The sequence below is a fragment of the Sorangium sp. So ce321 genome, assembly GCF_051530195.1.
Classification (GTDB): domain Bacteria; phylum Myxococcota_A; class Polyangia; order Polyangiales; family Polyangiaceae; genus Sorangium.
The window spans coordinates 8,471,958-8,587,300 of record NZ_CP150329.1 but is presented as its reverse complement, the minus strand read 5'-3'; the positions used below and the strand labels follow the sequence as shown (position 1 = coordinate 8,587,300).

General features: G+C 71.2%; 81 protein-coding genes and 5 pseudogenes (2 of these 86 cut by a window edge). 46 read left to right on the top strand and 40 right to left on the bottom strand.

What is annotated here, in order from left to right; translation table 11 throughout:
• From WME89_RS31680 to WME89_RS31660, 5 genes are all read left to right on the top strand, one after another.
• Nucleotides 1-871, top strand: the 3' portion of a protein-coding gene (locus WME89_RS31680; RefSeq protein ID WP_438003404.1) for a sugar-binding protein. Its footprint begins 149 nt before the window's first position; 871 of the gene's 1,020 nt are visible here — the last part of the coding sequence; its start codon lies beyond the left edge, outside the window; the stop codon is at nt 869-871.
• Nucleotides 872-903: 32 nt separating this feature from the next.
• Nucleotides 904-2,406, top strand: coding sequence for a sugar ABC transporter ATP-binding protein (locus tag WME89_RS31675; protein WP_438011999.1), 1,503 nt, complete (start codon nt 904-906; stop codon nt 2,404-2,406).
• The gene (locus WME89_RS31670) at nt 2,403-3,518 is read left to right on the top strand and encodes an ABC transporter permease (RefSeq protein ID WP_438003403.1); all 1,116 of its coding nucleotides are present in this window, start codon (nt 2,403-2,405) and stop codon (nt 3,516-3,518) included. The genes WME89_RS31675 and WME89_RS31670 overlap by 4 nt, the downstream gene beginning before the upstream one ends.
• On the top strand, nt 3,502-3,924 hold the full coding sequence (locus tag WME89_RS31665) for a sialate O-acetylesterase (protein ID WP_438011998.1): 423 nt from the start codon (nt 3,502-3,504) through the stop codon (nt 3,922-3,924). The genes WME89_RS31670 and WME89_RS31665 overlap by 17 nt, the downstream gene beginning before the upstream one ends.
• A 134-nt stretch (nt 3,925-4,058) precedes the next feature.
• The gene (locus WME89_RS31660) at nt 4,059-4,418 is read left to right on the top strand and encodes an iron chaperone (protein ID WP_438003402.1); all 360 of its coding nucleotides are present in this window, start codon (nt 4,059-4,061) and stop codon (nt 4,416-4,418) included.
• A gap of 92 nt (nt 4,419-4,510) precedes the next feature.
• Here the strand turns inward: WME89_RS31660 and WME89_RS31655 are convergent, their stop codons facing one another.
• Nucleotides 4,511-5,014: a beta-class carbonic anhydrase gene (locus WME89_RS31655; RefSeq protein WP_438003401.1), complete on the bottom strand. Its 504-nt coding sequence runs from the start codon at nt 5,012-5,014 to the stop codon at nt 4,511-4,513.
• 280 nt (nt 5,015-5,294) lie between these two features.
• Here WME89_RS31655 and WME89_RS31650 point away from each other — a divergent pair, with 280 nt between their 5' ends.
• Nucleotides 5,295-7,517 carry an FUSC family protein gene (locus WME89_RS31650; protein WP_438003400.1) on the top strand — a complete coding sequence of 741 codons (2,223 nt, stop codon included), beginning with the start codon at nt 5,295-5,297 and terminating at the stop codon, nt 7,515-7,517.
• Between the two features lie 495 nt (nt 7,518-8,012).
• Here WME89_RS31650 and WME89_RS31645 read toward each other — a convergent pair whose 3' ends face one another.
• Genes WME89_RS31645 through WME89_RS31635 form a run of 3 tightly spaced genes read right to left on the bottom strand, consistent with a single transcriptional unit; the run spans nt 8,013 to nt 10,935 of the window.
• Nucleotides 8,013-9,161 carry a hypothetical protein gene (locus WME89_RS31645; RefSeq protein WP_438003399.1) on the bottom strand — a complete coding sequence of 383 codons (1,149 nt, stop codon included), beginning with the start codon at nt 9,159-9,161 and terminating at the stop codon, nt 8,013-8,015.
• 5 nt (nt 9,162-9,166) lie between these two features.
• Nucleotides 9,167-10,003, bottom strand: a complete 837-nt coding sequence (locus WME89_RS31640; protein ID WP_438003398.1) for a hypothetical protein — start codon at nt 10,001-10,003, stop codon at nt 9,167-9,169.
• On the bottom strand, nt 10,000-10,935 hold the full coding sequence (locus WME89_RS31635) for an ABC transporter ATP-binding protein (RefSeq protein ID WP_438011997.1): 936 nt from the start codon (nt 10,933-10,935) through the stop codon (nt 10,000-10,002). Before WME89_RS31635 ends, WME89_RS31640 begins: the two co-directional genes overlap by 4 nt.
• Nucleotides 10,936-11,513: 578 nt before the next feature.
• On the opposite strand from WME89_RS31635, the gene WME89_RS31630 reads away from it, so the two are divergent.
• On the top strand, nt 11,514-12,695 hold the full coding sequence (locus tag WME89_RS31630; RefSeq protein WP_438003397.1) for a hypothetical protein: 1,182 nt from the start codon (nt 11,514-11,516) through the stop codon (nt 12,693-12,695).
• A 109-nt stretch (nt 12,696-12,804) separates the two neighbouring features.
• Here the strand turns inward: WME89_RS31630 and WME89_RS31625 are convergent, their stop codons facing one another.
• Nucleotides 12,805-14,301, bottom strand: coding sequence for a monooxygenase (locus WME89_RS31625; RefSeq protein ID WP_438003396.1), 1,497 nt, complete (start codon nt 14,299-14,301; stop codon nt 12,805-12,807).
• A gap of 111 nt (nt 14,302-14,412) precedes the next feature.
• Between WME89_RS31625 and WME89_RS31620 the strand changes: the two genes are divergently transcribed.
• Together WME89_RS31620 and WME89_RS31615 are read left to right on the top strand one after the other, a co-directional pair.
• Nucleotides 14,413-15,117, top strand: coding sequence for a TetR/AcrR family transcriptional regulator C-terminal domain-containing protein (locus tag WME89_RS31620; protein ID WP_438003395.1), 705 nt, complete (start codon nt 14,413-14,415; stop codon nt 15,115-15,117).
• Between the two features lie 334 nt (nt 15,118-15,451).
• The gene (locus WME89_RS31615; RefSeq protein WP_438003394.1) at nt 15,452-16,648 is read left to right on the top strand and encodes a vWA domain-containing protein; all 1,197 of its coding nucleotides are present in this window, start codon (nt 15,452-15,454) and stop codon (nt 16,646-16,648) included.
• Nucleotides 16,649-16,656: 8 nt separating this feature from the next.
• Here the strand turns inward: WME89_RS31615 and WME89_RS31610 are convergent, their stop codons facing one another.
• From WME89_RS31610 to WME89_RS31600, 3 genes are all read right to left on the bottom strand, one after another.
• Nucleotides 16,657-17,295 carry a hypothetical protein gene (locus tag WME89_RS31610; RefSeq protein ID WP_438003393.1) on the bottom strand — a complete coding sequence of 213 codons (639 nt, stop codon included), beginning with the start codon at nt 17,293-17,295 and terminating at the stop codon, nt 16,657-16,659.
• Between the two features lie 116 nt (nt 17,296-17,411).
• Nucleotides 17,412-19,283 (bottom strand): DUF4041 domain-containing protein, encoded by a 1,872-nt coding sequence (locus WME89_RS31605; protein WP_438003392.1) that lies wholly within the window; start codon nt 19,281-19,283, stop codon nt 17,412-17,414.
• A gap of 276 nt (nt 19,284-19,559) precedes the next feature.
• Nucleotides 19,560-20,387, bottom strand: a complete 828-nt coding sequence (locus WME89_RS31600) for a hypothetical protein (protein ID WP_438003391.1) — start codon at nt 20,385-20,387, stop codon at nt 19,560-19,562.
• A gap of 498 nt (nt 20,388-20,885) precedes the next feature.
• Between WME89_RS31600 and WME89_RS31595 the strand changes: the two genes are divergently transcribed.
• Nucleotides 20,886-21,854, top strand: coding sequence for an EamA family transporter (locus tag WME89_RS31595; protein WP_438003390.1), 969 nt, complete (start codon nt 20,886-20,888; stop codon nt 21,852-21,854).
• A gap of 433 nt (nt 21,855-22,287) precedes the next feature.
• A complete protein-coding gene (locus WME89_RS31590; protein ID WP_438003389.1) occupies nt 22,288-22,521 on the top strand; it encodes a hypothetical protein in 234 nt (77 codons plus the stop codon).
• Nucleotides 22,522-22,576: 55 nt separating this feature from the next.
• Here WME89_RS31590 and WME89_RS31585 read toward each other — a convergent pair whose 3' ends face one another.
• From WME89_RS31585 to WME89_RS31570, 4 genes are all read right to left on the bottom strand, one after another.
• A complete protein-coding gene (locus WME89_RS31585) occupies nt 22,577-23,488 on the bottom strand; it encodes an SMP-30/gluconolactonase/LRE family protein (RefSeq protein ID WP_438003388.1) in 912 nt (303 codons plus the stop codon).
• A gap of 38 nt (nt 23,489-23,526) precedes the next feature.
• Nucleotides 23,527-24,834, bottom strand: coding sequence for a selenium-binding protein SBP56-related protein (locus WME89_RS31580; protein ID WP_438003387.1), 1,308 nt, complete (start codon nt 24,832-24,834; stop codon nt 23,527-23,529).
• 544 nt (nt 24,835-25,378) lie between these two features.
• Nucleotides 25,379-26,086, bottom strand: a complete 708-nt coding sequence (locus WME89_RS31575) for a DUF899 domain-containing protein (protein WP_438003386.1) — start codon at nt 26,084-26,086, stop codon at nt 25,379-25,381.
• Nucleotides 26,083-26,223 carry a hypothetical protein gene (locus WME89_RS31570; RefSeq protein WP_438003385.1) on the bottom strand — a complete coding sequence of 47 codons (141 nt, stop codon included), beginning with the start codon at nt 26,221-26,223 and terminating at the stop codon, nt 26,083-26,085. The genes WME89_RS31575 and WME89_RS31570 overlap by 4 nt, the downstream gene beginning before the upstream one ends.
• Nucleotides 26,224-26,364: 141 nt before the next feature.
• Between WME89_RS31570 and WME89_RS31565 the strand changes: the two genes are divergently transcribed.
• Both WME89_RS31565 and WME89_RS31560 read left to right on the top strand, forming a co-directional pair.
• A complete protein-coding gene (locus WME89_RS31565) occupies nt 26,365-27,627 on the top strand; it encodes a helix-turn-helix domain-containing protein (RefSeq protein WP_438003384.1) in 1,263 nt (420 codons plus the stop codon).
• A 21-nt stretch (nt 27,628-27,648) separates the two neighbouring features.
• Nucleotides 27,649-28,308, top strand: a pseudogene (locus WME89_RS31560) (Vgb family protein); the annotation flags it as partial.
• 45 nt (nt 28,309-28,353) lie between these two features.
• Here the strand turns inward: WME89_RS31560 and WME89_RS31555 are convergent.
• The 3 genes from WME89_RS31555 to WME89_RS31545 all read right to left on the bottom strand — a co-directional run bounded on the left by WME89_RS31555 (nt 28,354) and on the right by WME89_RS31545 (nt 33,806).
• Nucleotides 28,354-28,881 carry a hypothetical protein gene (locus WME89_RS31555; RefSeq protein ID WP_438003383.1) on the bottom strand — a complete coding sequence of 176 codons (528 nt, stop codon included), beginning with the start codon at nt 28,879-28,881 and terminating at the stop codon, nt 28,354-28,356.
• A 426-nt stretch (nt 28,882-29,307) separates the two neighbouring features.
• Nucleotides 29,308-32,583: a PAS domain-containing protein gene (locus tag WME89_RS31550; RefSeq protein ID WP_438003382.1), complete on the bottom strand. Its 3,276-nt coding sequence runs from the start codon at nt 32,581-32,583 to the stop codon at nt 29,308-29,310.
• Between the two features lie 836 nt (nt 32,584-33,419).
• Nucleotides 33,420-33,806, bottom strand: coding sequence for a VOC family protein (locus WME89_RS31545; RefSeq protein ID WP_437661891.1), 387 nt, complete (start codon nt 33,804-33,806; stop codon nt 33,420-33,422).
• Between the two features lie 173 nt (nt 33,807-33,979).
• Between WME89_RS31545 and WME89_RS31540 the strand changes: the two are divergent.
• Nucleotides 33,980-34,222, top strand: a pseudogene (locus WME89_RS31540) (GxxExxY protein); the annotation flags it as partial.
• A 168-nt stretch (nt 34,223-34,390) separates the two neighbouring features.
• Here WME89_RS31540 and WME89_RS31535 read toward each other — a convergent pair.
• Nucleotides 34,391-34,927: a hypothetical protein gene (locus WME89_RS31535; RefSeq protein WP_438003381.1), complete on the bottom strand. Its 537-nt coding sequence runs from the start codon at nt 34,925-34,927 to the stop codon at nt 34,391-34,393.
• Between the two features lie 668 nt (nt 34,928-35,595).
• On the opposite strand from WME89_RS31535, the gene WME89_RS31530 reads away from it, so the two are divergent.
• From WME89_RS31530 to WME89_RS31515, 4 genes are all read left to right on the top strand, one after another.
• A complete protein-coding gene (locus WME89_RS31530) occupies nt 35,596-37,404 on the top strand; it encodes a hypothetical protein (RefSeq protein ID WP_438003380.1) in 1,809 nt (602 codons plus the stop codon).
• Between the two features lie 27 nt (nt 37,405-37,431).
• Complete coding sequence (locus tag WME89_RS31525) at nt 37,432-38,556, top strand: hypothetical protein (RefSeq protein WP_438003379.1); 1,125 nt, start codon at nt 37,432-37,434, stop codon at nt 38,554-38,556.
• Nucleotides 38,557-38,585: 29 nt separating this feature from the next.
• Entirely contained in the window at nt 38,586-39,671 is a 1,086-nt protein-coding gene (locus tag WME89_RS31520; protein ID WP_438003378.1) for a catalase family protein, read from the top strand.
• A gap of 162 nt (nt 39,672-39,833) precedes the next feature.
• A complete protein-coding gene (locus tag WME89_RS31515; protein WP_438003377.1) occupies nt 39,834-41,372 on the top strand; it encodes a sigma 54-interacting transcriptional regulator in 1,539 nt (512 codons plus the stop codon).
• Nucleotides 41,373-41,425: 53 nt separating this feature from the next.
• Here WME89_RS31515 and WME89_RS31510 read toward each other — a convergent pair whose 3' ends face one another.
• Nucleotides 41,426-41,860 carry a globin domain-containing protein gene (locus tag WME89_RS31510; protein ID WP_438003376.1) on the bottom strand — a complete coding sequence of 145 codons (435 nt, stop codon included), beginning with the start codon at nt 41,858-41,860 and terminating at the stop codon, nt 41,426-41,428.
• A 589-nt stretch (nt 41,861-42,449) separates the two neighbouring features.
• On the opposite strand from WME89_RS31510, the gene WME89_RS31505 reads away from it, so the two are divergent.
• Entirely contained in the window at nt 42,450-46,379 is a 3,930-nt protein-coding gene (locus WME89_RS31505) for a serine/threonine-protein kinase (RefSeq protein WP_438003375.1), read from the top strand.
• 35 nt (nt 46,380-46,414) lie between these two features.
• On the opposite strand, the gene WME89_RS31500 is transcribed toward WME89_RS31505, so the two are convergent.
• Together WME89_RS31500 and WME89_RS31495 are read right to left on the bottom strand one after the other, a co-directional pair.
• A complete protein-coding gene (locus WME89_RS31500; RefSeq protein WP_438003374.1) occupies nt 46,415-47,002 on the bottom strand; it encodes a superoxide dismutase in 588 nt (195 codons plus the stop codon).
• Between the two features lie 203 nt (nt 47,003-47,205).
• Nucleotides 47,206-47,742, bottom strand: a complete 537-nt coding sequence (locus tag WME89_RS31495; RefSeq protein WP_438003373.1) for a MarR family winged helix-turn-helix transcriptional regulator — start codon at nt 47,740-47,742, stop codon at nt 47,206-47,208.
• Nucleotides 47,743-48,148: 406 nt separating this feature from the next.
• On the opposite strand from WME89_RS31495, the gene WME89_RS31490 reads away from it, so the two are divergent.
• From WME89_RS31490 to WME89_RS31475, 4 genes are all read left to right on the top strand, one after another.
• Complete coding sequence (locus tag WME89_RS31490) at nt 48,149-55,015, top strand: SDR family NAD(P)-dependent oxidoreductase (RefSeq protein ID WP_438003372.1); 6,867 nt, start codon at nt 48,149-48,151, stop codon at nt 55,013-55,015.
• The gene (locus WME89_RS31485) at nt 55,012-55,746 is read left to right on the top strand and encodes a 4'-phosphopantetheinyl transferase superfamily protein (RefSeq protein WP_438003371.1); all 735 of its coding nucleotides are present in this window, start codon (nt 55,012-55,014) and stop codon (nt 55,744-55,746) included. Before WME89_RS31490 ends, WME89_RS31485 begins: the two co-directional genes overlap by 4 nt.
• Nucleotides 55,747-55,776: 30 nt before the next feature.
• A complete protein-coding gene (locus tag WME89_RS31480; protein WP_438003370.1) occupies nt 55,777-57,318 on the top strand; it encodes an SDR family oxidoreductase in 1,542 nt (513 codons plus the stop codon).
• A 103-nt stretch (nt 57,319-57,421) separates the two neighbouring features.
• Nucleotides 57,422-58,906 (top strand): cytochrome P450, encoded by a 1,485-nt coding sequence (locus WME89_RS31475; protein ID WP_438003369.1) that lies wholly within the window; start codon nt 57,422-57,424, stop codon nt 58,904-58,906.
• A 34-nt stretch (nt 58,907-58,940) separates the two neighbouring features.
• Here the strand turns inward: WME89_RS31475 and ggt are convergent, their stop codons facing one another.
• A complete protein-coding gene (gene ggt, locus WME89_RS31470) occupies nt 58,941-60,863 on the bottom strand; it encodes a gamma-glutamyltransferase (protein ID WP_438003368.1) in 1,923 nt (640 codons plus the stop codon).
• 217 nt (nt 60,864-61,080) lie between these two features.
• The gene (locus tag WME89_RS31465; protein WP_438003367.1) at nt 61,081-62,154 is read right to left on the bottom strand and encodes a winged helix DNA-binding domain-containing protein; all 1,074 of its coding nucleotides are present in this window, start codon (nt 62,152-62,154) and stop codon (nt 61,081-61,083) included.
• A 150-nt stretch (nt 62,155-62,304) separates the two neighbouring features.
• On the opposite strand from WME89_RS31465, the gene WME89_RS31460 reads away from it, so the two are divergent.
• The 4 genes and pseudogenes from WME89_RS31460 to WME89_RS31445 all read left to right on the top strand — a co-directional run.
• Complete coding sequence (locus WME89_RS31460) at nt 62,305-64,500, top strand: TonB-dependent receptor (RefSeq protein ID WP_438003366.1); 2,196 nt, start codon at nt 62,305-62,307, stop codon at nt 64,498-64,500.
• 25 nt (nt 64,501-64,525) lie between these two features.
• Nucleotides 64,526-64,597, top strand: a pseudogene (locus tag WME89_RS31455) (hypothetical protein); the annotation flags it as partial.
• Between the two features lie 299 nt (nt 64,598-64,896).
• A complete protein-coding gene (locus WME89_RS31450; protein ID WP_438003365.1) occupies nt 64,897-65,046 on the top strand; it encodes a hypothetical protein in 150 nt (49 codons plus the stop codon).
• Nucleotides 65,047-65,730: 684 nt separating this feature from the next.
• Nucleotides 65,731-66,069 (top strand): annotated as a pseudogene (locus tag WME89_RS31445) (transposase zinc-binding domain-containing protein); the annotation flags it as partial.
• 80 nt (nt 66,070-66,149) lie between these two features.
• Here the strand turns inward: WME89_RS31445 and WME89_RS31440 are convergent.
• Nucleotides 66,150-66,419 (bottom strand): hypothetical protein, encoded by a 270-nt coding sequence (locus WME89_RS31440; protein ID WP_438011996.1) that lies wholly within the window; start codon nt 66,417-66,419, stop codon nt 66,150-66,152.
• Nucleotides 66,420-66,615: 196 nt separating this feature from the next.
• Here WME89_RS31440 and WME89_RS31435 point away from each other — a divergent pair, with 196 nt between their 5' ends.
• Nucleotides 66,616-66,771: a hypothetical protein gene (locus tag WME89_RS31435; RefSeq protein WP_438003364.1), complete on the top strand. Its 156-nt coding sequence runs from the start codon at nt 66,616-66,618 to the stop codon at nt 66,769-66,771.
• 209 nt (nt 66,772-66,980) lie between these two features.
• On the opposite strand, the gene WME89_RS31430 is transcribed toward WME89_RS31435, so the two are convergent.
• Nucleotides 66,981-72,116 carry an AAA family ATPase gene (locus WME89_RS31430; RefSeq protein WP_438003363.1) on the bottom strand — a complete coding sequence of 1,712 codons (5,136 nt, stop codon included), beginning with the start codon at nt 72,114-72,116 and terminating at the stop codon, nt 66,981-66,983.
• A gap of 821 nt (nt 72,117-72,937) precedes the next feature.
• Between WME89_RS31430 and WME89_RS31425 the strand changes: the two genes are divergently transcribed.
• From WME89_RS31425 to WME89_RS31410, 4 genes and pseudogenes are all read left to right on the top strand, one after another.
• Nucleotides 72,938-73,519 carry a transposase gene (locus tag WME89_RS31425; RefSeq protein ID WP_438011995.1) on the top strand — a complete coding sequence of 194 codons (582 nt, stop codon included), beginning with the start codon at nt 72,938-72,940 and terminating at the stop codon, nt 73,517-73,519.
• Nucleotides 73,520-73,610: 91 nt separating this feature from the next.
• Nucleotides 73,611-75,143: pseudogene (gene istA, locus WME89_RS31420) on the top strand (IS21 family transposase); the annotation flags it as partial.
• 19 nt (nt 75,144-75,162) lie between these two features.
• A complete protein-coding gene (gene istB, locus WME89_RS31415; RefSeq protein WP_438003362.1) occupies nt 75,163-75,915 on the top strand; it encodes an IS21-like element helper ATPase IstB in 753 nt (250 codons plus the stop codon).
• A 154-nt stretch (nt 75,916-76,069) separates the two neighbouring features.
• Nucleotides 76,070-76,471 (top strand): transposase, encoded by a 402-nt coding sequence (locus WME89_RS31410; RefSeq protein WP_438003361.1) that lies wholly within the window; start codon nt 76,070-76,072, stop codon nt 76,469-76,471.
• A gap of 8 nt (nt 76,472-76,479) precedes the next feature.
• Here WME89_RS31410 and WME89_RS31405 read toward each other — a convergent pair whose 3' ends face one another.
• Complete coding sequence (locus WME89_RS31405) at nt 76,480-76,695, bottom strand: CapA family protein (protein WP_438003360.1); 216 nt, start codon at nt 76,693-76,695, stop codon at nt 76,480-76,482.
• Between the two features lie 70 nt (nt 76,696-76,765).
• Nucleotides 76,766-77,758 (bottom strand): Rieske 2Fe-2S domain-containing protein, encoded by a 993-nt coding sequence (locus WME89_RS31400; RefSeq protein ID WP_438003359.1) that lies wholly within the window; start codon nt 77,756-77,758, stop codon nt 76,766-76,768.
• Nucleotides 77,759-78,783: 1,025 nt separating this feature from the next.
• Between WME89_RS31400 and tnpA the strand changes: the two genes are divergently transcribed.
• Nucleotides 78,784-78,993 (top strand): IS66 family insertion sequence element accessory protein TnpA, encoded by a 210-nt coding sequence (gene tnpA / locus WME89_RS31395; protein ID WP_438003358.1) that lies wholly within the window; start codon nt 78,784-78,786, stop codon nt 78,991-78,993.
• A 197-nt stretch (nt 78,994-79,190) separates the two neighbouring features.
• Here the strand turns inward: tnpA and WME89_RS31390 are convergent, their stop codons facing one another.
• From WME89_RS31390 to WME89_RS31380, 3 genes are all read right to left on the bottom strand, one after another.
• Complete coding sequence (locus WME89_RS31390) at nt 79,191-79,814, bottom strand: hypothetical protein (protein ID WP_438003357.1); 624 nt, start codon at nt 79,812-79,814, stop codon at nt 79,191-79,193.
• 257 nt (nt 79,815-80,071) lie between these two features.
• Nucleotides 80,072-80,221, bottom strand: a complete 150-nt coding sequence (locus WME89_RS31385) for a hypothetical protein (protein ID WP_438003356.1) — start codon at nt 80,219-80,221, stop codon at nt 80,072-80,074.
• A gap of 133 nt (nt 80,222-80,354) precedes the next feature.
• A complete protein-coding gene (locus WME89_RS31380) occupies nt 80,355-80,855 on the bottom strand; it encodes a hypothetical protein (protein ID WP_438003355.1) in 501 nt (166 codons plus the stop codon).
• A 189-nt stretch (nt 80,856-81,044) separates the two neighbouring features.
• Between WME89_RS31380 and WME89_RS31375 the strand changes: the two genes are divergently transcribed.
• Entirely contained in the window at nt 81,045-81,827 is a 783-nt protein-coding gene (locus tag WME89_RS31375) for an alpha/beta fold hydrolase (protein ID WP_438003354.1), read from the top strand.
• A 217-nt stretch (nt 81,828-82,044) separates the two neighbouring features.
• Here WME89_RS31375 and WME89_RS31370 read toward each other — a convergent pair whose 3' ends face one another.
• From WME89_RS31370 to WME89_RS31360, 3 genes are all read right to left on the bottom strand, one after another.
• Nucleotides 82,045-82,674 carry a class I SAM-dependent methyltransferase gene (locus WME89_RS31370; RefSeq protein WP_438003353.1) on the bottom strand — a complete coding sequence of 210 codons (630 nt, stop codon included), beginning with the start codon at nt 82,672-82,674 and terminating at the stop codon, nt 82,045-82,047.
• A 14-nt stretch (nt 82,675-82,688) separates the two neighbouring features.
• Nucleotides 82,689-83,657 (bottom strand): LysR family transcriptional regulator, encoded by a 969-nt coding sequence (locus WME89_RS31365; RefSeq protein WP_438003352.1) that lies wholly within the window; start codon nt 83,655-83,657, stop codon nt 82,689-82,691.
• A 121-nt stretch (nt 83,658-83,778) separates the two neighbouring features.
• The gene (locus WME89_RS31360; RefSeq protein WP_438003351.1) at nt 83,779-84,738 is read right to left on the bottom strand and encodes an erythromycin esterase family protein; all 960 of its coding nucleotides are present in this window, start codon (nt 84,736-84,738) and stop codon (nt 83,779-83,781) included.
• Between the two features lies 1 nt (nt 84,739).
• On the opposite strand from WME89_RS31360, the gene WME89_RS31355 reads away from it, so the two are divergent.
• A complete protein-coding gene (locus tag WME89_RS31355) occupies nt 84,740-85,588 on the top strand; it encodes a hypothetical protein (protein ID WP_438003350.1) in 849 nt (282 codons plus the stop codon).
• Between the two features lie 321 nt (nt 85,589-85,909).
• On the opposite strand, the gene WME89_RS31350 is transcribed toward WME89_RS31355, so the two are convergent.
• From WME89_RS31350 to WME89_RS31335, 4 genes are all read right to left on the bottom strand, one after another.
• Nucleotides 85,910-87,250, bottom strand: coding sequence for a hypothetical protein (locus WME89_RS31350; protein ID WP_438003349.1), 1,341 nt, complete (start codon nt 87,248-87,250; stop codon nt 85,910-85,912).
• Between the two features lies 1 nt (nt 87,251).
• Nucleotides 87,252-88,358 carry a hypothetical protein gene (locus WME89_RS31345; protein ID WP_438003348.1) on the bottom strand — a complete coding sequence of 369 codons (1,107 nt, stop codon included), beginning with the start codon at nt 88,356-88,358 and terminating at the stop codon, nt 87,252-87,254.
• Nucleotides 88,345-89,838 carry a serine/threonine-protein kinase gene (locus WME89_RS31340; RefSeq protein ID WP_438003347.1) on the bottom strand — a complete coding sequence of 498 codons (1,494 nt, stop codon included), beginning with the start codon at nt 89,836-89,838 and terminating at the stop codon, nt 88,345-88,347. The genes WME89_RS31345 and WME89_RS31340 overlap by 14 nt, the downstream gene beginning before the upstream one ends.
• A 723-nt stretch (nt 89,839-90,561) precedes the next feature.
• Nucleotides 90,562-91,014, bottom strand: a complete 453-nt coding sequence (locus WME89_RS31335; RefSeq protein ID WP_438003346.1) for a hypothetical protein — start codon at nt 91,012-91,014, stop codon at nt 90,562-90,564.
• A gap of 244 nt (nt 91,015-91,258) precedes the next feature.
• Between WME89_RS31335 and WME89_RS31330 the strand changes: the two genes are divergently transcribed.
• The 4 genes from WME89_RS31330 to WME89_RS31315 all read left to right on the top strand — a co-directional run bounded on the left by WME89_RS31330 (nt 91,259) and on the right by WME89_RS31315 (nt 97,324).
• Complete coding sequence (locus WME89_RS31330) at nt 91,259-92,137, top strand: hypothetical protein (RefSeq protein ID WP_438003345.1); 879 nt, start codon at nt 91,259-91,261, stop codon at nt 92,135-92,137.
• A 68-nt stretch (nt 92,138-92,205) separates the two neighbouring features.
• Nucleotides 92,206-94,008, top strand: a complete 1,803-nt coding sequence (locus tag WME89_RS31325; protein ID WP_438003344.1) for a hypothetical protein — start codon at nt 92,206-92,208, stop codon at nt 94,006-94,008.
• A gap of 279 nt (nt 94,009-94,287) precedes the next feature.
• Nucleotides 94,288-96,132 carry a hybrid sensor histidine kinase/response regulator gene (locus WME89_RS31320; protein ID WP_438003343.1) on the top strand — a complete coding sequence of 615 codons (1,845 nt, stop codon included), beginning with the start codon at nt 94,288-94,290 and terminating at the stop codon, nt 96,130-96,132.
• Between the two features lie 157 nt (nt 96,133-96,289).
• A complete protein-coding gene (locus WME89_RS31315) occupies nt 96,290-97,324 on the top strand; it encodes a LamG-like jellyroll fold domain-containing protein (RefSeq protein ID WP_438003342.1) in 1,035 nt (344 codons plus the stop codon).
• A gap of 60 nt (nt 97,325-97,384) precedes the next feature.
• Here WME89_RS31315 and leuA read toward each other — a convergent pair whose 3' ends face one another.
• Nucleotides 97,385-99,112: a 2-isopropylmalate synthase gene (gene leuA, locus WME89_RS31310; protein WP_438003341.1), complete on the bottom strand. Its 1,728-nt coding sequence runs from the start codon at nt 99,110-99,112 to the stop codon at nt 97,385-97,387.
• A gap of 732 nt (nt 99,113-99,844) precedes the next feature.
• Between leuA and WME89_RS31305 the strand changes: the two genes are divergently transcribed.
• Nucleotides 99,845-100,462 (top strand): hypothetical protein, encoded by a 618-nt coding sequence (locus WME89_RS31305; protein WP_438003340.1) that lies wholly within the window; start codon nt 99,845-99,847, stop codon nt 100,460-100,462.
• Nucleotides 100,463-100,830: 368 nt separating this feature from the next.
• Here the strand turns inward: WME89_RS31305 and WME89_RS31300 are convergent, their stop codons facing one another.
• On the bottom strand, nt 100,831-102,804 hold the full coding sequence (locus WME89_RS31300) for an RICIN domain-containing protein (RefSeq protein WP_438003339.1): 1,974 nt from the start codon (nt 102,802-102,804) through the stop codon (nt 100,831-100,833).
• Nucleotides 102,805-103,044: 240 nt separating this feature from the next.
• The gene (locus WME89_RS31295) at nt 103,045-104,613 is read right to left on the bottom strand and encodes an endo-1,4-beta-xylanase (RefSeq protein ID WP_438003338.1); all 1,569 of its coding nucleotides are present in this window, start codon (nt 104,611-104,613) and stop codon (nt 103,045-103,047) included.
• Nucleotides 104,614-105,601: 988 nt separating this feature from the next.
• Between WME89_RS31295 and WME89_RS31290 the strand changes: the two genes are divergently transcribed.
• The 4 genes from WME89_RS31290 (at nt 105,602) to WME89_RS31275 (ending at nt 110,254) form a co-directional block, all read left to right on the top strand.
• On the top strand, nt 105,602-105,958 hold the full coding sequence (locus WME89_RS31290) for a hypothetical protein (RefSeq protein ID WP_438003337.1): 357 nt from the start codon (nt 105,602-105,604) through the stop codon (nt 105,956-105,958).
• Nucleotides 105,959-106,117: 159 nt separating this feature from the next.
• Nucleotides 106,118-108,028: an aldo/keto reductase gene (locus tag WME89_RS31285; protein ID WP_438003336.1), complete on the top strand. Its 1,911-nt coding sequence runs from the start codon at nt 106,118-106,120 to the stop codon at nt 108,026-108,028.
• A 319-nt stretch (nt 108,029-108,347) separates the two neighbouring features.
• Nucleotides 108,348-109,304 carry an immunoglobulin-like domain-containing protein gene (locus tag WME89_RS31280; RefSeq protein ID WP_438003335.1) on the top strand — a complete coding sequence of 319 codons (957 nt, stop codon included), beginning with the start codon at nt 108,348-108,350 and terminating at the stop codon, nt 109,302-109,304.
• 161 nt (nt 109,305-109,465) lie between these two features.
• Nucleotides 109,466-110,254, top strand: a complete 789-nt coding sequence (locus tag WME89_RS31275; protein WP_438003334.1) for a DUF72 domain-containing protein — start codon at nt 109,466-109,468, stop codon at nt 110,252-110,254.
• 7 nt (nt 110,255-110,261) lie between these two features.
• On the opposite strand, the gene WME89_RS31270 is transcribed toward WME89_RS31275, so the two are convergent.
• Together WME89_RS31270 and WME89_RS31265 are read right to left on the bottom strand one after the other, a co-directional pair.
• The gene (locus WME89_RS31270; RefSeq protein ID WP_438003333.1) at nt 110,262-110,957 is read right to left on the bottom strand and encodes a hypothetical protein; all 696 of its coding nucleotides are present in this window, start codon (nt 110,955-110,957) and stop codon (nt 110,262-110,264) included.
• Between the two features lie 254 nt (nt 110,958-111,211).
• Complete coding sequence (locus tag WME89_RS31265) at nt 111,212-112,639, bottom strand: hypothetical protein (protein ID WP_438003332.1); 1,428 nt, start codon at nt 112,637-112,639, stop codon at nt 111,212-111,214.
• A 587-nt stretch (nt 112,640-113,226) separates the two neighbouring features.
• Here WME89_RS31265 and WME89_RS31260 point away from each other — a divergent pair.
• On the top strand, nt 113,227-114,840 hold the full coding sequence (locus tag WME89_RS31260) for a spherulation-specific family 4 protein (RefSeq protein ID WP_438003331.1): 1,614 nt from the start codon (nt 113,227-113,229) through the stop codon (nt 114,838-114,840).
• Nucleotides 114,841-114,935: 95 nt separating this feature from the next.
• On the top strand, nt 114,936-115,343 hold the 5' end (the start) of the coding sequence (locus WME89_RS31255; RefSeq protein WP_438003330.1) for an actin, cytoplasmic 2. It continues 714 nt past the right edge of the window; 408 of the gene's 1,122 nt are visible here — the first part of the coding sequence; it begins with the start codon at nt 114,936-114,938; the stop codon falls past the right edge of the window.

The window sequence follows — 115,343 nt, the reverse complement described above, 5'->3', positions numbered from 1 at the left end:
GCTCGCCTTCATCACCAACAACGCGAGCGAGTTCTGGAAGATCGCTCAGGCAGGCGTCCGGAAGTACGAGCAGGAGAGCAAGGTTCAGGTCGACGTGAAGATGCCGCCGAACGGCACCACGGAGGAGCAGAACCAGATCGTCGAGAACCTCTCGAGCCAGGGATACGACGCCATCGCCGTGAGCGCCATCGCGCCGAACGATCAGGTCCCGGTGCTCAACAAGGCGGCCGAGAAGAGCAAGCTCATCACGTTCGACTCGGACGCCCCGAAGTCGAACCGGCTGCTCTACATCGGCACCAACAACCACGAGGCCGGCAAGGCGCTCGGCGCCCATATCGTGAAGCTCCTCCCGAGCGGCGGCAAGATGGCCGTCTTCGTCGGCACGCTCTCCGCGGACAACGCGAAGCAGCGCCTGCAGGGCATCCAGGACGCGATCGCCGGCAAGAACATCGAGATCGTCGACAAGCGTGAGGACAACACGGACCGCGCGAAGGCGCGCTCGAACGTGGAGGACATCATCAACGCGCACCCGGACCTGAAGCTCGTCGCGGGCCTGTGGTCCTACAACGGCCCCGCCATCGCGGCGGCCATCGAGGCGCTCGGGAAGAAGGGCAAGGTCCTCGCGGCCGTGTTCGACGAGGAAGAGGAGACGCTCACGGCCATCGAGAACGGCACGATCTCGGCCACTGTCGTCCAGAAGCCGTTTCAGTTCGGTTACCTGGCGAGCAAGTGGGCGCATGAGCTCGCGACAAAGCCCGACGCGGCGACGGCGCAGATCCCGGCCAACAAGAGCATCGACACCGGCATCGATGTCATCGAGAAGACCAACGTGGCGGAGTTCAAGAAGAAGCTCGCCGAGATGAAGAGGTGACCGTGACCGCGGCCGAGCCGGATCTGCTCGCGATGAGCGCGATCACCAAGCGGTTTCCCGGCGTGGTCGCGCTCCAGGGCGTCTCTCTCTCGCTGAGGCCGGGCGAGGTGCTCGCGCTCATGGGCGAGAACGGCGCCGGCAAGAGCACGCTCATGAAGATCCTCGGGGGCGCCCAGCAGCCCGACGAGGGCGAGATCCGCATCCAGGGGAAGGTGGTCACCCTCGAGAGCGTGCGCGTCGCCAAGCGCCTCGGCATCGCGCTCATCCACCAGGAGCTGATGCTGGCGCCGAACCTGGACATCGCGGCCAACATCTTCCTCGGGAACGAGGGCGGCGGGACCGGGCCGCTCCTCCGCCCGCTGCCGAGGGGCACCATGTACGCCCGCGCCAACGAGCTGCTTCAGCGCGTGGGCTTGACGCTCCCGGCCTCGACCCCGGTGTCCGCGTTGACCGCCGGGCAGATGCAGATGGTCGAGATCGCCAAGGCGCTCGCCCTGGACGCGCGCATCATCATCATGGATGAGCCGACTTCGTCGCTCACGAGCGCTGAGTCCGAGCAGCTCTTCCAGATCATCCACAAGCTCCGGGCGGACGGCATCGGCATCGTCTACATCTCGCACCGCATGGAAGAGGTCATGGCGCTGGCGGACCGGGTGACGGTGCTGCGCGACGGCCGCTACGTCGGGGACCTCGCGCGCGCGGAGGCGACGCACGAGAAGATCGTCGCCATGATGGTGGGGCGCGAGCTCAGCGCGCACTACTTCCCGGAGAAGAGGCCGCGGAGGTCGACCGAGCCCGTGCTGGTGGTCGAGGGCCTCGTCGTGCCCGGCGCGCCAGCGCCGATCTCCTTTTCGGCCGAACGCGGGGAGATCCTCGGCTTCGCCGGCCTCGTCGGCTCGGGCCGCACGGAGCTCATGCAGACGATCTTCGGGGTCACCCCGGCGCTCAGCGGACGCATGACGCTCGAAGGCAGGGAGTTTGCTCCTCGAGTGCCGAGGGACGCCATCGACCGCGGGGTCTACCTGGCGCCGGAGGACCGCAAGCGGCACGGGCTCGTGCTGCCGCTCAGCATCGCCGAGAACACCTCTCTGCCCGACATCGGCAACTACAACCGCTGGGGCCTCCTGGACAGGACGAAGGAGCGCCGCGTCGCCGAATCGGAGGTGAAGCGCTTGCGGACGAAGACGCCTGGCATCGGTCAGCTCGTCGTGAACCTCTCCGGCGGAAACCAGCAGAAGGTGGTGCTCGGAAAATGGCTGGCCATGAGCCCGCGCGTGCTCATCCTGGACGAGCCGACACGCGGCATCGACGTCGGCACGAAGGCCGAGATCTACCGCCACATGGCCGCCCTCGCGGATGAAGGCATCACCATCATGATGGTCAGCTCGGACATGGAAGAAATCATGGGGATGAGCGATCGCGTCGCCGTCATGCACGAGCGACGCATCAAGGGTGTGTTGCCGCGGGAACGGCTCAGCCAGGAGCGGATCGCGACCTTGATGACGGGACACACCGACAGGGAGGCTCTCTCATGAGGCGCGAGCTTGGCATGACCATCGCGCTCATCGTGATGTGTCTGGGTCTCTACCTCTCGAACCCGGATTTCCTCGGGCAGTCGAACTCGATCAACACGGTGCGGCAGATCTCGATGCTCGGGATCTTCGCGATCGGCATCGGCTTCGTCATCATCACGGGCGGCATCGATCTGTCGATCGGGTCCGTGATCGGCCTGACGGGCGTCCTTGTCGCGAAGCTCTCGTCGGGCCAGGTCGGCGGCCTGGGCTTCTCGCTGTGGATCGGCATTCCGGTGGCGCTCGGCGTGGCGATGCTGATCGGCCTCGGCCAGGGCTTGTTGATCACGCGGCTCAAGCTGCAGCCGTTCATCGTCACGCTCGGCGGCATGTTGCTCTTGCGCGGCGTCTCGCAGACGATCGCCGAGGGGGGCACCCTGAGCCTCGGGGGCTCGCCGCTGCTCGGCCTCGCGAACGGCGGGCTGCTCAAGGTCGGGAGCGACGCGCTCGTCCCGTATCCGTTTCTGATCTTCGTCGCCGTGATCGGCGTGGCGACCTACGCGCTGCACTTCACGGTGTTCGGCCGCTACGTTTACGCGATCGGCGGCAACCGCGACGCGGCGGAGTACTCCGGCATCAACGTGAAGCGGGTGGAGACGTCCACCTACGTGATCTCGGCGGGCCTCGGCGGCGTGGCTGGCGTCTGTTACGCGTCGTACATCGGGCAGATGTCGCAGCAGGTCGGCGTCGCGTACGAGATGTATGCGATCGCCGCGGCCGTGCTCGGCGGCTGCTCGCTTCGCGGCGGTGAAGGCACGGTGCTCGGCATCCTCATCGGTTCTGCGGTGATGCGGGTCCTCGACAACGGCATCAACATGTTCCAGCTGCCGTACGAGGACGCTGACGGCATTCAACGCATCTGGCGCCTGGACCCGAACTGGACGTTCGTCATCATCGGCTCAGTGATCCTCGTCGCCGTGATCCTCGACCAGATCGTGCACATGGTGCAGGCGAGACGGCGCATCCGGCGCGCCTCCGCAGGAGCCGCTCAGGCGGCGCCGAGCCTCCGGGCGGCCGCGGCCGTCGGCGCAGCGGAGCCGCCGGCCGCACGAGCGCCCGATCGCGAGAGCGTCTGAGCGTCGCGGCCATGGGCGACGGTATGGCTGGATCCTGTCGCGCGCGAAGGCGGCGCAGGAAGCCGGGGGCGTGATCGAAGGGATCCTGTTCCATCAAGGCGAGTCGAACTGCGGCGACGCCGCGTGGCCCGGCAAGGTGAAGACGCTCGTCTCGGACCTGCGCGCGGACCTCGGCGTTGGTGACGTGCCGTTCCTCGCAGGAGAGCTCCTCTATTCTGGGTCGTGCGCGAGGCACAACCCGCTCGTGAACCAGCTCCCAGGGCTGCTCACCAACGCCCACGTCGTTTCGGCTGAAGGGCTCGCGATCGATCCTGCTGACACATGGAATCTCCACTTTGGTCACGACGCACAGGTCACGCTGGGCACCCGCTACGCCGAGAAGATGATCGGCGCCCTCGGCCTCTGAGCGCTTCTGTCCTGGGCCCGTCGCCGCGGCGTCCGGTCGGCGCCGGTCGCGTCGTCCGGGGCCTCATCGTCCCCCCTCGTCACCGCGAGCTCGTTGCACTACCCTGCGGTCCCGCCACCCAGGAAGGAGGGACATTGCCCGCCACTCCGAAGACGATCGACGAGTACATCGCCGCCTGCCCCGGAGACGTGCGTCCTTTGCTCAGTGGCGTTCGCGACGCCATTCGGCGGGTGTTGCCCGACGCCGAAGAGCGCATTCGTTACGGCATGCCCGCGATCATGTTCGACGGGCGAAACGCCATTCACTTCGCCGCCTGGAAAAAGCACATCGGCCTCTACCCGATCTACCGCAGCGACGACCCCGTCCAGGCCGAGCTCGAGCCTTACCGCGACGGCAAAGACGGCGTGAAGTTCCCGCTCGGCAGGCCCGTGCCGTATGACCTGGTCGAGCGCACGGTGCGCATGCTGGCGGCGCACCACGGCGCGGGCCGCTGACCGCGGGGGCGGCATCGCGTCTCCCTGCCGCGGCCGGTCTCACGCATCCGGTGACCCCGCGCGCGGGGTGGTGAGCCGCGCGCGTCTCGAGCCTACGCCTGGCCGGCTTCGACCTCGCGCAGCTGGCCAGTGCGGACGTCGTAGATGAACCCGCGGACGGGGATGTCCTTTCGCACGAGCGGCGAGCTCCGGTAGACAGCGATGTCGTCGCGGACCGACTGGTCCAGGTCCGAGAATGGCAGGAAGGCCACGTGATCGGCGTCGGCGGAGCGGGTCTGCCTCAGCTTCTGGCGGATGCCGTCATCGGTGAACGTGAGCATCCCGCAGTCGGTGTGGTGGACGATGACCACCGCCTCGGTGCCGAGGAGGGTCTGGCTGATGGCGAGGCTCCGCAGCGCCTCCACGACGCGCCCGCCCGCGTTGCGGATGACGTGGGCGTCACCCTCCTCGAGCCCGAGCGCGCGCGCGGGGTCGAGGCGCGCATCCATGCACGCGACGATGGCGACCTTGCGGCCAGGCGGCAGGGCCAGAGACCCCTTGGTGAACCGGGCGGCGTAGGCCTCGTTGGCGCGGAGCAGCTCGTCGATGACGCTCATGGAGCCATTGTCGATGACCCGGGGGGGATGCTGTCAAGCAAATCATCCGTTATAACGGATGGTGGCGGTCAGGCGGCGGAGAGGGCCGGAACGGCGTACCGCAGGCGAGCTCCACGAGCCTCCCTGGGGGGCTCCGCCCGTGCATCGCGATCGGGGCGAGGATCGAACGTACCGGCGGACACGGCAGCGTCGGTATCGGCCAGCAGGAGACCTTCTCCCCTTGGTGCGCGGACCTTGAGCGCGCTCGGCGCAGAGGGCATGGTGCCGCTCGAGCCCAGACATGCCGTCCCACGAGCGCACGCTCAGGCTCCTGAAATCGATAGCGCGCATCGAGCCGGCGAGGCCGTCGCTGAAGAGCGGGCTGCGTGCGGCCGTGGCGGCCCTCGTGCCGGTGCTCGTCGGGCAGGTCGCCCCGGTGCCCGCGACCTCCTGGGCCACGCTGGGCGGCTTCCTCGCGACCGTCGCCGACAAGGGCGGCTCGTACCGCGCGCGCGCCGCGACCATGGGCGCGCTCACCGTCGCCGGCGCCCTCGCGGCCATCGCCATGGCCCTCGCGGGGGGATGGCCGTGGATCGCGACGATCGCCTTGTTCCTCGGCATCTCGGCGGCAGGCTTCGCGCGGGTCTACGGGGCCGAGGCTGGCAGCGTCGGGGGGCTCGTCGCGATCATCATGGCCGCGTCGGTCGCCGCGCCTGCCGGCGGCGCCGAGGCGCTCGCGCGCGGCGCGGGCGTGCTCGCCGGCGGCCTCTGGGCCATGGCGCTCGCCCTCCTGCTCTGGCCCATCCGGCCGTACCGCCCGGTGCGCGTCGCCGTGGCCGCGTGCTACCGCGCGCTCGCCGATCAGGCGGCCGCGCTGGAGGAGGCGTCGCGGCGGGGCGAGGAGGCGGGCTACCACGCGCTCGTGCAGCGACACGCGTCCATCCGCGCCGCGATCGAGGCGGCGCGCGCGGCGCTCGGGGGCGTGCGGCGCGGGCGGCAGGGTGAGAGCGGGCGCGGCGAGCGCCTGCTCGTCCTGCTCCAGGAGGCCGACCAGCTCTTCGGGACGCTCGTCGCGCTCGCCGACACGCTGGAGGCCGCCGGCGACCCGGGGCCGTCGGACAGGCGCTCCGAGGCGCGCGTCGAGGCCGAGCGCGCGCTCGCGGTGTTCGCGAGGACGGCGCACGAGGTCGCGCGCGTCGTGGAGACGGAGGGCGGCGGCCCCCGCCTTCAGCCGATCGCGTGGGACGAGCAAGCCCTCCGCGCGGTGATCGCGCGGGACGCGCGCGAAGGCGGCAGGGCGGCCGTCATGACTCGCTCGCGGCTCCTCCACGCCGCGGCGCTCCTCGCGCAGCTCCGCGAGCACCTGCGCATCGCGTCCGAGACGGCGCCGGCCCTCGACGACGACAGCCCCGCGGAGGCCACCCCGGGCGAGCCCGCGGCGGCCGCCCCACCCGGGCCGAAGCTGCGCGACCGCGTCCTCGGGCCGCTCCGCGCGAACCTCACCGCGCGCTCGCTCTCGCTCCGGCACGCGCTCCGCGTGGGCCTCGCGGCGGCGGTCGGCATGGCGGTGAGCCAGGGCTTCGAGCTCCGGCGCGGCTACTGGATCACGATCACCGCTGTCTCCATCCTCCAGCCGTACACCGGCGCGACGGTGCTGAAGGGGCTGCAGCGCATCGCCGGCACGGTGCTCGGCTGCCTCCTCGCCGCGGGGATCGCCGCGGTCGTGCACGACCCGCTCGGCCTGCTCGCGCTCATCTTCGTGCTCGCGACCGCCGGGGTCGCGCTCTTGCCGGTCAACTACGGCGCCTTCTCCGCCCTGTTGACGCCCACCTTCGTGCTCCTCGCCGAGCTCGGCTCCGGCGACCATCACCTGACGCACCTGCGCGTCGTCAACACGCTGATCGGCGGCGCGCTAGCGCTCGCGGCGATCGCTCTGCTGTGGCCCAGCCCGGAGCGCGACCGCTTCCCCGAGCAGATGGCGCAGGCCCTGCGCGCGGCGCGCGAGGTCCTCGCGCAGGCGGCCGCCTCGTACGGGAGCGAGCAGGAAGGGGCCGAGGCGCAGCTCGCCGCCGCGCGCCGCGACGCCGGGCTCGCGACGAGCAACGCCGAGGCGTCGTTCCAGCGGCTCGTCTCGGAGTCGCGCGGCGCGGCGGAGGCGCTCGAGCCGCTCATGGCAGAGCTCACGTACACGCGCCGCTTCGTCGCCTCGGTGGTCGCGCTCGCGTCCTCGCCCGGGCCGTCGGCGTCACCGTCGCGCCGCGAAGAGCTCGCGCGCTTCGAGCGCCGCGTCGGCCGCGCGCTCGAGGACCTCGCCGCCGCGGTGGCCGAGCAGCGCCCGCCCGAGCCGCTGCCCGACGTGCTCGCGCCGGAGTCCGCCGACGAGGGTGCCGGGGTCGAGCCTGCTCCGACGACGCTGGGGACGTTGTTCGAGGCCCAGCTCGTGCGCATCGCGCGGCAGGTCACGGTCCTGCACGCGGCGGTCTCGCGGGCTGCGCTGGCCGCGCGGGAGCGGTCAGGCCCGTGAGATCAAGGCCTCAGGGCGCCCCGGCTCATCGGCGGCGCGGGGACCCTGCTGGACTCGTGTGATCCCCATGCATGCAGCGGGTTCTGGACCGCTCATTCTGGAACGACCGGTCCAGAATGAGGCGCAGGCGCGAGGACAGCTGGGCTGGTGCTGGACCGCTCATTCTGGAACGACCGGTCCAGAATGAGGCGCAGGCGCGAGGACAGCTGGGCTGGTTCTGGGCCGCTCATTCTGGAACGACCGGTCCAGAATGATCCGCAGGCGCGAGGACAGCTGGGCTGGTTCTGGACCGCTCATTCTGGAACGACCAGTCCAGAATGATCCGCAGGCGCGAGGACAACTGGGCTGGTTCTGGACCGCTCATTCTGGAACGACCAGTCCAGAATGATCCGCAGGCGCGAGGACAGCTGGGATCGAGCACGGGGCCAGACCGGGCCCTCACCGCGCGCTCAGCACCTCACGAGCCGCAAGGTCCGCAGGGGGCGAGCACGCGCGTCACCGCGCCTCTCCTGCCTCGTCTCCCGGCGCCAGCTCGCCCGGCGCCAGCTCGCCCGGCGCCAGCTCGCCCGGCGCCTCGCCGCCCGGCGCCAGCTCGCCCGGCGCCTGGCCGTTCCTCCTCCGCTCCCGGCAGCGGCCCATCGCCTTCTCGATCATCGGCAGCGGCAGCGCGAGGTCCATCGAGAAGCGGCCCTCGCGCGGGCTCACCCGCGCCAGATCCAGCAGCTCGGCCAGCTGCTCCTCGCCGTCCGCCTGCGCCTTCAGCCGGCCCAGCGAGATCGCGGTCCCGAGCGTCTTGCCGAGGTCGTCCACGTCGGCCGCCACGGGCCCCGTCACATCGGCCACGATCGCGACGTCCTCCGACGCGTCGACGTGCAGCTCCACCTGGCCCACAGCGCCCCGCAGGCGCTCGGCGATCTCCGGCTCGCTCCCCTCGAGGACGTCCGCGATGTCCTCGGCCGAGAGCACCCCGTACGCATCCCCGTAGCTCGCCCACTCCGGGATCACCGGCGGCGCCGGCGCGACCCTGTCCTCGAGCCTGTCGATCGCGGCCTCGACGGCCTGCGCGTCCTGGCCGACGAACAGGAGGCCGTCGCCCCACAGCCCGAACACGGGCGAGCGACCCTCCTCCTCGAAGAGCGTCCCTCGGGCGCCGTAAGCGCGGCGGTTCCCCCGCAAGGAGTCCAGGCTCGCCGACGGGAACTGGCCCGAGACCACCACGAGAGGCCCCGACGCCGCCGCGATCCGGTCGATGTCCTCGAGCGCGTCGATCCCGAACTCCTCCTTGAGCTCGTCGAAGCTGTCCATATCGCTCTTCGCGAGCATGCAGTCGAGCCAGAGCTTGCCGGCCGGCGACTCCTTGATGGCGCTCGCCTCGACGACGACCGCCGACGTGGCCCTGCCGGTGGGCAGCGCCGTGAGCAGCGGATCGCGCCTGGGCTGGCGCTGGACGCTCGGGTCGGTCTGCGGCGGGGGCGGCAGCGTGAGGCGGCGCACGCTGCGCTCGACCTCGGGGCGCTCCGGGTGGCGCGGGAACTCCACCCGCGCCTTCTTCGGGGACGTGGCCTTGCTGTCGCCGCGCGACATGAGCCACGCGGCGAGGCCGAGGAGGACGACGGCGGCGAGGAGCCAGGCTCGGTGGCGCATGGAGGTCAAAAGTCCTTCTGCTCGAAGCCCCAGATGCCGAAGGCGACGGCGGCCAGGCCGAAGACGGCGATCCCGGCGAGCTGGCTCGCGAGGTCGAGCGCCTCGACGGGCGCCGAGGCGGCGAGATCGGCGGAGGTGTTGGCCAGCGTGGAGACGCGCGGCAGGAGCGCGGTGACGGCGCGGAAGAGCGCGCGGGGGGCGCCGGGCTCGAAGAAGGTCGCGAGGCGGTCGCGGTAGCCGGCGACGATGCCCGTGACGAAGAGGGCGCCGCCCGTCGCGGCGGAGAGGGCGGCGCTCCGCGCGAACACCGCGGCCGCGAGCATGCTGCCGTAGAGGGCGGCGAAGGTGACGCTCGCGAGGAGCGCGGCGAGGACCGGGCGCAAGGTCCAGACGCCGGTCTTCACGGCGAGCAGGAGCGTGAGGCCGCCCGCGCCGTAGAGCGCGCCGGCCAGGGCGAGGCCGAGCACGCCGAGGAAGGTGCCGGCGAGCAGCTCCCAGCGCTGGACGGGGAGCGCGAGGAGGTGCTCGATGCGGCCGGGCGCGAGCAGGCTCGGGGCGAAGTCGGCGCAGGCGACGACGCCGAAGGCGAGGCCGCCGTAGAAGATGACGTACGCCGCCGCGCGGAAGATGGGGCGGAGGGCGACGTCGACGGACGTGATGTCGGTGCGGACGACCTGGCCGAAGAGGCGCGTGGCGGCGAGGGCGCCGTCGACGACGTCCATGCGCAGGGTGAGGCCGGCGACGCCGAGCAGGAGGGTGATGACGGCGCCGAGCGCGAGGAACCACCGGCGCGAGGCAGCCTCGCGGAGGAGGTCGAGCGCGATGGCGAGGACCGTCTTCACGGCGACGCTCCGGCGTCCGGCGTGTTCCGCGAGCCGAGGGCCTCGGCGAGGACTTCCTCGAGGTCGCGCATGTCCCGGGTGAGCTCGACGAGCAGCGCGCCCCGGGCGCGGGCGCGATCGAGCAGGGCGTTGAGGTCCTCGGGGCTCGCTGCCTCGCAGGTGAAGGCGCCCTCGGGCTCGCGGGCGACGAAGCCGAGGGGGACGAGCGCGGCCGGATCGCAGCCGGGCGCGAAGCGGACGCGGAAGCGCGTGGCGCTGCCGCAGAGCGCCTCCAGGGCGCCCTCGCGGACGAGGCGGCCGCCGGCGAGGATGCCGATGCGGTCGCAGACGCGCTCGGTCTCGGAGAGCAGGTGCGAGTTGAGGAAGAGGGTGGCGCCGCGGGCGCGCTCCTCGGTGAGGATGCGGCGGATCTCGGCGCGGCCGAGGGGGTCGATGCCGTCGGTGGGCTCGTCGAGGACGAGGAGGTCGGGCGCGCCGAGGAGGGCCGCGGCGAGGCCGAGGCGCTGCTTCATGCCCTTGGAGAAGCCGCCGATGCGGCGCCGGGCGCTGTCGCCGAGCCCGACGCGGGCGAGGTCGCGCAGGAGCGCGGCCTCGGTCGTCGCGAGGCGCTTGAGCCGGGCGACGCTGGCCAGGAACGCGACGGGCGTCCAGGCGTGCGGGAGGTGGAGCCGCTCGGGGAGGTAGCCGATGCGGGCGCGGACGGCGCGGTCCTCGGGGGCGCCGCCGAGGACGCGGACGACGCCGGACGTCGGCCGGACGACGCCGAGGAGGGTCTTGATGAACGTGGTCTTGCCGGCGCCGTTCGGGCCGAGGAGGCCGAACGCGGCGCCGCGGGGGACGGCGAGATCGAGGCCGGCAAGGGCCTGGTGGCCCTCCCGCCGGAAGAGACCCGCGTAGGTCTTGCGGAGCGCGGCGGCTTCGAGGGCGAGCACGGTGTGAGGATAACCAAGATGGGGGCCGGTTGCCGGGCGAGGTGTGTCGAAGCTCGCCGGCCCTCGGCTCGGGCGACCGTCGACGACCAGGAGCGCCACGCCGAGGCGTTCACCGCGCGCACAGGGCAGATCGAGCTCTCGGAGACGCACGCGAGGTTTCTCTGCGGGCTTTCCGCACAGGCGGTCATCACGGCTGGCTCAATCTCATGGTCGCGCGCACCGCCTGATGCGGACGAGCGACACTCATGCGGGCGTGATTGCGTTCCTGCGCGCACGCGACTCCGTTTCGATGCGTACGTGAACGCTTCTCGTGATGCCGCCAAGCAGGTCAGAGCGCTACAGACCAGCCGGGCCGCGGGGCCGAGGCAGCGGCTTCGACGCGTCGACGAACGATCGAGGAGGGAACGATGGGGGAACGTGAGGGAACGATCGCCGTGGAGGACCAGCGGGGAGCGGGGCGCATTGCGCCCTACTCGCAATCTTTTAACCAGCGTCAGTATTTTCTAGTGCAGGGCCCGAGTGCCCCGGACAGGCACGATCACCGGACGCTCCCGCCCTGGATCGTGTAGGATGTGAGCGTGGCTGATCTCGATGCGATCTCGGACCGGACCTCCGTGGCTGCGGGCGCAGACTTCGCATTCGTGATCACCCGGCGGGGACGGCTCGTCACCCGGGGCGCGCCGTGCGACATGCCCACGGAGGGCCGTGGCCGGATCGTCGAGGCTGCGCTGCGCCTCGGGAACCGGGGCCGGCTCGGGCATGTGGAGCTGCCGCGCGAGCACCTGGTCCCCTACGGGGGCGCGGCGCCCGTCGACGTGTACTTCGGCGTGGCCGGCGAGGCGATCCTCTGCGCGGTCATGCCCACCTGGGCCGACCGGCAGGGCGTGCTGCCCGCGCTCGAGCACGGCCTGCGCGCCATCGACGAGCGCACCCCGGCGGAGTCGCGGCCGGCCCGCAAGGGGCACCGGCGCGCCCCCTCGCGTCCGCGCATGGAGGCGGCGCCTTCCTCGACGCGCCGCCCGGAGGCGGCGCCTTCGTCGGCGCGCCGCCCGGTCGCCGAGCTCCGCGAGCCGCCGCCGTCCACCGGCGCGGTCGCGGCCTTCCGCGAGCCGCCGCTGCCGCCCTCCAGGCGCGCCGCGCCGCCGTCGCTGCCGGCCGTCAGGCGCAGCGCCGTCGCGGGCCTGGTCCTCCTCGCCAACGGCGGGCCGCCCCGCGCGCAGGCGCGCCCGGCGACGCTCCACGACGCGCCCCCGCTGGCGGCGGCCTCACCCCGGCCCTCCGCGCCGCTGCCGGCCCTCCGCGCCGGCCAGGCGACGCTCGGCCGCGAGCGCCTCGCCACCGTCGAGCGGGAGCCCGGCGGGCCGCGGCGCTCGCTGCCCGAGATCCGGGTGGGCCTGGCGCGGGTGGGCCACGAGACCCTGGCGGCGATCGAGGCCGAGCTGCAGCGGCCGGCGCGCCCCGGATCGATGCCCGACGCGCTGCGCCTCGAGCTGGTGAGCATCAGCCGCGAGAGCCTGCTGGAGATCGCGGCCGAGGAGGCGCTCCAGGCGACCGCGGGGCCGCGGCCGTCCATGCCGCTGGTGCGCCCCGAGCGCCTCACCCGCCCCTGGGTGGAGGCGCCTGAGGACGCGAGGCGGATGGCGGAGGCCGAGAAGCGCGCCCGTAAAACCGCGCCCCCGGAGCTGGACGTCGAGCTCATCGAGCCCGAGACCGAGGTCATCGACGCGGCGCCCGCGGGTCGACGCGCCCGCTCGGGCTGAGGCTCGAGCGGCGCCCGGGGCATCGGGTCGTCGCGCTCCCTCCTCGGACAGCGCTCGACGAGCGCGGCTTCGTCCGCCTCATCGACCGGTCACGCCGTCCATCGCGGCCTCACGCGGGCCCGCACCACGACTCGAGCGCGCTCCTCAGGTCGGCGAGGCGCGTCGCCCGTCGCGCGGCGTCGGTCGCCCACGCGACGTGCCCGTCCGGCCTCACCAGGACCGCGTCGAGGGCGGCGAGGTCGCTCCCGGGCGCGGCCGTCGCGCGGACCACGTCGACGCGGTCGCTCCACGCCGCGCCTGCCTCCCGGAGATCGGCCGCTCCGGCGAGGTCGAGCAGGACGAACCGGGCCGTGTGGAGCAGCTCGTACAGCCGCGCGGCGCCGCGGTCCGTGACGAGCGCGCGATCGGGCGCCCGCCTGCCGACCCAGGGGTGCGTCTCCGCGGCCTTGCCGGTGGAATACGCGACGTCGAGCGCGCTGATCAGCTCGGAGAGCCGCCGGTTGACTGGCTCGATGGCGAGCAGCTCGCTCATCATGTCACGGAGCGCCATCCCGGCCTCCGAGAAGTCGCCGAGCTTGGTCTGAACCTCCGTGTTGCGCCCCAGGGCCTCTCCCACCGGGTGGCGCTCGTCATGATAGCTGTCCAGCAGGCCCGGGGGCGCCCAGCCGTTCACCTCGGCCGCGAGCTTCCAGCCGAGGTTCATCGCGTCTTGCAGCCCGACGTTGAGCCCCTGGCCGCCGGCGGGAAAGTGGATGTGCGCCGCGTCGCCCGCGAGCAGGACCCGCCCGCGCCGGTACCGCTCGGCGAGCCGCGTCGCGTTGCCGAAGCGCGACAGCCAGCGCGGGTTGCGCATCCCGAAGTCCCTCCCGGCGATCCGCGCGACGCTGCTCTTCAGCTCTTCGAGCGTGACCGGCTCGGACGCGCTCACGTGCGTCCGCTGCGGATCGAACACGACGAAGCGATAGACGCCCTCGTGATCGCCGGGCGGGAGCGGGGCTGCCAGCACGGAGCCGCGCGAGCTCGTGTGCCTGAACGGCCTCGGAGGATCGTCGAGCTCCACATCGCCCAGGAAGGCGGTCACCGTCGTCTCCGTGCCCGGAAATCCGATGCCGATCGCGCGTCGCACGGCGCTCCTCGCTCCGTCGCAACCGACCACGTACCGCGCGCGCTCCTCGGCCTGGCCCTCGGGCCCCTCGACCCGCAGCGCGACCTCGCCCTCCCGCTCCTCGACCGCGACGACCGAACGATCGCGCTGGATCTCGACGCCCAGCTCGCGGGCTCGCTCCTCCAGGAGCGCCTCTGTCTGGGTCTGGGCCAGCCACAGCGTGTACGGGTGAGGCGTGTCGAGGCGCGAGAAGTCGAGCGGGGTGTCGAGCCACGCGAAATGCCCCGTCGGTATCGGCACGCCCCGGCGCCGGAAGCGGTCCAGGATCCCGCGCTGATCGAGGATCTCCAGGCTCCTCGGGTGCACCGTGAGCGCGCGCGACTGCTCCGTGCGCGTCCGTCGCTGCTCCAGCACGCGGACCCGGACCTTCGCGAGCGCGAGCTCCGACGCCAGCAACATCCCGACCGGGCCGCCGCCGACCACCAAGACGTCATTTTGCATCGTCATTGAAACCTCCGCATCCATGACTCTAACACCGTTAGAGTAAACCTAACGGTGTTAGAGTCAAGGCGGTGGTTCGCCTTCCGGGCGCGAACAGGGGAAGGACCAACGATGGGACTACGACGTGAGCAGGTCATCGCGACGGCGCTGCGTCTCCTGGACGACGTCGGGCTCGATGCGCTGACGATGCGCCGGCTCGGGCAGGAGCTGAACGTTCAGGCCGCGACGCTCTACTGGCACATCAAGAACAAGGAGGAGCTGCTCGACGCGATGGCGGAGGCGATGCTGGCGGAGTGCGCGGCCGGGGTGCCGGAGGAGCGCTCGGGGATGGAGCGCGCGGCGGGCGTGGCCGAGCGGCTCCGCCGGGCGCTCCTCGCGCACCGCGACGGGGCGCGGGTCTTCGCGGGGACCTACGTGGCGCAGGACAACACGCTGAGGGTGTCGGACACGCTGGTCGGCGCGCTGAGGGACGGCGGGCTCTCACCGCGCGCCGCCGCGTGGGGGTGCTGGTCGATCGTCTACTACGTGATCGGCTTCACCCTCGAGGAGCAGGCCCTGGAGGTCCGCCCGGGGACGGACCCTGCCAAGGCCGATGCAGGGCGCTTTCGCGAGGCGGTGGAGCGAGGAGCCTACCCGCACCTCGCGGCGGCGCTGCCGCACCTCGTGAGCACCGATCACGACGCGCGGTTCCGGTACGGGCTTCAGCTCCTCCTCAGGGGACTGGAAGCCGAGGTTCAAGGGACGCCGCGAGCAAGAGCGTCCGGGAGCTCGACGGACGCCGGCGACAAGCGGCGGGCGTCCCGCCGGAGCGGCTGACACCCCGGGCGTGGAATGCCGGGCTGCGCAACCTCAACCTGGGTCGGGCTGCGGAACCTCAACCTGGGTCGGGCTGCGGAACCTCAACCTGGGTCGGGCTGCGGAACCTCAACCTGGGTCGGGTTGCCCCGAGACCCGGCTCCGCCTCCGAAGGCGCCGTGAGCGTCTGAGCCGTCATGGTCCCGATCCGGCGCGTCCTGGCACAGATCGCCACATGAGAAGCCACGCCAATGCCGAAATCGTGCGGCTCGGGCCCGGTACGCGCCGTGCATTGCGGTACACCCGGCCGGGTCCGACGTCGGCACGTGAGGACCCGGGCGGCCAAGGAGACCCAATGCGTACCCGTTTCCGCTTCGCTTTCACGGTGGGAAGCCTCCTCGCGCTCGGGGCGTGCTCGGGCGGATCGAGCCCATCTGACCCCTCGATCCAGGATCCCGGCGGCGACGGCGAGATCCCGGGGAAGGGCGCCGGCATGGGTGACGCCGTCGGCTCGGCCTCGGCCGGCGCGGGAGCTGGGGCGGCGGAGGGCGGCGATATCTCGGGCGACCCCGGCTCCTCCGACAGCGGCGAGGGCACCGGCATCGGCACCGGCGGCAGCGGCGGTACCGGCGGCACCGGCGGCAGCGGCGGCAGCATCGAGCCTGGCACGCTCACCGCGGGCGTCTGGGACGACAACCGCAACTTCGACTTCTTCCTCTCCTACCGGAGCACGCTGTACGCGCAGCAGCTCCCGGGCCTCTTGCCCATCACCGAGGCCGACCACCAGGCCGCGCACAGCCTCTTCGCGGCGCCTCCAGGAAAGAGGGAGACGCTCGACGTCTCGCTCATCATCGACACGACCGGCAGCATGGGCGACGAGATCACGTATCTCCAGACGGAGTTCATCGCGCTCTCCGACGCCATCTTCGCCAGGTACCCGGACGCCGCGCAGCGCTGGTCGCTCGTCGTCTACAGAGACACCGAGGACGACTACATCGTCCGGTGGTTCGACTTCCGCACCGATCCCGGCGAATTCCAGGTGAAGCTCGCCGAGCAGGGGGCCGACGGCGGCGGCGACACCCCGGAGGCGCCCGACATGGCGCTCTTCAAGGCGGCCGACCTCTCGTGGCGCACGGACGACGACACCGCGCGCCTCGCCTTCTGGGTCGCGGACGCGCCCCACCATGACAGCAACGCGGCGGACATGGCCGATGGGATACGAGCCCTCAGGGACCGCGGGGTGCACGTCTATCCCGTCGCGTCGAGCGGCGTGGACGAGCTCACCGAGCTCAGCATGCGCTCCGCCGCGCAGTTGACGGGCGGCCGGTACCTCTTCCTGACGGATGACTCCGGGGTTGGCGGGGCCCACAAGGAGCCGACGATCCCCTGTTATTACGTGACGAAGCTCGATCGCGCGATCCTGCGCATGGTCGACATCGAGCTCTCCGGTGTCTACCGCGAGCCGGAGCCGTCCGAGGTCATCCGCACGGGCGGTGACCCCCTGGACGGCGCGTGCGAGCTCTCGTCAGGCAGCGAGGTGCTCGCGTACTGATCGGCGCCTCACGAGGGGCGAATCGGCTCCGCGAGCCAGCGAACCAGCGCGTCGCCGTCGAGGTCGAGCAAGGCATCCTCCACCTCGACCGGGCCGAGCGCGCGGGCTCGCTCGAGGATCGAGCGCTCTTCCTCGGCCGTCGGTCGTCGCCCGAGCCGCCGCGCGAACAGGCGACCGAGCAGCTCCGTGATCGCCTTCTGCTCGCCGCGCTGCTCTCCCCGTTGCTCGCCGCGCTGCTCTCCCCGTTGCTCGGCCTCGATGATCATCTCTCCGATGATCGGCGTGCGCCGGAGCAGCCCCTCTTCCTTGTCCTCCACCATGATGACCAGCTCCTTCAGCAGATTATGCCCCCAGGGGTCGATGGCCGCCATCACCAGGAGCGCCGTGTACAGCTCGGCACGTTCCTCTATGGTCGCCGCCGCCGCATGGATCTCCGCGACGATCTCCCGCAGCGCCGCCGCCGTCGCGTTGCGCGCGAGCGGAGCGAACACCAGCCAGAGCACGCTGCCGCGCGCACGGAGCTCGGCGACCGTGCGCTGGTAGACGGCGTCGATCCGGAAGCGCGCGCCGCTGAACGGCCGCCCCGGCCAGGCGATGCGGCGCTTTCCGGTCGCCGGCAGGCGCCTCCTGCGGCCGGAGAGGACCACGGCGACGCTCTCGAGCGGCGGGACGGGCTCGCCGGGGGCTTCGAGGCGGAGCGCGGCGAAGAGGAAGCCGAGATACTCGAAGACGTCGCTGCGTGGGGTCGGGTCGCTGTGCGCTGCTAGGCGGGCGCGTACGCCACGGCCGGGGGCGCCTGCGGCGCGAGGCGCGCCGGTGCAGAGGCCACCTGTGCAGCCTCCCTCTCTTGCCTCACTGCAACCGTCTTACGGTACTGCTCGGCCTCGGCGATGCGGGTGATCTCGATCTCTCCGTGCATTCGCCGAACGGTCCTGGCAATCTCATCAAGGTCGACCTGGAAGAATTCTTTCTTCTCATTGATGAGGTTGATCCGTCGTTCGTGAAAGGCACGATGCAGGGCGGTTTCCAGCGCCGGTGCGTCGTCGGAATAGATCATCGCATGGACATCGAACTCGAACGGCACCGACGCGTCCCCGAGCTCATGCACGCGATCGAGGGGGTCCAGACGGCGTGTCATGCCGATCTTGTAAACGTGCTCCCCGAACGAGCCGATGTTGGAGATCACGTAGACGTGTCCCGAACGCGTCAGCTGCGCTCGAGAGATCGCGCGCTCCTTGTTGGCGTGCGCTTCTTCCAGCTTCTTCTGCAGCGCCTCGATCTGCGATTGGAGCTTCAGCTGCTTGGCGCCGGCCGTCCTCTCGACCTCCTCCTGCGCCTTGCGCAGCGCCTCCTCGTAGCGCTGCTCCTCTCGCTCCGCCTCCAGCCTCGCCTTTTCGAGCTCGCGCTGCGCGATCTCCTCCTCCCTCATCTGCTCACGGATACGCCGCTGCTCCTCCTTCTCGGCCTGGACCTTCTCCTGGTACTCGTACGCAAGATACAGCTCTTCGAGTTTGAGATCCAGGTACACCTTCGTGATCTCGCAGTTCTGCACCCCGACAAGCCCGTTGATGACCTCCCACGATTTCTTGATGCGAGCCTCCATCACGTTCACGTTCTTGTAGGTCACCTTCGCGATGGCAGCGTCGGACTCACCGTTGAAGGCGCGCAGTATGAGCTTGAGGGTCTGGCTGATCTGCTTTCGTCCCTCCGTGACGCTCCCGTTGACCGTCCATACGGTGCGGCAGATGGCGGCGGACTTGTCTTTGAGTAGCTCCTTCTGGCGGTCGCGAATCCGTTCGAGCTTGGCCTGGTAGATCTCCGAAGACGAGAAATCGTACCGCGGCCGGTAGAAGCCGAAGGACTGGAGGTTCGACTCCTCGTCCAGCGCGCTCTGCTCGACACGTAGCTTCGCGATGCTGGCCTGGAGCGACGCCAGATCCGCCGTGCCCTGCTGGAGCTGGCCCCGGAGTCCCTGCAATGTCTGCTCCCACTGGGCCCTGGCCTGGGTGACCTCACCCTGCAGGCGCGCCCGGTCTACATCGAGTTGAGCGACCGCTCGCTGCTTCTCCTGCTCCGTCGCAGCGATGCGCCCGAGGCGCTCGCTCATGACGTGCAGCTCATTCTGCAGCCGCGCCTGCTGAGACGCCAGATGCTCGACCGCGTTCCGCTTTTCCCTCTCAGCTGCGGCGAGGCCAGCATGGGCGTCATTGAGGGCAGCGTGGTCCTGGCGGAGCTTCTCCAGCTCCGTACCCGTGGTGAGATGTTGCGCCTGTACATCCCGAAGAGCTTGCCCCCATTCGACTGTGCTACGGTCGATCTCCCTTTGCAGGCGTGACCGGTCTGCATCGAGTTGAGCGAGCACACGCTGTCGCTCTGATTCGGCATCGACGATACCGCGGAAGCGGTTGAGCATGGCCGCGTGCGTCTGCTGGAGGACAGCGAGCTCCGAGAAGATGCGGTCACGCTGCTCCTGGAGACTCAAGAGCGCCTGCTCTCGCTCGGCCTTCATCCGCTCGGCAGCCTCGCGGGCTCCGTGAAGCCTCCTCTTCTCGGCGCTCAGCTTCATGAGCCATCCGGCGAGCAAGGCAATCACGATGAGCGCGAGACCGAGCAGGGCTCCCAAGAGTTCTTCCATGGTCGAGCACACTCCTGCGAGGGACAGACCTGCCAGGATCGATCGTGGGCCCCCTCGCTAGCATCAACGTACAAGGCGTGTCATCCCAACGAAAGCGTTTCCTCCTGCGCAGCGTTCATCGTACCTCTGCGCACATTCCAGGATCAGCTGCGCGGCGGGATGGCCGCTGCCCGCGGAGACTGGCGTCGTTCAAGCACGCCTCGCCGTTGTCCGAGGTTGCGGGTCGCTCAACCAGGGTCGGGCCGCGGGGCTCGCTCAACCTGGTCGGATCGCTCGTCAGCCGTCCGCTTCCTGCGCAGCGAGCCCCGGCAACGCCGCGAGAGCGGCCGGCGCGCTCGGCGAGGCGCTGCGGTACCGATCGTGCCCATGCGCCCTGTACAGCAGCACGCCGTCCTGAGGTCTCCCACCCGGCCGGACGAGCGGCAGGAGCCCCGCCTCTTCGTCGCTGCGGCGCACATCATCGCTGCGGCGCACGTCGAGCTGCCATCGGGGCTCGACGCCTGCGGCCACGCGCGCCAGCCACGCCAGCCGGGCGCGCCGTCGCGCCGCGCCGAGCACGGCCAGCCCGAGCCCGATGGCGACGAGGCCCCATGGCGACAGCGCCGCTGGCGCCCACCGCCAGGCGAGCCTCGCGCACGCTCCCCCGAGGAGGAGCCACAGGCCCGCGGTCGTGAGCACCCGATCGGGGCCGTCGTGCGAGGGGTCCAGCCGCGCGCGCACGGCGCTCCCGGCGAGCACGGCGTACCAGGCCCCGAAGGCGAGGCCGAGCGGTGCCCCGTAGACTCCACCCAACAAGGTGCCCACGAAGAATCCCACGAAGAAGCCGCCTCCCTGCCCATTGCAGACGACCCCTATGCCCGCGAGCGACAGGCCAGCATTGAGGACGCCGGCCAAGGCACCGCCCAGAACGCACCGCAGCCACGCGCCGCGGTGGCTGGTCGCGCGGAGCGCGTAGCGGAGCAGGGCCACGCTGAGCAGCGCCGTCGAGGTGGCCATCACCGCGGCAGCGCCCGCCTTGCCCTGGATCGCGTCGCGCGCGAGCGGGATCCACCAGACCGCGGGCAGCGCCGCCGCCGCCGCGAACGGGACGACCGCAGCGAGCACGATTCTGTCGGACGTCAGCCAGGTGGGCGGGGACCAGGGCACGGGGGGCGTCGAGGGTTCATGCGGCCTCCGGTCGCGCCGTCGGCGCCCTGCGAGGGCGGCGGGCGCGCGCATGCGTACTCTGACCTCGCCGTCGACGCCGGGCCATCGAGCGCCTCGCGAGAGGGGGCGACGCTCTCGAGGCTCAAGGTCGATGATGGCTCCGCCACCATGGAATGATGGGCCGGCGATCCTTCGATCCTGGAGCGGGCAACGTCGGAGCCTGCGCGGTCAACCCCGGAGCAAGGCCCGGCCAACCTCCAGCGCACACCGACGAGGGCGATCGCCGAGCGGCCTTCCCGCGTGGTCGTGAACGTGCCAGGTCCCCCGAGGCAACCCCATGAGCGACGCGAAGAGCAAGGCGACCGCAGCAGCGCTCGCCGCCGGCCAGCGGGACGAGGCGAGCGCGCCGACAGCGACCCTCGTCGAGGAGCGACCCCGGCGCGCAGGTGCTCTCCGATGAGCGCCGCCGGCGCCGTCCAGCCTGCGCGGGGGTTCCACAGGAGCCTGCGCGCGACCCTCTTCATGGCGACCGGGGCGGCGCTGCTCACGTGGTCGCAAGTCGCGCTGCGGTTCCTCTCGGAAGCTCAGCCGGGCGCCGGCGACGTCACCCTGGTAATGCTGGTCAACCTCTGGACGAACGTCGCGATCTTCATGGTCGTCGCGCTCCTGCTCTCGCGCCGCAGCCGCCGTGTCCCGGCGGCCGCCCTCGTGGAGCGGCGCGTGGCGCTCGGCGCCTACGCCCTCTTCGACCTGCTCGGGGTCACGCTCTTCCTCGTGGGGAGCCTGTTCCTGCCCCTCGCCACGAACTCGCTCCTGTATTCGCTCCACGTCATCTTCACGCCCTTCCTCCTGTGGGCCGCGCTGCGCCAGGCGCCCGGCGCGAGGCGAGGCCTCATCGCGCTATGGGCCTTCGTCGGCGTGGCGATCTACTTCCACGACGGGTTCCTGACCTACGAGGCGCTCCACGGGTACCGCTGGCTGGCCCTGCTCCTGCCGCTCGCGGCGGCGTTCCTCATGTCCCTCGTCAACCTGAGCGCAGATCGCCTCCAGCACATCCCGTTCGAGTACATCCTCCTCTTCACCTCCCTCGTCGGCATCGCCGCCAGCCTCCTGGCGCTCGTCACGACGGGCTCCGGAGCGATGATCCTCGGAGGCAGCCTCTGGTCGTCCTGGGACCAGCTCGTCCTCTCGGCCGGCGCCGGCGCAGCGGCCCAGTTCTGCATCGTCATCGGGCTCACCTCGGGCAGCCTGCTCGCGGCGGTGATCACCGAGGCGCTGACGGTGGTGTTCACCGGGATCGCCGGGCTCCTGTTCCTCCGGGAGTCGATCAGCCCGGCGCAGCGCCTCGGCATGGCCGTCATCCTGTCGGCCATCGTCCTCATCAACCTGTCGAACCGGAGCCCAGAGGCCCGCGAGCCGGGATAGCGTGGCGGCCGCCGCCCGCGGCGGCGGACAGGATCCACGCGGCATCGTGCAGATCTCTCCCCGCAGCTCCGTGGGTGGAGGCGACCCCTTCGATGGGCCGATATGCCGTCGATAGCCTGGCTTTCCCGGGAGATGGACATGAGAACGCGCAAGCGCGCCTGCCGCCACCCGGGACGAGCGGCGCGTCGCATCTGGCATCCTCCATTCCGATCGATCTTCGTGCATCAATCGTTTTGTTCTTCTCTCATCCCTCTTTCGTGATAGACGGAGTTCCATGAAGTTGGACCGAGGAACACGCTGGTTACTCGCGTTGTTCGCGGTGAGCGGCTGCAGCGGAGGGGCCGAGTCGCCGGCAGGCGACCCTCAGCACGCAGGCGCCGGCGCGGACTCCACATCGTGCGCTGCTCGAACGCCCATCGCCTGCCCTGGAGACGTGACCTACGCCGACGTGGCGCCGATCCTGGAAGAGAAGTGCGCGTGGTGCCATAGCCAATCCGAGGACGGGCCCTGGCCATTGACCACTTACGAGGAGGTCACCGCGTGGCGGCACAAGATTCGCTCGGACATCCTGAGCTGCTCGATGCCGCCGCCGGACTCGGGGTTCGAGCTAACGGCCGAAGAGGCGTCCCTCATCCTGGGCTGGATACGCTGCGGCGCGGCGCCCTGACCGCGGCAGCGAGCACGACGGGGTGCTGGAGCGATCGCCCAGCACCCCGTGCACGCTACTGCAGCTCGAGCACGTCGACCGTGCCCTCCGTGAAGCGCGGGACGAGCAGCCGCCCGCGCTTGCTGTCGTAACCGAGGTCGCTCGGCGCGGCGAGATCACCGGCCGCGACCTCGAAGGGCTCGCCGAGCTTGCCGCGGAAGATGGCGGAGGCCTGCCAGCTCGTCGCATACAGCCAGGGGCCGTGCTTGACGAGGCCAGCCAGGCCGCCGGCGGGCAGCTGCGATACCTTGCCCTTGTTCCCCTGGCCGTCGAGCTCGAACACCTCGTTGGCGCCGAACGAGGCGACGATGACGCCACCCTGCGTCGGCTGAAGGCTCGTCGGGCGGCCCAGCGGGCCTTCCGCCAGCAGCTGGACCCGATCGTCCTCGATCACGTAGACGGCCTCGGTGCCATAGCCGTCGAGGAAGCCCAGAGGCGGCCCCGAATCCGACAGGTACAGGCGACCGTCACCCGTCGCGGTGAGGCCGTTCAGGAAGGTCGAGCCGGGCACCGCGATCTCGCCCAGCGCCTTGCCCGTGGCAGCGTCGAACTTGCGGACGACGTCGATATCCGCCACGTACAGAACGCCGCTCACGATAGCGAGCCCCTTGGGCGCGTGGAGGGTCACCCCCGCCTGACCGCCCTCGATCCACTTGAGCTCCGTGATCGAGCCGTCCGGTGAGAGCACGGAGATGAACCCGTTGCCGTCCTTGGCGGCGGTCTCGCCGTTCACGCTCGATACAAGGTAGCGATCGCGGGCCGAGTCGTAGAGAACTCGCTCGGGCTCCGAAAAACCGCTGTAACGCACGGCGGCCGTCTGCGAGACCTGAGACGGCACTTCGCTCTCCTGGCTCTCCTCGCTCTGAACGTTGCACGCCGAGAGCGCGCCGCTGATCGCAACGAGCGCGATGATGGAAGATCGTGTCATGGTCTTTCCTCGATATCTCGTCATGGGTGGGCGCATGCTCAGCGGCGCACGATGGCGATGCCGTGGGGGCGAGCCGGACCGGTGCCGATGTCGCGGTTGAAGTCGAGATCGAACGCCGTGTCGGGCGTCAACACGTCCCCCGCGGTCTTGAAGACGCGGATCTTGCGATCGCCGTCGACCTGGACCACGCCGGTCGGGAACAGGTCCTGCACCAGGAAGTAGTCAGCGACGACGACCTTGTCCTCGTCCGGGCTGAAGGCGAGGTAGTGGGGGCCCGAGTTGGGGCCCAGGTTGGCCACGCTGAGGACGGTGGGATGCTCGCGGTTCTCGATGTTGAGCAGCACCACCTTGCCGTCCTTGCCCTGGAAGTTGAGCGTCAGCGCGAGCCGTGTGCCGGCCCGGTTGATCTTGAACAGGTGTGGCCAGGGCTTCGGCGCTGCAGCCGTCGCGAGGTAGTTGAAGTCGATGGCGAGCGGCGCCGTGCCCGCCAGGGGCTTGACCAGGTAAAGCCGCCCGTCGTTCACGCCGGTGACGTAAGCCCGGAGCTCCGGATCGCCAGGGATCAGCTCGACGTTGATGGTGCCGGCCGGAACGCTCGGGTCTCCGACGGGGATCTTCTTGGTGATGGTCCGGCTCGCGAGGTCCCAGACCCGCACCGCGCCGCGGAACTCGACCCTGCTGCCCGTCGGCACGTCCAGGGTGTGCAACGGGCAAACGAAGTCGCTCGTGAGCAGCAGGTTGTGCGCCTCGTCGATCGCGATGCCGTGGGGGTTGAAGTCGTCGAGCGGCGGCACCAGCGGCCACTGGCCCACCTCGTTGTAAGCGCCGTCGTACTCGACCACGCGGCCGGGGGCTTCGCCCGCGACTCCGCCCATGAAGGTCGTCAGGAAGCCGCCGCGCGAGAGCGGCACGTACTCGTCCGCGATCGACGCGGTCACCGGCAGGGTGTTCGCCTTCACGAACTTGGGCGAGCGCGGGTTCTGGATGTCGAATACGAAATTCTGGTTCTGGACGCGCAGGATGCTGAGGAGGCCGCCAGCGGCCAGGGTCTTGCCGTCCGCAGAGACCCCGACGTGGTGCGGCTCGTTCCCGATCGCGCCCGTGCTGAGCGGGATCGCGGTCGGGAGCGAGAACGGCAGCGGAACGGTCTTCAGCACCTTGCCGTACGTCGGCGAGCCGGCGTCGAAATCCACGACGGTGAGGAAGTCTGGCGCTCTGTGCTTGGCGTCGCTCGCCCAGACCAGCAGCGTATCCTGGGTGGCAGACGCATACGACGGCATGCACACGACGCTGGCCGCGGCGAGCCCGAGCGCAGAGAGCGACTTGAACACGGACGCTTTCTTCATGTTGTCTCGATCTCCTGTCGACTGATCGGTCCGTTGCTCGACCACGGCGCAGCGGGCAGCAGTGACCGCCAAAGGCAGCTGCTGCCCGCGCAGGCAATCACGCGTCCGGTACACGACGCCCACCCTCCGTCGCAGACGGAGCCCCGTCGAGCTTGTGACTGGACGTTTGTCCGTTTTAACGGATGCCGTCAACAGTCTGCTGCGTTGCCGGTTACATTTTTCTGCCCACCCCGCAGGGCTGTGGCGTGAGGGCGGCCCTGTCGATGGGCGGACAAGCTGTTGATTTTATTGGTTTTTCAGGAGCGGCGGGCCGCGTGAGCTCGAGCTTGACGGGACGACGCCTGCCGTATATTCCTGGGCGTGTATATAGCCGATCGGCAATGCAGTGCCGGGCCAGGGCCTATCCAGGCGGATGCCGGTGCGCGCAGGCGCGCGCTCGCACGCCGATCAGCGCCTCTCCGCCGGAGCGGCGCCGCCGTTCGAGAGGTGAACCCTCGCCGCGGTGACCTTCAGGCGCAAGGACGCCGCGCGGTGACTCGAGCCCTCACGTCGCGTCGTACCTGTCGTGATGGCGGACCCACGACATCGAGAAAGAGAGCGCGGACTCGTCCCGGCCCCTGGGCGTGAGATCGAGGTAGTTGTAGGTGCCGATCAGGACGTCGAGCCCGCGCGCGTAGGTCGAGTAGGTGTGAAAGACCTCGTCGCCCTCGCGGGCGAAGACGCTCACCCCCGGGGCCTCGGGATGGGGGAAGCTCCCCTTCTTGAAGTTGTACTCGATGTCGCCGCGAGCGCGCGCCTCCTCCGGGAACGACACGCCGTAATCGAAGTTGAACCTCGACTCGCTCGAGGAGACCCACGGAATGGTCCAGCCCATGCGCGCCTTGAACGCCTCGATCTTGGCGAGCGGCGCGCGGGAGACGGCGCAGTACGCCGTGTCGCGGGCCGCGAGGTGGACGTGGCCGCCCTGGATGTTGTCGACCACGTACGAGCAGCTCTTGCAGCCCTGATCCCAGCTCGGATCGAACATGAAGTGGTAGACGATGAGCTGCCGGCGCGCGCCGAAGAGGTCGCGCAGCGCCACCTTGCCCGAGGGGCCGTCGAACACGTACGCCTCCTCGACCTTCACCCAGGGCAGCTCGCGGCGCGCGGCGCTCAGCGCGTCGCGCCGCCGGTCGTGCTCTTTCTCTCGCTCGAGCAGCGCGAGGCGCGCCGCCAGCCACTCCTCCCTCGAGGCGACCCTCGGGCGGCTCATCGGCTCCCTCCCTTCGAGGCGCCGGCGCCGGCGACCTTGCCGCTCCGGAGCTTCTTGACGACGGCCGCGGTCACGGCGCCAGCCGATGCCGCCTTGACGAGGACCAACCCGAGGGAAGCGAGACACGCAGGGCACATGGGACTACTCTCCTCCTGCCAGCCGCGCGCCCGGGGCTCCGCGGCCGACACGGAGACGTGACCACGTCGCCTGTGGTCGCGACAGCAACATCGATGTCGCGATCGGTTGGCGCGCGCCGCTCGGCGTGAGATGCTTCGGCGATGGAAGCGGCGGTCGAAGTCCCCGCCGAGCTCGGCGCGCTGGCCGCTCGAGCGCTCGCGGCGGGGGACGCGCTCGGCGCGCTGAGGGTGGCGGGCCCCTTCGGAGGTCCCCACGCGCTCGCGCTCCGCGGGATCGCGCTCGCGCAGATGGGCGCCTACGCGGAGGCGAGGGCCGCGCTGGAGCGCGCCGCGCTGGCGTTCGCGGCGGCGGGCGCGGAGCGCGCGCGGGCGCGGGCGAGCGCGGCCCTCGGGGAGATCGCGCTCGCCCAGCGGGAGCTCGGGGAGGCGCAGCGAGGGCTCGTCGAGGCCGGCGACGCCCTCGAGCGCGCCGGCGATCTCACGAACGCCGCGTGGGCCCGCCTCGGCGCGGCGCGCGCCGCGCTCCTCGAAGGTCGCGTCGCCGAGGCGGAGCGGGCGCTCGCGGCCGCCGAGGCCACGGTCACGGGCGACGCGCCGGTGTTCACCAGGGCGGCGCTGGCGCTGGCGCGCGCCGAGCTGCACGCGCGGCTCGTGCGGGCTTCCTCGGCGCGGCGCGCCGCGGAGCAGGCGGCGGCGTGGGCGCGGGCGAGCGGGCACCCGCAGCTCATCGCCGAGACGGAGCGCTTCCTCCGCGCGCACGACGAGCCGGTGGCGCGCGTCGCCCGCGGCGGCCGCGAGGAGCTCGCGCGCCTCGCCGACGTCGAGGCCCTGGTCGCGGCCGAGGGGCGCGTCGTCGTCGACGCGCTCCGGCGCCGCGTCCTCGACGGCGGCGCCGCGCGCGCCGACCTGTCGCGCCGTCCGGTCCTCTTCGCCATGCTCGAGGCGCTCGCGCGCGCCCACCCGGCCGCGGTCGCGAGCGCCGATCTCGCGCGCGCGGCGTTCGGCGTGCGCACCATCAACGAGTCTCACCGGCGGCGGCTGCGCGTCGAGGTGGGGCGCCTGCGCGCCGCGCTCGGCGGCGCCGGGGTCGTGAGGGCGCTCGGGAACGCGTACCGCTGGGAGCTCGGCGGAGGGGTCGAGCTGGTCCTGCTCGCGCCGCTCGATCCGGGCAACGCCGGCGCCATCTGCGCGCTCCTGGCCGACGGCGCCCCGTGGAGCGCACCGGCGATCGGCGCCGCCCTCGGCAAGAGCACGCGCACGGTGCAGCGCGCGCTCTCGGCGCTGGTGCTCGCGCGCGCGGTCGAGGTCAGCGGCAGCGGCCCCTCGCGGCGCTACGCGAGGCCCCGAGCGGCGCTGTCGATCGCGTCACAGATGTTGCTGCTCGGGCTCGCGCTTCCAGGCTAAGGGGGCGGGGCAGGGAGGTCCTGGATCATGAAGGCAAGGCAGGCCGAGATCATCGCGGAGCGCACGTTCGACGGGGTGGACTCCATCCATGGGGTCACGTTCGACGGGCAGGCGGTATGGTTTGCGCACGGGGCTGGCGGAGACCTCCTGTCCGCGGAGCCGGAGACGGGCCGGGTGCTGCGCCGCCTGAAGGCCCCGGCCAATGCCGGGGTGGCGTTCGACGGGAGCCACCTGTGGGTCGTCGGGGGCGGCAAGATCCGCAAGATCGATCCCGCGACCGGGGCCGTGCTGGGGGAGGTCCCGGGCTTCGATGCAACGCCCGTGACCGGGCTCGCGTGGGCCGATGGCGCGCTCTACGCGGGCATTTACCGGCAGAAGAAGATCCTCAAGATCGATCCCGAGCGCGGGACCGTCCTCCGCACGCTCGTCTCCGACAGGTTCGTCACCGGCGTCACGTGGGCGGACGGCGACCTCTGGCACGGCGTGATGCGCGACGAGGAGGGCGCGCCGTCGGAGCTCCGCCGCGTCGACGCGCAGCGCGGCGAGGTCCTGGACCGGCTCGCGCTGCCGGAGGGCGTGCGCGTCTCCGGCGTCGAGGCGGACGCGAGCGGCCGCCTGTGGTGCGGCGATCCGGCGACGGGCAAGCTTCGCGCGGTGAGGAAGCCGAGGACGGCGGCCTGAACACGCGGGGGCGGGGGAGGGAGGAGCTTCCCTGCCATTCCCTCGTCAGCGAGGGCTGCACTGCACGACGCAGATGGCCGAGGCGCCCTTCGCGCGCGCGCTCGACTCGCACGCTCGCTTCGCTTGCTGCGACGCGAGGAAGCGGTCCTTTCCTCCGCCATTGCCGAACACCATCTGATAGTTGCAGGCGCCCGCGAAGCCGCAGACGCGCACGGACGCGCTCGCCGTGCACCACCAGGACGCCCCGCCCGCCGCGCTCCCGTTGCTCGCGGCGCCTTTCGAGGGCGCTGGCGCTTCGCCCGTCGCGTCGTCGCCGGCGGGCGACGGCGCATCGTCGCTCGGCGGGTCGGCGCCCGCCACCTCATCGGCTTCCAGGTCGGGACGGAGCGGGGTGTTCGTCGGCAGGGGCGGCACGGGCGTGGCGCTGCCCGCGGTCGACACCTCGAAGGGCGCGGGCTCGACGACGGCCTGCTCCGGCGTCGCGCTCGCCACGAAGTACGCCACGCCGCCGAGCACGACGAGGGCGCCCATGCCGAGCACGAACAGCCCGCCCAGGACCGCGAGCACGATCACGACCGGCGGTACGCCCGGCTTCGGACGCGGCGGCGGGGGTGGCGGAGGGGGGTAGTGAAACGGTGGCTGGGGAGGGTAGTGATGCGGCGGCTGGGGACGGTGCTGAGGATGCCCGGGACCGAACATCCCGCAATAGTAGCGCAGCGGAGCCGTCCGCGCAGCGGAGCCGTCCGCGTCGCGGTTGCACGGGAGATGTTGCCGGGCTGCCGGACCCGAAGGCCCCTGCTCATGAAGCGGCTCGGGGACCCTGCCGGCGTCACGTGACCGCTCGCTCCAGCGGCTCATTCTGGACCGATCATTCTAGAATGATCGGTCCAGAATGAGCCGCTGGAGCGAGGACAGCTGGGCTCAACCATGAAGCCAACCGGTCGCCTTCTGTGTTCTGGTTCTCGATGCCCGCGGCGGCCCGAGCCTCGTCCTGCCCTTCTAGGGCAAGGGCAGCCCCCCGTTGTCTGCCTGCGGCCGCCCCTTTCTCGCGCCGCGCGCTGCCAGCACCCCGATGGCCGCCATGAGCTCCGTCGGCTGGACCGGCTTCGCGAGGTGCGTCTGGAACCCGGCGCGCAGCGCTCTGGTGCGATCCTCGTTTCCGGCGTACGCGGTGAGCGCCACCGCCGGCACGTCCCCGCCGCGCTCCCGCGGCAGCGCCCGCACCCGGCGGATGAGCTCATAGCCATCCATCCCGCGCATCCCTATATCGCTCACGAGCACGTCCGGCCTCTCCAGCTCGAGCAGCCTCAGCGCCTCTTCCGCTGATCCTGCGAGCCTGACGCGCGCCTTGCGCTCTTCGACGAAGGTCCTGACCATGTCGCGGGTATCCGGGGCGTCGTCCACGAAGAGCACCGAGATGCCGCTCAGGTCGGAGAGCTCGCAGGTGTCATCGCCGCTCGCCCGGACATCGACCTCCCGCCCTTCCGCGACGCCGAGCGGGAGCTCGACGGTGAAGGTCGTGCCCTTTCCCACGCCGGCGCTCGTCGCCCGCACGGCGCCGCCGTGGAGCTCGACCAGGTGCTTCACGATGGCGAGCCCCAGGCCGAGCCCGCCGTGCCGCCGAGTCGTCGAGGCGTCGGCCTGGCGGAAACGCTCGAAGACGTACGGGAGGAACTCGGGCTTGATGCCTTCTCCGGTGTCCGAGACGGTGATCTCGACGTGATCGCCGGCGCGGGAGACCTTCACCTGCACGCTCCCGCCCCCCGGGGTGAACTTGATGGCATTGCTCAGGAGGTTCCACACCACCTGTTGCAGCCGGTTCGGATCGCCGCGCGTCACGCCCACGGCGGGACTCGAGATCTTTTCGAGCCGGATCCCCTTCGCCGCCGCCGAGGGGGCGACGGACGAAACGGCCGTGCCGACCACGTCGTGCAGGTCCAGGGGCTGCACGTCGAGATAGATCTTGCCAGACGTGATGCGGCCCATGTCGAGCAGGTCCTCGATGAGCTGCGCCTGCGCGCGGGCGTTGCGCTCGATGACCACGAGTCCGTTGCACAGGTCCTCGTCCTCGCAGCTCACCCGACGGCGCAGGAGGTGCGTCCAGCCGAGGATGGCGGTGAGCGGGGTGCGCAGCTCGTGGCTCACCGTCGAGAGGAACTCGTCCTTCAGCCGGTTTGCCCGCTCGGCCTCGCTGCGCGCGGCCTGCTCGACCTCGAGCAGGCGCGCCCGCTCCTCCTCGGCCTGCTTGCGATCGGTGATATCGATGACCGAGCCGACATAACCAAGAAACTCGCCGCTCGGGCTGAACCGCGGGGCCGCCGCGTCGATGCACCACCGGTACTGCCCGTCACGGCGGCGGAGGCGGTAATCGAAGCGGAACGGCTCCCGGCTCGCGTTGGCGGCGCGGAAGGTGCTCGCGGAGCGCTCGACGTCCTCCGGATGGAGCATGTCGAGCCAACCGAACCCGAGGCCGGCGGCCTGAGCCTGCCCAGTGAAATCGGACCAGACCTTGCTGAGGTAGGTGCAGCAGGCGTCGGGCCCGGTCACCCATATCATCACGGGGGAGTTGTCGGCGATGTTGCGGAATCGCTCCTCGCTCTCGCGTAGCGCGTCCGCGGCCGCTCGCTTCTCCGTGATGTCGGTGACCATGCCGATCATGGAACGAGGCTGTCCTGCCTCGTCGTGCTCGACGGTGCCGAGGTCCGTGACCCAGCGGACCTGCCCGTCGGGGCGGGCGATGCGGAACTCGATCGCATAGCCCACCCGCCCCTTGATGGCCGCTTCCGTCTCCGCCCGGACCCGCACCCGGTCGTCGGGGTAAATCCTCCGCTCGAACGCCCCGAGCGTCCCCTCGAACGTGCCAGGCGGGATCCCGAAGATGCCGCACACCTCGTCGGACCAGACAACGCGGCCGGTGGCGACATCCCAATCCCACACGCCGGTCTGCCCGGCGCGCAGCGCCAGCCGCAGCCGCGCCTCGTTCTCCCGCAGCGCCTCCTCGGCGCGCTTGCGCTCGGTGATGTCCCGGACGACCCCGAGCATCACCAGATCGTTCCCCGCGCGCTCGAAGGCGCCGGTCGACGCCACCCACAGGACGGTGCCGTCGGCGTGCAGGACGCGGTACTCATCCTCGTAATGGGCTTCGGACAGCCTGGATCGAGCCTGCGCTATCGCCTGGTCGGCCGTGCGGACGACGGCCGCGCGGTCCTCGGGATGGATGCTCTCGAGCCAGCGCGCGTAGTCCACCCGGCCGCTCCCCGGACGGTCCCCCTCGAAGAGCGCCCGGGCCTCGGGCGTCCAGGCTGCCGCTCCGCTGTCGATGTTGAACTCCCACAGGCCGATCCGCCCGGCGCGGCTGGCTCGCCGCAGCCGCTCCTCGTTCTTGCGCAGCGACTCGCTGTTGCATCTCTCGTCGGCGACGACGGCCAGCACCAGCGTGGTCATGGCGGTGGCGCCGATGAACTGCTGGAGCAGCGCGAACTGCAGCGCCGCGGGGGCGCCGAACGGCCCGTGCCCCTCGGTGGTGGCCTGGACCGCGACGGCCGCGACCGGGAGCATCGCCGCCGTCGCGCCCCGAACGCCCCACGTCAATGCCGCCCAGGTCAGGGCGGGGAAGGTCAGCCATGGGCGGACCATGCGGGAGGCTTCAGGCCCGAAGCTCAGCCAGGCCAGGGCCCAGGCAGCCGCCGTGCACAGCGCGAGGTGCAGCCACCGCCCCCGGGCCCGGCCGACCGGCTCGCCACGCGCCCAGCTCAGCACGAGGGGCGCCACCACGATCACCCCCGTCACGTCGCCGGCCCACCGGTTGAGCCATGCCACGAGAGCCTCCCTGAAGCCCTGGTCGAGCGCGCCGGCCAGCGCGAAGGTCCCGGCAGTGGCGGAGACGGCCGAGCTGCCCAGGGCGGCGGCGCCGAAGGCGAGCACGTCCCTCAGGCGCGTGAGCGCCGGCTGCAGGCGAGCGCGGCGCAGCGCCCACGCGCCGCCCAGGGCTGCCAGCGTGTTCCCGGAAGCGAGGGCGGCCTTTGCCCACAGCGGGAGGGACGGCGCTTCCAGGAGGAACGCGGCCATCGTCCCGGCGAACACGGCCGGCCACAGCCTCTGGCCCCCGAGGACGAGCCCGGCGAGGGCGACCCCCGCGGCGGGAAACGCCGGGCAGGCGTCGCGGCAGGCCGTCGCCCACCGGAGGCCCAGCACGGCCAGGAGGGAGTAGCTCGCAAACAGCGCTGCGGCAGGGACGAGGGAGCGTGGCCAGTCAGCGCTTCCGCCGGTTTTCACGACGCAGCTCCTCGAGGGCGGCAAGGTGAGCCCCGCGAAGAGGGCCGCCGCTTTCTGGGGATCTCGCGCTCCAGGTGTAGCCGCTTCGCGTCGGGGCGCAGTCGCTGCAGTTCCCCACGCTCCAGCGCCGTCAGCCCCGCCGGCGGGCGGTGGCCCGCGTCGGTGTCCGCGCGCTCGATGCTGTCGCGCAGCGCCGTCTCGGTCAGGTCGAGGTCCTTCGCCACCTGGCCGATGCTCCGGTCGCCCGCCATGGCCAGCCGTACGGTCTCCGCCTGGAGCCCGGGCGTGAACGTCCTCTTCTTTCCCGTCCCATCCCCGCCTCCTGGTGCCTTCGAGGGTGTCTACGGAAGCGGGGGAGGACCACTTCCCGGGTCGCGTCGCGGCTCAGGCACGGCGCCTCGCTGCGCGCACGCGGGCTCAGGCACGGCGCCTCACGCTGCGCACGCGCGCCCGCCGGACGAGGCCATCCCTTCCGTTGGCTCGTCGGCGCTGGCGCGGCGGCGAGCCCAAGGACGGTCTCGGCTACGGGACACAACGCCCAGGCTCAGCAGCGGTGAGGGCCGAGCGGCCACGGAGCTGGAAAAGCCCACCTGCCCCCCGCCGTCTGCCGAAGCGCCTGGCTCGGCCTCAGGAACTTCCGCGCGCGAGCAGCGCTTATAGCCGGTCGAGGTCCTGCTCGGGATCGAAGCTCGCGCCGATCTGTGGCCGGTTTTCAGCGAACCCGGCGCAAACGCCCCTGCTCGTCCGGCTCGACGTCCAGGTTCACCGGCTGCCGAAGGCAGTGCGGTGCAACGAAGGATCAGGCCGCAGATTCGCGCTGAGGCCGGCTGCCCTGGTCACTGGCCGGCGGGCGGTTGCCAAAGCTCTACCTTGTTTCCCTCTGGATCGATGACCCAGGCAAACTTTCCGTACTCGGAATCGTCGATCTTCTCGAGAACGTTGCAGCCTTCTTCGCGTAAGACTTTGACCAGGGCGTGGAGATCCTCCACCCGGTAATTGACCATGAAAGCTGCAGTGCTGGGCGCGAATTGGTCACCTTGCGCCGAACCGATGGACCAGACGGTCGTTCCGGCGACCGGCTTACCTTCACCGTCGGTCCAGGTGAAAGCCGTACCACCCCATTCCTGGACATCGATTCCGAGGTGTCGCTTGTACCAAGCCTGTAGTGCCGGAGCGTCCTTGGCTTTGAAGAAGATGCCGCCAATTCCAGTGACTCGCTTCATGGAACCTCCGAGATCGATTGGTGGTGAGGGAGAGTGTGTTTTCTGCGGACTGACGTCCTGCCGGTCTTCCGAGGCGCGCAGCACCGGCGGCAGCAGCGGTTTGTTGGACGGGAGACAGAGAAAGAGAGAGTGCACAGGGAGGCGGGGAGGCGGGGAGGCGAGAGAACCTCGGTCCCGGGCTTCTGGAGTCCGCCTATGAACAATGCTTGTGTCATGGACTGTCGCTCACCGGATTGAGCTTCGCGAGACAAAGGCCGCTGCCGGTGATCTACAAGGGAGTCATGCTCGACTGTGGTTATAAGATGACCACTCCGGCACCACCAGCCGCCCCGCATCGACCCAACCCGAAGCAGCCGGCGCTGAGACTGCCGGTTCGAACGACTGATCCCGGCTCTCGACTCCCCGCCTCCCTGTGAATCTCTCCCTCTCCATCTTCCTCTCCGTCCAACACCCTGGGCCTCTGCCGCGGGTGGGCGCGCGAAGCACGCCCGCTCGTCGGTAGCAGGCCCTCGTCGGGCAGCATTTGCTCCAGTCTGGTAACAGTCGATCGCAGGCCGCTGTGTGCCCGCCATGCTCGTGCGTAGTCATGTCTTACCTGACCCGAAGAGCTGCCTGCGCTTCGCGAAATAGATGCTGTTTAATACAACCAAGGGTAGCGGTCCCAGAATGGCTGCGGCCCTGCGAAGAAACGCGGGTAGTAGAAGCAACAGCAATAGAAACGCCCAGTTGAGATACCATGCCCAAAGGCGGCGCTTCAACAGTCCGTAGGCGAGGGCGCCTTGCAGTGCGGAGAGTGGAAGCTGCACCATGAGGATTCCAGCTACCTCAGCTCCGACAACGACCTGCACCACAACGCCGCCGATTGCTGCTGTGCCGAGGAGCGCAGCATAGATTTCGAGCCATCGTACGCCGAGGCGGGCTTGCGCTCGCTCTGCCGACGCAGCGGGCGCCGCCGGATCGGGGCTGCGGAAGCTCGTGCTGTCAACGCCGCGCCGGCGAAGCTCAATCCGCGCGAGCTCAATGGCTCTCTCCTCGTAATCCTCGCGGTCTGGCCCGACAACTGCCAAAAGATCGTCATTGGAGAGCTGAGCGAAGCGTGCGGCAACGTAGATATCGTCCATATTGGTCAATGCCTCCTTTGCGCTCGCTATGACGATGCCGTCGTGTTCGTCCCCTCTGGAGAGTCCTGGGCCTGGCGAGGCTGCCCAACTATCAGTCGATTGGTCAACTGAAGCCACCGGACCGGATCTGTCTAGATCGTCGCCTTTTGTGATTTACCCCGCGAGAAGTCTCACGGATCGGCTCTGCGCCGCAAGGCCCAAGCGCTGTCCAGCGCCCCAGGGTAGATCCATCTAACACCGGCGGCAGTAGCCGCCTTTCCGGGGGGCCGGGAGGCGCCTTTCCCGGGGCTCCCGCGGCGTCGCTCGATCCACGCGCACCGCCCGCGGCCCCGTCGCGCCGTCCGCGGCCCCGTCGCGCCCTCCGCGGCCCCCTCGCGCCGCCCGCGGCGCACCGGCGCCCGAGCCGGAGGCGCTCCCGGCAGAGCGTGCGGGCCTGTGCGTGCGTGCGCGCACGCACGGGCCCGCACCGCCCGTGTTCCCCAGGAAGCTCGCTCATTTACGCCCCCAGAACGGTGGCCCGCCCCGTGCTTTCTCGACGCTGAGACGAGGTTGACCCGCTGCGTGGCGCAACCAGCTGCCCACGCCCCCTGCGGCCGAGGCGCGCCGCCCGGCGCCGTCCCGCCGGACTTTCGCCGCGCCCGCCCCGCGCCGCCAAGGAGAGCACCGCGATGCCCACCGACGACGATTCAACGACCCCGAGCAGCATGTCTCCGCTGACCCTCCGGCGGCTGGAGCAGGTGTCCCGCAACCTGATCGACAGCTCACCCCCGCAGCCCGGAGAGCCCCAGGGCCCCGGCGAGCGCGGCGCCTGGATCCGGCAGATCATCACGGGCGCCGCAGGCTGGCTCGGCACGAGCCGCGCCGCCTTCTGCATCCCCCTCCTCACGTTTGTCGTGCTGCTCACCGTCCTTGTCTTCCAGCCACGCCAGCTCGCGTCGGCCGTCGTGATCGACCTCCACCTCCCCTCGGAGAAGGCCATTCCCGAGGAGCGGCTCGCGCCCGGCGTGGAGATCGACCCCCAGGACCTCGTGTGGCGCTTCCGGTACGGCGCCACAGGCACCGAGTTCGCCGGCGGCGTGCCCTACTGGATCTACCGCGTCCTGCCGAGGATCTTCGACGACGAGTTCAAGGGGCGCGGCTACGACCGCTTCGGCTTCGGCGAGGACGACACCACCTATTACCGATCGCGCCCGGTGGGCCGCGGGCTCTTCCTCGCCGACTCCACCCTTCACGTCCCGCTGCTGCACACGAGCTTCGCGCTGAAGCGCGTCGCCATCAACTGCTCGGGGTGCCACCGCGGCGAGTACCTGGGCGCGAACGGCGAGGCCGTTTACGTGGACGGGATGCCGAACCACACCGCCGACCTGCAGGGGTTCAAGCGCTTCTTCGCGCGCGCCTTCCTGGACGAGCGCATGACCGGCGACCGGCTCATCCACGAGATCGACGCCGCCCTCGCCGAGGAAGGGGCCGCCCCGCTCACCGGCCGCGAGCAGGCGCTCTACCGCATCCTGCTCGCCGAGATGACGAAGAGGAGCCGCGCGGCGGTCAGCGCCTGGATGGACCTCAGGGCCGACAACGGCCCCGGGCGCATCGACCCCTTCAACGCGGTCAAGTTCGAGGTCCTCGGCGCGCCCGACGACGGGACCGCAGCCCAGATGGACTTCCCCTCGCTGTGGAACCAGCACGAGGGCATCCGCCCGTGGCACCACGCCGACGGCAACACGAGGAGCTCCACGGCCCGCAACCGCGGCTCGGCCATCGGCGTCGGCGCCGTCGCGATGTCGCTCAACAAGGACAACGTCGACGCGATCGGGCGCTGGCTCGACCGGGACCTGCCGGCGCCGGCCTACCCCTTCACGCCGCCTCCGCCCGAGGGGGCCGCGCGCGGGCTCGCGGTCTTCACCGAGCACTGCGCCCGGTGCCATGGGCTCTACGACCCGGCGACGCGGACCGTCCAGCAGGTCGAGGGCAGCCTCTACATGGAGCGCCTCAAGCCGGGGACCGACGCGGAGCGCTCCAGGGCGTTCATGAAGCCGGCCGCCGACGCGCTCAACGCGTTCGGCGAGCGGCGGCACCTCTGGGAGAAGGACGCGTTCCGCCCGGTCAGGGAGCCGGGCGAGTACCTCGCCGGCCCGCTCGACGGGATCTGGGCGCGCGCCCCGTACCTCCACAACGGCTCCGTGCCCACGCTGGGCGACCTGCTCAAGCCGCCCGCGCCGCGCGGCAAGCTCGCCCCGGAGGAGGCGCAGCGGTTCCGGCCGAAGCGGTTCTACCGCGGCAGCCGGCGCTTCGACGAGCAGCGCGTCGGCTGGACGTCGACCGAGCCGATGGAGGGAGATCGCGCGCTCTTCCTCTACCGCACCGTCGACGACAACGACGATCCGATCCCGGGCAACAGCAACGAGGGACACGCGTACGGCACGAGCCTCCCGCCGGGAGACCGCGAGGCCCTGATTGATTACCTCAAGACCCTTTGACCGGACTGGACCACAAGGAGCACACCGATGATCCCCCTCTTGGAAACCGCGCTCGCGTTCGCCATGATCATGCTCACAGCGAGCCTGTTCGTGAGCGCGGTCGTGCAGGTGATTGTCAACGTCGGGCGCTACCGATCCCGCGTCCTCATCTACATGCTTCGGTCGCTCATGCACGGGTTCCGGGCGTTCCACAGGGACCCTGACGTCGTCGACCCGGCGACCGGGCGCCCGGCGCGCGACGCGCTCGCCAGGAACGAGGCGTGCGAGATGCGCTTCGTGCACGAGGTGCTCGCGGACCCGGTCCTGCACGCGCGCAGCGCGGAGCTCATGTACGGCTCGGACCCGGCGCGGCTCGCGCTCCTCGTCGAGTACATCGACGCCGACGACCTGATCACCATCGCCGCGGGCGCGTCGGTGACGGTCGACGGGGAGGGGCGCGAGCGCCTGCTGCCCGCCCGCTGGGTGAGCTGCGGCCAGGGCAGCCCCGGCGCGGTGAAGCGCTACGCGACCCTCGATCAGTTCGCCGCCTACGTGCGGCGCTGGTTCCCGACCCTCGAGGGGACGGCGTCCCAGACCTTCAAGCAGCGGGCGCGGCGGCTGACCCTCCTCGTCTCGATGATGCTCGTCGTCCTCTTCAACTTCGACGGCTTCCAGGTGCTCGCCCGGCTGCACCAGGGCGGCGCCTCGCGCGCGCAGGTCATCGCGCAGGCGGACACCCTGACCGCCACCGCGACCCGCCTGGGGGAGCGCCCGGCCGGGGCGCCGGACGAGCGACCCGACGCGACGCTCGAGGACCTCGGGCTGGAGATGCAGAAGACGGCGACCCTCCTCGACGAGGCGAACCTCGGTATCGGCTGGCAGCAGAGCTGGATCGTCAAGCGGTTCGGCGCGTACCGCGGCGATCTCCTCGCGCCCCGGCCGACCGCGCTCCAGCTCCTCCGCGACACGCTGTTCTGGCTGGCCGGGCTCGCGTTCTCGTGCGGGATGCTCTCCCTGGGCGCGCCCTTCTGGGTCACCACGTTCTCCCGGCTCATCCAGATGCGCAACGAGGTGCAGTACCGGAAGCGGCAGGAGAGCGCGCCCGGCGTGAAGGTCGCGAGCGGCGCCCCGGCGCTCCCCGCGCGCGAGCGCGCCGTCGCGAGGGCCTCCTGAGACACCCAACGACAGAGAGGATCTTGGTCATGAACACCACGCTCGAGCTCCACCGGGAGTACCCGCCGCCCGGCGAGGATGACTGCATTCGACAGCTCACCGAGATCATGAAGCGCAATTACGATCGAGCGTACCCCGCGGGCGCCTCACCGGCGCTCCGCAGCGTGCACCCGAAGTCGCACGGCTGCGTGAGGGCCGACTTCATCATCGACGACGGCTTGCCCGACGAGCTCCGGCACGGCGTCTTCCAGAGGCCGCGCGTCTACCCGGCGTGGGTCCGCTTCTCGTCGACCTCCCCGCGCGTCCAGTCGGACATGCAGCGAGACGCCCGCTGCATGGCGATCAAGCTGCTCGACGTCGAGGGGGAGAAGCTCCTCGACGGCGAGAAGGGCGCGACGACGCAGGATTTCCTGATGGCGAACACCGACGTCTTCTTCGCGCGCAACGTCGCGGACTACGCCGAGCTGATGGCGGCCACCGGCGCGGGCAAGCCCCTCTCGTTCTTCCTCTCGTGCAGCCCGCCCCGCCTCCGGCTGCGCGAGCTCAAGAACTACCTCTCGGTCCTGCTCAAGCCGGTGAAGAACCCGCTGCACGACCGCTACTTCAGCCAGACGCCGTTCCGGCTCGGGGAGCGGGCGATGAAGTTCGCCGTGGCCCCCCGGCCCTGCGGCGCGCCCTGGGTCGAGGTCGAGCCGGGCGACGGCGCGCTCAAGCAGGCGGTGGCGCGGCAGCTCGAGCGGGGGGACTGGATGTTCGACTTCCTCGTGCAGCTCCAGGCCCATCCGACGAGGACGCCCATCGAGGACCCGACGGTCCGCTGGAGCGAGGATCTGTCGCCGTTCTACAAGGTCGCGACGATGGTGATCCCGGCGCAGCGCCTCGACCACCCGGGTCAGGCCGAGTTCGAGGAGAACCTCTCGTTCACGCCGTGGCACGCCCTGCCGGCGCACCGGCCGCTCGGGGGGCTGAACCGCGCCCGGCGCGCGGTCTACGAGACGATATCGAGGCTCCGCCACGAGAGGAACGGGGCCCGCCGCGAGGAGCCGACGGCCCTCCGCGCGTGGAGCGGGCGCACGCCGTGGAGAGCGCAGCCGGCGCGGCTCGGACAGGTGTGAGGTCGCCATCCGCCCGCGCCGCCCGCGCCGGAGCGCGGGGCGTGCCCGGCACGGCGGCGGCTGTCCGCGCCGCTCCGGGACACGCGGTGGCCCGGCGCACCGGAAGGTTAACGATGTCGGTGTCGGCCTGCCGTGGTAAAACCGCGTTCCGGAATCGCCTCCGTGACGTCCTCCACGACCTTGACCGAGCCGAGCCTCCTGTGGGGCCGGAACGACCTGGAGCCGCCCCCGGAGCACTTCCACCTGATCATCGCCTGGTCGCGCGAGGAGCCGCACCGCATGGGGGAGGCCGCGCTCGTCGAGGGGAGAGCCGTCCTCGGCCGCGGCGGGCCGCAGCCGCAGGACGCCGCGCCGCGCCTCACCTTCCACCGGCAGCGCCCGGTGGGCTGGGCCGCGATGCCGCCGCTGGAGGGGCCGCGGATCTCGCGCCTCCAGCTCGAGATGGAGCCCACCCCGGATGGGCTCCTCGCGGTCCGCTCGATCGGGCGCTGCCCCCTGCTCATCAACGGCTCGCCCGCGATCGAGGGCCTCGTGAAGGCGGGCGACACGCTCACGCTGCAGAACGCGCTCGTGCTGCTCGTGGTGCGGCGGCGGTGGGGCCTCGAGGTGATCCAGGCGCTCAAGGAGGCGCCGCGGTTCTCGTTCGGCGACGCCGACCCCCACGGCATCGTCGGGGAGAGCCCGGCCGTGTGGTCGCTGCGCGGCGCGCTCGCGTTCGCGGCGCAGTCCGGCAACCACGTGCTCGTGCGCGGCGAGAGCGGCGCCGGGAAGGAGCTCGCCGCGCGCGCCATCCACGCGCTCTCCCGCCGCCGCGGCGGCGCGTTCGTCGCGCGCAACGCGGCGACGTTCCCCGAGGGCCTCGTCGACGCCGAGCTGTTCGGGACAGCCCGGGGCTACCCCAACGCGGGCAGCCCGGAGCGCCCCGGGCTCATCGGCGAGGCGGACGGCGGCACCCTCTTCCTCGACGAGATCGGCGAGCTCCCGCCGCACCTGCAGGCCCACCTGCTGCGGGTGCTCGACCGCGAAGGCGAGTACCAGCGGCTCGGCGAGGCGCGCGTGCGCCGCTCGGATCTGCGCGTCATCGCGGCGACGAACCGCCCCGTCGACGCGCTGAAGCACGACTTCCTCGCGCGCTTCCTGATCAGCGTGAGCGTCCCCGGGCTCCCCGATCGCCGCGAGGACATCCCGCTGCTCCTTCGGCACCTGCTCGCCGCCGCCGCGCGCGACAGCCCGGAGCTGACCGATCGCTTCTTCGAGCGCCGCGGCGACAGGCTCGCCGAGCCGCGGATCGCGCCGGCGCTCGTCGACGCGCTCCTCCGCCACGCCTACACGCACCACCTGCGCGAGCTGGAGCGGCTCATGTGGATCGCCCTCGGGTCGAGCCTGGACAACTTCCTCGCCCTCACGCCGGACGTCTTCGCGGCGCTCCGCCCGGAGGCGGGCGAGCCCAGGACCGATCCCCGGGCCGGCCCCAGGACGACGGATCCCGGCAGGACGACGGATCCCGGCAAATCCAACCCGCCTCAGCCGTCCGACTCCGGCTCGATCGGGCGCGCCGAGATCGAGGTCGCGCTCGCGGAGGCGCAGGGCAGCGTGACGGGCGCGGCGCGCAAGCTCGGGTTGAAGAACCGCTTCGCGCTCTACCGGCTGATGAAGCGCTACGGAATCGCCGGGCCGGACGAGGAGACGAGCGAGGGCTGAGCCGGCGCGGGCCTCACGCGCCGCGCGCGGGCCTCACGCGCCGCGCGCGGGCCTCACGCGCCGCGCGCGGGCCGCGCCGGAGCGCCCTCGCCCGCGCGCATCCGGGCGACGATGACGCCGTACGCCCTGGTCCATGCGTCCCGGTGCGCCTCGGTCCAGTCCGCGGCGCTCACCTCGCGGAGCGCCGCGACGAGCGCCTCGCCGACCCAGTCGTACATCTCCGGCGTCACGCCGTAGACCACGTGCTGCGCGCCGAGCGGCGCGAGCTTCTCCGAGAGCCAGGTGTCGTCCTCGAGGTGGTCGAGCGCCGCCATGAGCGCCCGCTCGAACATCGTGCCCTGCGCCCCGGGGCTGTTGCGGGTGAAGAGCGGCCTCGCCTGCGGGTGCCGCTCGAACAGGACCTGATAGAAGCGGCGAGGGAACTCGTGATCACGCTGCACGACGAGCTCGAAGCTGTCGCGCAGCAACTCGGCATCCTGGGATGACATGAAGGACCGCTCCTCCGTGACGGTGAGCATCGGTCTCGCGGTCAGGCACCGCCCGTGCCATCAGGGCGTTGGCCGAGGCGTTGGCCGAGGCGTTGGCCGAGGCGTTGGCCGAGGCGTTGGCCGAGGCGTTGGCCGAGGCGTTGGCCGAGGCGTTGGCCGAGCATTGGCCGAGCGTCCGCCGAGCGGTGACCGCGCTTCGCGCCGAGCGTCCGCCGAGCGCCCGCCCAGCATCCGCCTGGCGCGCCCGAGCGTCTGCCGAGCGTCCGCCGAGGCGCGCGCCGCGCCGGACCGTGCGCGCACACATGAAGGCCTGTGCGCGCACACCTTCAGCAGAGCACGGCTGGACATGAATCTGTCCACCTGCACGCCGGCTCCTGGCGCGCAACGTCTCTTCATCACTATCGATCAAGCAAATAAAGCAAAAAGCGATCCGTCCAGCTGTCCAGTTGGTATCCTCGCCTGCGCACGGGGCGGTCATGCCGTACGCCCGGTGTGGGCTTGGTGTTGGAGGGCTCGATCCGTGTCGTTCCTCGAAGGTTCTCTGGTTGCGGGTCGGTTCCTGATCGAAGCGCTGGCCAGGAAGGGCGGCATGGGGGAGGTGTTTCGCGCCCGGGACGTGACGACCGGCGCGCCGGTGGCCCTCAAGCTGCTGCACGCGGACGCCGAGCGCCCGGAGGAGGCCGAGCGCTTCTTGCGCGAGGCGCGGCTCCTCTCCTCGCTCAAGCACCCCGGCATCGTCGAGTACCTGGCGCACGGAACGGCCCAGGACGGCAGGCCTTTCCTCGCGATGGAGTGGCTGTCCGGGAAAGAGCTCGGCGAGCGCCTCGACCGCGGCCCGCTGCGCATCTCCGAGTGCGTGGTGCTGCTGAGGAAGGTCGCGGACGCGCTCGCCGTCGCCCACGCGCGGGGCGTCGTCCACCGCGACATCAAGCCGAGCAACCTGTTCCTGCGCGACGAGCGCGTCGAGGGCGTCGCGGTGCTCGACTTCGGCATCGCGCGCCTGGCGGCGGCCGGCATGACGCTGACGCGGACCGGGCGCTTCGTGGGTACGCCCGGCTACATGGCCCCGGAGCAGGCGCGGGGCGACCGCGACCTCGGGCCGAGCGCGGACATCTTCGCCCTCGGGTGCGTCCTCTTCGAATGCCTGACCGGCAAGCACCTGTTCGGCGGCCGGGATCTGGTCGGCGTGCTCGCGAAGATCCTGTTCGATGACGTCCCCGCGGTCGGCTCGCTCCGGCCCGACACGCCGCCCGCGCTGGCCGAGCTGCTCGCGCGGATGCTGGACAAGGACCCGCAGCGGCGCCCCCCCGACGCCGCGGCGCTCCGCGACCAGCTCGCCGCCCTGACGCTGCCGGAGGGGGACGACGAGGCGCCGGTGCCGTCGGTCGCGGCGCCGCTCGCGCCCCGGGTGCTCACCGGCGAGGCGATGCAGCTGCTCAGCGTCGTGCTCGCCATGTGGACCGACAGCGACCCCGGCGAGACGCTGCCGCCCTCCACGGTCCAGACCTGGGCCCGCCCGACGCGCGACGCCCTGCGCTTCCGGCTCGCGCGCCTCGGCGGCCGCGCCGAGTGGCTGGCGGACGGCTCGCTGATCGTGGTCGTGTCGCCGTCGAGCAGCGCGCTGGATCAGGTCTCGGCGGCCGCCCGCTGCGCCCTCGAGGTGCAGCAGCACTGGCCCGGGGCCCGCATCGCGCTGACCACCGGCCGCGGGCTGCTCCAGGGCGGGGTCCCGGCCGGGGAGGCCATCGACAGGGCGGTGGCGCTGCTGCGCGTCGGGGCGGAGCCGACCATGACGGCCGACGCCGAGCCTTCCTACGCGGCGGTCGAGCCGGGGATCTGGCTGGACGAGCTGAGCTCGCGGTTGCTCGAGTCGCGCTTCCTCGTCACGACGCTCGCCGGGCAGCTGGTGCTGCGGGGCGAGCGCGCGAGCGTCGACGAGTCGCGCCCGTTGCTCGGCCGCCCGACGCCCTGCGTCGGCCGCGAGCAGGAGCTCTCGATGCTGCTCGGCGCGATCGAGGGGTGCATCGAGGAGGCGATGCCGTCCGGCGCCCTCATCATCGCGGCGCCGGGCATGGGCAAATCGCGCCTGCGGCACGAGCTGCTCCGGCGCCTCGGCGCCCGGTCGCCCGAGGTCGAGGTGCTGTTCGGGAGCGGCGCGCCGATGAGCGCCGGCTCGCCCTACGGCCTGCTCGGCGAGGCGCTCCGCCGCCTCTGCGAGGTGGAGGCCGGGGACCCGCCCGCGGCGCAGGAGGACAAGATCCGCCTGCGCGTCGGCCGGCACGTCCCGCCGGCGGACGCCGAGCGGGTGAGCGAGTTCATCGCGACCCTTTGCGGCGTCGCCGTCGAGCAGCCGAGCGTCTCGCTGCGCGCCGCGCGCGGCGACCCGAAGATCATGAGCGAGCAGATCCGCCGCGCTTTCCTGGACCTCATGCGGGCGGAGGCGGCGGCGCGGCCTTGCCTGCTGGTGCTGGAGGACCTGCACTGGGGCGACGCGGCCACGGTCAAGCTCGTCGACGCCGCCCTGCTCGACCTGCGGGAGCGGGCCTTCTTCGTGCTGGCCTTCGCGCGCCGCGAGGTGCACGACGTCTTCCCGAAGCTGTGGGAGGGGCGCGTCGTGCAGCGGGTCCCGCTCGCCGGCCTGACCAGGAAGGCGGCCGAGCGGCTGGTGACCGCGGTGCTCGGCGCCGAGGTGCCGGCCAGCCTGGTGGCGCGCATCGTCGAGCAGGCCGCCGGCAATGCGCTGTTCCTGGAGGAGCTGATCCGCGCTGTCGTCGAGGGCAAGTCCGAGGGGCGGCCGGCCACGGTGCTGGCGATGCTCCAGGCGAGGCTGTCGTGCCTCGAGCCGCAGGCGCGCAAGGTGCTTTGCAGCGCGAGCGTGTTCGGACAGACGTTCTGGCGCGGCGGCGTGCTCGCCCTGCTCGGGCAGGCGCGCGAGGCGACGGGCGGCGACGGAGCGGACCGCTGGCTGGAGAGCCTGGTCCGCTCCGAGATGGTGGAGGTGCAGTGGACCAGCCGGTTCCCTGGAGACACGGAGTACCGGTTTCGCCACCTCCTCGTGCGCGACGCCGCGTACGGCCTGCTGGCCCCGGAGGATCGGGGCCTCGGCCACCGGCTGGCCGGGGCGCACCTGGAGCAGGCGGGGGAGGCGGACCCCGTGGTGCTGGCCGAGCACGCGCACCTCGGCGGGGAGCTCGAGCGCGCCGCCCTGTACTACCTGCGCGCGGCCGAGCAGTCGTACCGGAGCAACGATTACGACGGGATGCTCTCGCGCGTCGAGCGCGGCATGAGCTGCGCCCCGCGCGGCGACACCCTCGGCCGGCTGCTCGGGATGAAGCTCGACGTCTGCTTCCTGCGCGAGGACTGGCAGGTCGGCCTGGAGATCGGCAGAGAGGCCCTGTCGGTGCTGACGAGGGGCAGCGTCGCCTGGAACCGGGCGGTGGGCCGGCTCGTCGTGATGGCGGGCCACCTCGGCCTGGCGGATGAGCTGGAGTCGCTCGTGAACGCGATCATGGCCAGCGAGCCGGAGCCCGGGGCCGAGGCGGCGTGCTGCATGCCTGTCGCGACGGCGATCACGGCCCTCAGCCACTGGGGCAGGCGCGACCTCTCGCTGCGCCTCCTGGCTCGCCTGGAGCAGCTCGCGGCGCGCGTCTCCGAGAGCGAGCAGCTCGCGCACGCGCAGCTGCGCTACAGCCGCTCGATGTTCCTGCGGCTCCTCGGGGACGACCCGTGGCAGGCGTACGAGGACGCGCGGCGCGCGGAGGAGGTGTTCGCGCAGGTGAGCCCGTGGCGCTGGCGCGAGTTCGCGGCGAGCTCGACCGCGCTCTCCATGGCGGAGCTCGGGGAGCACGCCGAGGCGGAGCGCAAGCTGCGAGAGTCCCTGGAGCGCACGCTGCGCATCAACGACGCGTTCACGCTCTCCAGCGTGCGCGTCTGGCTGATGATCCTGCTCACGGAGTGCTGCGCGCCAGAGCACCTGGAGGAGATAACGACCCTCGCGGATCAGCTCATCAAGATCGGCGCCATGGAGGCGACCATGGGGCCGGCCCACGGCGCGCTGGCGCGGGTGCTGATGGTGCGAGGGCGCCTCCCGGAGGCGCGCGAGGCGGCCGAGAGGGCGCTCGCGATCCTGCAGAGAGACAGGTTTTACCGGCCGCTCGTCTACCGGACGCTCATCGAGGTGCTGCTCCGGGAAGGGCGCGTGGAGGCGGCGCGGGAGGCCTCGGAGGAGGGGCTGCGCTGCCTCGAGTCGCTCGGCGGCTCGGTGGGGTACAGCGAGATCCCGCTGCGCATCGCGATCAGCGAGGCGCACCTCGCCGGCGGGGACGTGGCGCTCGCGCGGGCCGCGATCGCGCGGGCGCTGCGCGCTGTCGAGGAGCGCGCCGGGAAGATCCCCGACGCGGCCGTGCGGCGCCGCTATGTCGAGCAGGTGCCGGCGAACGCGCGGGTGAGGGAGCTTTCACGGGCGTGGCTCGGGCGCGACGTCGATCGGTGGCTCGGCGGCGAGCCCCCTGCCGCCTGAGGAAGCATCTCATCAGGAGGCCGTCCGATGAACCTCTACTGCGCGGCGCGGAGGTTCCTGGCGACCCAGTCCCAGCTCACGAGCCGGTCGAGGAACACCTCCAGGAAGGCCTGCCGGTTGTTGCGGTGATCCAGGTAATAGGCGTGCTCCCAGACATCGCACGTGAGGAGCGGCGCCGAGCCCGTGGTCAGCGGGGTCTCCGCGTTCGGCGTGTCGACGATCCTGCCCTTGCCGCCGTCGAGCACGAACCACGCATACCCCGAGCCGAAGCGCGCGACGCCGGCGGCGATGAAGTCGCGGCGGAACTTCTCCCAGCCGCCGAGCCCCGCGATGAGGTCGCCCACGTCGCCGGCGGGCGGAGCGCCGCCGCCGTCCGGCCTCATGCCTTCCCAGAAGAAGGTGTGATTCCAGACCTGAGCTGCGTTGTTGAACACCGCGCCCGAGCTCGAGCGCACGAGATCGACGAGGGGCCCGGTCGCCTCGGGCTTGCCCTCGATCAGGCTCTTGAGCTTCGCCATGTAGCCCTTGTGGTGCTTCTCGTAATGAAACTCGAGCGTCTCCCGGCTCATGGCCGGCTCCAGCGCGTCCTTGGGGTAGGGGAGCGGCGCGACCTCGAAATCCATCGTGTCCTCCTTGTCTCGTGGGTGCGCGCTGCGAGGCGGCCCGCGCCCTTCGACCCTCGAACCTCTCGAACCCGGGGCGCTGCCCGTCAATCCGCGCCGGCGCCGGGATACCCACGCCCGTGCCGGCGGTGCCCGCCCGCCCAGGCGGCGCGCGCGTCAGCCCGCGCGGCCGCTCGACGGCGCAGCGCCGCCCACGGCGCCCGTCACTTCGCCCGGCGCTTGCCCGAGCGCGCCGGCTGCGCCGGCTCCGGCGGCGCTGGCTCCGGCTGCGCCGGCGCCCCCTCGGACCGCGTCGCCATCGCCACGACGCGGCCGAGCTCCTCGCGGAGCGCGTCGGCCTCGCTGGGGCCGAGCTGCTCGCGGACGTGCTTCTGGGTCCGCTCCCAGAGCGGGAACGCCGCCTCGATGGCGCGCTCGCCTTGGCGCGTGAGGAAGATGAGGCGGACGCGCGCGTCGTCGGGCGCGCGCGCCACGCGCAGCAGGCCGGCCTTCTCCAGCGGCACGAGGTTCCGCGTGAGCGTCGTACGGTCCATGACGAGCCCGTCCGCGAGCGCGCTGAGCCTCACGCCCCCGTCGCCGCACGTCGCGACCGCCGCGAGCATCGTCAGCTGCGTCGACTGGAGCCCCGCGGGCCGCAGGCTCTCATCGTAGAGCCGCGTCAGCGCGCGGGAGGCGCGGCGCACGCGCACGAGCGCGCACTGGTTGGCGATGGTCTGGGCGGCGCGCGCAAAATCAACCACAAAAGTGTATGTACACTGTTGATCGCGGGCCCGTCAAACCCGGCCGTTCAGGACTGCTTGACATCTGTACAGGTGCAGGTACACCTATCTCGTCAACGCGGCGCGCCTTGTCGGCTCGACGCGCTGGTCCCGCCAGGCCCTGAGGGCCGTGGCGCGCTCTGACGATCGATCGGTCCACCAGCCGTCCGGGCTGCGGTGGCGCCCCTGCGCGCACCCGCGGGCGCCGTCGCGCGGCCGGCGGTCGTGCGCTCGCCGCGGGCGCGCGGGCGCGTGGGTGATTGCGTGTAGGTACACATGTTTTGACGGTCCAGACGGCGCGGCGGTGAGAGACGCACGAGGCGCGGCGCCGGTACGCGGCGCCGGGCGTGCTTCGACGCCGCGCGCGCGGGCCGCGAGGAGAGGGTTCATGGGCGCGTTCTTCGTCGTTCCTTATTGCGTGAAGTTCGAGGACACCATGGCTTACGGGAGCCATCACTTCCTCACGAACTTCCGCTTCCAGTGCATCGCGCGGGAGACGCTCTATTTCGCCGAGGCCGCTGACGGCACGCTCCCGCACGAGGAAGATCGCGCGGCGATCCGGCTGCTCACCACCGAGGGGTACAGCCGGAACCTGGCGCCCGTCCGCGTGGGGGAGCGCGTCGCGATCTTCATGACGCTCGGGGCCGTCACGCGCTCGAGCGCGTACGGCTACTTCCGCACGGTCCGGTTCGACGGCGAGCCGGTGGCGTGCGGCTACCAGCGCATCGTCGCCGTCGCGGCGGCGAGCGAGGAGCTGGCGCCGCTGCCCCGATCGGTGACGATGCACGTCGGGGCCCTCGACGAGCGCGTGGCGCACCCGCGCTTCGTCGAGCTCGCCCTGCGCGGCGGCTCGGCGCTGCGCGAGCTCTTCCCCGAGCACCTGCTCCGGCACGCCGTCGAGGTCGCGCGCGGCCCGCTGCACGCGTCGCACCCGCACCGCAAGCAGTGGGGCGCTGAGGATGAGCCGGCGCGAGGGGGCGAGTCGGCGCGGGAGGGCGAGCCGGCGCGGGGAGGGGAGCCGGCGGAGGGAGGCCGCGCGAAGGTGGCCTTGCTCCTGCCCGGCCAGGGCTCGTTCGATCTGCGGCTCCTGCGCGGGCTCCACGCGCGCTTCGAGGCCGCGCGCGCGGCCGTCGACGCCGCGGAGCCCGCGGCGCGCGAGCTGCTCGGCGCGTCGATGGCGGCGCTCGTGGCCGGCGACGAGGCCGAGGCGCGGGCGGCGCTCGAGGCGTGCGCCGACCTCGACCAGCTCGGCATCCTCGTCCAGGGCCACGTCGCCGCCGCGCTGCTCCGGTCCGCCGGGCTCGCGGCCGACGTCGTGGCGGGGCACAGCTTCGGGGAGATCGCCGCGCTGGCCGCGAGCGGCGCCTTCTCCCTCGCCACGGCCGCGGAGGTCGTGTGCCGGCGGGTGCTCGCCCTCCGCGGCGCGCCCCCGGGCCGCATGCTCGCGGCGCACGTCGGCGCCGACCGGCTGCGCGACGAGGTGCAGGCGCTGGGCCGGGACGACGTCTTCGTCGCGGTGGCCAACGGGGCCGACCAGGCGGTCGCCTCGGGGACGGCGGACGGCATCGCGGCCCTCGAGCGGCGGCTCGCGGGCGCGGGCGTCCGCGCGACCTTGCTCGCGAGCCGCTATCCGTTCCATTCGCCCCTGCTCGCGCCGGCGCTCGGCCCGTTCGCGAGCGCCCTCGGGCGCGCGGCCGCCGCGCAGCCCGCGCTCGCCACGTACTCGCCGATCGATCGGGTCCACTACGGCGCGGGGCCGCTCGCGCCCGCGCGCCTGCTCCCCATGCACCTCGTGACGCCGCTCGACTTCGGAGCGGCGGTGCGCGACCTCGTCGCGGCCGGCTGCCGCACCTTCGTCGAGTGCGGCGGCGGCAGCACCCTGACCGCGCTCGTGCGGCGGAGCGCGCCGCAGGAGCCCGGCCTCCGCGTGATCTCGACGTTCCGCGCTGGCGAGGACGTCGTGGCCGAGCACCGGCGCGTCGTCGAGGCGCTGCGTGCCGCGGGGCACGCGCTGACCGAGGTCGCGCCGCTGCCCGGCGACGACCGGGACGCCCGCCGTCCGGGCGTGGGCGCCGCGGTGTCGAGCCCTGCCGCGGTGCCGAGCCCCGCCGCCGCGTCGAGCCCCGCCGCGCCATCGAGCCCCGCCATGGCGGAGATCCCCGCCGCCCCGCCGCCGGCCGCCGCGCCCGCGACAGACCCGCACGACGGCGCCGCCTCGCCGGAGGGCGCCTCCCCGATCGCGATCGTCGGCATGGGCGCCGTGCTCCCGGGGGCCGGCGGCGTCGACGCCTACCTCGCGCAGCTGCTCGCCGGCACGAGCGGGATCGTCGACAGCGGCGAGCGGAACCCGGAGCTCGCCACCGACTTCCTGAGCCCCGGCGGCCGCGCCGCCGACAAGACCTACAGCCTGCTGACCGGCACCGTCGACGCGCTCGGGCCGTACGCCGAGCGCACCGGGTACGACGCCCGCACCCTCGAGCGGCTGCCCAAGACGGCCCGCATGCTGGCGTGCGCGCTCGCGGAGGCCAGGTCGCGCGCGGCCGTGCTCCGCGACCGCGCGCCGCTGCGGATCGCCTGTCTGCTCGGCTCGACCGCGGACGGCTCGATCGAGCACGACGAGGCGACGCTGCTGCTCGGCGTCGAGCGCGCGCTCGACGGCCTCGCCGCGGACGCGGCGGCCCGCGCGGCCGTGGTGGGCGCGCTCGCGGACGAGCTAGGGCTCGACGCCGAGCGGCGCGCCGCGTGCCGCGGCCACCTCGAGCCGCTCGCGCGCGTCGTGCGCGACGTCGTGGGGGAGGGCGTGCACACGGTGGTCGTCGACGCCGCCTGCGCGTCGTCGATGCACGCCGTCCACCTCGGCGCCGCGATGCTGCGCCGCGGCCTCGCCGACGTCGTGATCGCCGGCGGCGCCTACCAGCCCGGCCCGACCAACGCGTGCCAGTTCTCGCAGTTCGGCGGCCTCTCCGCGACCGGCAGCCGCCCGTTCGACGCCTCGGCCGACGGCGTCGTGTTCGGCGAGGGCGCCGCCGTCGTCGTCCTCGAGCGGCTCGACGACGCCCGCGCGCGGGGTGATCGCGTCGACGCCTTGCTGCTCGGCAGCGGCCTGTCGAGCGACGGCCCGAGCCCGTCGGTCACGGTGCCGCAGCGCCGCGGGCAGACCCTCGCGATGCGGCGCGCCTACGCGCAGGCCGGCGTCGCGCCGCGAGCCGTGCAGTACGTCGAGGCGCACGCCACCGCGACGCCCGTCGGCGACGCCACCGAGTTCCAGGCGCTCGCGGAGGTGTTCGCCGGCGACGCGGGCGCGCCGCGCATCGCCCTCGGCAGCGTCAAGTCGCTGCTCGGCCACACGGGCTGGACCGCCGGCGTCGCGTCGCTCATCAAGGTCGTGCTCGCGATGCGCGAGCGCACGCTCTTCGCGCAGCACGGGTTCAAGGCGCCGAGCGGGCGCATCGACCTCTCGGGCTCGCCGTTCGCCATCGCCACGGCGGCCGCGCCGTGGACGACGGAGGGGACCGCCGAGGGCGGCGGCCCCCTGCGCGCCGCGCTCGACAGCTTCGGCTTCGGCGGCACCAACGCCCACCTCGTCGTCGAGGAGCTCCGGCCCGGCCGCCGCGCCCCGCGCCCGCCCCCGCGGGGCGCTGGCCGCGCGCTGTGCGTCGTCGGGCTCGGGGCCGTGTTCCCCGGCGCCGGCGGCGCGCCCGCGGACGCGCCCTCGGACGTCCTCGCGTTCGACGAGCGCGCGCTGCGGCTCCCGGCCGGCGCGCGGGTCCTGCCGGACGCGCTCGAGGCGATGGACCCGACGCAGCTCCTCGCGGCCATGGCCGCCGAGAAGGCGCTCGCGGCGCTGCCCGCCCGCGAGATGGGCGACCGCATCGGCGTCGTCGTCGGCCACGAGGGCAAGACCCGCCGCGGCGCGCGCGCCAACGAGCGGATCTTCGGCGACCGCGTGGCCCGGGCGCTCCGCGCGCGCGGCGTGAGCCCGGCGCTCGCGGGCAGCGTCGTGGACGCGCTCCGCGCGGGCTCGCCTGCGACCGGGCCTTACACGCAGCCGGGCAACATGCCCAACATCATCTCGGGGCGCGTCGCCAACGTCCTCGGCCTGCGCGGGCCGAACTTCGTGGTCGACACCTCCGCGACCTCGCTGCTCGACGCGCTCGCGGCCGCGGATCTCGTGCTCGACGACGACTGCGAGGTCGTCCTCGCGGGCGCGGTCAACGCGTTCAGCGACGACGTGGCCCGCGGCGCTTCCGCGTCCGACGACCCGCGGCCGGTGGGCGAGGCGGCGCTGCTCGTGGCGCTGTGCACCGAGGACACCGCCGCGCGCAACGCCTGGCCGGTGCTCGCGCGCCTCCACGTCGCCGCCGGCGGCGCGGAGGGCGGCCTCCCCGGCCGGGAGCTCTCGGTCGGCGGCCCGGGCGCGCGGCTGCGCGGGGCCGAGGGCGCCGTCGAGCTCCATGCGGCGATCCGGGACGCGGGCGTCGACGGACGGGCTGCCGCCGCGGTCGTGCGCTGGCCGTCCGACTCCCGCGGCGTCCAGGTCGCGCCTCCTCGCGGCGTCCAGGTCGCGCCTCCTCGCGGCGTCCAGGTCGCGCCTCCTCGCGACGCCCAGGTCGCGCCTGCCGGCGACGCCCAGCTCGCCCCGGCTCCCGCGCCCGCGGGCTTCACGACGGGCACGCCGATCCAGGTCTATGTCCCCGGGATCGCGCCCGCGCCGGCGAGCGGGCCCGCGGCGCGCGTCCCGTCCCGCGTCCTCTACGTCTGCACCGACGCGGTGCTGGCCGCGGACGCGCGGCGCGCGGCGCCCGCCGGCGCGCGCGTCCTCGCCCTCGCCGGCGAGGCGGCGCCCGCCGCGGCCCCGCCCGGTAGCCCGCGGTCCCTCGCGGCCCCGGAGGCCGCGGTCGACGACGGCGGCAGCCCGTCGATCGACGCCCGCGACGAGGCGCGGCTCAGCGCGTCGTTCGCGGCCCTCGCGCCCGACGATGTCGACGCGGTCGTCGTGCTCACCCGCGCCGGCGACGCGCGCGCGTTCGTCGACGGCGCGCCGGGCTCGTACCGGCCGGCGCTGCGCGCGCTGTTCGGCGCGGCGCGCCGCTACCACGACGCCATCGCGCGCGGCGACGTGTCGTTCGCCGCGGTCGTCGTCGGCGCCGTGGACGCGGCCGCGCGGCTCGCCCCGCTGAGCGGCGCCGTCGGCGGCTTCGTGAAGTCGCTGGCGCGCGAGCTGCCGGGCGGCGACGTGCGGGTCGTCCACGCCGACGCGCCGGACGTCGCGGCGGCGCTCGGCGCGCTCTCCGACGAGTGGCGGCGCGCCCGGCCGGCCGTGCCCGAGGAGGTGGTCGATCTCGGCGGCGCGCGGCACACCGTGCAGCTCACCCGCGCCTCGTCCGCGCTGCCCGCGCGGCCTGCCCGCGCGCGCCCGCCCCTCGGCGCCGACACCGTCGCGCTCGTGACCGGCGGCGCGCGCGGCATCACGGCGCAGTTCGTCGAGGGTCTGCTCGGCCGCTTCGGCTGCCGCGCCGTGCTCCTCGGCCGCTCGCGGCTCGAGGACGCCCCGCCGCGCACGGTCGCGATGACCGACGCGGAGTTCGACGCGTACGAGCGGGACTTCTACGCCGAGGCGCTGCGCGAGGACCGGGGCGCGCGGATGGTCGCGCTGCGCGAGCGCTACGCGCGCATCCGGGCGGCGCGCGAGGCGCACCGCGTCCTCGCCCACCTGCGCGCCCGGGGCGGGATCGTCGACTACCACGCCGTCGACGTCACGCGCGCCGAGGACGTGGACCGCGCCGTCGCGGCGGTCGCGGCGGCGTACGGCCGGGTCGACCTCGTCGTGCACGGCGCCGGCATCCAGGCGTCGAGCCGGCTCACGTCGAAGTCGCTCGACCTGTTCGAGCGGATCGTCGACACGAAGCTCGCCGGCCTCGCCCACCTCCGCCGCGCCCTGGCGCGCCACCTGCCTGCCGCGCGCCCGCACGTCCACCTCGTCACGTCCGCGTTCAGCGTGCTCGGGAACGACGGGCAGCCCGACTACGGCGCGGCCAACGAGGCGATGAACCGCGCCGCCGCGTACTTCGCGGCCGAGGCGGACGCCGGCCCGTGGTCCAGCATCGCGTGGCTCGGCTGGAACGGCGTCGGCATGACCGCCGGGTCCGAGTACAGCGCGCTCGGCGCGGCGCGCGGGCTCCGGGGCGTCGAGCCGGAGGAGGGCCGGCGCATCTTCCTCGACCTCGTGGCCGATCGGCCGGTCGGCGCGGCGCAGGTCCTGCTCACGGACAGCGAGATCGAGCGCTTCGCCCCGCGCATCGCGGCGGCGGGCGCGGCGGCCAGCGCTCGGTCGGCGGTCGCGCCGAGCAGCACCTGGACGCTCGATCCGCGCGTCGACCCGTGGCTGGCCGACCACCGGGCGCGCTCGAGCGCCGTCGTCGCCGGCGCGTTCCTGGTCGAGCTCTGCGTCCGGCACGCGCTCGCGACGGCGGCGGAGGGCGGCGCGCTCGTCCGCGAGGTCCGCGACGTGCGCTTCCTCGAGTTCCTGCGCCTGCCCGACGGCGCGGCGCGCGACGTCCGCGCGGTGACGACCCGCCGCGAGCGGCTCGCCGGCGGCCGCGCCGCGTGCGCCGTCGAGGTGCGCGGCGACTTCGTCCACCGGTCGGGCGTCGTCCTCCGCGCCGACGTCGTCTTCGCGACGTGCGTCGTCGAGCTCGGCGCGACCCACGTCGGCCGCGACGCCCTCGCGCCGCGCCGCGCCGGGCGCGTCGACGGGCCCTTGTTCCGCGATCCCTACGCGGGCCCCGGCTCGCCGGTCCGGCACGCGGGCTGGTTCGATCACGTCGGGTCGTTCGTGCTCGGGACCGCGCTCAAGTCCGCCCGGTTCCACCTCACGGCCGATCCTGCCCTGGAGCGGCAGCGCGCGGCCGCCACGCCGTTCCTCCTGCTCGACGCGCTCCTGACGCTGGGCACCCTGCGCCGCGACGAGTCCGGCGCGTTCCCCGTGTGCGCCGCGGGCGGGGTCGACCGCATCCGCTTCGGCGCGGCCGCGAACGACCTCGCGATCCGCGACGCGGGCGGCCCTGTCCGGCTCGTCGCCACGGTGCCGGCCGCCGCGGAGGATCGCGTCGTCGGCGCGTGGGCGCAGGCGCTCGACCCGGCGGGCGGCGTGCTCCTCGACGTCGAGGGGCTCGAGGGGCGCGTCGTCGGGCGCGTGGCCGCGGAGTCGCGCCCGGCGGCGCCGGCGTCGCTGTCGTCGATGGGGGCGCTGTGACGCCGCCGCTCGCGATCGCCGTCGCGCGGGCGGACGCCGACGCGGCGGTGCGCCTCGCGGCGTACCTGACCGAGGGCGAGCGCCGCGCTTGCGCTGCCCAGCGCGTCGCCGCCCGGCGGGCGCAGTCCGCGTGCGCGCGCGTCGCGGCGAAGTGGCTGCGCCTGGAGCTCGCGGCCGGCCGCAGCGCGCCGCTCGTCGCGCTGGACGCGGCCTCGCTCGAGGCGCACCCGCGCGCGGACTACCTCGCCTGCGCGGTCTCCGGCCCCGGGGGCGGCGCGCCGCGGTTCGAGGACGGCGCGTTCGCCGTGTCGCTCTCGCACGCCGGCGACCGCGCCGCGGCGGCCGTCACCACGGCGCGCGCCGTCGGCGTGGACGTCGAGCGCGTCGAGGCGCGCGCGGCGGCCTTCGCGGACGAGCACTTCACGCCGCGCGAGCGCGAGGGGCTCGCGCGCGGCGCGGCGGCCGGCGCGGATCGCGCCGCCCTCGAGACGCTGCTCTGGAGCGCGAAGGAGGCGCTTTACAAGACGGGGGCGCTCGCGCTGCCGGCGCGGTTCTCCTTCCGCGACATCGACGTCGCGTTTCCGCCGGGGGGCGCGCGGCTCGCGCAGCCCTCGGTCCGCTCCTTCGCGATGAGCGCGCGGGGCGGGCAGTTCTTCGGCCGGGCCGTTCTCACCGGTGCGTTCGCGCTCGTCGCGGCCGTCCCGGTCTCGCCGGCCGCCGCTCTTGGATGAACGTCACTCACCAATCACGAGGAATCGACGATGCAATCTCATGATCTTCTCGAACACGTTCGCTCCGTCTTCGTGCGCATGACGCGCTATCCCGACGAGGTCGTCGTCGCCGACGCCGACCTGGAGCAGGATCTGGGCATCGACTCGGTGAAGCGCGGCGAGATCCTGGCGACGCTGCGCGCCGATTTCGGCCTCCCGGACGCGCTCAAGGCGACGCCCGACGAGCTGCGCACGGTGGCGAGCGTCAGCGACTTCCTGACGCGGACGATCGCGGCTCGCCCCGGCGCCGCGCCCCGGAGCGGCGATGCGGGCGGCGGGGGGCACGCGGAGGCCGCCAGGCACGCCAACGGGCACGGGGAGGCCGCCGGGCACGCCGGGCACGCCAACGGGCACGGGGAGCCCGCCGGGTACGCCAACGGGCACGGGGAGGCCTCCAGGCACGCCAACGGGCACGTGGAGCCCGCCAGGTACGCCAACGGGCACGTGGAGGCCGCCGGGTACGCCAACGGTCACGCGGAGCCCGCCGGGTACGCGAACGGCCACGCGGAGCCCGCTGGCTACGCCAACGGGCACGTGGAGCCCGCGAGGTACGCGAACGGCCACGCGGAGCCCGCCGGGTACGCGAACGGCCACGCGGAGCCCGCCAGGTACGCCAACGGCCACGCGGAGCCCGCCGTCTACGCCAACGGCCACGCGGAGCCCGCCAGGCACGCCAGCGGCCACGCGGAGCCCGCCAGGCACGCCGGCGGCCACGCCGCCACCGTGGCGCGCGCGCCGGCGGCTCCCGCCCCCCGGCGCCCGGCCCCGGCCGCCCGGGCCGCGCTCGCGGGCAAGACGGTCCTCGTGACCGGATCGAGCCGCGGGCTGGGCCGCGCCATCGCGACGAAGCTCGGGCGCGCCGGCGCGCGGGTCGTCGTCAACAGCTTCCACTCGCGCGACGACGGCGAGGAGGTCGCCGACGAGATCTGCGCCGCCGGCGGCGACGCGGTGCACGTCTGGGGCTCCGTCGCCAACGTCGCGCACCTCGACAAGCTCTTCGAGACGATCGAGCGCGACGTCGGCGAGCTGCACCACTTCGTCAGCAACGCGTCCAACGGCCGGTTCGGCCCCCTCGAGCAGACGACCCCGGAGCACTGGGAGCTGGCCTTCCGCACGAACGTCATCGGCTACCACCAGTGCGCCCTCCGCGCCGCGCGCCTGATGGAGCGGCGCGGCGGCGGGCGGATCGTCGCGCTCTCGTCGAACGGCTCGTCGCGGTACCTCGAGCACTTCGGCGCCATGGGCGCCGTGAAGGCCGCGGTCGAGTCGCTCACGCGCGCGCTCGCCGTCGAGCTCGCGCCGCGCAACGTGCAGGTCAACTGCGTCTCGGCCGGGCCGATCTACGGCCACGTCACGAGCAACTACCCGGATCACGAGCGGATCCTCCCGTACTGGGAGTCGCGCACGCCGGGCGGCCGGCTCTGCACCGAGGAGGACGTCGCCGACGCCGTCCTGCTGCTCCTGTCGGACGGGGCGCGGATGATCAACGGCGCGACGCTCACCGTCGACGGCGGGGGCTCGCTGTGCATCTGACGGCCGCGATCGCCGGCGCCGGCCCGCGCCTCGGTCGCATCCTCGCGCGTCGACCCGGGTTTGCTTGCATCAACTTGCGTCAGCTTGCGGAGAAGGAGGAGTCATGATTGCCAATCTCTATCGGCAGCCCCCGGGCCCTGGCCCGCTGTCCAGCCTGCGGTACCTGGCGAATTTCAGGACCGGGGACATGCGTCATTACGAGGAGCTCTTCGCGCGCCACGGCGACGTCGTGCGCCTGCGGGCGCCCGGCGCCGAGGACTTCATCATGGCGTTTCACCCGAACGACATCGCGCACGTCCTCCGCACGAATGTCCGCAACTACCCTAAGGGCAAGCGGTATCACGAGCTCGCCCACGTGCTCGGCTGGGGCCTCGTGAACAGCGAGGGCGACCTCTGGCGGCGCCAGCGTCGGCACGTGCAGCCCCAGTTCAACCACGCCAACACCCTCAAGTTCGTCCCCATCATCGTCGACCACATGGAGGCGGTGCTGCGGCGCTGGGACGCCCAGCCGGACGAGTTCGAGCGCGACATCAACGACGACATGATGGATGTGACGTTCGGTATCGCGGGCGAGGCGTTCTTCGGCGCCGCGCTGCAGGCCCACACCGACACGGTCCGCGAGGCGTTCAAGTACGCGCTGTCGATCGCGCTCAAGCGGATGTACTCGCTGGTCAACCCGCCCCTGTCCTGGCCGCTGCCGAGCCACCTGCGCTTCCGCCGGGCCATGGAGCGCGTGCACACCGTGATCGACGACATCATCGACGGCTACCAGCGCGGCGCGGGCGACGCGGACAACGTGCTCGTGCGCCTCATGAACTCGGTCGATCCCGAGACGGGCGCGAGGATGGACCGCGCGCAGCTCCGGGACGAGATCAAGACCATCCTGATGGTCGGGCACGAGACATCGAGCGTCACCGCCTCCTGGGCGCTGTACCTGATCGCGAAGCACCCCGAGGTGAGCGCCCGGCTCACCGACGAGATCGATCGCGTCCTCGGCGGCCGGGCCCCGACGGCGAAGGACTTCGAGTCGATGCCTTACCTCGGCATGGTCTTCAACGAGTGCCTCCGGCTCCTGCCCTCCGTGCCGTTCATCCTCCGCAGTCCGTCGGAGGACGACGAGCTCGGCGGCTACCACGTCGCCGCGGGGTCGACGGTGGCCATCGTCCCGTGGGTCACGCACCGGCACCCGGACTTCTGGGCCGATCCGCTGCGGTTCGACCCCGAGCGCTTCGCGAACTACCGGCGGAGCGCGGACGACAAGCTGGCCTTCATCCCGTTCGGCGCCGGCCAGCGGATCTGCCTGGGCGAGTTCATGGGCCAGCTCGAGGGCAAGATCATGGTCGCCATGGCGCTCCAGCGGTACCGGCTCCGGCTGGTCCCCGGCTTCGACCCGCGTTGCCGCGGCTTCATCTCGCTGCAGCCGGTGAACGGGATGCGGATGATCCTCCGGCGGCGCGAGCCGGTGAGGACGGCCCGCGCGGCGCCCGCGGGCCGGGGGCAGCCCGCGGCCGCGGAGCCCGCGGCGGCGGAGCCCGTGGCGGCCGCCGCCATGAGGGCCAGCGGCTGCCCGTTCAGCGCCCGGGCGTGAAGGCGCCGATGGCGGGCAGGGCCGGGGCCCCTGCCTACGGCGCCTGCTCGACCATCGCGCTCCCGCCCTGGCGGCGGCCCGGCTCGGCGACCGCGGTCACCGTGCCGTCGCCGTTGAAGCGGAGCGCGGTGGCCGCGCCGATCTCGCCCCCCGTCGTGTTCGCGTCGGAGAACACGTGTCCCAGGGCGCTGAGCCCCTCGGCCTCCGGCGTGCCCAGGAACGCCGTCTCCGCGTCGCTCGACCCGTTGCTGGCGTTGCGCTGCGAGATGCGCGGCGCCGCGAGGGCCTTGTCGATCGGCAGGCCCAGGTCGAGTTGGCCGACCAGGATCTGCAGCACGGTCGTGATGATGGTGGACCCGCCCGGCGAGGCGAGCGCGAGCTCGGGCTTGCCGTCCTTCATGACGATCGTCGGGCTCATGCTGCTGCGCGGCCGCTTGCCCGGCTCGGCCACGTTCGGGTGCGGCGCGGTCGGGTCGGACGGGACGTTGAAGTCGGTGAGCTCGTTGTTCAACAGGAACCCATGGCCGGGGACGACCAGGCCGTTGCCGCCCTCGGCCTCGATGGTGCACGTATAAGACACGATGTTTCCGGCCGCGTCGCTGATCGTGATGTGCGTCGTCTCGTTGTCGCTCGCGTCGTTCGGTCCGGCGCTCCTGTTCCGCTTCCTCGCCGACTGGCCGCCGCCCGGCGAGGGGCTCGGGTCGGTCTGGAACGCGAAGGGGTCGCCGGGCGCGGCCGCGCCGGTCGGGGCCTTGTCCAGGTCGATGAGGTCGCGCCGGGCATCGGCGTAGTCCTTCGAGAGCAGCCCGGCGACGGGGGCCTCCACGAACTCGGGATCTCCCAGGAAGGCGTTCCGGTCCGCGAAGGCGAGCCGCGAGGCGCCGAGGTAGCGGTGCAGCACCTCGACGGGCGTGAGGGTCTCGAGGTCGAAGCCCTCGAGCAGGTTGAGCGCCTCGGCCACGGTGATCCCACCGCTGCTCGGGAGGCCCATGCCGTGGATGGTGTAGTCCCGGTACGTCGTGGAGATCGCCGGGCGGACGCGGACCTCGTAGTCCTGGAGGTCGGCGGGCGCGATCACCCCGGGTCGGAATTTGAGCGTGCTCCCGGGCTCGATCGGGGGCTCGCGGACCGCCGTGACGATGGCCTCGGCGACCTCTCCCTCGTAGAAGGCCCGCTCTCCTCCCTCGGCGATGAGGCGATAAGTCCTGGCGAGAGCCGGGTTCTTGAAGACGGTGCCGACCGGCCACGCCTCGCCGTCGGGCCCGAGGAACAGCTCCTTGCTGCTCGTGATCGCCTGGAAGCGCGCGAGGTTCCGGCCGGTTTGCTCGAAGAAGGTCTGGTCGACCGCGAACCCCGCCTCGGCGACCTGGATGGCCCGCTGGAGCACGTCCTTGAGCCCGAGGGTCCCGTAGCGGCGGAGCGCCTCGCTCCACCCCCGCACGGTGCCGGGCACGCCCACCGACAGGCCGCTCGTCACGAGCTCATCGAACGCGATCGGGGCGCCGTTCTCGTAGAAGGCGCTCGCCTCGAGCCCTGACGGCGCGGTCTCGCGGTGGTCGATCGCGACAACCTTGCTGTCGGCGGCGAGGTACACGAGCATGAAGCCGCCGCCGCCCACGCCGCAGGAGAACGGGTCGGTCGCGCCGAGCACGCTCGCCGCGGCGACGGCGGCGTCCACGGCGTTACCGCCCTTCTTCAGGACCTCGATGGCGGCCAGGGTGCCGCGGAGATCGACGGTCGCCGCCGCGCCGCCCCGCCCGGAGGCCGTCGGCGCGATCTCCGGCAGCTCGGCGAAGAGGTCGTCTTCCGTCCCGGTCCCGCCGCCGTCCGGCTCCGCGCCCGCGTCGCCCTTGTCGGGCTCGCCGCGGCTCACCGGGGCGAGCTTCTCGTTCGGGCTGCAGGCGGCGCACAGGACGAGGAGGCCGAGCATGGCGAGGTGATTCTTGCGTTGGGCCATGGTCACGGACCCTAGCAGGGCTCACCCGCACCGGGGATGGCGCCCCGGGTGCAGGCCATGGATTGCTGCCCAGCACGCAGCGCTGTCTGGCGCGACGACTTCGGCCGCCTGCGCACAGGCGCGTAAGCTATTTCTCAATTGCCGCTGAGCCCGCATGCGATGCTGCAGGCCCGCTCCAGGTTCGCCGAGCTGGATTCGTCCCTGGCCGGACGCAGCGCTAGCTCGAGATCGTGACAGGCATCCCCAGGAACCGGCTGTACCGCTCGATGGCCCTCTGCAGGGCGGCCTTCTCGCGCTTCTTTGGCCGTAGCGGGAGGTTCATCGTGATCGTCACCGCCTTCCGCTGGATGGCGCGGCGCCAGCCGCCGACGACCCGGCCGTCGAGGACGGCGAGGTGCGCCATGAGGGCGTCGCCGGCACGGCCCGTCAGCGCGGGGTCGAGCGTCGCGCTGTGGTCCTTGTAGGCGATGACGTATTCGTCGTAGTTGGGCAGGAGGTGAACGAGCGGCGTCTCCATCTCGCCGCAGGGTGCCTCTCCGGCCGCGAACCAGTAGACCTTGCCGTCGACCGTCTCGTGCTGGAGGTGTGCCTTGGCCATCTCGATGCCGGCCCTGGCCTCCTTCAAGGTGAGCCCCGACCACCAGGCGAAGTCCTTCACCAGCGCTGGCCCGTGGCTCGCCAGGTAGCGTTTCGCGAGCTCGGCCAGCGCCTCGTCGCGCCCCGGCGCCTTCGCCCTCGGAGCGCGCTCGTCGAGCAGGGCATAGGTGAATTGCTTGCCGCGGAGCGGGCCGCTGCAGACGATCGCGTCCAGCTCGGCGCGCATCAGGAGGTAGGCGAGCCGCAGGCCGCTCGCGCGAATGCCGGCCTTCTCATACACCCGCGCGATCTCCGTCCGCGTGAGCTGGGCACCACCCTGCAAGGCCTTCGCGAGCGCGCGGTTGCTCCTGGCGAACACGGCATCGTCGAGCTCCAGCTGTCGATACTGGTAGGCGTTCGCGGCGTTCACGCGCGGGGCCGTGACGCCGAGCATCCAGCGGATGTCCTCGGGCGTCACCAGGTGCCACGTGGGCCGCAGGACATGGGTGCGGAGGATCTTGCCCTCGTTGAACAGCCGGTCGAGCTCGGCGTCCGTGACGCCGGTGGTCCGCTGCGCGATGGCCCATTTCGCCCCGGCGTAGTCCTGGGCCTGCACCGCGCATAGCCAGCGAACCACGTCCTCGGGCCGCTCGCACGGGCGCCCCACGAGGCGCTCGTTGTGGAGCCGCTGGCGGGTGATATCGAGATTGTCCACGGTACGCCGCCACAGTACCAGGCGGAATGCACCTCGGTAGGAAAATTCAATCGACAACAGGAGCTTCCACCAGCGACCGCGGGTGCAGCGCAAGGTCACAACGGACGCGCCCCTCCCAAGCTCCGGCCTCTTTGTCTGTATCATCGCCCCATGAGGCGTCGCAAAGGGACGGGCTCGAACGAATATCCATCGTCGCAGTCCTGGCCGAGAACTCCGCTGATCTTCACCATCCCGGCGCTCGCCGTCTGGCTGTGGCCGGCCAGGTCCCGCGCCGACGATTACGATCGCTGCCTCCGCACCGCGAAGACCCAGGCCGAGATCGACGCGTGCGCCCCTCCGGACAGGCCCATCGAGGTGCGCGTGCGCGCGAAGCCGCCGGCCCGGAGCGCCTCGGACGTGGAGGTGGACGCGCAGGTCATCGCGGCGGCGCCGCACGGCTCGGGCGCCGATGTGCTGAACGTCGCCCCGGGTGTTTTCGTGAGCGACCGTGGCCTGCCCGGGCGCGCGCCGCACCTGTCCCTGCGCGGCTTCGACGGCACATCCGGCCAGGACGTGGAGATCTTCGCGGGCAACATCCCCATGAACCAGGTCTCGCATATCCGCGCTCCCGGTTACGCCGACATGCGCCTCATCATGCCGGAGGTGATCCGGTCGGTCCGGATCGCCAGCGGCCCCTACGATCCGAAGCAAGGGGACTTCGGCGTCGCCGGCTCGCTCCGCATGGAGCTCGGCCTGGAGGAGCCGGGCTTCTGGCTGAAGGGGGGCGTCGGCTCGTTCGGTACGAGGCGGGTGTTCCTCGCGTTCGCGCCCGAGCACGACGAGATGCAGGACACGTTCGCGGCCTTCGAGACCGACGCGACCGACGGGCCGGGCGGCGCGCGCGGGGGCGAGCGCAGCTCCTTCGTGGGGCAGCTCGGCGGAGGCAACGAGCAGGTCGACTTCCGCGCGACGGTGGCGATCGGCTCGGCGCGCTTCGATTTCCCCGGCTACCTGCCGCAGGCCCTCGTGGAGCGCGGCGGCGACCCGTACGCGGCGCGGCGGCCGCTCGGTCGCGACCGGACGTCGCAGGCGCTCATCGGCGCCGAGGTCGTGTGGAGCCCGAGCGACGGGATCCTGGGCATCGGCGCGTTCGCGGGCAAGACCAGGACGACGTTCCACCAGAACCTCACCGGGTTCGCCCTCGACCAGCTCGCCGGCGAGCGCGTCGTCGAGAGCGACGACAGCGAGATGGTGAACGACGCGTGGACCGTCGGGCTCACCGTGTTTTACCGGCATGGCGTCGAGATCACCTCGAAGCGCGACTCCATCGAGATGGGCCTGTACTCGCGCGTGGACTCGGTCGACCAGACCGACACGCGCCTGTTCGAGGACGGCACGAGGAACGCCACGCTCATCGACGCGACGGTCGACGCCACGAACGTCGCCGCCTATGCCGATCTCGCGCTCTACCCGATCCGCCGCGTGGTCGTCCGCGGCGGCGCGCGCCTCGACTCGCTCTCGTACAGCGTGCAGGATCGCACCAGCAACGCCGGGCTCGAGCGCACCGCGCAGGGCTTCGTCGTGTCGAGCAAGGTCATGGCGGACGTCGCGGTCAAGGGGGGTGTGCACGTCGTGGCGAGCTATGGCGAGGGGTTCCGCTCCCCGCAGGCGCGCGACCTCGGCGAGGGCGAGCGCGTGCCGTTCACCAGGGTCCGCGGCGTCGAGGCGGGCGTCCGGCTCAAGGACGGCAGGTCCTTCCAGGGCTCTGCCGTGGGGTTCGGCTCGTGGCTCGGCAACGACCGGGTGTTCGACGCGACGTCGCGGCAGAGCGTCGAGGCCCCGCCTTCCGCGCGCGCTGGCGCGCAGCTCGTGATGAGCGCGCGCTCTGGCCCTTTCGGCGCGCACCTGAGCGGCACGTACACCCATGCCCGCTTCACCGGCTCCGACGAGCGCTTCCGGGAGGGCGACGCGGTGCCCTATGCCCCGGCGTTCGTCCTGCGCGACGACGTGTTCGCCTCCGGGGCCGTCGGAGAGCTCCTTGGCAAGGAGGTGACGGTCCGCGTGGGCGCCGGCGTCGAGGGCGCGGCGGGGCGCTCCCTCCCGGGCGGGCGAGCCGGCAAGGACTCGGTCAGCCTCGACGCCGTCGCGGCGGTCGGCTGGCGCGGCATGGAGCTCGCGCTCAACGGCACGAACCTCCTGGGCCAGCGCTATAACGACGCGCAGTACGTCTATGTCTCTAATTTCGAGGAGCGCCTCCCGCCCCCGCCGCCGTCTCCGCACGTGCTCGTCGCCGCGCCGACGGCGCTGATGCTCACGTTTCAGGTCCATGTCCACGGCAAGAAGCGCGAGCAGGAATCGTACTACTAGAGCGGTTTTCAGCCGGAATTGGTACACCGTCTTCCGTCTTCCGTCTTCCGTCTTCCGTCTTCCGTCTTCCGTCTTCCGTCTTCCGTGCTCGTCCTTCGTGCGCGTGCGCGATTCTCCGGAGTCAGCGCGCACGCGCACGCGCACGCGCACGCGCATGGGGAAGACAGACCGAAGACGAGAGACGGAGGACGAAACACGTCGGCATCAAACCCCAGCGAAAACCGCTCTGGTATCGCGCGTCAGGAATCCCGCCAGGATTCCGCCGCGGTGGCGAACGGTCGCGATCCGTCACTTCTTGCGGGGTTTCGGGGGGGAGCGACGACCGATCGCAGACCCTCGGACGGCATGGACCCAACCCCGGCCCAACCGAGGGGACTCGGGTCCGGAGAGCTCGCGATGGTCGAGCCGTCGCCTCAGGCCGCCGTGGTTGCGTCGCTCGCCGGCACCCTAAGCCGTGCCGTCGCCCTCGGCGATGAGGAGGCAGCCCGGGTCGTGCACGAGGCGATCGGTCAGCTGCTCGGGCTGCCGGTGGCACCGGAGGGGTGAGCAAGCTTGGGCCGAACGTCGAGCCCGCCGCTCGCGTCGACTCGCTGCCGGAGCCTTGCCGCTCGCCAGTGCCCACAGGCTCTACTGGGATCGCCCGCACGCGGCGGTTGCGTGCCGAAGCGCCCCGGAGGCATCCGGAAAGTGATGCCGGCAAGCAGCAGGCCTGTGCCGGGAGGCAAGCGCGGCGGCGTGCGCAGGCGACGACCCTCTCGCCGCGTTGCTGCATGGCGACGCCATGGCGGAACTGCGGACGCCACGGGGAGCGGTGGGAAAACGAGTGGCGAAGCGGCTCCTGCATGCTGGCGCGGAGGCGGCACGCGCACCATGCGCCTCGGCGCCAGAGAGCGCAGATTCAAGCACGAGCCTGACACGCTGCTCATCCATGGTCCCGATGAGAGGCATGACCATCACCTGCTCGGTTATCGGGATCATCGGCGTGGACAGCTCCGCTAGCCGGCTCTGCTGCACCCGGATGATCTCCTCCTGCAACGCTGCGCGCTCGCGTTCTGCGTTCTCGCGCGCCGACATATCGAGCGCGAGCCGGGGGTTCGGCGAGCGCCTCCGCCGCCGCGGCAGCGAGCGTCGCGGCCCGCCGCCCCCCGGCCCGCCGCTCCGCCATGGCGCCGCCATGGGCGATAGCCCGGCGGGTTGTCGAAATTCGCGGCGAAAACGTGCCCTCACCGCGTGGCGTGCGGCGTGCGGTGTCGGCGCCGTGTGGCCAGCGCGGCTCGCACCACGGGCGTCGTCTACGAGCGCCGTCGTCCCGAGAAGACGACGCTCTACGAGATCGTGCGCGACAACGTGGAGACGCTGTACGGGGCGATCGACGACGGCGCCATCGCGGTCCGGATACCCAAGCACGCGAAGAAGGAGCTCGAAGCCTACCTCGACTGCGGGCTGCTCTGCCGCGGGTTCGCTCGGCTCCGGTGCGAGCGCTGCGAAGAGAGTCGGCTGGTGGCCTTCAGCTGTAAAGGACGCGGTTTCTGCCCGTCGTGTCTGGGCCGACGCATGTGTTCCACGGCGGCGAACCTGATCGAGGACGTCCTGCCCGAGGTGGCGCTCCGGCAGTGGGTGTTGACGTTTCCGTTTCGCGTGGAGCGGTTCTACGAAGAGCGCGGTGCGCGCCGAGGCGCGTGCGGCGCGGTCAAGAGCGGCGCGGTGAACGTCGTGCAACGCACGTCCGGCGACATGCGGCTCAATCCGCATCTGCACGTGGTCTTCCTCGACGGGGAGCGAGCGCAGCGAGCGTGCGTTCGTCGAGGTAGTGGCGGCGCCTCGTGGAAGCGCATGCCACCGGCGTCCGTCTTCTCGAACACGCCATCAGTCGCGATCGTGTGAAAATGAACATGCAAATTCAAGCTGCAGCCGAACATTTGTGGACAACCGACCGAGCCCGTCTGCGCGCCATCGAGGCCCGCGAGGCGCCGCGTCACGCGCGCGATCTCCTGGCGCGTGTCGCCGAGTCCGGGTCGCTGGTCGCTGCGCTGCCTCAACCTGGGTCGGGTCGCTCAGCTCTTGCGCCGCACATTTGCGATCGACGTCCTCGAGTGCCCAACTTGCAAGGGGCGGATGAAGCTCGTCGCCATGGTGACCGAGCCAAGGAACATCGCCCGCTTCCTCTCCGCGCTCGGCGAGCCGACCGACGTCCCAGCACGCTCTCCCAGCGTCCACACGGCGGCCGCCGTACTGGAAGAGCACCGTTCTGCGCCGCAAGGCGCCCGGTGACGCCGCATAGCGTCTCGCGACGCGCCTCCCGGGCCAGACCAACGCCTGGACGGACACGTGTGCCCACGGCACGCCGATGCGCCCCGTAGCGCGCTCGGCGCCGCCCCGGACCACGCTCTTTCGGCCCAGGACCGAGCCATCACGACGCTCGCGGCCCCACCCTTTCGGTTTGCTGCGCTACACTTCTTCGCGCAGCGATCCGGCTTCTTTTATCTACGCGCCGGCGCGCGCATCCCGGTCTCGTCAGAGCGCTCGCCGACGAGCTCACCGGAGAGCTGGAGAGCGTAGGCGATGCCCCTCTGCAGCGTGCCTTTGGTGGTGATGGCCCCGAGATCCGCTCCGAGCTGCACCATCATCCGGGCCACCTCGGGGCGGATGCCGGTGAGCACGGCCTGCGTCCCGAGCAGGCGCAGGGCGGCCGAGCTGCTCATGAGCATCCGGATCACATCGGTATCGATCTGCTTGATCCCGGTGATGTCCAGGATCACGACGCGCGCCCGATGCTGCTGTGCGCCCTGGAGCGCGACCTCCAGCACCTGCTCGGCTCGTTCGGTGTCCACAGTGCCAATGAGGGGCATCACCATGATCCGGTCGGTGATCGGGATGAGCGGGGTGGACATCTCCGTGAGCCTGGCCCGCTGCGCCTCGATCATCCGCGCCTGGAGCGTCGTGCGCTCCCGCTCTCCCTGCTCGCGCTGGGTGAGCTCGAGCTGCAAGCGCTGGTAGGCCGCGTTGAGCTCCCCGTTGGAGACGCGGAGCTCCTCCGTACGCTGCGTGACCTCGGCCTCGAGCTGCTCGTTGGCGCGACGGGCCTTCTCGTTGGCCGCCCGGACGTCGGCGACCATCCGCGCGTTCTCGATCGCGATCGCGGCGTGCGCAGAGACGAGCTCCAGGAGCTCGACGCGGATCGCGTGAAAGGCGGACGATGCCTGCTTGTTCTCCAGATAGAGCACGCCGATCAGCCTGTCCTGGTGGAGGAGAGGCAGGCAGAGGATGGCCTTGGCGCGGCCCGCGGCGATGTACGGATCGGCGGCGAAGCGCCTGTCCTCGCGGGCATCGCTGACGACCACCGGCTCGCGTGTGCGGGCGACGAACAGCGCCACGCTCTGGGCCAGATCGGAGCAGGTGCTGAGCGGCGCGCCGCCCGACTCCACCCTGAGCCCGTCTGTCTTCACGCCGAACATCGCTTCGACGAAGAGCCGCCCGTCGCGCTCCAGGAGGAGCGCTCCCTGCTCTGCGCCGGCGCTCTCCAGCACGATCTTCACCAGGCTCGCGACCACCTTGGGCAGCGTGGTCTCGCTGGCGATCGCCTGGGCGGCGCGGACGACCAGCGCCGCGTCGCGCAGGTTGCCGACGAGCGTCTGACCAAGGATCGTCGTACCCACGATCGAGCTGGAGGAGGAAGAGCTCGACCCCCGCTTCCCTGCGCGGGTGAGCGAGGGCAACAGGTGTCCCTGCTCCCTCGCCAGCGTGTCGGCTTTGGCTACCGCCCCCCAGTGGCGGTAGCCGAGGTACGCGTCGCCCATGTAGCCACGCGCCGCGCCGACCCTGCCGATGCCGGCGTACATGTTCGCGCACAGCTCGTTGGCCAGGGCCTCGGTGTGCGGAAACTCGTTCTCCTTGGCCAGGGCGATCGCCCGATCGTACAGGTCCATGGCCTCGTTGAGCTGGCCTGACCGGCGCGCCTCCTCGGCCTCGATCAGGACGAGCTGGTGCTGGAAGTTCTCGGGGCAGCTCGCCGCGAGCTCGGCGATCCTGGCCTTGTGACGAACGATGGACGCCTCGCGGCGCTCCCTGTCCTCCGGCGCCCCGGCGCCCGGCAGCGCGAGCAGCGACAGGCACGCATAGAAATGGATCTGCATCGTGTAGTACAGACCGAAGGCGTTGCCGCTCGAGCGTTCAGCCTGATCCGCGGCGGAGAGCGCGGCCTCGTGCTCCCCGTAGAGGTGATGAATCTGGAGCTTGAGCACATGATAGATGAGAAGGGCGCTGCCGAGATCCTTCCCCTCCAGCCTGGCGAGGAGCTGGCCTTCGTCGAAGCTGTCGTCGCTCAGGCCATCCCTTGTCCGCGTCCGCCCTTGCAGGCACGCGATCACCTGCTTCGCGGTGGTCAACGTCTCTGTCGAGAGCACGTTCCGGGTCCGCTGCATGAGCACGAGGAGCCTCTCGACCTCGCCCTGGAGCTCGTCGAGCGGGTAGCCCCCGCAGAGCTTGTTGATGATCAGGCTGTAAGCGTTGGTGGAGAGATAGCCGAAATCGCCCGCCTCCAGCGCGGCCTGGCAGCCTCGCTGGTAATAGTAAATCGAGATGCGAAGCGGCTCCACCCGGTAGACCGAGGCAGCGTAGGAGGAGTAGAGCTTGGGGGCCAGAGAGGCGCTCTGGAAGCGCTCGTTGAGGGCGAGCGCGAGCTTGCCGAACGCGTGGCCCTCGAGCGGCGGGCGGCCCAGAACCGCCGAGAGCACGAAGCCGTGGCACACATAGCCGAACGCGGACACGTCCGAGTGGCCGTGCGTGAGGGAAATGTTGACCATCTCGAGGACGACCAGCCCAAAGACGCCCGGCTCCACGTAGTAGATCGGCATCGTCAGGTCGATGAGGAGCTGGAGCACCGCCTTCTGCTCCGGGTCGTCGAGCACTGCCGCATGAATGAGGTCCTCGACGCGGCGCCCCCCGAGGGCCGTGGTGACCTTCGCGAGCCCTGCGCCGAAGGCCGCCTGCTGCTCGGTCTCTGTCTCGGGGAGCGTCACGCCGAGGACCGCGAGGCCAGAGAGCCCTGCCTTCACCGCCTCGGTGAACTTCCCGAGCGTCGAGAGCAAGTTCATGCGCAGGTTGTAAAGGCGCGCCCGCTCCAGGCTGGATGAAGAGCGCGCCAGGAGCACCTCGAACAGCGCCTCCGCCCGCTCGATCGCGCCGCTCAGGAACGCGCACTCCGCGCCCTCGATGTGAAGCTCGAAGCAGAGCGCGTAGTCGCGCTCCCAGGCCCGCTCGGCGAGGAGCTCCAGGCCGGCGGCGAAGTAGGCGGCCGCGGTCTGGTAGGCCGTCGCGGCCTTGACCTTCCTGCCGGCGCGCAGGTTGAGCCGGGCGACCTCCATCCGCTCGGCTTCCTCGATGATCCCACCGGCGCCCCGGTGCAGATGCCGGACGATCTCCAGGAGGTCCTCGTCGCGCGGGGCGCGGCCGCTGCGCGCCCAGAGCAGCCGGCCGATCGAGAGGTGGACCTCCTCTTTGCGCTCCTTGGCGATGAGCGAGTAGGCGGCCTCCTGCACCCGATCGTGGAGGAACCTGTAGGAGATCTGGAAGTCGACGGCGGAGGCGGCAGCCTCGGCGCCCGCGCTCACGTCGAGGAAGCGATAAGCGCTGTCGAGCGGCACGACGAGCCCCTCGCGCAGCGCTTCCCACAGGTCGGCGGCGGCGTCGGTCGCCGATCGCTCATCGATGGTCGACAGCGTGGCGAGATCGAACTCGTGGCCGATGCACGTCGCGAGCAACAGCACGCGCTGCGTCCCGGGCGCGAGCCTGTGCAGCTTGTCCAGCATGAGGTCGATCACGTTGTCCGTGGCCATCGCCCCCCGGATGCGCGCGAGGTCCCAGGTGTACGCGCCGGACGCCGCGTCGAACGAGAGGAGCCGCTCGTCGTGGAGCGCGCCGAGGAACTGGCTCAGGAAGAACGGGTTGCCCTGGGTCCTGTCGAAGATCAGCCTGGCCAGCGGCTCGATCGCGCTCGCCTGGGCCCTCAGCGTGTCGGCGACGAGCGCGGTCGCCGTCGGCAGATCCAGCGGGCCGAGCGTGATCTCGGTGAGCGTCGCGCCCGCCTTCCGGGCCTGGTCCAGCGTTGCCATCAGCGGGTGGGCGCTGTCCACCTCGTTGTCCCGGTAGGCGCCGAGGAGGAGCAGGTGCTTGCTGTCCGGATCGCTGAGCAGGAGGCCGAGGAGCCGGAGCGAAGCCGGATCGGCCCACTGCAGATCGTCGAGGAAGAGGGCCAGGGGGTGCACCGGCGTCGCAAAGACGCGCAGGAAGCGCGAGACCAGCAGATCAAAGCGATTGCGCGCCTCGCTCGGCCCGAGCGCCGGGACGTTCGGCTGGGGGCCGATGACGAGCTCGAGCTCCGGGATCAGGTCGAAGAGCAGCCGCCCGTTCGGGCCGACCGCGTCGACGAGCGCGCTCCTCCAGGTGTCGAGCGTGGCCGCTTGCTCGGCCAGGAGCTGCTGGATGAGCTCGCGGAACGCGTGCGCCACCGGCGCGAGGGGGACATCGCGGGTGTTCTGATCGAACTTGCCGCGGATGAAGGCGCCGCCCCGACGGGCGATGGGCTTGTGCAGCTCGTTCACCAGCGCCGACTTGCCGGTGCCGGAGTAGCCCGAGACCAGGATCAGCTCCGTCGCGCCCTTGCGGACGCGCTCGAAGGCGGAGAGCAGCGCGTCGACGTCGCGCTCTCGGCCATAGAGCCTCTGCGGGATGCGCAGCTCGCCCGTCATGTCCTGCTGGGCCAGCGCAAACGGCTCGATCTGCCGGGCGGCTGTCCATTGCGCCAGGCACCGCTCGAGGTCTGCCTCGAGCCCGCGGGCGCTCTGGTAACGCTCCTCCGGCATCTTGCAGAGGAGCCTCATGACGATGTCGGACAGGGGCCGGGGGAGCTCTGTCGCCCGCTCGTGCGGCGGCGTCGGCAAGCGCGCGATGTGGCTGTGGATGAGCTCGGTCGGGTCTGTCGATGGGAAGGGGAGCGCGCCGGTCAGCAGCTCGTAGAGCGTGACGCCCAGGGAGTAGAGATCGGTGCGCAGATCGACCACCAGGTTCATGCGCCCTGTCTGCTCGGGCGACATATAGGCCAGCGTCCCCTCCAGCGAGGCGGGGCTGGTCGCCTTCGGATCTTCCCGCGAGAGGCGCGCGGCGATGCCGAAGTCGACGAGGCGGGGCGCGCACGTCGCCGCGTCGATCATGACGTTGTGCGGCTTGATGTCCTTGTGAATGACGTCGCGCTCGTGGAGCGAGCCGAGGGTCTCGGCGAGCGCGACGGCGATCTTCAGGGCCGCCTCCACGTCGAACCTCTGCGCCTTCAGCAGGTCGTGGAGCGAGGAGGCGCCGAGGTCCTCCATGACCAGCGCGACGCCCCTGCCGCACTTCTCCAGCGCGCGCGCGTGCACCACGCCGGGCAGATCGCCGAGGTCCTGGAGGATCGCGAACTCGCGCCGCAGCCGCGCCAGCTCGCTGCTGGTCGGATACTCGTTCCTGGTCACCTTGACCGCAACCGGCGCGCTGTCGGCGTTGCGGCGGCCACGGTAGAGGAGGGTCTCGGAGCCTTCGTAGGATATGACTGTGAGCGTATAGCCAGGTAGATCGAGCATCATTCCACATCCCCCTCGACAACGAGCGGCGGCGCACCGACGCTGGAGGATTTCTACCGTACCTTACATGATGCTCGAGCTTGCAGACTTAATGACGCCTGTGCATGCACAAACAGATGGCGGGGGAATTGGCCTGTTCTGAGCTTTTTTCTCGAGGGGACCATCCCGAGCCAGGAGCCCCCGCCAGAGGCATCCCTCGCGCGTCGCCGAGCGCCGGTCGGTCACAGTGGAGGACGACGAAGAGGAAGGGACGCGCGGGCGCCCGAGCCCGCCGCTCCTCGAGCGCAGGATCCTCGGTCGTGCCCAGCGTGATCGGCCTCTTCGTCACGGCTGCAACGTATCACGACGCGATGCGCCGCCCGGGCCTCCCGCCGCGGCGCTCGCTTGCTCGACGCGGCGCTCGCAGGCCTCCTGGTCCCTGCGGGCGTCGGCCTCGTTGGCGCGTAGGTAAAAGAAGCCGGATCGCAGCGCGAAAAAGTGTAGGCGCGTAGGTAAAAGAAGCCGGATCGCAGCGCGAAAAAGCGTAACGCAGCAAACCGAAAGGGTGGGACCGCGAACGTCGTGATGGCTCGGTCCTGGGTCGAAAGAGCGGAGCGTGGTCCGGGCGGCGCCGAGCGCGCTACGGGGCGCATCGGCGTGCCGTGGGCACACGTGTCCGTCCAGGCGTTGGTCTGGCCCGGGAGGCGCGTCGCGAGACGCTATGCGGCGTCACCGGGCGCCTTGCGGCGCAGAACGGTGCTCTTCCAGTACGGCGGCCCTCGGTTAGGAGAGCGAGCCCGTTTCCGTGGCGGCGCAGGCTCGCCCAGGACGGGGTGTTGTTCGGCGTGCTGACCCGCATCTTCGTCGAGAGCGTGGAGCGGTTCTACGAAGAGCGCGGTGCGCGCCGAGGCGCGTGCGGCGCGGTCAAGAGCGGCGCGGTGACCGTCGTGCAACGCACGTCCGGCGACATGCGGCTCAATCCGCATCTGCACGTGGTCTTCCTCGACGGGGCTTATCACGAAGACGGCACCGAGCTCGTGTGGAACGAACTCGGTCACCTGCGAACGCGCGAGGTCGGTCAGGTCCTGGAGCACGCCGTCGGGCGAATGCTCCGTTACCTCCGGCGGCACGGGCATCTCGAGATCGAGCACGACGTCGAGGAGGACGACGAGCCCGAGGCAGCGCTCTGTGCCTCCGCCGTCTCAGGACGAGAGCCGCGCCACACGTCGTCGCCCCGCAATGGCTCCGCGGGCTGTCGCCGTCTTCTCCGAGTGCGTATTCCGGGCCGACGTGACGGCCGATTCCGAGAGCACGTGACGGCTCGTTCCGACCGACGTGACGGGGCGTTCCGGGCCACCCGACGGGGTGTTCCGCCACACCTGACGGCTCGTTCCGACGCACGTGACGGGCCGTTCCGAGGGACGTGACGGACCGTTCCGACGGGGATGACGGCCCGCAGGCGGCGCTCGCGGTCGCAGCCTCATCGCGTACATGGGCGCGATGTCGGAGCGGCTATCGATGCGTAAGGTTCGAGAGATTTTGAGGCTCAAGTTCGAGTGCAAGCGCAGCCGAGCGGAGATCGCGGCGGCGGCCTGCGTCGGCGAGAGCACGGTAAGCGGCTACCTGGCGCGCGCGGAGAAGGCGGGGCTGACGTGGGAGGTCGCCCGAGAGATGACCGACGCGGAGATCGAGTCGCGGCTGTTCCGCGACGTCGGTCGCAACGAGCCGCCCGCGCGCGTGCCGGTCGACTTCTCCTGGGTGCACCGCGAGCTGTCGAAGCCGTGCGTCACGCTGCAGACGCTCTGGCTCGAGTACCGCGAAGCGAGCGCGGCACAGGCTCCGCTGAAGCCCTACGAGTACAGCCGGTTCTGCGACCTATACGCGGGCTGGAAGAAGAAGCTCGGCGTCGTGATGCGTCAGGTTCACCGCGCCGGCGAGAAGGTCTTCATCGACTACTCGGGAAGGAAGCCGCACCTGGTCGATCGGACAACCGGCGAGGTGAGCGAGGTCGAGCTGTTCGTGGCGGTACTCGGCGCGAGCAACTACACGTACGCCGAGGCGACGCGCTCGCAGAAGATCGCCGACTTCGTCGGCTCGACGGTGCGAATGTTCGAGTACTTCGGTGGCGTGCCCGAGGTGCTCGTCCCCGACCAGCTTCGCAGCGCGGTCTCCGGGCCGGATCGGTACGAGCCGGACATCAACCCGACCTACCTCGAGATGGCGCGGCACTACGGCGTGACGGTCATCCCGGCTCGGCCCCGAAAGCCGCGCGACAAGGCGAAGGTCGAGGGCGGCGTGCTCATCGCGCAGCGCTGGATCCTCGCCTCGCTCCGACACCGGACCTTTTTCAGCCTCGCCGAGCTCAACGACGCGATCGCGTCGCTGCTGGAGCGGCTGAACGCGCGGCCCTTCCAGCGGCTCGACGGCTGCCGGCGCACGGCGTTCGAGACCATCGATAAGCCCGTGATGCGTCCGCTGCCGGCGCGGCGCTACGAGATTGCGGACTGGAAGCACGCCAAGGTCAACATCGACTACTGCGTCTGCTACGACGACCGGCTCTACAGCGCGCCGTACGCGCTGGTCGGTGCGCGCGTTGAGATCCGAGCGACGGCCGCGGTCGTGGAGCTGTTCCACGACGGCGTGCGCGTCGCGTCGCACGCGCGCAGCTACGGGCGGAAGGGCACGGCCGTGATCGTGGACGAGCATCGCCCCAGGGCCCATCGCGACTACGGCAAGTGGCCCCCGGAGCGCGTGGTGGCGTGGGCCGAGACGATCGGCCCGAACGTGGGCGAGCTCGCGCGTGCGGTCATGCGCCACCGCACCCACCCGGAGACGGGCTACCGGACGTGCCTGGGCGTGATCCGGCTCGCGGACAAGTATGGGCGGGGGCGTGTCGACGCTGCGTGCGCGCGTGCGCTTCGCATCAGCAGCCCCACCGCCAAGAGCGTGACCGCGATCCTGAGGAACGGCCTCGACCGCGTGTCGCCGGTCGAGCCGCCGCCCCGGGGGGCCTTGGCGCACGAGAACATCCGCGGAGCTGAGTACTTCGACAAGGAGGAGAGGAGTGATCTTGGAAGAGACGATTCAGAAGCTGGTCGAGATGAAGCTGAACGCGATGGCGGCGATGCTGAGAGAGAGGGCGGCTGCACCGGCGACGGAGCCACTCTCCACTGACGAGATGATCGGGTTGCTCGTCGACCGCGAGTGGACGGCGCGCGAGAACAAGCGGCTTCATCGCCTGCTGAAGGATGCGCGGGTGCCGGGGGGCGCGTGCATGGAGGACTTCTCCTGCGAGGCAGGGCGTGGCGTGGACAGGTCCTTCGCTCGATCGCTGGGCTCCTGCCAGTGGGTCCGAGTGAAGCAGAACGTGATCGTGCTGGGAGCGACCGGAGCCGGGAAGAGCTTTCTCGGCGGCGCGCTCGCGCAGGCGGCGTGCAGGCAGGGCTTCCGCGCCCTTGTCATCCGTACCCCGCGCTTGCTCCAGCAACTCGCGGTCGCGCGTGCCGACGGGACGTACGCGAACGCCCTCGCGCGCCTCGCCAAGGTAGCCGTGTTGGTCCTCGACGACTTCCTCCTCGCGCCCATGACCGACGTCGAGAGGCGCGATTTGCTCGAGGTCCTCGAGGATAGATATGACAGGTCGTCAACTGTGATCACCTCGCCGATCCCGACGAAAAGTTGGCATCAAGCCATCGGTGAGGCGAGTATCGCCGATGCGATCTGCGACCGCGTTGTCCACAACGCGCACCTGGTGACGCTCCGCGGTGGCTCGATGCGGAAGAAGAAGGCGGTGGCTCCCGAGGTGACCGAGACGAAGACCTGACCGCGCTCGTCGCTACGCTCCGGTCCACGTCACGCCGGACTGGGCCGTCGCGTCGCTCCGGAACGAGCCGTCACGTCCGTCGGAATACGCAATCCAGGGCTTCGCGCGACCCAGGACCGGCTCGTGCAGCTCGCCGATGGGAAGGTGCGCTACGATGATGAAGAAGCCGTGGCGCGATGGGACACGGTTCGTGCTCTTCGAGCCGGATGAGCTGATAGCGAGGCTTTGTGCCAAGGTGCCGCCGCCGTGGTTCCCTAGGATTCGTTTCCACGGCGCGCTCGCGCCGAATGCGACGCTTCGAAAGCAGGTCGTGGCATCCGCGCGCCTTTCAGCGGGCGCCGCCTCGCCGAAGCCACCCGCGGCGCCTGTGGGCGTCGAGCAGCTGTCGTTGTTCGACGGCTCCGCAAAGGCCGACGACACCGGCGTCCCAAGCGACCGCCGGCCGTGGGCCTGGCTGCTTCGACATGTGTTCTCCGTGGATGTGACCGTGTGTCCCCAATGCTCCAGCCCCATGCGATGGCTCGCCATGGCCACGACACCAGGACATTGCCGATAGTCTGGCTTTTACGGGGTGGCGCGCCAAGGATCCTGGTTCCAAACGTCCGTGACGGCGAGGAAGGCAATACGAAAGCCATTGTGATCGAGGAAGACCGGTGAATAGGTCTTGCGGTAGTTCCGGCCGGCGCCGGCATAGACGACGCCGGCGCGCTCGAGGTTTTTGAGGGTTTCGAAGAAGGCGCGCTCCCCGCAGTCCCACATGTGGTTGTTCGCGGTGGCCACAAGGGTGATTTTTGCCCGCGAGAGGGCATCGGCGCCGGCGGGCGGGCCTGTAAAGACGGCAACCTATGGGCTAGGCGCGGACGCCGACCAGCCGGCGCTTTGGCAGCGAAGCCCGCGTGCTCTCCCAAGCGCCACGCGCGGCCAGCTCGACGACCCGCCGCACAAGCAGGGTCGAAGCGTCAGCCTCCACGCTCCTCTCAAAGGTCCCGCCGCCGCGGTCATACCAGGGTTGCGCGCTCTCAAGAAGGGTACGATCCTGAGCGAAAATTTTCGGTTCCTGCTTCGACCACCCGACCCTGGGGCCGAACGGCATCGGGTTCGTGACCATCCATTCCAGCCGGCAACTGTTCTCCCCGGTGGGAACGAAGTGCATGATAATGATGGGCGCATGGAATTTGGTGGTCTCCACCGTCACCCGGTTGGGAAGCTCGTAGGTCGCCATCATAGCGTCCGGTGGGACCGGAGCCTCGGGATCCGAGGTCGCCGGCGTGAAGACCAAAATCCCCCGCTCGGTGACGCGCACCTCGTACTCGTACTCTTGGAAACCCCGGAATAGGATCGTGAAGAACTGGAGATGCGTCCAGGGATGGGCGAAGTAGGGGTGGCACAAGTCGACGTTGTTCTCGATCATTTTTAGGTAGTCGCAGCGCATATCCATCGCGCCCTGCATCCACCGGCGTGATGCGAAACGCGGGATGCCCTCAAGCGGTGGAGGCGCGCCTTCGCTAAGGAAAACCCAAACATAGCCGTCGCGTTCCTCGCAAGGAAAAGATGGCACTCCGACCTTCTCGGGGATCCGGCGGTCTTTGGTGAGCGACGGAATGTGAACGCACCGGCCCTCGCCGTCGAAGTACCATCCGTGATAGCGACAGGCGATGTTCCCCTTGGTGACGGAGCCGAGCGAGAGCCGCACACCGCGATGACAACAGCGGTCGAGCAACGCGCGGGGTTGACCAGCGCCATCGCGGAAGACGACAAGATCCTGGTCGAGCACGCGCACCCCACGAGGCTCTTTTGCAAGCCGCGAGGTAGCGCAGGCGGTGTACCAGTATCCTCGAAGCATGGGGGGTGCATCGGGGAATGGCTTCGGATCGATAACAGGGCTTGGGGGGGAATGGGAGATAGAGCCTTTCTGCCATATTGCGACAAATAGATCAAGTTTAGATCGTTGGTGTCGCCGAACCATGCGTGAGGTCAGGCAGCGATGTTGAGTTCGCGGACGCGAGGCCGGAACCGTTCCGCAGGGCCGGGAGTGACCTAGACCACATTTTCCAAAATGAGGTTGACGGCTTTTCCGGACGAGTCTGCGTCTTTTTTTTGCGGACTCGGCCTGTCGCCTAACGCCGCATCGTTCGGTGTGGAGCCTGAATGCACTGCGCGTGCCCGTAGATCTCTTGATTCCGGGCCCCCACCTTCCTCAACCGCTCGAGCCGCCACTCCGAAGGTAGCCCGATCGACTGAGGTGCAGCCACCGAACCCGTTGCGGGTTGCGCCTGCGCGTCACCCTCGCCACCGTTGACATCTTCTTGCCCGCCGCACCCTATCGGTGCAGACAGGAGCAATACAAACGCGCAGGCGATTGAATGGATGTGCTGTGCGCTTTGATCATGAATTTCACGCGTGCTTGCCTCTGCGTGCACGCTCGACGCTCGTCATCGGATCCGTAACACCGCGACAACGGACGTCGCGTCGGTGAGCACATGACCACGTGCGACGAAGGACAAGGGAACGACTTCCATAAGGCCGATCTCAGGGCGGGCTCCCAGACAACGGCGCCTTGCGTGACCACCTCGGTCTCTTCAGCGAAGGTGGTTTTGGCCCATTGTTCGAGATGCCCTATCGGCTGAATCGGCAATATACACCAAAGGATGCTGCGGGCAAGACATGAGGGATCTCTAGGAGCGCGAGGCCCACAATGAGCGGTAAAGCCTAAACGCTCTCGAAGGAACCCAGAGCCAGGAAGCACGGCAGCGTCGCCGCCGCAACGAGCGCGCGGAGCTGCGCCCCAAGGTAAGCGCCCAGCCAAGAGCATCGTGACCATCCGTGGGAGGCCGGCTACCTGTTCCCATCGCGACGAAGGAGGAAGCGATGGCGACGAGGGTGGAGTGGGCCGAGCGGGTGGCGCGATGGGAGCGGAGCGGGCTGAGTGCCGAGAAGTTCGCGCGGTGTGAGGGGTACAAGCCGAAGCAGCTGTACTGGTGGCGCTGGAAGCTGCGGGCTGACGGGCCCCCGCAGCCCCCGCCGTCGTCGTCGACGGAGCCGCGCAGGTCGATGACGAGCGGTCGCCGGAAACGATAGCGATCTCCATAGCGTCCGCCTGTTTCGCCGCCCAGGGCGGGGCCGGTGTGGCCCAACGGAGCGCCCTCCGCCGCCGCGTCGCCCGCGGTGAAGGGCCTGTGAAGCGACAGTAACCTCTCTCGGGCGGAGATCCGCTCAGCCGCTTCCCTCGGCGCTGCCGTGCTTGCAAGAAACCGATCGCGTCAAAACGCCGACGTTCACTCCAGGTCGATATCGACCGGCCCCGCGGCGGGGAACGAGAACGTCTGCTGCTTGATCGCATGATCGATCCCCGCACACATGTCGTTGGTGCAATCCTGGTCACCCCAGAAAGTTACATGCGCGGTCAGGGTGCCAGCGTCGAGCGCGACGAGCTTGTCGCAGGCCGGGGGTAATTCGCGGCCGTCTAGACATTCGGCGGGCAGATCATGGTGCTCGAGGACCCGGCCATCCCAGGTGAGGTCGACGCTCTCGTTCGGCCCGAGCGTTTTCAGCTCGCTCGCGTAGCAATCGAGCGGGCCCTGGTCGTCGTTGTCCATGTACCACCCGCAGGTGGGCCACCCGGCCAGGTCGGGTGATTGGGGCATCGCATCGCCCTCGCTGACCCTGAACGCCCTCGAGCATTCGCCGTTGTCGTCGTAGTAAATCGGCGTGGCGCGCTTGTTCGTGAGTTTGAAGACCACGTTCCCTGGCGACGCCTCGTCACGCAATTCGTCGCACTGGAATGAGGCCCCGCCATCGCCGCCTTGGCCCCCCTCCCCGCCGCCACCGCCTCCACCGCCGCTGCAGCCAAGAAGCGCAATTCCCAAGAGGCTGAGCCCAGCAACAAGAAGACCCTTCATGGGGACGCTCGATAGCATGTATCATGCCACGTGCCAGCGAGCGTCTAAATAGCTGATATTTTAACGATTCCCCTGGCAGGCGACGGACAGCCGTGTGCCGACATGGGCCAGGACCGGCCGCGCTGCCCTCTGGGGCGCTTCGGCACGCAACCACTGCGCGCGGGCGATCTCAGCAGAGCCCGCGGGCGCTGGCGAGCGGCAAGGCTCCGGCAGCGAGTCCACGCGAGCGGCGAGCTCAACGGTCGGTCCAAGCTTGCTCACCGCTCCGGTGCCACCGGCAGCCCGAGCAGGCGACCGAGCGCCTCGTGAACGACCCGGGCCGCCACATCATCCCCGAGGGCGACGGCGCGGCTCAGGGTGCCCGCGAGCGAGGCGACCACGGCCGCCCGAGGCGACGGCTCGGTCACGGCGAGCTCCCCAGGCCCGGGGCTTGACCATTGGGCTCGGGTTGGGCCCACGCCTTCCGAGGGGCTGCGATCCGTCGTCATGCCCTCCCGAAATCCCCAGGGAAGCGACGGATCGCACCGGTTCCGACATCACCTATGCGACGTCGGGCCGTGTCATCAATGGCGACCGCAGATGCAACATCAGATCGGGGCTGGTCAGGGGCACGGTGCTCCACGTCGCCTCCGCTGTCCCCGCGTCGGCGTCGACCACCAGCCGGACCCGGTGCGGGGGGGTGATGACGTAGAGCTCGGCGACGAACGAGTTGCCCTGCCAGGCGTCGGCCGCGACGACAGGGCGGCCGAGCGACGAGCTCTCCCGCCATTCGCCGTGGCCGGCCTCGACGTCGAGGAAAGAGCCGAATCGCAGGAGCCATCCACCGTCCACGGGATCGACGATCACCGCGGCTCCGTCGGGCAGCGCCGAATCCTTGGCGGAGGCGTCGAGTCTCGCCTTGGCAGAACGCTCCGGGGCGGCCGAACCCGGCACCGGCGCGAAGGACAGCCGCCGCAGCCGATCGGCGAGGATCTCGTCGTCTCGGGCGCTTCCCGCGTCGTCCAGGCCGGGCAGCAGGCACTCCCACAAGGGGTCGAGCACTGCCTCGCCCTGGGTGTTGGACGGATCTACCCTGTGGCGCTGGACAGCGTTTGGGTCTTGCGGCGCAGAGCCGACCCGTGAGATTTTCCGCGGGACGAGGTCCACAAAAGGCGACGATCTGGACAGACCTGGTCCGGCGTCTTCGGATGACCGTTCGACGGATGTTCGCCGCCTCGACGGCCGTAGCTCATGCATCGATTTCCGCCAAAGCAACAAGCGCAGATCGCCAGTGAAGTCATCGAGTATGTCGTCGCGCGTGGCGGACCTGCAACAGTGGTTCTCGTCAACGGCTCCGGCGGGCCAATCGAAGGCTGGTACAAGATCTTTGCGCCCCTCGCCGGCTTCGCGACGGTATTTGCATACAACCGTCCCGGTGTCGGCGGCAGTTCGCGGCCCGTGGTGCCGCAGACTGGCTCGCACATGGTTGCGTCGCTGAGGGCCGTCTTGTTGGCGGCAAGTCTACCGCCTCCCTACGTGCTGGTAGGTCATTCTCTCGGCGGACTGATCGTGAATCTCTTCGCGCGCCTGCACCCCTCGGAGACAACGGCGGTTGTGCTCATCGAGGCCTCTTCTCCCAGCGACGTCGCTACCCTCAGGCGGTACGAGAACGCCCCGCAGCGCGCTCTGGCGTTTCTCGTCGAGCGGATTGCTCCGCCACATCCGAACGCCGAAACCCGACACGCAGAAACGTCGGCTTCCGAATTGCAAGCCGCTCCCGCATTTCCGCCCGTTCCGCTGACTGTCATCACTGGAGGTAAGCCCGCGATGGCCTGGGCCACGGCCGATAAAGCCATTGCACTGCGGGCCGAGCACCAGAAGGAGCTGGCAAGCCTGTCGCCGTTGAGCAAACATGTGATTGCGGCTCGCAGCGCCCACTTCCCACAGTTCACCGAGCCAGAGCTGGTCATTGACGCTGTTAGAGAAGCGGTTAACCCTGCCATGCACGCGACGCGCGAGGACGCACGCGCGTGATGGCCGGCTTCAGGCGCCGGTGGCGACTGTCGTCGCAACTGGTTGAGCGTCCTCTGGGGAGGGGAGCTGGCGACCAATTTGCAGCGCGACGCGCTCCTGCGCGCTCGGAGTCCGCAGGACGTAGCGCAAGAGCGCCTCCCTCGCCGCGGCGTTGAGCCCGCTGGCGCGTTTCGCCGGCAACTCGGTCGCATGATCTTCGGTCGCAGCGAGTTGCGCGCTACCCCGGCTTCTTCGTCACGACGAACGCAACCGTCCCCCCAGCACCAACCTCCCTCTCCTCGATCTCGACGAACCCTACCTCGCGCATCTCGCGGAGGATCGTCTCGCGATCGTAGACATAGACGACCGGCGCCTTCCCGAACCAGCGCAGCACCGTGATGATCGCGCCGTAAGGTACCCAGGTGCTGCCGAGGCAGACGTTGGACGAGATGAACGAGCCGCCGGGCTTGAGGAGGTCGAAGATTGTCTTGAGGGTGCGCCTCCGATCGGGGACGAGGTGGAGGATGGAGTAGGCCCAGGCGCTGTCGAAGTGCTCGGGCTCATACGGAGCACGTCCGTCGAGCGTGCCCTGGCGAAAGGTGACGTTGGTCACGCCTTGGACCTGCTTCTTCTGATTGGCGATGCGGATCATCTCGGGCGAGACGTCCATCGCGTGGATGTGGCCGGCGAACGGCGACATCTCCAGGGCGAGCGAGCCGGTGCCGCAGCCGATCTCGAGGACTGTCGAGCCCGGGCGCAGGTGCTCGCGGGTGATGGCCTTTTTGCGCTCGAAGGCCGTGACGTTCCCCACCGGCTTGGCGGCGTACTTCTCGGCGATTCCGTCCCAGAACTTGGCGTCGGTGTTCATCGTGGTCGACGATTCTATGCACGCGGCGCGTCTGCGCCCGGTGCAACTTCGTGACGCAAGGGCGCAGTTTCGCGCCACCCCTCGGCCTCGCCGCGGAACAGCGCTGCGCGCTCTGTCATCGCCGCGGTGATGCCCTCGCGCGCGGCCCGCAGGCGCGCGTTGTCCCGGAGGTCGCGGTGGCTGAGGAGCCAGAAGTCGGCGAGGTAGCGCAGGTCCGGCTTCGCGAGGCGCTGGAGCCCTGGCTCCGGATCGCCGGCGTAAGTGGGTAGCATCACGAAGCCGAGGCCCGCGTGTGCGGCCTCCATCATGATCGCCATCGACTCGAACGTGCCCCAGATCGGAACCTCGGGATAGCTCGACGACGCGACGAGCTCCTCGGCGATCTTGCGCAGGTTGGATCCGAGCCAGCGCGCGGGGCGCGCGCCGCGCTCGGGGTCGAGCTGGGCAGCGTGTGCGGTCGCGACGTAGTTGCAGAGGGTGATGGGGACGAGCCGCCGCCCGATCAGGTGCTCCGGCGGAGACGCGCTCGGAAGGAGCGCGCGCACCGCGATGTCGGCCTCGCGCTTCGACAGATCCAGGTTCTTGGCATCGGCATCCAGCTCGAGCTCGATGCCGGGATGCTGCTCGCAGAGGCCGGCCAGGGGGCGGAGGAGGATCTTCGCGATGAAGGGGTCGGTGCAGGTCACCCGCACGGGCCCCTCGAGCCGCGCGTCTTGCCCGGCGAGGCCGCGCTCCAGCGCGGCCATCTCCCGCTCGACGCGCTCCGCCCCCGAGACCATCTCGTTGCCCGCGTCCGTCAGCAGGTACCCATCTCGGTGCCGGTCGAACAGCTTCACGCCGAGCCGCGTCTCGAGGGCCTCGACCCGCCGCGCCACGGTCGAGTGGCTCACGCCCAGCATCGAGCCCGCCGCGCGAACGGAGCCCGTTCGAGCGAGCGCGAGAAAATGGCGCACGTCATCCCAGTCCACGATGCCCGCCAGCATACCCCTCGCGGGTGCGCGCGACAGATGCACACACGCCGCGTCTCGTCTGGGGGAGTCGACGGTGCTCGCCCATCCAGAGACCCCTTACGCGCTGCCCGTCAGGCTGCCGATCCGCCGCTCTTCACTGCGAGGGAGCGACCACCGAGAACGCGGCGTCGTCGACCGTCGCCTTCGCTGCGCCGGTCACGACCATACCGACCGCGAGGGACTCGACGTCCGGCGCGACGTCGACCTCGACCGCCGTCTCGCGCCACTCCTTCGAGGCGCTCACCTGCTTCGAGAACGTGCGCTGCTTCGCGCCGCTGTCCGCCATGATGGCCACGAACGCCTCGTCGCCGACGCCCTTGCCCTCGAGCCTCGTCTTCGCGGAGAAGCGCACCCGCTTGCCTCGCAGCGGCCGGGCGTCGATGCGCTCCATGAGCGAGCCCGCGCCGAACGGCGCCGGCACGGGCGTGGGCGCGCGATCGATCTGCACCGCGAGCTTGCCACCCGCGGGCCGGTCCGTGACGAGCTTCGCGCGGTAGACGAGGTTGCGAGGGGAAGCGTTGAGCTGCCACTCGAGCGGCGCCGCGCCCGCGGTCCCCTCCTCGAAGCCGCCGTTGGCGAGCGCGGGCCTCGACGATCGGTCCTTGCGAGGGCGCTTGCCGTTCGGGGTCGAGCGAGCCGCGGTGGTCTGCGAGAAGAAGAAGAGTGCGTCGAACAGCTCGGCCGGCGGCTCGGGCGCGAAGGAGGACTCCTGGCTGTCCGTGCTGAAGACGGAGCCGATCGAGCGCGAGGTCGTCGGGGTGTGCAGCCACGTGGCCGCGGGGCCGGTCGCGACGCGAAGATCGAGCGCGAACGCCGGCACGCCGGCGCGGGCGAGCGCTCCGTCGAGGCTGCCCGGCGGCGCCGCGCCGACCGTGAAATCGCGCAGGCCCCGCGGCTCCTTGTCCATCTGTAGCGCCTGGAACGAGCCGCGATCGAAGGCGAAGCCGAAGACGACGAGATCCTTGCCGAGCCTGTCCGCGAGGACGCGGCCCATCGACATCCGCACCGGGCCCGGGCGCCTCTGGACGTGGCCGTTGTGCGCCCAGACCACCATCTTGCTCTTCGGCGGCCTCGATCGCGAACGCGCGGAAGCCCATCTGCTCGACCAGAAATTCGAGCACGCGGTGCTTCATCTGGAAGAACTCGCGCGTGCCGTGCGTCGCCTCGCCGAGCGCCACGACGCGCGCGTCCCCGACGATCGCGCGGAGCGGATCGAGGTCGGCGAAGCCGTGGCCCGCCTCGTGCGTCGCGATCGGGATCGCCTTCTGTTTGAGCCACGCGACGACCTCCTCGGGCGGCGGGCGGTCGTGGGGGTTCCGGGGGGTGAGGACCAGGTCGGCGGTCCTGTCGCGATCGACCTGCACGCTGTGCATCTGGGCGACCCTATCGTCGGCGGCGACCTCGATCCGGTACGTCGCGGGCGGGAGCTTGACGGCGTAGCTGCCGTCGGCCGCGCTCTCGGTGACGAACAGGTCGGCGGCGAAATCGCTGAGCCTCGCGAGCCGCACGACGCACTTGCCGGCGGCGTTCCCGCGCTGATCGGTGAGCCGCCCGCGCAGCGTGAAGCCGCCGCCGCCGAGGCGCACGTCGATCGCGTGGCCCTTGCTCGCGCCGTCCGCGGCGAAAACGTCGACGTACGCCGAGGTCGCGTCCGCCGAGGTGATGGTGAGGCCGTAGTCGCCGGGCGCCAGCCCTTCGAAGCAGAACGCGCCGTCCGCGGCCGAGCGAACGACGTCGGCCCAAGCTTGCTCATCCCTCTGATACCACCGGCAGCCCGAGCAGCCGGCCGATCGCCTCGTGAACGACCCGGGCCGCCACCTCATCCCCGAGGACGACGGCGCGGCTCAGGGCACTGGCGAGCGAGGCGACCACCGCAGCACGACGCGACGGATCGGTCACGGTGAGCTCCCCAGGCCCGGGGCTTGACCGTTGGGCCCGGGTTGGGCCCACGCCGTCCGAAGGGGTGCCACCCGTCGTCACGCTCTTCCAAAATCCCCGGGCAAGCGACGGATCGCACCGGTTCGCCCCCGCGGAAGAGTCCCGCCAGAAAAGCCGGTCGATAACGAGCGGTCGCCTGAAACAGCAGCGAATTCTCAAGCTCCGCTTCATGTGGGTCAAACCCAGTCCGAACAGCGACCGGCACAGCGCGATTCCTGGCCTGTGGACGCAGGCTCCTCTACGTGCTGCCGCATGAGCACGCCGGCCCGAGCTTCGACGAAGAGCTCTTATTGCAACGTGCAGATAAGCCGCTGGCCGCGGACGGAGTAGGCACCTTCGCGTTGCTCGATCCAGGCGATGAGCAGCTTGATGCCGAGCTGCGCGACGGTCGAGCTGAGGATCTGCGCGCTGCTGCCGTCCGGTAGGGAGAAGATCTGCTCCTGAGGGAGCAATGACTCACCACTTCGCGTAAACCAGCCCAGATTCACGCTTTTCCCAGGGGGCGGCACCAACGTCACATACACGTTTTCGCCGTCGCTCATGGGGGGGGCCGGGGGGTTGTACTGGTTCACGTTCTGGAGCTTGAAGACGGGAGTAAAGCCAGGCGGGGGGACCTCGACGAGCGACGAGAAGTCCCTCACGACGCCTACCTCCGCCGAGACGGCGAGCCTCGGCGGAGGAACGAGGTGCGCGATCAAGAGCGTGACACCATCGCCCTCGGGCAGCGGGAACGCCCCGAAGAAGGACTCCATCTCTTCAGGAGATGTGCTGAACTGGATCTGGTGCGCCACGCCGAGATCGGCGAAGTTGGCGCCCGTCCTGAAGAACGCTTGTCCGGTCGCGCTGTCGTCCAGCAGGAGGAGATGCTGGCCGTTCGCGACCGTGTAGAAGTGGACGTTGAGCGAGGCGTCGGTACGTGGCCCCTGGGCCACCAGGGTCGGCGCAGGCTCGGCCGCGCCGCCGACGACGAGCGATCGCGTCGAGCCGTCCGGCGCCGCGCACGTCGCTGCGTAAAAGGTCTCATCGCTCACCTGGGCGAACGCCATCGACGCTGCGACGTTGGGGCTCGAGCACTCCGGGGCGAGCGCGGGAAACCGCTCGAACGCCCCCTCGGACAGCACGCCGTCGGCGGTCGTGGGGAAGACGAGCTGCCCGATGTCGGACCCCACCCTGCCCAGAAGGGTCACTTGCCCCTCCGACTCGCGGCCGGCGACGAAGGCCGCGCCGTCGGTGAGGGGGAACTCCGCTTTGGACCCGGCAGGGTCCCGGAGCTCGTGCACCGTCCTGATCACGAGCCGGCTCGCAGCCTTGTCGATGACCGAGACGAAGACGCGATCGGGTCCGCTCGCCAGCACGAGCGAGGAGGTGTCGACCTCATGGCCTCCGAGGTCTTCGGACGTGAGGATGTCGAACGGCTCGAGGTCCAGCACGCACTTCGCCTCGGCCGGCATGCAGACGCCGTCCTGACAGACGCCGCCCGGGCACTCGAGAGGAACGCTGCAGCCTTTGCCGCCGTTGCCTTCTTGGTCCGGCTCCGCGTCGGTGCGCACGCCAGCGATGATCTGGCAGCCGGCGACGAGAAGAGCGCCCCCGGCGATGACGAGCTTCCATGGTCGCGTCTGGCGCATCTCAGAAGCTACCTCGCAACGACATCCCCGCTGTTCCCGCCCCGACCGCAGGCCAGAGGCGCACCTCGAGCGCCGTCGGCGGCGCGGCCTGGCGCGACGGCGCGGTCAGGAACACGACCAGGCCTGTGATGAGCGCCGCGCCTCCCGCCGCGAACGCCACGTTGGAGATGTTGGCGGTCGTGTTGGCGTCCTGATGGAGCTTGACCCCCTCGGCGTCACAACGGGGAGGGTCGTCGTTGGTGCACCCGTGCTGGTCGCGCGCCTTGCTGATTTTCAGCAGCGTATCGACCCCGAACGCGGTGCCTACCGCGATCCCGGCCAAGCTCACCCCGCCCAGCACGACGAGCCCCACGGTCCGCTGCGCGCTCCACGAGCTCGCCGCCGGCGCGGCGCTCGTGGCCACGCGCGCGCCCCGCTCGGGCACGGTGGGCGCTTCTGGCGCGGGCGCGTCCTCGAGCCGAGGGACACGTACCGTGCTCTGCCCCGCCTTCGGCGCGATGAGCACCCTCGCGCTCCATGCCTTCTTGCCAGGCGCCGCCGCCGCGATCGTATGCTCGCCCGGATCGACCGGGATCGCCGAGCCGAACAGCGCCGCATCGAGCAGCTTCTTGTTGCGCCGCACCTCGAGCCCCTCGACCCGGGCCTCCGGCGCCACCTCGATGACGAGCCTCGAGAGCTGCGGCTCGAGGAGACCCGCCCGCCGCGCCGCTTCCTTCGAGCGCCGCCCATCGCCCGCTTTGCGCGCCATCGCCTCGGCGTCATTGAAGGTCGCCCAGGCGCTCGCCGTCTCGCCATTGAGCTCGTAGCAATCTGCCAGGGCGAGCAGCGTCCCGGCCACCGGATCCAGCTGCTGGCTGGCGACGAGCTTCGAGCACCCCAGGGCGTGCCTGCCCTGCTTGATGAGCGCGCGCCCCTCGCGGAAGAGCACATCGGCGGCCGCCCGGTCCTCGGCGGTCGGGTCCGCGAGGGCGCGCGGCGCGAGCGATAACGATAGGATCAGCGCACTGGCAGCGATGACGCTGCGCTTGACACGCATCGGGCCTGGGCCACGCACCGCGCGCATTATGTCGGCGCCCCTCGCCGTTGTCCCGGTGTTAGCGCCGTTCATCGTACGAAAACGTCGGCTCAGGCTTCGGGGTGGGAGGGCCCTTGGCCGGGGGCTTCGCCTGCAGGGGGGGCTTCGTCGCCTTCCGCGCGGCCGTCGCCGTCGCCGTCGCCGAAGGCAAGGTGGGCTCCGCCTGGGCTTTCGCGCTCGCGACATGAGAGGCGATCGTGGCGGGGGGAGCCTCGGGTTCAACGGGCGCGGACGGGGCCGCGTCCGGCGCCCCCAGGGCGGCCGCCCGCGAGCCTGTCGTTGCCGGGGGTGGCGCCCGCTCCTGCCTCCCCCCGACGAGCGCCGCGAGCGCAGCGCCCACGAAGAACGCGCTGGCGAGGAGAAGGAGAGCCCGGCGGGGCGGCTTCTCCCGCAGCACCTCGAAGAACGACGAGGAGCTGCGGGGCGGGGACAGGGTGAGCGCTGTCTCCGCCACGGAGTTCAGCGGGACCGGCGCGGTCGCCTCTGCTGCCTCGGCGCTGGCCGGCCGCGGGCTGGCGCTGGCCGGCGGCGGGCTGGCGCTGGCCGGCGGCGGGAAGGACACCACGCGGCGCGCCCCCGGCTCGTCCTTGGCTCCCGACGAAGACAACCGCTGCATGTTGAGAACGCGCCAAACCCGCTCCGGATAGCCCCGCGCCCGCGCGGGCGCGTGAGGCGCGAGGGCGCCGGCGAACGCTGCCACGTCGCTCCAGCGCTGCTCGCGATCGTGCGTCAAACACCGCTGGATCACCGCGTCCAGCTCCGGGGGCACGCCGCTCCGGCGCTCGCGGAGCGGCGTCGGCTGCGCCGCGAGGATGCGCCCGTAGAACTCCGCCAAGGTGTTCGCGTGAAACGGCGTCTGCCCGGCGATAAGCTCATACAGGAGGACGCCGAGCGCCCAGAGGTCGGAGCGCGCGTCGACGTCCTTCGGCGAGCTCATCTGCTCGGGCGACATGTAGTAGGGGGAGCCGAGCGTCTGGTCGTCATCGGTGAGGGCGAGGTCCGCGCCGCTGATCTTCGAGATGCCGAAGTCGAGGACCTTGATGCACGGCGAGCCGCTGACGTCCTGCGCGACGAAGAGGTTCGCCGGCTTCAGGTCGCGGTGCACGATCCCGGCGGCGTGCGCCTCACCGACGGCCTCGCACGTCTGGAGGACGTACTCCAAGGCGTCGTCGAGCGAGAGCGCCCCGCTCTCCCTGAGCAGCGCGGCGAGATCTCGCCCTTCGAGGAACTCCATGACGATGTACGGCGCCCCGCCCTCGAGGGTGCCGACATCGAACACGCGGGCGACGTGCTGGCTACGCAGCCGCACCGCCGCGCGCGCCTCGCGCAAGAAGCGCTCGCGCGCGTCGGCGGTGACGTTGTGGGCCGAGCGCATGAACTTGACGGCGACGCACTGGCCGAGCTCGACGTGGACCGCCGCGACGACGACCCCCATGCTCCCCGTGCCGAGCAGACGCTCCACGCGGTACTTGCCCGCCAGGATGTCGCCGGGCTGGACCGGGACGTTGCGCATGGCTCGCCATGTGGTCTCAGCGGCTCCGGGAGGTCAAGCGCCGCTTTGATGGGCTCGCGTGCGCTCCGCCGCCCTGAAACGCGCTGGCAACCCCCACATACCCGGGGAGATGACGCCGCGGGCAGCAGGAGCTTTCCCCCAATGTGGGATAGGGTGCGCCATGCGCCGTTGCGACACACATCAGGTGCCCACGACAATCACCGTTCTCCGCGGATCTCCGCGGAGGACTCGAGCAGGTAGATCGGGGATGGGGGGTGTCCGGAATGAGGCGTCATGTCCAGCTCTCTATTGTTCTTCTTCCTGTGCACCCCGGAACAAGGGCGGGCCGCGTAGGGGACGTGCTCAGCGTCTGCCGTTGAAGCCCATCATCTACTGCACCACGGCCTCGCTCTCCTCGGCGATGGCTCCCGCCTGGCGGCCCGATCGGCGCGGTCCTCACAGACCTTCTTCCGAAAGGTTGACACCGATCCGGCCGGAGCGACCAACCAGGGGCGCACTCGCGGGACAACCCACCGCGCATAGCCATTGAACCGCGGTTTCGGGCCGCTCGCATGGGCGCCCCACGAGGCGCGCGTCGTGGAGCCGCTGGCGGGTGATCTCGAGGTTGTCGACGGTGCGCCGCCAGAGTGCCAGGCGGCGCGAAGAACGAAACGGCCCTGAGCGGTCGCCGGGTCGGCCGCGCCAGCCGGCGATGCCCGGAGGCGCGTTACGGGTAGATGATCCTCAGGGGATCTGGACATCCGCGGAGCCGACCTTCACCGGATCGTTCGGCTCGTTGAGGTTGTCCCAGCGCCGGTACAGCTCGACGGCGACGGCTCCCTTGCCCAGGCCCTCGAGCGTCACGCCGATATCGTAAAGGCAGTCGCACCCGGCGACGGCGCCCGGGTCCATCTCCGTCGGCTGCACGAGCACCTCCGTCTTGCCGCCGGCCGTCCGGACGAACCCTTCGACCGCCTGATCGCAGCGAAAGTGCGCGGCGCGGTAGTCGAGGCGCACGGCTCCGCTCTCGGGCGTGGCCGCGAGCGTCTCCTTCACCGTCTCGTCGTACGCGCTCGCCAGGCACTCGCTCTGCGTGAGGCCCTCGATCGCCTCGGCGTCCTCCCACCCCTCGGGCAGGTCCGCCCCACCGCACCCGACCAGCAGGAGCACGCCGGCCGTCACCATGCATTTGCGCATCTTGTCCCTCCGGCCGGCGGTCAACGCAAGGTGCGTACCGGCGCGTGCAGTCGAGCGCACGCCCGCCGGCGGCTGGCGTGGAGCGACACCGCTGTCGCGGGTGTGCCACCGGCGCCCGCGCCGTCCGGCGCGACCTGCGGAGTCGCAGGGGCCAGCGCGCGGTACGCGACTGACGGACATTTGCCGCTCCGTTGTCTTCCAGGTGCGCCGTGGTATACGCGCGCCCCCTGTCTGGAGGACGTTCATGCGGATATGGTTCGTTGCGCTCCTCGCGCTTGTCACTGGCTGTGCGGGACAGAGCAAGACGGCGCAACAGCGGCTCGCCGAGGTCAAGGCCTACCGTCGTGCTCAGGAGATCGAGCAGCAGGAGAAGCAGAAGAAGGCCGCCCCGCCTCCGGCGGGCGCCTCCGCGGCTCCGGCGCCGGGCGCCGCGCCTGCGGGCCAGGGGGCGCCGCCGACGCTCGGCGTGCCCGCCAGCCAGCCTGGCGCGCCGGCCGCGGCGACGGGCCAGCCCGGCGCGCCGGCCGCGGCGACGGGCCAGCCCGGCGCGCCGGCCGCAGCGACGGCCCAGCCTGGCGCGCCGGCCGCCCGGTCGTCAGGCGCGGACGGCGCCAATGGCCAGGCGAGCAGGGGACCCCGCGCTGGGCGGGTCGGTCTCGGCGTCACGCTGGGCGGCGCGACGGCCGCGGCGGGCCAGCTGCTCCCCATGAGCTCGACCCTCGCCCTGCGCGGCTTCGTCAGCGACTCGGTGTCTCTGGCCGGCGTGGCCGGGATAGGTATCGGCGCGTCGGACAGCGAGACGGCGGTGAGCTTCGGGGCCGGAGCCGAGGTGGTCGTCTTCCTCGGCGACCTCGGCGAGGACGTTCACCTCTTCTTCGCTGGAGAAGCCGCGCACTACCTCCGCTCTGTCACCGCGTCGGGCGACCGCGAGCCGATCGACGCCGGGGCCGATGACGGCGCGGTCTCGTTCTCGTCGGTCGCCGCAGGAGGCGGGCTTGAATACTGGGTCGCGCCGCGGCTCTCCGTGAACGCGCGCCTGATGGTGGGCGCGGTGATCCGCGAAGGCGGCGCCTTCTTTGAGACGTTCAGGCCGGGCCTCGGCGTGACCCTGTTCGCCAACTGAGCGACGCCGCCCCGCGCGCGGGGCGGCGCCGTGAGCAGGGCGGCCTCGCCGCTGGTACAAGGGGCGGCGTGAGACGCCTCGCCGCCCTCGCCGCCCTCGCCGCCCTCGCCCTCTCGCTGTGCGCCTGCGCGGGCAGCACGACCGCCGGCGCTCCCCGCTGCCTCACCGGGGCCACGCCGCGGGTGGGCCGGCCGGCGCCGGACGAACTGCTCGCGCTCATGCGGCGCGAGCGGGAGCGGGCCGTCCGGGCGCCGTCCCCGCTCGTCCGCGCCCGCATCCTCGAGTCCCTCCCGGGCCTCTTCCCGGACGCGAGCGACACCGTCGCCGAGCCCCGCTGCCGCGAGGAGCTCGCGGCCGAGAACGCGGCGGCGCTGCGCGGCGAGCCGCTCGTCTTCTCGCGGCTCCTCGTCGCCCGCCTGCGCACCGTCCACGACCCGCGGGTCCTCCTGCCGCTCGCCGCGCGTGGCGAGGAGCGCGCCACCGCCTACCAGCTCGGCCCGGACGAGCCCGGGCCGGCGCCGCCGCGATCCCTCGTCCGGCACCTCGCCCTGGCGAGCCTCCCTGCGTCCTGGCTCGTGAACGACCAGGCGGGCCGGCGGCTCGTGCTCGACCGGCTGCGCGAGGGCGCCGACGCCCGCGAGCTGCTCCTCCTGCACGGCGCCGCGGCCGCGCTGCTCCGCGAGCCGCCCTCGGGCGATCCGGCGCGCGCGCGGGGCGACGCGGGGCCTTCGCTGCTGCGCGCCTGGCTGCCCGACCTCGCGCGGCGGCTGGACGGCCCGGCGGACCGCGTCGCGCTGGAGCTCGTGCTCCGCCGGCTCGCCGACGTGGGGACGTACGCGGCGCGCTTCGGCGTGGGCCCCGAGGCGCGGGCGCTCGTGGAGAGGGTCCTCGCGGCGAGGGGCGAGCTCCCGCTCACGCAGGGGCTCGCCGGGGCCGCGCGCGACCTGGCCGAGGTGGCGCGCGGGGCGCTCCACGACCTCGACGTCCCGCAGCGATCGCTCGCCGGCGCCGACCTGCCGCCGCCCCGGCGGGACCGCTTCCGCGTGTGGGCGGACTGGCTCGACGCCGAGCCCGCGGGCGGCGAGGTCCCGGCGGCCGACGCGCTCGCGCGTGTGCGCGACCTCGACGCGGAGCTCGCGGCGCTGCGCTTCAGCGCGCCGCGCTGCCGCGTGATCGAGGAGCTCGGGCAGTGGCTCCCGCCCGACGAGGCGCCCCGGCGCTTCGACGCGCTCGTCGCCCCCGTGCTCGACGGCGAGCGCGTCCGGCTGAGCACCGAGGCGCTCTGCCGGATGCGCGTGGCGCTCCGGCTCGGCGGCGTGGACGAGGCGCGGCGGGTGAGGCTCCTGCTCCGGCTGCTTTCCGCGACGCCCGCGCAGATCGGCCCGCGCGACACGAGCGGCGACGAGCCGCGCCCCGCGCTCGGCGCGCCCCTCGACGAGGATCCCGTGGGCGAGGTGGCCGCGCGGGCGCTCGCGCCGAACCTCGGCTGGATCGACCGCCACGCGGACCTGCGCGCGTGGCTCGAGGCGCAGGCGCTCGCGCCCGTCCCGTCCGGCGCGCGGGCCGCGGAGCGCTGGAGCCTCCTCCAGCCCGCCTTCGAGCGCGCGCTCGCGCTGCACGCGTCCGGCGGCCCGGAGGCGCGGCCCGAGGCGGCGCGCGCGATCGTGCGCGCGTGGATGGCGTCCATCCGCGCGGCGGAGGCGCGGCAGGGCGCGGCCCACGCCCTCGCGGGCGAGATCGCGAGCGCGCGCCTCCGGGCGCTCGGCGAGCACGGTGGGCGCGCCGGCCTCGCCGACGAGGTCGGCGCGTTCCTCGGCGAGCGCAAGGACCAGCGGGCGGCGGTGATCGCGTCGTACCTGCTGACGCTCTAGCGACCTCGCCGCGGCGCCAAGTCGAGCGACCTCGCCGCGGCGCCAGGGAGGTGGACCGCGCCGTCGCGCCGCGGCGGGATCCGCCGGGCCAGGGGTCGCCGTCACGGGTGACCTGCGCCGGTGGCCGAGTGGACGTGACGACTGGACCGGGATCCGCCTGGCTCACGAAAAATCAACTGGCGCGTAGCGATCTCCGTCGCGCTCCTTCGCGCGGCCTCCACGAGATCGGCATGCTCGAGCGCCGGTCTGCGCTACGCTCATCGGCGGCCCGAAGCCTCTATGCGATCACTCGATGGGCAGCCGACGTCCGCCAGGTCCGTCTTCGAGGTGGAGGCGCGCCGCCACGACCGGACGGTCGAGCGGCTCCTGCGCTTGCAGGCCATCACCGCGGCGCTCGCGGGCGCGCGCACCCTGGCCGAGATCGCGAGCACCATCATCGATCAGGGGATGCCCGCGCTCGGCGCCGAGGTGGGCGTCGTCGCGCGCCTGTCGTCCGACGGTGTCACGCTCCGCAACCTCGGCTTCAAGGGGGTCTCTTCCGAGACCGAGGCGGACTGGGCGGAGTATCCGGTCGACTCCCCCGTCCCTGTCGCCGAGGCGGCGCGCGTGGGCGCGCCCGTCGTCGTGCCGACGCGCGAGGAGCGCAACGCGCGCTATCCCGTCCTCGCCAGCGTCCATGGCGTGGAGCACGGGGGCGCCGTCGTCGCGTATCCGCTCGTCGTCGAGGCGAGGACGGTCGGCTCGCTCGGGTTCTGCTTTCCTGCCTCGCGCGCGTTCGACGCCGACGATCACGCGTTCCTCCTCGCCATGGCCCAGCAGTGCGCGCTCGCGATCGAGCGGGTGCGCTGGCACGAGGTCGCCGAGCAGGAGATCGCGCACCGCCGGGCGTCCGAGGAGGCGCTGCGCGCTCGGGAGCGGGAGCTCACGGCGCTCGTCGCCGAGCTCAAGCAGACCCAGGACGCCCTCCGGGACGCCGATCGGCGCAAGGACGAGTTCCTGGCGATGCTCGCCCACGAGCTGCGCAACCCGCTCGCGCCCCTCGTGAACGCCGTGGAGCTGCTCGAGGTGGCCGGCCCGTCGACGCCGGTGGTCGCGCGCGCGCGCGCCATCATGAGCCGCCAGATCGGGCACATGGCTCGCCTGGTCGACGATCTGCTCGACATCTCGCGCATCTCCCGCGGCAAGATCGCGCTGTCCGTCGAGCGCCTCGATCTCGTCGAGCTCGCGCGCGCCGCGGCCCTCGACTACCGGCCGCTGCTCGAGGCGCGCGGCGTGCGCTTCGAGCTCGCGCTGCCGGCCGCGCCTGTGTGGCTCCGGGCCGACGCGACCCGGCTCGCTCAGGCGATCGGCAACCTGCTCCAGAACGCGAACAAGTTCACCGACGACGGCGGCTCGGTCCGCCTCTCGGTCGTGCCGGATGGCGCGCGCGGCGCCGTCTCCGTCGAGGTCGCGGACACCGGCGTCGGCATGGATCCGGCCCTCCTCGAGCGGATCTTCGAGCCGTTCACCCAGGCTGACCAGAGCCTCGCCCGCAGCCGCGGGGGGCTGGGGCTCGGGCTCGCGCTGGTCAAGGGGGTGGTCGAGCTCCACGGCGGCGGCGTGCGCGCGGCGAGCGCTGGCGTCGGCCGCGGCGCGGCGTTCACGATCACGCTGCCGCTGGGCTCCGCTGCGCCTCGCTCCGCCGCCGCGGTCGCGCCTCGCTCCGCGGCCGCGGCCCGCGCGCGCCGCGCGCGGCGCATCCTCATCATCGAGGACAACGTCGACGCGGCCGACAGCCTGCGCCTGCTGCTCGAGCGCCGCGGCCACGCCGTGTCCGTCGCGCACAGCGGCGCGGACGGCGTGGTCGCCGCGCGCACCGCCCGGCCCGACGTGATCCTCTGCGACATCGGGCTGCCGGGCGAGATGAACGGCTACGGCGTGGCGCGGGCGCTGCGCGGCGAGAGCGCCCTGGAAGGGACGCTGATGGTCGCGCTCACCGGCTATGGCCAGGACGAGGATCGGAAGCTCGCCAGCGCCGCGGGGTTCGACGCCCACCTGACGAAGCCGGTGGCCCAGGCGACGCTGGAGCGGCTCCTCGCGGAGCTCGCGCCGTCGCCCGAGGCGGCGCGGGCCGCGCGCGGGTGAGCCGCTGCGGGGGGATCTCGCGGCGGAGGGACCGGGACAACGCTGGATCGCCGAGGCACCCTTATCGCGATTGAGCCTCTGGGCGACGACCGAGGCTGCAACTGCAGCGCGGGCGCGCTGCCTTCTCCCGGTGAGCACGCAACGGTAGGATGGGCAAATGAGGATGCCCTTGCTGATCGTCTCGCTCCACCTCATGGTGGCATGTGCCCCCGAGTTGCGGCTCGGCGAGCTTCCCGACTCCGGTTCTGGAGCGGGCGGCGGGGTCGGCAGCGCAGGGGGCGGAGGCGCGGGCGGCTCCGGTTCGGGGGCTGGTGGCGGGCCGGGCACCGCGGCGGGGGGTGGCGGCACCGCCGGCGCGGGCGACGGCGGCGGCGGCGGGGAAAGCGCCTCTGGCGGCGGAGGCGCCGGAGGGAGCGGTTGCGCGAGCACGTCCACCTGCCTCGCCGACGATGGCCTCGTCGCGCGGTATTTTCTCGACGAGGCGACGGCCGGGGTCGCTCCCGCGCAGGTCGAGGACGCCGCGGAGGCGCCGATGCCGCTCGCGCTGACCTACGGAGAGGAGATGAGCTTCTCGGCCGACGGCGCGGCGCACAGCGGGCTCTCCTGGACGGCGACCGCGGCCGACAGCCGGGCTTCCGCGCCGATCGACGGCACGAAGATCCACGCCGCGCTGCACGGATCGGGGACCGGCACGGTGGAGGCCGTGCTCCGCATCGCGGACGTCGTCGTCGAGGGCTCACGCATCATCCATATCGGCAGCGGCCAGGAGTCTGGCCGCTTCACGCTCCGGTCGGAGCACCTGGGACAGCTCGAGCTCTGGTGGAACGGCAACAACTGCGGCGGCGCGTGGGACGCGGAGCTCCCCGCGCGCGGGGTGGTCCACGCCGTGCTCGACACGACCGTCCAGGAGCCCGCGGAGGACCGGGTCCGGCTCTACATCGACGGCGTACCGGCCCCGCGGAGCAACCCGGTCCTCGGCTATTGCGCGATGCACGAGCGCGTGCCCCCGGCGGGCGCGACGCTCGACCTCGCCGAAGGGCGGCACTTCGTCCTCGGCAACCGCGAGATCGGGGGGCGGACCTTCTCGGGCGCGCTCTACTATGCGGCGCTCTACGCGAAGGCGCTCACGCCGGCGGAGATCGAGCGAAACGCCGCCGCGCTGCGCGCGAGCGACGATCGCGCGGGGCAGTGAGCGGCGGTCCGGCGGCCTCGCCTCATTCGCCTCGTGGCCAGCCGCGGACCGCGCGCCCGCTCACTCGGCCGACAGCGCCACCTGCGCCGGCTCCGCCGGCCGCCCGCGGTTCCACGCGGAAGCGACGGCGGCGAGCGACGCCATGACGGCGCTGCGGTGCGTCCCCACGCCGAAGCTGCGTTTGCGCCCGATCGAGACGGCCACGTAGGCCGCGGACTCGGCGCCTGCGCGCGTGTCGGCGCCTGCGCGCGTGTCGGCGCCTGCGCGCGTGTCGATCACGTGCTCCGCGTGCTCGTCCACCGCGATCGAGATCCCTGCGTGACGCGAGAGCGCGCTCGCGAAGGCCTCGACCGGTCCAGCGCCGGCGGCGCTCAGCACCTGGGCGACGCCGCGGATCTGCACGTGGAACTCGTGTCGTTCGCCCGCGCCTTGGCCGCTCCGCCTGTATTCCAGGACGCGCAGCGGCGCGCCCCGGTTCACGTACTCGCGCTCGAAGATCGCCAGGATCTCGTCCTTCTGCACCTCGCCCTCGGTCCGCTCGGCCCTGCGCTGCACGGCCTGGCTCAGCTCGATCGCGAGCCCCCTGGGCAGCTGATAGCCGTGGTCGTGCTCGAGCACGTAGGCCACGCCGCTCTTGCCCGACTGGCTGTTCACGCGGATCACCGCCTCGTAGCTGCGCCCGACGTCCTGCGGATCGATGGGCAGGTAGGGCACCTCCCAGAGGGCGCTCCCGCTCTCCCGCAGGGCCTTCCAGCCCTTCTTGATCGCGTCCTGGTGGGAGCCCGAGAACGCGGTGTACACGAGCTCGCCGACGTACGGGTGGCGCGGGTGGACCGGCAGGCGATTGCAGTGCTCGGCCGTCTCCTTGATCGCCTGGACGTCGTGGATCTCGAGCTCGGGGTCGACGCCCTGGGAGAGCAGGTTGAGCGCCAGGGTGACGACATCGACGTTCCCCGTGCGCTCGCCGTTGCCGAACAGCGTGCCCTCGACGCGGTCGGCGCCCGCCATCAGGGCGAGCTCCGCCGCGGCGACCGCGGTGCCCCGGTCGTTGTGCGGGTGCACGCTCAGCACGATGCAGTCGCGCTGCTTCAGGTTCCGGTGCATCCACTCGATCTGGTCCGCGTAGATGTTGGGCGTGGCCATCTCGACGGTGGCCGGCAGGTTCAGGATGATCTGCCGCGACGGGCTGGGTCGCCACACGTCCATCACCGCCTCGCAGATCTCCTTCGCGAAATCGAGCTCGGTGCCCGTGAAGCTCTCGGGGGAGTACTCGAGCACGACGTCTGTCTCTGGCATGCGCGCCGCGAGCTCCCTCACGAGGGTCGCCCCGCGCACCGCGATGTCGACGATGCCCGCGCGGTCCAGGCCGAACACAACGCGTCGCTGGAGCGTGGAGGTGGAGTTGTAGAGGTGCACGACGGCGCGGCGCGCCCCGCGGATCGCCTCGAAGGTGCGCTCGATCAGCTCGGCGCGCGCCTGGGTGAGCACCTGGATGGTCACGTCGTCCGGGATGAGCCCCTCGTCGATGATCCGGCGGACGAAGTCGAAGTCGGGCTGCGACGCGCTGGGGAAGCCCACCTCGATCTCCTTGAACCCCATGCGCAGGAGCTCGTTCCACATGCGGAGCTTGCGCTCGGGCCCCATGGGCTCGACGAGGGCCTGGTTGCCGTCGCGCAGGTCCACGCTGCACCAGCGCGGCGCCCTCTCGATCACGCGGCTGGGCCAGCGCCGGTCGGGCAGGTGGATGGGCTGAAAAGGCTTGTATTTGTGGACGGGCATCGTGGACATGAGAAGACTCCCTGAAAGCTGAAGATGGGAGCCGTCGCGACGACGATGCGAGGACCCCCACCGGGCCAAGGAACCAAGGGGGGCCGGGCTGCGAAGACGAAGAACGACGTCGTCAGCAGCGCGCGCAGCGCCCCGCAGGCCGTAGGCCTAGGCAGGGGCGTAGGGAGCGCGCGCGAGGGACGGACATCGGGGAGCAATCTAGCGAACGTCCTCGTGCTTGTCCAGCGGCGCGATCGACGGAGGCCGGGCATGTCGCTCCTTCTGCTGTCGCGCCCGGCCCGAGCGCGACGACCGGCGCGGCTGCGACCCACGCCGGGGCGGCGGCGCTCCAGGACACCGCACAGGCTGAAACCCCGAGAAAATGAACCACAGAGGCACAGAGGCACAGAGGGCACAGAGTTTTTTTGTTGTTCCTCTGTGTCCTCTGTGCCTCTGTGGTTCAAATCTCTCCATTACCCGGCGTTCCAAGCTGATCGGAGCTCTGGCTGCCGAACAACCGCGGGCCGGACAGCGCAGCCTGCTGTCGGTCATTCTCTTCGCGGCTCACGGCGATCCGCAGATCGGAGCACGATGCCTGACATGGGCTTTCGTGTTGCGTGGGTGTCAGGGAAACTTTGATGGATCCGCGCTCATCACGCCGCGAATTGACGACAGGCGGTATACGATCGCCAGCAGGCTAATCCCGGCGCGAGGTGATCGAGTATGCGACGACGCGAGCGCGAACAGGCTGACGTGGTGAATCGAGGGTCGCTTCGACGAGGGTCGCTCGCTGCCGCGATCGCACTCCTCGTCTCCGTCTCCAGCTCCGGGCAGGCGCGCGCGGACGACGCCTCTCCGCCTGCTGCGCCGCCCGTGCAGGAGCAGGGCCTGCCTCCGCCGCAGGCTGCTCCGCCGCCCGGCTACCCCGGCTACCCCGGCGCTCCGGCTGCGGGGCCAAAGGTGCTCCCCTGGAGGGATGGTGAGCCGGTGCCGCCCGGCTATCACCCGGAGACACGCGTCCGCAAGGGGCTCGTGATCAGCGGCGCGATCGTCTTCGGGACGGTCTACCTGTTCACCGCGATCGGCGGCGCAGACGCCGTGTACCGCGGCTCGTCGGGCTATGCGCCGCTGTTCGTGCCGTGCGCGGGCCCCTTCCTCACCCTGGCCACGACCCGGCAGGACAGCCTCGAGACGATGGGGCTCGTCCTCGACGGGCTCGTCCAGATCACGGGCGCCGCCCTGCTCCTGCCCGGCCTCCTCGTGCCGCGCACGGTGCTGGTCCGCGACGACGTCAGCAAGGCGTTCGTGCTCCCCGCGCCCATGTCGTTCGGTCCGAGCAGCGCCGGGCTCGGCCTCGTCGGCCGCTTCTGACGATCGGCCGACCTGTCCGGCAGGCCGGGAGGTATCCCCAACAGGTCGCCGACCTGTCCGGCAGGCCGCGAGGTATCCCCAACAGGTCGCCGACCTGTCCGGCAGGCCCGGAGGTATCCCCGGCAGGTCGCCGACCTGTCCGGCAGGCCGGGAGGTATCCCCGGCGGGTCGCCGAGCCACCGGGGAGGCTCCGGGGGTCGTTAGACGGGTCGCCGACCCGCCCCGGGATGCCGCAGGGCTCCCGGGAACGGGTCGACGTGGTGCTCGCGCAGGCCGATCGGGTTCTCGTCCCGGGTCGCTCACCTGCCGGACAGGCCGGGAGGCCTCCGGAATCGAGGCGTCGACCTGTCCTGGAGCCCTCCGGGCCTCTACCCGCCGCTCGGGCGCTCGTAGGCGCCGATGTCCGCCGCCGAGCCCTGGGGCCGGGCCACCGGGCGGAAGCAGCCCTCGATGCCGCCCACGCTGGCGATGTACGTGTAGTCGGGCGCGTACTGCCACCACGAGACCGCCTGCCCCGACTGCTGCTTCAGGCACCGCGGATCGAACCCGATGTCGTCCGTGGGGGCCGAGGCGCTCGTGCCGGCGTCGATGAGCTGCGTCGCGCCGCTGGTCGGGTGGAAGTCGAGCGCGCCCGACGTGCTGGTGAAGAAGGGCGCCGCGGCCCCGCCGTTCAGGAGCAGGTTGTTCGACTGCGTGACGCCCGTCGCGCCGAAGAGGGCCTGGTTGCCGCTCGACGCGACCGCGACGTTGTTGCGCACCACGGCGCCGGTGCGCGAGCCCGCGTCCGAGAAGAAGATCTCGTGGTGATACTGGACGTTCGGGTCGATGCCGTTGCCGAAGCAGGTGTTGTTCGCGATCACGGCGTTCGGGCTCCTCGTGATGCGAATGCACGACCCGCCGTTGCGGAAGCCGATGTTGTTCTCGAACGTGGCGCCCGTGCTGTTCTCGTCCAGGATGAACCCGCTGCCGTCCGACCGGTTGCTGGAGATGTCGATGTTCTCGAACGACACGTTGCCATGCACCACGTTGTCCTGGGCCGTCCCGCCGACCTGGAACAGGTTGACCCCGCTCGACCAGGAAGGGAGCTTGTTGCCGTTGTGCGCGATGATGCTGTTCTCGATGCGCACGCCGGTCGCCTTGTAGAAGGCGATGCCGTTGATGCCGTTGTTCTCCGCGATCGTGTACTTGAGCTCGATGTTGCTGGAGGGGTTGTTCCAGCCGTTCGCGAAGCCGCTCGACGTGTAGTTGCGCGCCGCGATGCCGATCACCCGGATGTACCGGACCGCCGCGCTGACCGGCTCGAACCCCGAGCCGTCGCTGCCGCCGCCGTCGAGGATCGGGAGCTCGCCCGGGTAGGCGCGGAATGTGATCCAGGCGGCCTGTGTCCCTGACTTCGTCGGGTGGATGCCGTTGGACCAGCCGGTGTAGGTGCCGCCGCGGATGTAGACTGTATCGCCCGCGTTGGCGGCGTTCACCCCTTTGCTGATGGTCTTGAACGGCCGATCCAGCGTGCCGGGGTTGCTGTCGCTCCCGTTCGTCGCGACGTAGTACTGCGCGCCGGTCGTGCTGCCCCCGCCGCCCGCGCCGCCGGAGCCGCCGGCCCCTCCGGCGCCGCCCGCGCCGCCGGCTCCCCCGGCGCCGCCCGCGCCGCCGCCGCCAGCGCCCGAGGTGCTGCTGGACGTGGTGGAGCTCGTCGTCGAGCTGCTGGAGCTGCTGCTGGACGTGGTGGAGCTCGTCGTCGAGCTGCTGGAGCTGCTGCTGGACGTGGTGGAGCTCGTCGTCGAGCTGCCCCCCGCCGTCCTGAGCGAGAACTTCTGGTTGTCGCCGTTCGCCCAGCTCCACTGCTGGAGGCCGGTGCCGTCCGCCGTCGCCCTTCCCATGACGTCGAGCGCCTTGCCGCCGCCGCGGACGGTGATCCGCTGAACGCCGGTGGCGACGTCGGTGAAGGAGAATTGCTGGCTCGCGGCGGTGCCGCAGGTGGACTGGACGATCGTCGCGCCATCCGCGGTCGACCCGCCGTTGGTCCCGAGGCACAGGCCGCTGTTCACGTTCTTGAGCAGGTAGTTCCCGCTGTCCGTGGGCTCCGCGCGGAACTGCTGCCGCGTCGTGCCGTTGCAGGTCGCGATCTGCGCGGCCGCCGAGGCCGCCGTGCTCCCGCCCCGGATCTCCACGCACTTGTTGCTCTGCACGCCGACGATCGTATAGACCGCTCCCGGCTCGATCGTGACGGCGCTGTCGAGCGCCGCTCCCTCTTCGCTGTCGATCGCCTCCTGGCTGACGACGCACGAAACGGCGAGGATGCCTGTCACGGCGGCGAAAGCATATCTGGATGCGAATCTCATATCGTTCTCCTGTCCTGTTGAGTAAGTGAAAGGCAGTCCTGTCCAGGGTTCGGCGGCGAGAGGGCGCAGCGGCCATGTCGTGGCTGCGCGCTGCGCCCTCCGCCCCGTCGATGTGCCGGCGCCCGGCGCGCCGACCTGGGCAGCGCGCCGCGCCTCCCGGGCCAGCGCGGCGCCCCGCGCCGCCCGGGCCAGCGCAGCATCCTGCGCCGCCCGGGCTCGCGCGGGGGCCGGGCCCGCGGCCTATCCGCGGTCGAGGAAGTCCATGAGCCAGGTCATGGCCGGCCGCATGGCGCCGCTCGGCTGCTGGAGGCCGGTGTTGTCCCTCCAGGTGGCGCCGACGATGTAGCCCCAGAGCGTGATGCCTTTGACGGAGGGGTGGTTCCAGTACATCGTGAACTGCTCCTCCATCACCCGCTTCTGCTGGTTGTCGTCGGCGATGCCGATGTCGTACTCGGTGATGTAGACGGGCTTGCCCAGCGAGGCGAGCTTGTCGATGTACCCCTTCACGGTGGTGGTGTTGATCTTGTAGGCGTCATGGGCCTGCGCGCCGAGCGCGTCGACAGGGGCGCCCGCGTTGATCACCGCCCGCGCGATCTTCATGAAGTTCTGGTGCTCGCCCTCGTACTCGATGTTGTTGTAGTCGTTGAGGATCAGCACCGCGTTCGGGCAGTACTCGCGCGCCCACTTGAAGGAGTTGACGATCCAGTCGTAGCCGCTGGCGCCGTCGCCGCCGATGCCGTTCTTGTAGGAAGGCGTGGTGTGGGGCGGCGGCTCGTTGACGACGTCGATGTACTTCGTGTCGGGGTAGCGCGCGCAGAACGACCGCATCCAGTCCTTGACGGCCGCCTGCTGCTCCGACGCGGAGAGGCTCGCCAGCCAGCTGGGCTGCTGGGCACCCCACACGAAGACGTGCTGCTTGAAGACGACGTTGTTCGTCTTCGCGTAGTTGTAGATCCGGTCGAGCGCTGCCCAGTTCTTCGAGCCGCGGGTCCTCTCGACGGCGTCCCACTTGCCCTCGTTCTCCGGCGTGATCTGGTTCCAGTAGCGCGCGAAGCCGTCGCGCACGGCGCCGCTGGTCGTGATGTTGCCCACGAACTTCCCACCGGTGCCGCCACCACCACCCGCACCGCCGGAGCCGCCGGAGCCGCCGGAGCCGCCGGAGCCGCCGGAGCCGCCGGAGCCGCCGGAGCCGCCGGAGCCCGAGCTGCTGCTGGAGCTGCTGCTGGAGTTGCTGCTCGAGCCGCTCCCCGCGGCCCGGAGCGAGAACTTCTGGTTGTCGCTGTTCGACCAGGTCCACAGCTGGAGGCCGGTGCCGTCCGCGGTCGACCGGCCCATGATGTCGAGCGCCTTGCCGCTGGCGCGGCCCATGATGCGCTGGACGCCGCTGGCGACATCGATGAACTCGAATTGCTGGCTCCAGGCAGAGCCATTGCAGGCGGACTGGACGATGGTCGCGCCGTCCGCGGTCGAGCTCCCGTTCACCGCGAGGCACTGGCCGCTGTTCACGTTCTTGAGCCGGTAGAACGCGCCGCCCGCAGACTCCGCGCGGAACTGCTGCCGCGTCGTGCCGTTGCAGGCCGCGATCTGCGCGGTCGCCGAGCCAGCCGTGCTCCCGCCCCGGATCTCCACGCACTTGTTGCTCTGCTGGCCGACGATCGTGTAGACGGCGCTCGTATCGACGGTGATGGCGCCCTCGAGCGACTCTTCCTCTTCGCTCTCCCCCTCGTACGGCTCCTGGTCGATGACGCACGACACGGCGAGGATGCCCGTCGCGGCGGCAAGCAAGGCGTGCTTGAACCCGAATCTCATAAGTTTCTCCTCGTCCTGATAAGTAAGTGAAACGCGAATTGTCTGCTGCTTGACGCCGCCTGCTGCCGTTCAGGTTCGCTCGCTGCGCGATGAAGGCTCCCGAGGATGCTGCGGCGGCCGTTGCCGCTGCTGGTGATCCTCGAACAAGGTGCGCGCGGAGCGTATAAGTTAATTCACGTGCGGTCAGGCGGCGCGATGAGGGTGCTTCTTGTTACGGACTGCCAGTCGCGTCAAGACGATTGTGCATTGCGAGCCGGCCTCGATGTCATGAAGGTGCGATACTATGAGTCGCGGAGTGATGGTGGTGGCGCAAGGCCCGACACGCTCCGTCGGCTCCGCGGACGCCATTGATCACGGAGAAAGAACGGTGACGCTGGATAGCGCGCGATCCACCCCATTCCGGAGGCGCACTCGGGTAACGCGCGATCCATCCCATTCCGGAGGCGCACTCGGGCAACGCACGATCCACCCCATTCCGGAGGCGCACTCGGGTAACGCGCGATCCACCCCATCTGGTATGCGCCATCGACATACATGGAGAGCGGTAGCAATCTGCACTGCCAGCTGACAGTGCGGCCTCGAGAGCGTTCATCGGGGTGCACCGTGGTTGATGCGCGGCAGCAGGGGGTGAGCTCGGGTATAGCGAGCTCCCGAATGGTAAGGGCGGGACGAACGTCGAGGCCGTCCGCCTCCCCTCGCGTGCCGGCGGCAGGCAGAACCCCAGGGGCCTAGCGTACGCCCACAACGGAACGGTCCGCGAGCCGCTCGCCGGGAGCTTGGCCGGGTCGGGCGCCCTTCCCCCTGAGGGGGCGCCGGAGGCATGCCCTCTCTCGGCACGGGACGGTGTCTCCGAGGGCCTGGCCTGCGTCCTCCCATCCAGGGGGCCGCGTTCGCTCCACAGCGTACGGTGAGCGCCGCGCTGTAGCGGAGAGTCTTCGCTTGCGCCACCGATCTGTCACGAGCGTCGAGCACGCTGTTTCCCAGGAACATGCTGATCGATCCGCCAGCCACGCTGGGACGACATACAGTGACCCTGTACCTCGGGCCCGTGGAGGACCAGGGCCCCGAGGCCAGCGAGTCGTTTGGTGAAGCCATCTGGTTCGACCGCCGGGATCCTCGATCGATTCGCCGCGCTCAGGAGATCATCCAGGACCGGCTGCGACTCTCGGTCGCACCGACGCTGTGCGACGAGCCTTCGCCTGGCCTCGGGGCGGCGCTGGGCTGGATCCACGCGGCCCTTGTCAGCGTGCTCGAGCGCTGGCACTGGCGCAGCGCGAGTGAAAAACACTTTGCGCTCGAGCCTCGAACGCCGGGAGCAAGCCGCAAGGCATCTCCATCCTGCTAGGGCGTGTCGGCAGACGCGCGCGACCACAGGCGGACAGCCGCCATTGCGGGGCGTAGCGCGGGCCCGTCGAGGGCCGCTCGCTGCGCACGCCGCTGAGCCCTTGCACCATCAGCGCCAGCGCTTGCATCGAGCCGCGGACCTGGCTACGTCAGCGTCTCCGTGACGCTAGCCCCCTCGCCCTACGGTGTCCTAGGCCCCCTCGACGTCCCCCTCGGCCTCGGCCTGCTCCGGCTGGCCACGGAGGGGCGCCCCTCGGAAGAGGACGCGATCGCCGTCATCCACGTTGCCCTCGATCAAGGCATACGCCTCCTCGACACCGCCGACTCCTACTGCCTCACCGACCGCGAGGTCCACCATGGCGAGCGCCTCGTCCATAAGGCGCTCGACGCGTGGTCCGGCCCGCGCGACGACGTGCGCGTCATCACCAAGGCGGGCCTCACCCGACCCAAGGGGCGATGGGCCCCGAACGGCAGCCGCGACCACCTGCGCCGCACGGTCGAGGGCAGCCTGAAGGCGCTCGGCGTCTCGCGGATCTTCATGCTCCTCCTCCACGTGACCGACCCCAGGACCCCCCTCGAAGAGAGCCTCGGCGCCCTCGCCGAGCTCCAGAGAGAGGGCCTGATCGAGCACCTCGGCCTCAGCAACACCTCCATCGCGGAGGTCCGCCAGGCCGAGCGGCACTTTCCGGTGCGGGCCCTCCAGGAGGAGCTGAGCGTCCTCGATCGCGGCAGCGCCGCCCGAGGCCTCCTCGAGCTCGCCAGGCAGATGGGCATTCCGTTCCTCGCCCACCGGCCCCTCGGCGGTCACGCCAAGGTCGATAGCCTCCTCAAGAACCGCGCGATAAAGCCCATCGCCGCGCGTCACAGCATCACGCCCCAGGAGGCGGCCCTCGCGGCCCTGCTCGATCTCGGCCCCCCGGTCCTTCCCCTGTTCGGGGCGACAAGGCGGGAGAGCGTCGAGTCCTGCATGCGCGCGCTCCGGGTCCCCTTTGGCGCGCCCGATCGAGCCGACCTCTCCAAGACCAGCTTTGCGCCCACGGCCGATGTGCTGGCCTCGGTCGCGCCCCCCGTGATCCCCGCCGGCCTGCGCAAGCTCGAGCCCGGAGAAGGCCCCGGCGATGCGCCCGAGGTGGTCGTGGTCATGGGGATTCAAGGGGCAGGCAAATCGTCGGAGGTCGCCCGCTACACGGCCAGCGGGTACGCGCGCCTGAACCGCGATGAGCTCGGCGGCACGCTCGACGGCGTGGTGAAGAAGCTCGGAGAGCTGCTCTCCTCGGGGCAAACGCGGGTGGTCCTCGACAATACGTACGGCACGCGCGCGTCGCGCTATGCGGTGCTCCGGACGGCGCACGCGCACGGCGTGCCGGTCCGGTGCCGGTACCTGGCCACGCCCATCAACGAGGCCTACGCGAACGTCGTCCTGCGCGTCCTCGAGCGCTACGGCAAGCTGCTCGGGCCGGAGGACATGAAAGCGCTCGGCAAGGAGGACCCCAACCTGCCGCCGCCGCAGGCGCTCTCGAGGTGGGCCGCGAATTTCGAGGCGCCGCACCTGGATGAGGGGTTCTCGGTGGTCGAGGAGATCCCGTTTGCCCGGCGCGTCGATCCGCTCTTCACGGGCAGGGGCCTGCTCCTCGACGTCGACGGCACGCTGCGAAGGACGAAGAGCGGCGAGATCTACCCGCGCGACCCGGACGACGTCGAGCTGCTGCCCGGTCGGCGCGCGGTCCTGGAGCGCTGGGTCAACGACGGATACACGCTCTTCTTCGTGTCGAACCAGAGCGGCATCTCGAAAGGCTCGGTGAGCGAAGGGGCTGTCCTGGCCGCGTTCTCGCGGACGGTCGAGCTCCTCGGCCTGCCCGTGGCCGAGGTCGTGTACTGCCCGCACCCGGCGTTTCCGGTCGGCTGCTTCTGCCGCAAGCCCCTGCCGGGGCTCGGGATATCGCTGATCCAGCGCCACAAGCTCGCGCGCGAGCACCTGGTCATGGTCGGCGATATGGAAAGCGACCGGGAGTTCGCGCGAGCGCTCGGGGCGAAGTACATGACGGCCGAGGAGCTCTTCCCAGGCGCGTGAGCGCCCGCGATACGGTGAGACGGCGACTACGAGGAGATTGACTTTCGGATCGCGTTTGGAGTTCTTGGTACCCATGGTGCGAACAGCCTCCGGAAAGCGCGAGCTTGGTCAAGGCGGGCCGCGTGTTGGGGTGCGGTTCAGCGCACGTTGCCGCCTCTGGGCTCTGCTGAGTCCCGCCGTCTTGGCGCTGGCGTGTGGGGAGCCCCGGTCCGCGCCGGTGGCCGGCACGCCGCCTGCGGAGCAGCCGCAGCCGGGCGAGTGCGAGGGCAACTGCCCGCCGACGCCACCGAACCCGCCCTTGCCGGAAGGCGATGTGCCCGTGCTGACGTTAACGGGACCAGCGGTCGTTTTGCTGGAGGATGACGAGGCGTACGCCGAGCCGGGCTTTACGGCTCTAGACGCCCGCGACGGGGACCTGGCCAGCGCGGTGGAGGTCGAAGGTCTGGAGGCGCTCGAGGCAGGGCGGCCTGGTGACTACCTGCTGACCTACCGCGTGACGAATTCTGCCGGGGTAGCGGCCGCACCTCGGTCGCGCTTGGTCCGTGCCGGAGGGGAGCGAGCCTTGCAGTCGGCTCGCCCGTTTGGCAGTACGTCGTCGGAGCTGGCTTACTACGAACACCTTCCCAAAGACTACGGCCTCCAGCCCGAGGCGCGATACCCCGTGCTCATCTACAATCACGGCTGGGGTCACTCCAGACAGCTGCAGCCCGAGCTGTCGTTCGAGCTCGGCGGTGTCGCGCGTATCCTCGACGCCGGGGATTGGGACGACTCCCGCCCGCTGATCGTGCTCTCGCCTCAGCGCTTCGAGGCCGAGGTGACGGCCACGGAGATCGCGCGCTTACATCAGTTCATGGCCTACGCGCTCGAGACGTACGCCGTCGATCCGGAACGCGTGTACATGGGCGGGTTCAGCGACGGCTCGTACATCAGCTGGCAGTACGCGCAGACATACCCAACGGACCTGGCCGCGCTGGTCTCGATCGCTGGCGGCGGGCAGATAAATTGTGACATCGCGGACCTCGCCGTCTGGGCGTTCCACGGTCTGAACGACACGGTAGTTCCCGTTTCGATCCACCACGGGACCGTGCAACGGTTGAACGCGTGTGAGCCCGCGGAGCGAGCGCTATTCACGTTGTTCCCCGAGGGACGCCATGATCACGCGCTGGAGCGGGCGGTGTTGGCGGGCGAGGGGCTCGGCACCGGGGACTCTCGCTACGACACGTATGACCGAGACATTTACGGGTGGCTCCTTCAATACTCGCGCGCTCGTCCGTGAGTGCGCCGCGTGCCGTCACGTGCTTGACCGGGCGGGCTGCAGCCGAGACAATCGCGCGACGGGCGACGTCGCGATCGCGGGGGCGCTGACGCGCGCCCGAGGGGGCCGGCCGTGGCGGCGGCGAGTGGCCGCACCCGCCGGGCCGATGCTAAAGGGCAGGGGTGGCACGCATCTACGTCGGCACGGCCGGGTGGGCGCTCCCGAAGGAGAGCGACGGGGCGTTCCCCGGGGGCGGGACGCACCTCGAGCGGTACGCGCGGGTGCTTTCGACGGTCGAGATCAACAGCTGTTTTTACCGCCCGCACCGGGCGTCGACGTACGCGCGCTGGGCGGCGTCGACGCCAGACGATTTCAGGTTTGCCCTGAAACTGCCGCGCGACATCAGCCATGCCGACGACCTCGCCGAGGCGGCGCGCGAGCACCTGCGCGAGTTCGTCGAGACCAGCGGCGAGCTCGGCGCGAAGTTCGGCTGCCTGCTCGTGCAGCTCCCGCCGAGCCGGGCCTTCGAGCCCGCCTACGTGGGCGCGATGGCCGAGGTTCTGGGCGACAAGCTCTCGTGTCCGATCGCGGTCGAGCCGCGCCACCCCACCTGGTTCACCGGCGAGGGCGACGCTTGCCTTGGCGCCCGCGGGCTCGCGCGCGCCGCGGCCGACCCGCCGCGGGGCCCGGGCAACCTCGAAGCGGCCGCCTCGAGCCGCGTCGCGTACTTCAGGCTGCACGGCAGCCCGCGCATCTACTACTCGGCCTACGGCCCCGAGCGGCTCGCGGCCTGGTTCGAGCGCATGCGGCGATCGGTGCGTGAGGCCGAGGCGGTGTTCTGCATCTTCGACAACACCGCCGCGGGCCAGGCGACGGTCGACGCCCTGGCGACGCAGGAGGCGCTCTCGCCGCCGACCCGCCCGAGCGAGGCGGCTCGGAGTGAAGAGACGTGCGCGAGAGTGAAGGGCTGAAGCAGATCTACGCGGTCTTCGCCGGCTTCGGGTTCAGCTCAAGGAAGCGGCGCTGGTAGGCGTACGAGCGAAAGCGGATCTGCAGCGGCGGCTCGTTTCCCAGCTTGATCTCGAGCTTCGCGCCGTCGTCGTGCTCGGCGCAGTGCGGGATGCGCAGCGTGTAGCTCGTGCCGCCGCCGGTGCGCACCGCGATGCCCCCGAGCGCGAGCCCGGCCGCGGCGACGGCCACGTTGGTCCCGGTCTGGCCGTCCTCCGCCTTCGCCTCGATGCCGCGAGTCGCCGGCCTCGCGCACACGCAGCAGCCTTCCGGCCAGCGGATCGCCTCGCTCGTCACCGGGACCGGAAAGCCCGGCTGCGGGTGGACGTAGTCGCCGGCGAGCACGGTGAGGACGCGCTTGTCGACGAGGTACGCGGCCTGGCACTTGTCGCAGAACGCCGGGTCCTCGGTGTGGTTGAGCTCGATCTCCGTGAGCGTCGCCTGGCAGCGCGGGCACGTCGCGACGCCGGCCAGGTCCCTGGCGACGAGGATCGCCCCGAACGCGAACACCGCGAACCCGAGGCCGCCGACCAGACAGAGCAGCCACAGCAGACCGGAGCGGTCGACCATCGCGTGGAAACAGAGGAACGAGAGGCCGGCGAGCACCGCCGTGATGACGGCGTACTTGATGGTGGAGCCCGTGTTGCGGGTCACGGTGGACGTCATGCGCGCGATTTTAGCGCCGGCCGACCCGTGAGCGCGCGCCGAACGCTGTCGCGGAACGAGGGTAGAGGGTAGGAGGGTAGCGCTCCCAGACGCCTTCCGGCGGTCCAGTGCCATCCTGCCCCACATGCCCGTTGACGTGATGCCCGGAGCGCGGAGGGCAAATGCAGGACGGCTTGCCCGCCTCCCGGTCACCCACGCGTCTGCCGCTGGCGTCGGAGCCGCTCGCCAGCGCCGAGCTCCCTGGCGAACCCGCGTCAGCGCGCTTGCCCGATGCGGCTCGTCCACGCCGCCATGCTCGGCTTCTCGCTGCCGTCCGCGCGCAGCAGGCCGAAGTGGCCCTCCGTGCTCGCGGGCTGGTCGGGATCATCGATGAGGCTGTAGACGAAGGCAGGGCCTCCGTACGGCTTCTGGGCCCACGTGTCCCAGAACACGCGCATCTGGCGCGCATGCTCTTCTTCACTGACGGGCACGAAGCCCGGGTTGGGCGCCGTTCCGCCCGTGGGTGCGCCCCACTCGGTGATGACGATCGGCTTGTGGGCGTCGCCGTGCGCGGCGAGGATCGCCGCGACGGCGTCGAGATTCTGGAAGATGGCGTGGTCCGGGGTGGGAGTCCACGGCCAGGTGTACGGGTGAGCGGCGACCCCATCGAACGTCCCAGCCGCGTAGGTGTAGACCGTCTCCATCCAGAGCTGGGCGTCCTCGAGCGGGTAGAGCGACCCGCTCCCCGCGAGCACCACCGCGGCAGGATCCGCCGCCTTGATGGCGAGCGACCCGGGCACCAGCGCGTTCTCGGCGTAGAGCCGCGCTTTCTCCGCGAGCGAGGCGCCCCCGTAGTCGTCGAACACGGGCTCGTTCTCGATCTCGTATACACGCGCGCGCCCCGCGACCTTCTCCACGACGGCCGTGGCGAACGCGCGGTAATGGTCCGGGTCGAGGTCCTGTCGGCCCTGCTCGTCGCGATCGCGGTGCAGGATGATCAGCACCACGGCCTCCCCGCCGCGCGCGCCCCAGCCATCGAGGAGCCCGTCCAACCCGCCCCAGTTCGGGCCCGGATCGGTGGTGTCATAGCCATGGACCTCGACGCGCAGCCAGTGCGCGCCCGAGCCGGCCATTGTATCGAGGCGCGCCGCCAGCGTGTCGCCGGCCCAGTAACGCTGCATGAAGCCGTTGGCGAAGCCGGCCCGGGCGCGCAGCGTCGCCGAGGTCGTCACCACGAAGGCGTCGACGTCGAAGGCGTCGCCCGGCGCCGCGTCTTCCTGCAGCACGTAGGCGTCGAGCACGTCGAAGCTCCGGGCAACGCTGGCGTCCACGCAGATCCGCTGAAACGAGCTCGTGAGCGCGACGCTGGGCGCGCTCGCGACGGCCACCCACTCGCCGGCGGGGGTGCGCTCGCGCAGGATGATGCGGATCGGCTTGCCGACCGCCGAGGAGGAGGCCGCGGCGACGGAAGCGCACGCCCGGTAGGTGGTGCCCGCCGTCGTCCACGGGACGATGTCCGGATCGTCGTCGATGGAGTAGGCGTCCCCGGCGCCGCCGAAGGTGACGCGCCCGACACGAGCGCCCTCCGGCGCGTCGGGCCGCTCGACGGTGGCGAGGTGGCCCTGCCACGAAGCCCACTCCGCGGCGTTCGCCTCGAACGACGGATTGCGGATCAGGTTGTCGGCGCCGAGCGCGTTGGCCATGGCCGCCTGCGCGGGATCCCGCCCCGCGGGCTCGCCGCAGCCGGCGCCCAGCGCGACCGCAGCAGCGGCGGCGACGCTCCGCGCGCTCGCGCGGCGCCGCCCCTGGGGGGCGCTCGGCGCGGGTGCGGGCCGTGCTCCACGAACGGGTGACCCCCTGCGGGGTGACACCCTGGACTGCATCGGTATCGTTGACGTCATGGTGAATGGTCTATCTAGCACGGCATAGTGAATGGTCTATCTAGTATCGTGTCGACGTCCGGTCTCGCTGGCAGTGGACGCGCGCTCACGACAGCCGACGGCTGAACGTCTCGTGCTCGACTGGCCGGAGGAGTCGCTCCTGCTCGTCCCTGACCGCGGCTTTACACTATTTCAAAATACGACCTGCGGGCGCCCTCTTCTCCGGCGAAAACATGGCTCTCGGCCGCTCGCGATCGCGGCGCGCGCAGGGCGCTCCCTCGTCGAGCGCTTGACCGAGCAGGTTTTGCCGTTAGCCTCCAGGGATACGTTGCGCAGGCTCACTCCCTGGCGAAGCTCCGGGAGCTCTGTAATGTTCCGCCGTCCACTTTCTTCTATTCGAAAGGGCTGAGATGACCTGGAAGTACAGGACACCCCTGGGCGCGGCCGTGGTCGGGCTCGCCGGAGCGGCGCTGCTGGCGCCGGCGCCGGCAGCGGCCGCGCCGAACGAGGCGACTCACCAGCGCACCGCGATACCGGCCTACTGGGGGCCGGACACCGCAGGCGGAGCCGAGATGTTCGCGCGGCTCGCGCAGAATGTCCCGACGAGCGACATCGTCGTCATCAACGGGAGCGGGTCGAAGCCAGAGGAGCCGTTCAACCAGGCATGGGCCGAGGCGATTAAGGAGATCCACGACGCGGGCGCCATGGCCATCGTGTACGTGGACAGCGGCTATTACGGCTTCGGCTTCCCGCCGGTGGCGCCGCACTCCACCAGGCCGGACGGCCCGGGCGGCGGCGGCAGCTCGGTCGCCGACTGGACGGCGCAGATCCAGCAGGATATCGACGACTGGTACGCGCTCTACGGCGCGTACGGCGTCGACGGCATCTTCCTGGACCAGGTCGTCAGTATGTGCGGCACCGAGGACGAGCCGGACCTCTACGTGGACCTGTACGCGGCCGTCAGCGACTACATCAGCAACAACTACCCCGGGGCGTACGTCATCCTCAATCCCGGCATCCCGGTGGAGCCGTGTTACGAGGATGTCGCCGACACGATCGTCACGTTCGAGGGCAGCTACGCCAGGTACATGGGCGACGACTCCCCGACGGCTCAGTGGCAGCTCGAGAGCGCGAGCCCCGACAAGTTCTGGCACCTCATCTACGACGTGCCGGACGAGACGGCGATGGCCGCGGTCGTCGCGCGCAGCAAGCAGCAGAACGCCGGCTTCGTGTACGCCACCGACGACCGGATCGTCGTCGACGCTGCCGGCGCCGTGGTCGGCGTTCCCTGGGATACCCTCCCGCCGTACTGGGACGCCGAGCTGGTCGAGGCGGCCGGCGTCGACGACACCCTGGCGCCCGATCCGCCGGACGGCCTCGACGCGACGGCCGCGTCAGGCACCTCGACGGCGCGCGTGACGGTGACCTGGAACAACCCCTGGGATGACGTCGCGACCGCGGGCTATGAGGTGTTCCAGGACGGTGTCTCGATCGGGACGACGTACGACAACGAGATGACGGTGACCGGCCTGCTGCCGTCCACGAGCTACACATTCCAGGTCAAGGCCTGGGACGCGGCGGGCAACGCGAGCGACCCCAGCAGCCCGCTGTCCGTGGCCACACCTGCGGCAGCCGCGGCGCCGATCCTGAGCCCGTCCTCGTGCCTGGGCGACTCGGTGGCGAGATACCAGGCCACGTACGTGGATCCGTTCGCTTACCATCGCGTGTTCATCAACAGCGACAACGACACCACCACCGGGTACGACCTCCCTCCGGGGCAGCCCGCCGGTATCGATTACATGATCGAGAACGGCTGGCTTTACCGGCACACCGGGCCCGGGTGGGCGTGGGTCCTGGTGAGCGGGGTCTCGCCGCTGGTCTCGACCACGGAGGATGTGTATGTCTGGGAGGTGCCGATCAGCGCGTTCACCGGGGCGGCCACCACGCAGGTGGTGGTGTTCCAGGGCGGCTCTCCCGACGCCTACAGCGAGACGCTCACGGTCCCGCTGAGCACGGGCTGCTGAGGCGGCGCCGCCGCGGCGCGGTATCACGTGTGGCCGAGGTTCGGCCGTAACATTCAATTGCGCTCGCGCGAGCGGCGCGGCGATAATGCCGCTCCATGGAAGACAACAAGGTGGTCATCATCGACATCGGCTCGGGCACCATCAAGGCGGGGTTCGTCGGTGACGAGGCGCCGAGCGTGACGTTTCCCTCGATCGTGGGGCGACCGCGGCAGAGCGGCGTGATGGTCGGCCAGGGCCGGAAATCCGCGTTCGTCGGCGACGAGGCGGTGCAGAAGCGCGGTGTCCTGACGTTGCGATCGCCCTTCGAGCGCGGCTTGGTCACGGACTGGGACGACCTCACGGAGCTCCTGCGCTTCGCGTTCCGGAAGCTCGGCGCCGACCCCACGGCGCAGCCCGTCCTCCTCACCGAGCCCGTGCTCGACCCGAAGGAGAACCGCCAGAAGCTGGCCCAGATCCTCTTCGAGACCTTGCAGGTGCCCGCGATGTACCTCGTGCCGGCGGGC

Bases quoted from the DNA above. Each gene is read 5' to 3' on its own strand.
- WME89_RS31480 (WP_438003370.1), top strand. From the start codon at position 55,777: ATGCAATCTCATGATCTTCTCGAACACGTTCGCTCCGTCTTCGTGCGC.
- WME89_RS31435 (WP_438003364.1), top strand. From the start codon at position 66,616: ATGAAGCTCGTCGCCATGGTGACCGAGCCAAGGAACATCGCCCGCTTC.
- WME89_RS31265 (WP_438003332.1), bottom strand. From the start codon at position 112,639: ATGGCCAACGCGCTCGGCGCCGACAACCTGATCCGCAATCCGTCGTTC.
- WME89_RS31620 (WP_438003395.1), top strand. From the start codon at position 14,413: ATGGGACTACGACGTGAGCAGGTCATCGCGACGGCGCTGCGTCTCCTG.
- WME89_RS31585 (WP_438003388.1), bottom strand. From the start codon at position 23,488: ATGACACGATCTTCCATCATCGCGCTCGTTGCGATCAGCGGCGCGCTC.
- WME89_RS31260 (WP_438003331.1), top strand. From the start codon at position 113,227: ATGACCTGGAAGTACAGGACACCCCTGGGCGCGGCCGTGGTCGGGCTC.
- WME89_RS31365 (WP_438003352.1), bottom strand. From the start codon at position 83,657: ATGCTGGCGGGCATCGTGGACTGGGATGACGTGCGCCATTTTCTCGCG.
- WME89_RS31450 (WP_438003365.1), top strand. From the start codon at position 64,897: ATGGTCGAGCCGTCGCCTCAGGCCGCCGTGGTTGCGTCGCTCGCCGGC.
- WME89_RS31500 (WP_438003374.1), bottom strand. From the start codon at position 47,002: ATGGATTTCGAGGTCGCGCCGCTCCCCTACCCCAAGGACGCGCTGGAG.
- WME89_RS31295 (WP_438003338.1), bottom strand. From the start codon at position 104,613: ATGAGATTCGGGTTCAAGCACGCCTTGCTTGCCGCCGCGACGGGCATC.
- WME89_RS31570 (WP_438003385.1), bottom strand. From the start codon at position 26,223: ATGTGCCCTGCGTGTCTCGCTTCCCTCGGGTTGGTCCTCGTCAAGGCG.
- WME89_RS31670 (WP_438003403.1), top strand. From the start codon at position 2,403: ATGAGGCGCGAGCTTGGCATGACCATCGCGCTCATCGTGATGTGTCTG.
- WME89_RS31675 (WP_438011999.1), top strand. From the start codon at position 904: ATGAGCGCGATCACCAAGCGGTTTCCCGGCGTGGTCGCGCTCCAGGGC.
- WME89_RS31535 (WP_438003381.1), bottom strand. From the start codon at position 34,927: ATGGACGATATCTACGTTGCCGCACGCTTCGCTCAGCTCTCCAATGAC.
- WME89_RS31300 (WP_438003339.1), bottom strand. From the start codon at position 102,804: ATGAGATTCGCATCCAGATATGCTTTCGCCGCCGTGACAGGCATCCTC.
- WME89_RS31390 (WP_438003357.1), bottom strand. From the start codon at position 79,814: ATGAAGGGTCTTCTTGTTGCTGGGCTCAGCCTCTTGGGAATTGCGCTT.
- WME89_RS31375 (WP_438003354.1), top strand. From the start codon at position 81,045: ATGCATCGATTTCCGCCAAAGCAACAAGCGCAGATCGCCAGTGAAGTC.
- WME89_RS31565 (WP_438003384.1), top strand. From the start codon at position 26,365: ATGGAAGCGGCGGTCGAAGTCCCCGCCGAGCTCGGCGCGCTGGCCGCT.
- WME89_RS31595 (WP_438003390.1), top strand. From the start codon at position 20,886: ATGAGCGCCGCCGGCGCCGTCCAGCCTGCGCGGGGGTTCCACAGGAGC.
- WME89_RS31360 (WP_438003351.1), bottom strand. From the start codon at position 84,738: ATGGTGGTCTGGGCGCACAACGGCCACGTCCAGAGGCGCCCGGGCCCG.
- WME89_RS31510 (WP_438003376.1), bottom strand. From the start codon at position 41,860: ATGTCATCCCAGGATGCCGAGTTGCTGCGCGACAGCTTCGAGCTCGTC.
- WME89_RS31345 (WP_438003348.1), bottom strand. From the start codon at position 88,358: ATGAACGGCGCTAACACCGGGACAACGGCGAGGGGCGCCGACATAATG.
- WME89_RS31650 (WP_438003400.1), top strand. From the start codon at position 5,295: ATGCCGTCCCACGAGCGCACGCTCAGGCTCCTGAAATCGATAGCGCGC.
- WME89_RS31410 (WP_438003361.1), top strand. From the start codon at position 76,070: ATGATGAAGAAGCCGTGGCGCGATGGGACACGGTTCGTGCTCTTCGAG.
- WME89_RS31315 (WP_438003342.1), top strand. From the start codon at position 96,290: ATGAGGATGCCCTTGCTGATCGTCTCGCTCCACCTCATGGTGGCATGT.
- WME89_RS31475 (WP_438003369.1), top strand. From the start codon at position 57,422: ATGATTGCCAATCTCTATCGGCAGCCCCCGGGCCCTGGCCCGCTGTCC.
- WME89_RS31290 (WP_438003337.1), top strand. From the start codon at position 105,602: ATGCTGATCGATCCGCCAGCCACGCTGGGACGACATACAGTGACCCTG.
- WME89_RS31270 (WP_438003333.1), bottom strand. From the start codon at position 110,957: ATGACGTCCACCGTGACCCGCAACACGGGCTCCACCATCAAGTACGCC.
- WME89_RS31370 (WP_438003353.1), bottom strand. From the start codon at position 82,674: ATGAACACCGACGCCAAGTTCTGGGACGGAATCGCCGAGAAGTACGCC.
- WME89_RS31615 (WP_438003394.1), top strand. From the start codon at position 15,452: ATGCGTACCCGTTTCCGCTTCGCTTTCACGGTGGGAAGCCTCCTCGCG.
- WME89_RS31605 (WP_438003392.1), bottom strand. From the start codon at position 19,283: ATGGAAGAACTCTTGGGAGCCCTGCTCGGTCTCGCGCTCATCGTGATT.
- WME89_RS31430 (WP_438003363.1), bottom strand. From the start codon at position 72,116: ATGATGCTCGATCTACCTGGCTATACGCTCACAGTCATATCCTACGAA.
- WME89_RS31580 (WP_438003387.1), bottom strand. From the start codon at position 24,834: ATGAAGAAAGCGTCCGTGTTCAAGTCGCTCTCTGCGCTCGGGCTCGCC.
- WME89_RS31400 (WP_438003359.1), bottom strand. From the start codon at position 77,758: ATGCTTCGAGGATACTGGTACACCGCCTGCGCTACCTCGCGGCTTGCA.
- WME89_RS31520 (WP_438003378.1), top strand. From the start codon at position 38,586: ATGAACACCACGCTCGAGCTCCACCGGGAGTACCCGCCGCCCGGCGAG.
- WME89_RS31655 (WP_438003401.1), bottom strand. From the start codon at position 5,014: ATGAGCGTCATCGACGAGCTGCTCCGCGCCAACGAGGCCTACGCCGCC.
- WME89_RS31350 (WP_438003349.1), bottom strand. From the start codon at position 87,250: ATGCGCCAGACGCGACCATGGAAGCTCGTCATCGCCGGGGGCGCTCTT.
- WME89_RS31330 (WP_438003345.1), top strand. From the start codon at position 91,259: ATGCGGATATGGTTCGTTGCGCTCCTCGCGCTTGTCACTGGCTGTGCG.
- WME89_RS31525 (WP_438003379.1), top strand. From the start codon at position 37,432: ATGATCCCCCTCTTGGAAACCGCGCTCGCGTTCGCCATGATCATGCTC.
- WME89_RS31645 (WP_438003399.1), bottom strand. From the start codon at position 9,161: ATGCGCCACCGAGCCTGGCTCCTCGCCGCCGTCGTCCTCCTCGGCCTC.
- WME89_RS31490 (WP_438003372.1), top strand. From the start codon at position 48,149: ATGGGCGCGTTCTTCGTCGTTCCTTATTGCGTGAAGTTCGAGGACACC.
- WME89_RS31575 (WP_438003386.1), bottom strand. From the start codon at position 26,086: ATGAGCCGCCCGAGGGTCGCCTCGAGGGAGGAGTGGCTGGCGGCGCGC.
- WME89_RS31320 (WP_438003343.1), top strand. From the start codon at position 94,288: ATGCGATCACTCGATGGGCAGCCGACGTCCGCCAGGTCCGTCTTCGAG.
- WME89_RS31340 (WP_438003347.1), bottom strand. From the start codon at position 89,838: ATGCGCAACGTCCCGGTCCAGCCCGGCGACATCCTGGCGGGCAAGTAC.
- WME89_RS31505 (WP_438003375.1), top strand. From the start codon at position 42,450: ATGGGGGAGGTGTTTCGCGCCCGGGACGTGACGACCGGCGCGCCGGTG.
- WME89_RS31335 (WP_438003346.1), bottom strand. From the start codon at position 91,014: ATGCGCAAATGCATGGTGACGGCCGGCGTGCTCCTGCTGGTCGGGTGC.
- WME89_RS31545 (WP_437661891.1), bottom strand. From the start codon at position 33,806: ATGAAGCGAGTCACTGGAATTGGCGGCATCTTCTTCAAAGCCAAGGAC.
- WME89_RS31440 (WP_438011996.1), bottom strand. From the start codon at position 66,419: ATGTTCGGCTGCAGCTTGAATTTGCATGTTCATTTTCACACGATCGCG.
- WME89_RS31530 (WP_438003380.1), top strand. From the start codon at position 35,596: ATGCCCACCGACGACGATTCAACGACCCCGAGCAGCATGTCTCCGCTG.
- ggt (WP_438003368.1), bottom strand. From the start codon at position 60,863: ATGGCCCAACGCAAGAATCACCTCGCCATGCTCGGCCTCCTCGTCCTG.
- leuA (WP_438003341.1), bottom strand. From the start codon at position 99,112: ATGTCCACGATGCCCGTCCACAAATACAAGCCTTTTCAGCCCATCCAC.
- WME89_RS31625 (WP_438003396.1), bottom strand. From the start codon at position 14,301: ATGCAAAATGACGTCTTGGTGGTCGGCGGCGGCCCGGTCGGGATGTTG.
- WME89_RS31460 (WP_438003366.1), top strand. From the start codon at position 62,305: ATGAGGCGTCGCAAAGGGACGGGCTCGAACGAATATCCATCGTCGCAG.
- tnpA (WP_438003358.1), top strand. From the start codon at position 78,784: ATGGCGACGAGGGTGGAGTGGGCCGAGCGGGTGGCGCGATGGGAGCGG.